This is a genomic window from Pseudomonas acericola (SeqCode) (assembly GCF_053456465.1).
In genome coordinates, this window is sequence record NZ_JBRFJB010000012.1 from 1 (window position 1) to 113,809 (window position 113,809).

A 113,809-nucleotide genomic window follows, 5' to 3' on the forward strand; every position below is an offset into this window, starting at 1 on the left:
CATTGAGCTTGAACTCGCTGGAATAGGACTTTCGCATCATCTGCACACCTCAGGTTTGGGCGCCATCATAGCGCCCTATTGATGTGTCCAAATTCATTAGGCCAGTTCAAGCCAGCTCCCACAGTTGATCGCTGTTGTTCTGGAACCTGTACTTCAATCCGAAAAACAAAACGGCACCTGAGTGCCGTTTTTTCCTACTCAACGCACTTACTTGCGCGCTGCCTCCCACGACTTAAGCAAGTCGCCATACGCCACGGTCTCGCCTTTCGGCTTTTCGTTCGCCAGTTTCGGCTTCGGCGCACCCGGCTGGTCGAACCAGTATTGCGCGTCACGCTCGGGGTTCATTTTCGGGCCGCACACCGGTTGCACCTTGGAGCGTTCCAGGCGCGTCATGATCGCGTCTTGCTCCTTGGCCAGGTTGTCCAGCGCCTGTTGCGGGGTTTTCTCGCCGCTGGCGGCGGCGGCGATGTTGCTCCACCACAGTTGTGCCAGGCGTGGATAGTCCGGCACGTTGGTGCCGGTCGGTGACCACTCGGTGCGGGCCGGGCTGCGGTAGAACTCCACCAGGCCACCCAGTTTCGGCGCCATGTCGGTCATGGCCTGGGAGTTGATGTCGGACTCACGAATCGGCGTCAGGCCGACGATGGTTTTCTTCAGCGAGACGGTTTTCGAGGTCACGAACTGGGCGTAGAGCCACGCCGCGAGCTTCTGTTTCTCCGGGGTGGATTTGAGGAAGGTCCAGGAGCCTACGTCCTGATAGCCCTTCTTCATGCCCTTTTCCCAGTAAGGTCCGACAGGCGACGGCGCCATCCGCCATTTCGGCGTGCCGTCGGCATTCACCACCGGCAACCCCGGTTTGACCATGTCGGCGGTAAACGCGGTGTACCAGAAGATCTGCTGGGCGATATTGCCCTGGGACGGCACCGGGCCGGACTCGGAGAAGGTCATGCCCGCCGCTTCCGGTGGCGCGTAGGCTTTCATCCAGTCCACGTATTTCTGTGTGGCGAATACCGCGGCCGGGCCGTTGGTGTCGCCACCCCGGGTAACGCTGGAGCCCACCGGGTGGCAGTCCTCGACACGAATGCCCCACTCGTCCACCGGCAAGCCGTTGGGCAACCCTTTGTCGCCGCCACCGGCCATGGAGAACCACGCATCGGTGAAGCGCCAGCCGAGGGATGGGTCTTTCTTGCCGTAGTCCATGTGCCCGTAAACGCGCTTGCCGTCGATTTCCTTGACGTCTTCGCTGAAGAATTTGGCGATGTCTTCGTAGGCCGACCAGTTCACTGGCACGCCGAGGTCATAGCCGTACTTTTCCTTGAACTTGGCTTTCAGGTCCGCGCGTTCGAACCAGTCGGCGCGAAACCAATAGAGGTTGGCGAATTGCTGGTCGGGCAGTTGATAGATCTTGCCGTCGGGTGCGGTGGTGAAGGAGATGCCGATAAAGTCCTTGATATCCAGGGTTGGCGAGGTGAAGGCCTTGCCTTCGTTGGCCATCAGGTCGGTGATGGATTCGGTCTTGCCATAGCGAAAGTGCGTACCGATCAAGTCGGAATCGTTGACCCAGCCGTCATAGATGTTTTTGTCGGACTGCATCTGGGTTTGCAGTTTTTCCACCACGTCACCTTCCTGCAGTAGGTCGTGGGTCAGCTTGATGCCAGTGATTTCGCTGAAGGCCTTGGCCAGCACCTTGGACTCGTACTCGTGGGTGGTGAGGGTTTCCGACACCACGTTGATCTTCATCCCACGGAATGGCTCCGACGCCTTGATAAACCATTTCAACTCTTCGAGCTGCTGCTCGGCCGTGAGCGTTGATGGCTTGAACTCGCTGCCGATCCATTTTTTCGCCGCATCTTCGTACGCATCGGCCCAGGCCGTGGCGCTCAAACCGCTGAGGGCCAGTACGGCGGCCAATGAAATGCTATGTCGCAGCTTATTGTTTTTATCGAACATAGAGACCTCCTGGTTGTTTATTCATAAGGGCACTAGCCCCAACGCATCACGCTCAACAGCCACACCAGGGACAGCGCAGTCGCCGCCCAGATGCTCCAGCCGGTGACGCCGATTACCAGCAAATGCAGGTAGGCGCTGCCGAGAAGACCAATAAACAAACGATCACCACGGGTGGTGCTGATCGGCAAAAAACCGCGCCGGGGAATACTCGGCGAACGCAGTTCCCAGGTGGTCATGCCCGCCAGAATCAGCGCGATGCCACCAAAGAACAGTGCGGTTGGGGTGGTCCAGGCCATCCATTCCATCATCGACTCCTCAGACCCGGCCGAGGGCAAAGCCCTTGGCCACGTGGTTGCGAACAAACCAGATCACCAGCATGCCCGGCAGGATGGTCAACACCCCCGCCGCTGCCAGCACCCCCCAATCGATCCCCGACGCCGAGACCGTGCGAGTCATCACCGCCGCGATGGGCTTGGCGTTGACCGAAGTCAGGGTGCGCGCCAGCAGCAACTCGACCCAGGAAAACATAAAGCAGAAAAACGCGGTGACGCCGATGCCGGAGCCGATCAGTGGGATAAAGATCTTCACGAAAAACTTCGGAAACGAGTAGCCGTCGATGTAGGCGGTTTCGTCAATTTCCTTGGGCACGCCGGACATGAAACCTTCGAGGATCCACACCGCCAACGGCACGTTGAACAGGCAATGGGCCAGGGCCACGGCGATGTGGGTATCGAACAACCCGATGGACGAATACAGCTGGAAGAACGGCAGCAAAAACACCGCCGGTGGCGCCATACGGTTGGTCAGCAGCCAGAAGAACAGGTGCTTGTCGCCCAGGAAACGGTAGCGCGAAAACGCGTAGGCCGCCGGCAAGGCCACGCTGAGGGAGATCACCGTGTTCAGGCTCACGTAGTACAGCGAGTTGAGATAACCGGTGTACCAACTCGGGTCGGTGAAGATCACTTTGTAGTTCGCCAGGGTGAAGTCCTGCGGAAACAGCGTCAGCCCGCCGAGGATTTCGGTGTTGCTCTTGAAGGACATGTTCAGCAGCCAGTAGATCGGCACCAACAGGAACAGGATGTAGATCAGCAGCGGTATTAGCTTGCGCTTGCTCATGTTGGCGGCCTCAGCGGTTCGCGTCGGAGTGGGTCATGGCGGTGTAGAACAGCCAGGACACCAACAGGATGATCAGGAAGTACACCAGGGAAAACGCGGCGGCCGGGCCTAGGTCGAATTGACCTACGGCCATTTGGGTCAGCGTCTGGCTGAGGAAGGTGGTGGCGTTACCCGGCCCGCCGCCGGTCAGTACGAAGGGCTCGGTGTAGATCATGAAGCTGTCCATAAAGCGCAGCATCACCGCGATCAACAGTACGCTTTTCATCTTCGGCAACTGGATATGTCGGAATACCGCCCAAGCCGATGCACGATCAATCCGCGCCGCCTGGTAGTACACATCCGGGATGGCCCGTAGTCCCGAGTAACACAGCAACGCCACCAGGGATGTCCAATGCCACACGTCCATGACCAGCACGGTGACCCAGGCGTCCGCCGTGTTGGCCGCATAGTTGTAGCTGATGCCCATGGCGTTGAGGCTGTAACCCAACAAACCGATATCCGCACGGCCGAAGATCTGCCAGATCGTGCCCACCACGTTCCACGGAATCAGCAGCGGAATCGCGAGGATGATCAGCACCAGCGACGACCAGCGGCCCTTGGTCGGCATGGTCAGGGCGATGGCGATGCCCAGGGGGATTTCGATCAGCAGTACACACGCCGAGTAGATGAACTGGCGCAGCAATGAGTCATGCAGACGCGGGTCGAGCAGTACCTGCTTGTACCAGTCGGCACCGACGAAGTAGCGGCTGGATTGGTCGAAAATGTCCTGCACCGAGTAGTTGACCACCGTCATCATCGGGATCACGGCGCTGAATGCCACCAGCAGAAATACCGGTAGCACCAGCCACCACGCCTTGTTGTTCTGCACCTTGTTCATGGCTGCACCTCCAGCAGGTAGTCGTCGGCGTAGACCATCAGCCACTGTGCGGGAAAGCTGATGGAAGCTGAGCCCTGCGGTACCGGTTTGTCTTCGGCCAGGCGGACTTTCAACAGCGTGCCGTCAAGGTTGAGGGTCATGATCTTGTAGGTGCCGAGGTCTTCCAGATGAGTGACATCGGCTTGCAGGGCGTCAGGGTTGTACTCGTCCCACACATGGATAAACTCCGGGCGGATGCCGACCTGCAATTTCTTGTAGGACGTGTCGCTGATGCGCTGCGCAATCGCCTCGGACAACGGCAGATGAGTCCCGGCAAACCGCACCCCGCCCGCCTCGGCCTGCACCTCGATCAGATTCATCCCAGGGCTGCCGATGAAATAGCCGACAAACGTGTGGCTGGGCCGCTCGAACAATTCGCGGGGCGTACCGAACTGCACGATCTGCCCGCCGTACATCACCGCGATCTTGTCGGCGAAGGTGGAGGCTTCCAACTGGTCGTGGGTGACGTAGACCATGGTGATGTTGAACTGCTCGTGGATCTGCTTGAGCTTGCGCCGCAGCTTCCACTTGAGGTGCGGGTCGATCACCGTCAGCGGTTCGTCAAACAGGATCGCCGACACATCGTCCCGCACCAGACCACGGCCCATGGAGACTTTCTGTTTTTCGTCGGCGGTGAGGTTACGGGCTTTCTTGGACAGCAGGTTTTGCAGGTCGAGGACTTCGGCGATTTCCTGCACCTTGCTGTGAATGTTCGCCTCCGCCATGCCTTGGTTGCGCAACGGGAAGGCCAGGTTGTCGAACACCGTCATGGTGTCGTACACCACCGGGAACTGGAACACTTGGGCGATGTTGCGCTTTTCCGGGGTGAGGTCGTTGACCACCTTGCTGTCGAACAGCACCTGGCCTTCGGACGGGCTGAGCAGCCCGGAGATGATGTTGAGCAGGGTCGATTTGCCACAGCCGGAGGGCCCGAGCAAGGCGTAGGCACCGCCCTGCTCCCATACATGGTTCATTTCCCGAATCGCGTAGTCCTCAGGACCACTCGGCGTAGGACTATAGCTATGCGCCAGGTTCTGCAAATGGATCTCGGCCATCAGGCAACCCTCGCAACACGGCGCCCGGGGGCCTGGACCAGGCGGCCCTGGCTATCGAACACAAACAGTTTATGGGTGGGGATATACACGCGGATCGGCGCGTCGACGTCGTACTCATGCACCCCCGGCAGGTGCAGCACCAGCAGGAAATGTTCGCTGCGCACATGCAGGAAGGTTTCCGAACCGCTGATCTCGGCGACTTCCACGGTCACCGCCAGTTCCAGGTCGTCGTCGTTGCTGGGCACCAGGCTGATATGGCTGGGGCGCACACCAAAGCGGAACTCACCTTCGCCGATGGGGCGCAAATCGACGTTTAGCGGAAAGTGCACGAAATTGGCGAAGCTCACTTCGTTGCCACTGATGCGCCCCGGCATCAGGTTGATCGGCGGCTCGGAAAACAACTCGGCGGCGAGCACACTCTGCGGCTGGTGATAGACCTCGGCCGCCTTGCCGCTCTGGATCACCCGGCCTTCGTGAAGGATAGTGGTGGTGCCACCCAGTGCCAGCGCTTCGTTGGGTTCGGTGGTGGCGTAGATGGCGATGGTGTGGCGCGCCTTGAACAACTCGCGCATTTCCTGACGCAGTTCTTCACGCAGTTTGTAATCCAGGTTCACCAGCGGCTCATCGAACAGAATCAACTCGGCATCTTTGACCAGCGCGCGGGCCATGGCCGTGCGTTGTTGCTGCCCGCCGGACAACTCCAGCGGGTGGCGCTGGAGGAATTTTTCGATGCGCAACATTCTGGCGGTTTCGAGGACTTTGCTCTGGATCAACTCGTTGGCCACACCGGCCTGGCGCAAGGGCGAGGCGATGTTTTCGAAAACAGTCATGGTCGGGTAGTTGATGAACTGCTGATACACCATCGACACGTTGCGCAAGCGCACCGGTTTGTGGGTGACATCCACGCCATTCATCAGGATGCGGCCGCTGTCGGGCTTGTCCAGGCCGGCCATCAGGCGCATCAGGCTGGTCTTGCCGGACAGGGTGCGGCCGAGTAGTACGTTAAAGGAGCCGGGCTCGAAACGCAGGGTGGCGTCGTCGATCCAGGTTTGGCCTTCGACGACGCGGGAGACGTGTTCCAGGGTCAATGACATGACACGACCTTTTTATTATTGGAATGAATCTGGCCATTCGTCAGAGCGAGTTTCGTGCCAAAACTGCAAGTGCTTGATGTGTGAGGAATTGGCTTGAATGGCATGTTCAGGAGTGAACAATCCGGGTGAACAACTGAACAGTGCGGGGGTTGACAATGAACAGTTCTGAACAACACTCTTCGAACTCGATTTAACGAACACAGCCGATTAAATGTGGGAGCTGGCTTGCCTGCGATAGCGGTGTATCAGCTTGCCTATCCGTGACTGACCCACCGCTATCGCGGGCAAGCCCGCTCCCACATTAGGGCTGCGCAAGGCTGTATAAAAATAACAATAAAAATGAAGGTCACCCCATGGCCGAACCCTTGGCTCACGACACCCTTATCCAGGAATCCTGGCGCCGTTGCCGCGCGTTTGGCCTGGACCATCAAAGCGCCCCCAGCTTCGACCAACTGCCCGCCGAAGGCATTAGCCAACTGCTGGAAATCCAGCATTCGCTGGTGCAAACCACCCACCAGGAAGTGCTGCCCTACTACGAAAACATCCTCAGCAATTCCAACTGTCTGATCATGCTGGCCGACAACCAGGGCCAGGTGCTGACGTCGTGGGGCACCCAGCGTTTCATCGAGCCGAAGCTGGCCCGCGGTTTCAACCCCGGCGCCAGCTGGCGTGAGCGCTCCAGCGGCACCAATGCCATTGGCACCGCGCTGGCCTGTGCCCAAGCGGTGCATATCGAACATGACGAACACTTCCTCAAGGCCAACCGCTTCATGACCGGTTCGGCGGCACCGATTTTCGATGCGCAGCGCGAAATCATTGCCGTGCTGGATGTGTCCAGTGACAGCTACCTGCCGCCCTCCCACACCCTGGGCATGGTCAAGATGATGAGCCAGACCGTGGAAAACCGGCTGATCCTCAACCTGTTTCGCGGCGAGCATTTCCAACTGACCTTCAACACCGGCCTGAACAACCTGGACAGCCAATGGGCCGGTCTGCTGATCTTTGACGACAGTGGCCAGGTGCTGTCGGCCAACCGCCGCGCGGACAACCTTCTGGGCATCAGCTTGTCGCGGGTGATGATCGACAGTCTGTTCAAGGTGTCGCTGCTGGAGCTGTTGAACCAACCGGAGGGACTGCCGTTTGCATTGCAGGCGGCGGGACGCAATCGGTTCCAGTGCCTGTTGAAACGGCCCAAGCAAATGCCGGTGCAAGCGCGAGTATTCACACAACCAGTGCCGCCAAAGCCGACGTCGATTGGGCTGAAAACCTTGCACTTTGGCGACCAACGCGTGGAAAAAGCCGTGCGCCAGGCCGAGCGCCTGCTGGAAAAGGACATCCCGCTGCTGATCCACGGCGAAACCGGGGTGGGCAAAGAGGTGTTCGTCAAAGCCCTGCACCAGGCCAGTTCCCGCAGCCAGCAGGCATTTATCGCGGTGAACTGTGCGGCGATTCCTGCGGAGTTGGTGGAATCGGAACTGTTCGGCTACGAAAAAGGCGCGTTCACCGGCGCCAACCAGAAAGGCAGCATTGGCCTGATCCGTAAGGCGGACAAGGGCACGCTGTTCCTCGATGAAATCGGCGACATGCCGCTGCCGACCCAGGCGCGATTACTGCGGGTCTTGCAGGAACGTTGCGTGCAGCCTGTCGGCAGCAGTGAATTGTTCCCGGTGGATTTGCGTATTATCTCTGCCACCAACCGCGCCCTGCGGGAGTGGGTGCAGGCCGGGCGGTTTCGTGAGGATTTGTACTACCGCATCGGCGGCCTGACCCTGGAGCTGCCGCCCTTGCGCGAGCGCACCGACAAGCAGGCGTTGTTCCAGCAACTGTGGCAGCAGCACCGCGAGCCGACCCAATGGGCCGGGCTGAGCGCCGAGGTGCTGGCACTGTTCGAGCAGCACCCGTGGCCGGGGAATTTGCGCCAGGTGAGCAGCGTGTTGCAGGTGGCGCTGGCGATGGCCGAGGAGCAGCCGATCCGTGCGGAACACTTGCCGGATGATTTTTTTGTGGATTTGCACGTACCCCCGCCACTGCCAGCCGACGAGTCTGTGGACGACAGCATCGACTTGAACCAACGTTTGAAGGCGCTCGGCGGGAATATTTCCCACCTTGCGCGGGAACTCGGCGTGAGCCGCAACACCCTGTACAAGCGCCTGCGCCAAAACGAACGTTAGCGCGGCTTGACCACCACCAGCAGGTCGGTGAAGTACTCCACCTGGATCGGCAGATTGTCCGCCAGTGCCGCGAGCGCCGCGCCCGTGTCATCCAGCTTGAACACCCCGGACACCCGCAGGTTGTGCAGCGCCTGGGGATCGAAACGCACCATGCCATGACGGTAGCTGGCCAGGGTTTGCAGGACGTCGCTGAGGGGCTGGTCGTTGACCTTGAGCAGGCCACGGGTCCAGGCGTCCGGGTCGGCGCTGCCGGTGGCTTGCGCGGGTTGGGCGTGGCCGTGATCGAGGATCGCACGCTGGCCGGCCGTGACCTTGACCTCATCGCTGCTATCACCTTTGACGGCCACGGTGGACTCGATCACTGTCACCACGGTCGTACCGTCTGCCGCGCGCTTGACCAGATAACGGGTGCCCAGCGCGGTCGCCGTGCCTTGGTCGGTGCGCACCACAAACGGCCGTTGTGCATCCTTGGCCACCTCCACCCACAACTCGCCTTGCAGCAGTTCGATCACCCGTTGATGGCCGTCGAACTTCACGTCCACCGCGGAGTTGCTGTTGAGTTGTAGCTGGCTGCCGTCTTCCAGCGCGATCTGGCGGCGTTCGCCGACGCCGGTGCGTTGGTCGGCCATCCACAACGGCAGGTGTTGCAGGCCGAACCAACCGCAGAGCACCAGGCCGAGCACACCGACCGCCTGGGCGCCACGCGAGCGTTGCGGCGCGAACGCGCGGTTGAGGGCACGGCGCGCAGGCTTCGCGGGCAGCGTATCCAGACTGCCCCAGAGGCCGCGCATGCGCTCGATGGCGACGGCATGCCGTGGGTCGGCGTCGCACCAGGTGTGGAAGGCTTGACGGTCTGCATCGGTGACGTCTTCGTCGTGCAGGCGTGTCAGCCAATTCGCCGCTTGCTGGATGATTTGTTCGCTGGTCATGACAGAGGATCGGCTCCGTGCAGACTGTGGTAGCAGTGCACCAGGGCGCTGGAAATGTAGTTTTTGACCGTGCTCGTGGACACCTCCAGGCGTGTGGCGATTTCGCTGTAGGTCAGCCCGTCGAGACGGCTCAACAGAAACGCCTCGCGGGCCTTGGCGGGCAAGCCGGCGAGCATCTCGGCGATGCGCTCCAGGGCTTGCAGTGCCACATGGATCGCGGCCGGGTCGGGCATGCCGGCGTCTTCGCACTGGATCACCAGGGCTTCCATGTAGGCCTTTTCGATACGCCGGCGGCGCGCGCCATCGATCAACAGGCGCCCGGCGGTGGTGGCGAGAAAGGCGCGGGGTTCCTTGATGTTTTGCGGCTCGGCCAGCATCAGCACGCGGATGAAGGCGTCGTGGGCCAGGTCGGCGGCGTATTGCGAACAGCCCAGTTTTTTGCGCAGCCAGTTGTGCAACCAGCCGTGGTGCTCGCTGTACATTGCCGCAAGGGTCTGCTGACGGATTGAATCGTTCAGCACGGCCGGAATGTCATGCATGCGCAAAAACTTCTCAAATGGGAAATATTACCAATTGCGCGAACAATGCCAGTAAAACGAAGCAGGAGCAAGAACCACTGGGCAGCACCTAAGACTGTGGGAGCTGGCTTGCCTGCGATAGCGGTGGGTCAGCTGCATCTGTGTTGGCTGACAGGTCGCCATCGCGGGCAAGCCCGCTCCCACAGGGGATTGGGGATGGCTCGCAGGATCAGCCTCAGCGCCAGCTCCAGGACACACCGGTGTAGAGGCCGCGACCATCCGCCGGCGTGGAGCGCGCCATGTCTACGCCCTTGTCGTCATAGCCCGGCGTGACGGTATTGGCGTAACGCCGGTTGGTCAGGTTGCGCAGGTCAACCCAGGCTTGCCAGTCCTGTTTCGGCGCGTCGTAGCCAAAGGTCGCGCCCACAATCGTGTAGGACGCTGCGTTGTAGGAATTGGCGTAATCCACTGCCACCTTTGACGAATGCTCAGTGTTGAAACTGCTGTAGAACCCCGTTGGATGGCTGTAGCGCAGTTGCCCCTGGTAGTAGTGCTTGGGGATGCCCGGCAAGGTGTTGCCGCCGAAACGGTCGTCGTCGCGGTAGTGGAAGTCGCTGAAGGTGTAGGCCTGGCGCAGGGCGAGCTTGCCGTTGCGGCCGCCGTCCCACAGCGGGCTGAGCAGGCCCAGCTCCAGGCCTTGGTGCACGGTGGGGCTGGCATTGTTTTCGGCAACGATCGCGTTTGTGGTGGACGTCTGGGCCTGGGTTTCCACGGTGAGCAATTCGTGGCGCACTTCGGAGCGGTACAGCGCCAGGTCCCATTGGCCGAACCAGTGTTCGCCGCGCCCGCCGATTTCCAGGGTGGTGGCGGTCTGGTTTTTCAGGCTAATGCCCTCGCGTGCCATGCCCTTGGCCGGGCCGCTGGTGAAGTACTTGTTGGAACCCCAGATCATCGACCACGCATGCGGCGGCTCGACCGAGCGGCTCAGGTTGCCGTACACCTGCAGTTGCGGGTTGAAGTCGTAACGCAGGCCGATGCGCGGCGCGTAGTCCCAGTCGTGCTGGCTCAGCGGCGCGTGGGCGTCCGGGTAGGTCACCTCTGTTTCACGGCGGGTGTAGATCGCCGCGAGGCCGGTGGTCAGCCATAGGTCTGGCACCAGCTCCAGGTCGTTACCGATATGCAGCACTGTGTCGGAACCCAGGTAGCTGTAGTCGCGGGTCTTGGTGCCGGGGGCATAGGTTGCAGTGTTGCCAGCGGGAATCCGCACATATTCCGCACCGCCGTTGTTGGGCATCGCCTGGGTGGTGCGCAGGCCGATCGTGGTTTTGCTGTCGTGGCCGAACAACGTGTCCTGGCGGATGTAATTGAGGGTGCTGCTGATGTCGGTGTAGGCGACTTTCAGGCGAATCGTGCCTTCGCGCAGGTCCATCGGATAGTCGTGGTAGGCCAGGCCGAATTCGACGCGGGAATTGTCGTCCAGTTGCAAGGTGGTCTTGTTGGCGATCCAGGTTGAGCCCGGTTGCAGGCGCTTGGAGTCGCGGGCGGCGTTGAGGCTGTTGGCGGCGCGGGGGTCGTGGCTGATCTGCTCGCGGGTCAGTTTGCCCGGGGTGTCGTTGGTGGTTTCGCGGTAGCGGAAATAGAAACGGGTTTCCAGTTCCGGGCTGAAGCGGTAGCCGAAATTGGCCGCCATGCCCTTGCCCGTGGCGGCGCTCTGGCGCTGGTAGCCGTCGGATTCGGAGTCGGTGAGGCTGATGTAGTAATCAGCATCTCCCAGCACCTGGCCGGAGCTGATCTCGCGCTGGGCGTAGCCTTTGCTGCCCGCCTCATAACGCAGTTGCAGCTTGGGCGCGTCATAGCCGGTACGGGTCACGTAGTTGACCGCGCCACCCAAGGCCAACGCGCCCTGATCGAAACCGTTGGCGCCGCGCAGCACTTCGACGCGGCTTTGCCACAGCGGGTCTTTCAATTCATAGGGCGTGCCGCCAGGGCCGGTCAACGGCAGGCCGTCGAACATTTCATACAAGCCCGAGCCATGGGAGCCGGGGCTGCGGTTCAGGCCCGAACCGCGGATCGACAGTTTCACCCCTTCGTTGTTCGCTGCCTTGGCGTACACCCCGGCCTGGTACTTGAACACGTCCTCGTTGGTGCTGACCCGCCCCTGCTGCACGCTGTTCATGTCGATGTAGTTGGTGCCACCGGGCACACTCTTGAGCTGGGCCTCGGCAATCTCGCCGGCGCTGGCTTCGCTGCTGGTGACTTCGACCGGGGCCAGTTGCAGGTCTTCGGCGTGCACCAGTGAGCTTAAGGTCAGGGCGGCAAACAGGAGCGGAGGTTGGCGCAACAACATGGGGCGGGTCCTTGGAATTCGGGGGGACGTAAAAGGCGGGGCCCAGATGGGAAGACAGGGACGCCCGGCAAGTCACTCCTGATTAACGAACCAGCGCCGCAGCGCAACAGACCGTCTTAAGTCCAAAATCGAATTAACACATGCAAACTCAGTATTTAAAGAAATAACCACCGCAGATTACTGTGGAGCTACTGAGCCACCCATGCCCCACGAGACCGCCCCCATGCAAACATCCGCCACCGTCATCGACTTCACGCTCCACCGTAAACGCCGCCAGGCGCGCGCAGCGGCCGAGCTGATGTGGGCGATGTACGCGGCGCGTGCAGGGCTGGCGGTATTTACTGCACAGGCGACGTCGTCCAGCGATACTCGCCGGGCGTAATGCCGATGAATTTCCTGCATGTGTTGCCCGATCCCCCCGAGCCCCTGCCCAAACCGAATACCGATGACGACGTCATAAGCCTGTGCGTCGCGCACAATCTGCAACGCCTGCGCGGCAAGCGGCATTTGTCCCTGGATGGCCTGGCGCGCGCCTGTGGTGTGAGCCGCGCGATGCTGGCGCAGATCGAGTCCGGGCGCAGCGTGCCGTCGATCAAGGTGCTGTGCAAGATTGCCAAGGGATTGAAGGTGTCGGTCGCGGCGTTCCTGGAAGATCGCGCATTTGAAGGGGTTGAGGTGTTGCCGGCGCAACAGAGCAAGCGCCTGGTGAGTGCCGATGGCGCGTTTATCAGCCGTGCGTTGTTTCCCTACGATACGGCGCGCCAATCCGAATTCTACGAGATCCGCCTTCGCGCGCTGGGCGAGGAAGTTTCCGAAGGCCACGGCCCCGGTATCCAGGAAAACTTGGTGGTGGCCCAAGGTGTGCTGGAGGTGAGCGTCAATGACGAGCGCTACCTGCTGTCTACCGGTGATTCGATCCTGTTCTACGCCGACCAGCCCCACCGCTACCGCAACCCGGCGGACAGTGAGGCGGTGGCGTTTTTGGTGATCACGTATCCCGAGAGACTCGATTAATGCGATGACCTGTGGCGAGGGAGCTTGCTCCCGCTGGACTGCGTAGCAGTCCCCGTCTTGACTCGGGGCCGCTTCGCGCCCCAGCGGGAGCAAGCTCCCTCGCCACATCTGTCAGCAGGTGCAGCACATCATCGGCATGCCATTGCAGCTCATCATCATCGGCATGGCGCAATCGTTCATCATTTTGTTCATGAGCATGCAGCAGTTTTCCATCATGGCCATGCTCATGCCGGGCATTGGCATCATTTTGCACGTCATGCTGTCAGCCATCAGGGTGCATTCCATCACGCACTTCATCATCGGCATGCCCATCATCGGCATCATGTTCATGTTGTTCATCATGGCCATGGCGTCGGCCGACAGGCACATCATCGACATATTGGCGCACTGCATCATCATCGGCATGCCGCAGTTCATCATCATCGCCATCATCTCGGCGTTGTTCTTGAACTGAGCCATGTCCATGCCGGCGGCAGGTTTCATGGTGCACATCATGGCGTCAGCGGCCATTTCGCACTTCATCGTGGCCATCATCATCGGCATGCCCATCATCGGCATCATGGGCATGGCGTTGTTCATCGGCATCTGCATTGCATTCATCATGTTCGAAACTCCGTAATCGACAGGAAATGGCTAAGTTCTGGCGCCGATTCTAGAGATGGCAGGCGGCCGCGCAAGACGCCGGCAGAGCAGCAGGAATGGATGTTCGGTGGCGGGCTTGGTCGATGAAAACAGCTGATACGGATGTGATGACGTGTAATTCGACGCTAATACGTCGGTTACTTCCATGGCGACGTTGAAAGCGGCGTTATGGATATTCGTTGTAGGAATTGCGACCAACCATAAGGAAATAATCGATCTAACCACGCTGAAAATTCAGCGTCTGCATCAATTCATCCGCTTCTGAACCCTGGGTAAACCGAAAGCCAACCATCTCTTCGGTGGCCAGAATCTCAGCCAGGGTTTCGCACAACTGCACCTCCGTGGGCGAATCACGCAGCAGTTTATGCGCTGGGAGCAATAACTCCGCTGAAACGCCTTGCACACTCGCGACGTCAATCACGGCAAACAGGATAAATCGCAGGCGGATTTCGCGATCAGTCGGCCAACGCGTTTTTGACTTACCCAAGGCAGGCACTCATTTTCAAGAAAAGTCCGAGGCTATTGCCGAGTGGTAGGCGTTTCAAGCAGCGTCCGTGAAGTTAGGCCCATTCCTACATCGGAAGAAGAAACAGCGCACTCCTAAACATCGCGCTGTCGCGTGCGCGTCGCTTGCCAGCACATCAGTGAGCCCACGGTCACCAACACCGCGCCCTGCCAGAACTGTGCAGTCAGGTGGGCCCCCAGCCACACAGCGGCAAATGCCGACGACAACACCGGCGCAGAATACGAGGCAGTGGCCAGCAGTGTCAGGTTGCCGCGTAGGATACCCAGGTTCCACAGCGCGTAGCCGCCGGCCATGGCAACGCCGGCCGCGCCCAGTTGCAGGCTGCTGTTAAGGGTGAGCGCGGGCAGCACTTCAGTGCTCAGTGCGTATTTCAACCAGAGCACAGCGGCGGCCAGGGTAAAAAACAGCATCACCAGGTTTTGTCCACCGGCGTAGCGCCGGGTGACATTGCAGTACAACGCAAACGTGACCGCGCAGCCCAGGGCGAGGCTGTAGCTCAGCGGGTTGGTGCTCACATTGGCGACGAGGGTGGCCAATGCCAGGCCATCACCGCTCACCACCCACACGATGCCAAACAACGCCAGTGCAGTGCCAGGCAGGATCAGCCAGCGGGCTTTCTGCCCATTCATGACAATGGCGAGCAACACGGTCAGGCAGGGCCAAAGGTAGTTCACCACCCCAAGCTCAATCGCCTGGTTGCGATTGCTGGCGTAACCCAATGCCAGCGACAGGCACAATTCGTACGCCACAAACAGCGCGCTGCCCACAATCAGGTAGAACCAGGAGGTCGCGCGTACCCGTGGCCGTCCTAGGAACAACACCAACAACACCGCCCCCAAGGTGTAGATCAACGCCGCGCCGCCCAATGGGCCGAACAGTTCACTGACGCTGCGGATAAGCCCAGCAGCGGTACTCCACAGGAGAATCGCTACCAAACCGCATGCAGTGGCTGCACGCTCGCTGTTGATCTGCATGGTGACCTCGTGGGCAAAACAGGGGGGTGAAACCGTGTTTCACGTTACAATTGGACATTTTTAGCCACAAGGATGTAAAGCATGACGACGATAAAGTCGCGAACTCTCCTGTCACTCAGCCTGCTATGGCGCACCTATGTGGTGTATGTGGTCTACGCGGGGGTGTTTGGCCTGGTAGTCGGACGGCTCTTTAGCGGAATGATCCATGGCAACAGGAATTCCATGCTGTTGATGCCGAGCATCGCGCTCGTCTCGTTCGCAGCGGTGTTGATGGCTCTGGAGCTCGCAGGCCGTATCAACCTGCCGCGGGTAATATTTGGTGGGCGATTGAAGCGTTCAGCAGGGCAATGGCGAACCTACCTGCTGCATATTTCCCTGCTGTTTATTGTCTTTGGGCTCTTGAACGGCCTGTTGGTTTTTTTCGCCCCTGCGGATGTTTGGCTGATCTTCCGCGCCTACGTGGGCCCAGTGTTGTTTGCCTGCGGCGTCTTCACTATCGGCTTGGTGCAAACACCTACTGCACCGGCAGAAAATTCATCAGCAACAAGCTCTGCGCATAGTTGACGCCGATACGCCGGTAGCGCTCATCCAGCAGTTGGGTCAACAGGTCGAGCCGCGCGACGATCTTGCCGAACTCCACGGCAAAGCTGAGGTTGCTGCCCTCCTCCGAGATTTCGTTGGAAAACAACAGCAATACACCGTTGGCATCCTGACGCTGGCTGAGCAGCCAGGTGGCCTTCTCGATGTTGCGCGCGGCGTTGCTGACGAATTGCGGGTTGATCGAGTCGGTGATGTAGAACTCGGTGCGCCCGCCATGGGCGGTGACGATCATGCTGCCGATCGCATAGATGAAGGCACCGACCCGGTCGCCGCGAAATTCCGGGCTGAGGGAGTAACTCAATGCAGCGAGGTCGCGACGCTCGCCGAGGGCCGGCAGTGAGCGACGGTTTTCGATGGCCAGGCGGATTTCCCGGGCAGCGGTGACCGCATCCGGGTAACCCGATTGCCGCCATTGGCTGGGGTTGCGCAGGTAGAGTTTGTTCATCAGCAGGTACAGGCTTTGCAGGTTGTCGCGCATGCCCAGGGTCGCCATGCGATCGACGCTGGTCTGGAAGAATTCATCCGGCTTGCCGTTGCTGAACTGCTTGGCCATGTCCTGCGCCTGCTGCTGGCTGCAACCGGCGACACACAGCAGGAACGCGGCAACCAGTAGCAGTGGTTGACGCGTCCGGCGACGTTTACATCTGGCTTTCAGGCGATCTATCGGCACCAGGTCTCGCTCTTGTGGCCACGGGGAATGAATGTGGTGGGGTCACTGATAGAGCGAGGAAATGCAAAAAAGTGCGATAGGCGATTGCTTAAACCGCCGCTTCAAGCAGCAAGACCGTGGAAGGCCCGGCGCGGAACGTAGGATTGTGCCGACTGGCTTCTTGCATATGGGCCGTGCGGTGATGGGCTTCCAATGTGGCTTTTGATGCCCACTTCTCGATCAGCACGAAGGTGTCGGGGTTGCCGGTCACGGGATGCAAGTCATATAGAATGCAGCCCTCCTCGGCCCTAACCAAGGGCGCCAGTTTTTCAAACGCCGCCAACTGGTCGGAACCGCGGCCCGGCTGAGTAGTGATAATGACGACAAGCCGTACTTCATCTGACATGGATTACACCCTGCACTGTGGGAAAAGAACCCACACACTACGCCAGACGGTAGGCGTCGCACAGTCCTACAAAAAGGTTGCACCAGGTGCTGTCCTTTCACACCGTTTTCACAGTCAAGCGCTTATGGTCAAACCAGCTCCTAATGAACATCCCTTTTAGCCCGTGCTCCCCATCACGGGCTTTTCTTTGTCTGCGATTTGATGAAGGTCCGAAAACGGCCTCGGTTATCCCACGCGTAAAACAGCGCGTGCGGCGCCATCATCACCGCGAACATTCCCCAGAACCCGACGAGGCCTGCGCCGTGCAAGGCGCCTCCGATTGCGATAACAATAAAAAGTCCGACCATACGCAGTGTTTCGGTTTTGATTCCTTTCACGTCACGCCTCCTTGAGTTCGGCCGCAAGGATACCCCGAACACGCACGTGCCACGAGCCTCGCCAGGCAGTGGTTCCTGGCGGTTGGTAAGCGATCAGACCGGACTGAACGAAGCGGCACTCTCACCCGGCAGCGGCGGCGCCAACCGCAAGGTATTGCGCCCCATGCCCTTGGCCTCATACAACGCCGCATCCGCCCGGGCCAGCAGGCTGGCGGTGGTGTCGGACGCCCCTGGCACCCCGCAACACACGCCGATACTGATCCGCGCCGCAATGCTTGACGCCCCATACCCCGCCGGCGCTTCAGCCAGCGACGCGCGCAGTTCATCGAGCACCGCCACCGCACCTTCAGGGCTGGTGCCCGGCAGCAACAGCAGAAACTCCTCACCGCCATAACGGCCAATGCTGTCGGATTGGCGCAGGCGCTGGGACAGGTGCGCGGCACAGTGACTGATCACTTCATCCCCGGCCAGATGCCCGTGCACATCATTGATCTGCTTGAAGTGGTCGATATCGACCATCGCCACCGCCAGGCTGGAGCCGTCGCGGCGGGCACGCTCCAGCTCCTTGGCGAACTGTTCGAGGATCGCCCGACGGTTGAGAATGCCGGTCAACACATCACGCAACGCCAGGTACTGAAACCGCGATTCACTGCGTTCTTTGGACAACAACACCAAACCCAGTGAAATCATCATGGCCGTGAACGTGCCGATGCTCACCGAGATGGTTTGCTTGAGGTTGCTGACGTCATAGCGCATCTCTGCCGCACCGCCGCCGAACACCGCCACCACACGCATGCCCAGGCCAATCAGGCTGATGCTCGAGCCAATGATCAACAACAGGCGCGCCCGACCCTGGGCTGGGATGTAGCGCAGGGTCCAGTAGATGATCAACGCACACTGCAACATCAACACAAAGGTGGCGGCGAGCATGCGCGGTTCCAGGGTGTCGATCAGGCTGGCCATCAACACCGCCATCAACACCGCAGGCGCAAACGCCCGCCACCAGGCGACAGGCAGTTCAACGATGCGAAACACGCTGGCACCATAAAAAGCCAACGCCACGGCCAGCAGCGTATTGGCCACGCCGTAGGTAAACCACAGCGGCGCATGCCCGTAAAAGGTGTAGCCAACGTAGGCCAAAGCATGGGCGAGCAAGCCGAAGCCAATGGTGAGCAGGCTGTCACCCCGATTGAACTGGCCGACCAGGATCAGACAAAACGCCATGATCGTCGCCACCAGGGCAACACAGGCAAAAAGTGTGGGGGTATGGGCAATCATGGGGGGCTCACCGGGCGCTGTCAGCAGCTGTTGTGCTGGCTAGTCTAGTTGAGCAGGCCCGGTGTCGATATGGGTTTGTCGGTACTGTGTTTCGTGGTGCTACAGGGTGATGGACGTCGCGGGGTAGAAGAGCGTGTTGAGCACGAACAGAATCATCCAGAAGCCAATTTCCAGGGTTTCGGTAATCGGCTGAATGCGCTTCAACGCGCCATAGACATGCACGACAAACATCAACGCAAACACCACAAACAGCACATCGAAGGCGTAGCTGAAACTGGTGCCGGTGGTGACCGAGCGCAGCATGGTCGCTTCCACCACCAGGATGAAAGCCCCCAGGCAGCGGCCAAAATAGATCGCCAAATGCTGGTGCTCGGGAATCGTCCAGCGCATGGCGCGCGCCCAAGGGATCGGCGCGATAAAAATCGGCAGGGCGAAAAACAGTGTGGTGACCACCATCAACGTGGTGAGGTAGAGGTGGCTGTATTGGGCGTAGTAACCGAGCATTGTCAGCGTCCTTGTTCTTCGGCGGCATTGGTTGGCAGAATTGCAGCCGAAAATGCTCAAGTCCAATGGAAACGGGGCTTGCAGGACCAAAGAGAAAGGGCTTGGGTGGGTAGGATTAGTACGGAAGATGGAGGTGTGAGCAATAACTACGACACCCTATGAATGACATCCGCAACCATCTTTTCTGCACGATTCATCCCGTCAACCCGTAAGACCTGAGCCGTTTGCCCTGAAAGCCACGCCTCATGCCACGCGCGATTGCGTCCTGAAAAGCTTGGGTCGTCATACTGCGAGGCCCACTCACGAAAGGCGATGTGTATCTCATGCATATCGCCACCCGGTGCGATCCGTTCGCCAAAACGCGCCTTCTCGCGTGCAGCCAGCCGCTCCAGGCGAACGGGCGTGGGTGTCACAACGAATACAATCAGATCGACAGCGGCAATCAGCGCATCGCCCCACACCATGCAGGAGCCGGTCAGCACCCACTCATCGCCGCCGAATGCTTGCTGGATCAATGGCACGCGCTCACTGGCAGGTCGCTTGGTCGTGAACGGCGGGTTAGTGGGCATCCAGTAAAAATCATCGACATCGACGTGGGGCATGGCGAGCTGGTTGGCGAGGTTTTGGCCCAGGGTGGTCACGCCTGCGCATGAGGCACCGGTGATGTAGATCCGCATTTATTCCTCCGTGAACATCAGTGGATGTTTGAGGCCGGCAGAGCCTCCACCTCTCACTTTCGGCCCCGCGTCGCGAACACGGTAAGCACAAGTAGCACCAAGCCTCCCGTCAGAATGCCTACTCCAAAAGTGTGCATGAAACCTTCTGAGTTCATTGCCATAGTGACCACCCCCGCGACTACCCCGGCGCTGCCTACGATTCGGATGTTTTTACTCGGTGATTTCAGTTCCATTGATTTGATCCCCCCTTCAAAAACGTTTGTCATGAACGATTGCCGGCCAGGCACTGAAGAAAAATACCATTGCAGAACTCATCACGCCGGCCCAGTAATCGCTTGGGTAAAGATACCGTCCGACTATCCAGATAATAAACAAAGCGCCTCCTGCACGGCGCCGACATTTGGGAGTGAACCACTCCTGGAACGCTTCAAGTCTTCTGCTGGCCAATATCACTCTCCCTGTTTGATAAGCAACAAAGCATATCACCCACTTTGACGGATCACGCCGCCTGGGGACTCGCACGCCGCGCAGACACTGAACGTATCGACGCTCTGAATCGCCGTACCAGCCCCCTGGAAACTGCGGGTAACACAGTCACTCAACACCCTGCAGAGTTTGCTGTTAAAACGGCACCCATTGCGCTTCGTTGGTGTGCCTCACAATGCATCAAAAATCCCCCTCTCATTCATCAAGTGCCTGGTATTGGGTCGGCAAACTCACGCCGCCGCAGCCCTTGCTGACCTCAGTCGCGCGTGAAGCACTGTTGCACGCCATGCAGGCAAATGCGCTTGTCCCTTTAACACTGCTGACCTCCCCCGCCGGCTACGGTAAAACCACGTTGCTGATGCAGTGGCACACCGCGATACAGCAACAGACACCGAAGCCCGTCGTGGCCTGGCTATCACTGGACGAGGCCGATGCAGACCCCAATCGGCTCCTCGCCTACCTGATCCTCGCCTTGGATCATGCTGGTATTGCATTGGCGCACCTGCCGCGCCTGGCAGCCTCGCAATCCCTCGACGTGCAACCGCAACGCACGATCCAGGCGCTGCTGCGGGCACTCGCCGAGGAGAATCGGGCAATTACAGTGCTATTGGATGACTATCACCTCGCCGACAGCCCCGAAGTCGCTTTGCTGCTGGCAGGATTAGTGGAACAGGCTGCGCCGTGGTTACGTTGGGTGGTCGCCAGCAGGACCCGCCCGGACTGGCCATTGTCACGCTGGAAAGCCCGGGGCTGGGTGCATGAAATCAGTGCCCGGGAGTTGATCCTGTCCCTCGGTGAAGTGCGTGGCATCCTGGGCGAGGTGGTGGATGAGAGTGACCTGTGCCGAGTGCATATCGCTACCGAGGGTTGGGCCGTGGCGGTGCAATTGGCGCGCCTGTGGAGTACCAGCATCGATGGCTCGGCCTATGGCTTGACGGCGTTCTCCGGGGGCGTGACGGATGTTGCGAACTACCTCACCGCGCATGTATTCAACAGCCTGTCTGCGGGCTGCCAATCACTGTTGCTGCACACCTCTTTGCTGCAACGTTTCAATGCAGACCTGGCAGATGCGATACGTGGCCGCCATGACAGCGCTGGCCTTTTGAGGCAACTGGCGCACCTCGACACCCTGCTGATTCCTCTGGACCCCGAACGCCAATGGTTCCGCTACCACGCATTACTACGTGACTTCCTGCGGTTACGAATCGACAGCCAGCAAGCCCAGGCAATCCACCGCGCCGCTGCACATTGGTTGGCACAGCAGAAGGACTGGAGCCAAGCCATCCACCACGCGCTCAAGGCGGGTGATATTCCATTGGCGGTGAAGCTGGTGGTCGGCGCAGGTGGCTGGGAACTGGTGCTGCACCATGGCATTCGTTACGCCCAGGGGTTGTTGAACCAGTTCGACGCCGCAACCTGCAACACCCAGCCTGATCTACTTCTGCTCCAGGCCTACCTGCACGCCAAACTGGGTGATCACAAACTGTCCGCGCAACTGCTGCACCTGGCCCGGGGTTCGGTGGTCGCAGATGCACGACTCGCCCGTGACTTTCACATTATCCAAACCCTGGCGGATGCGTATCAGGACTGTTTTGAGAGCTTGGATGCCGACGTTACGACGTTCCATAGCAGCCCCTACCCCCTCGACCAGACCCTCGCGCAAGCCACGCTGGAATGTGTGCATGCGCTGGCCGCCCTGACCCGCGGCGAGTTGGCATCAAGCCTGCGCACCATCAGGGACGCTCACGTCAAAATGCGCGTGATCGCCAGCCCGCGCGGCGAGAATTACTGCCGGATCCATGAAGCACAGGCTCTGGCGTTATCGGGGTCTATCCACGAAGCCAACACGTTGGTGGACGCGGCTCTGGCATTTGCCGACGACCATTTTGGTCAAGAAAGCTCGTTGCGGGCACTGGTTGGCTGTTTCAGAGCGCGCCAGCTGTATTGGCAGGGAACCTGGTCCGAAACCCAGCCATGGCTGGATGACGGTTGGGCAGCGTTGGAACACGCCGATGGCTGGCTGGAGATGATCGCAGTGACGGCGGAGATGGCATGGCGTACGCGACTACGCAGCCACGGGCTGCATGCCGCACTGCAGAAGTTGGGCCATGTAGAGCACCTGGCGGCCGCGCGCCAGTGGCCACGGTTATCGCGGCTGGTACAGATCTGGCGTATCGACGCCCAGGTGCAGAGCGGGCAGTTGCACGCCGCGCGCAAAGCGCTCCTGCCAGCAAATCTGGAACAGCTTGCGGAGCAGGGCGACGATTGGCGTAGCCAGGAAGCCGCCAGCCTGGCGCTGGGCCGGCTGCAGTTGCACACAGGCTACTCGGGGCCTGCACTGATACATCTGCGACGAACCGCTGAGGAGATGGAACACAAAGGTCTGTGTCTACCCGCCTGGCGGTTGAGGTTGATGGCCTTGGCCACTGCAAGCAAGGGCCAGCGGTTCAAGCCTGAAGAAATCGACGTGGGCTTGGCACCGATGATCATGCAACACGCCCTGCCCGGCCTGCTGCTGGAGGTCGGCCCTTGCCTGCTGCCAGCATTGGAAGCCTGCACCCAACCCACAACGTTACTGACGACGACCATCACACGACTGCGCGGCTGGCGATCGCACCCAACGCCGACGCACATGGCCCTGAGTGGCAAGGAGGCGCAAATACTGGACCTGCTTGCCAACGGTCAATCCAACAAGGCCATTGCCTGCGCCCTGGACATCTCCGAGAACACGGTGAAGTTCCACCTCAAACACCTGTTCGCCAAGTTGGGCGTGGACAACCGCACCGCCGCAATCAGCGCTGCGATACGCCAAGGGCACCTCGACACCACCCTCTAAGCCACCAACCTACCCAGGCGGGTAGGCGTAGCTATTCATTGGCTGGCGACCTACCCGCCCCACCCGTGGCACCTCGTCCGAGGCCCCGCCTAGCATCGTGACCATCAGCAATGAGGGCCGCGTTGTCGCCCCTCTCCTGCTTCCGACAAGAAACGATCCAGGAGAAGTACCGTGCAGACAAGCCGCAAGACCGTGCGTATGGCCACCGACGTAGGCGGCACCTTTACTGACCTTGTGTATTTCGAAAGCGATCCCGGCACCGGCCGGCAGACCATTCGTACAGCGAAGGTGGACACCACGCCGCCGAACTTTGCCCAAGGCATTCTCAATGTCATCAAAAAGGCCCGCGTGACGCTCTCGGAAGTCGACTTCCTCGCCCACGGCACTACCGTCGTCATCAACGCCCTGACCGAACGCCGTGGGGTCAAGACCGCGCTGATCACCACCCGAGGTTTTCGCGACATTCTGGAAATCGCCCGAGCCAATCGCCCCGACTACTTCAACCTGAAATGGGCCAAACCCGCGCCTTTTGTGCCGCGCTACCTGCGCCGGGAAATTGCCGGGCGCCTACACACCGATGGCCATGAGCGAGAGCCGCTGGTGCTGGATGAACTGCCCGCAATCATAGAAGCCTTCCGCGCCGAGGGCGTACAAGCCATCGCTATTTGCCTGCTGCATGCCTATGCCAACCCCAGCCACGAGCAGGCCGTGCTCACCGAAGTGAAGCGGCTGTGGCCAGACGTATCGGTGGTCGCCTCGCACCAGATCACCCGCGAATGGCGTGAGTACGAGCGCTCCAACACAACCGTGCTGTCGGCCTATGTACAACCGATCGCGGCACGCTACCTCGATGAACTGGAGGCCGGGCTGCGCCGCGAAGGCTACGAAGCTCCGCTGTACATCATGCAATCCAACTGCGGCGTTGACAGCGTGGCCCACGCCCGGGATATCCCGATCACCATGGTCGAGTCCGGACCAGCCAGCGGTTTCTGGGCCGCTGCAGAGCTGGGACGCTTGATCGACGAGCCCAACCTGCTGGGGCTCGATATCGGCGGCACCACGGCCAAATGCGCACTGATCCGCAACGGCCAGGTCGCGATCAAGACTGATTACTGGATTGAACGTGACCGCCTCAACGCAGGCTACCCCATCATGGTCCCCGTGGTGGACCTGGTGGAAATCGGCAACGGCGGCGGGTCCATTGCCTGGGTCGACGGGTTTGACAAGCTGCATGTCGGCCCGCAATCGGCAGGCGCCCTGCCTGGCCCGGCGGCCTATGGCAACGGCGGGATCGATATCACCACCACTGATGCCAACCTGGCACTGGGGCGAATCAACCCAGCGTACTTCTGCGGCGGTGAAGTGGTGGCCGACCTACAAGCCGTCGCGGATGGCTTCACCCTTCTCAGCGAGCGCCTGGAGCTGCCCGCCGATGAAATTGCCCGGGGTGTGGTACGCCTGGCCAACAACAATATGGTCAACGCCTTGAAGCTGGTGTCGCTGAGCCGTGGCCACGATCCCCGGGACCTGACGTTGATGGCCTTTGGCGGCGGTGGCGCACTGCATGCCGTGGCGCTGGCGCAGGAGCTGGGGGTCAAAAAAGTCATCGTTCCCCGCGGTGCCTCGGTGTTTTCGGCCTGGGGCATGACGTTGTCGGACTTGCGCCGTGACCTGTTCATCAATCGTTTTGTCGATACCACCCAACCGCAGGCGCAGGCACACACCCAGGTGTTTCTGGACGAGCTGATGGCCTCGGCACGTGAGCAATTCATCGCCGAAGCCGTGCCCCCGGAGCGGGTCGAACTGACGGTGCACTGCAAGCTGCGCTACCAGAACCAGGAGCACTCGGTGGAGGTGCCGCTGAATGCCGGCGAACACCTCGACCGCGACTGGGCGCAGATCGAGCACCGCTTCCACTGCCTGTACGAGCAGCACTACACCTACTGCCTCGACGCGCCCGTGGAGATCGTGGGCTTCCACCTGGTCGCCATCGCTCAAATTGACAAGCTGATTCCCGAGGCACTTGCGGTCACCGGGCGCACGCTTGAGGACGCGCGCAAGGGCCATCGCGTCGTCGACTACGCCACCGACGGCATCCACCACGCGGCCATCTATGACTACGCCCTACTGGAGCCCCAGATGTGTTTCGACGGTCCCGCCATCGTTGAAGACGCCGGTACCACCGTGGTCGTTCATCCACACAACCGGGTGCACGTGGACCGCCTCGGCAACCTGCATATCACGATCAACGGCTGACGGGAGTTTCGCCATGCATACCCTCGACATCTTCACTCGGGACATTATCCAGAATTCGCTGCAAGCCATTGCTGACGAAATGTTCGTAGCCATGCGCAAGGCCGCCATGAGCCCCATCATTTATGAGGTGCTGGACATGGGCACCGGCATCACCAATGCCAACGGCGAGATCGCCAGCTCCGGCGCAGGCATCCCGGCCTTCGTCGGCGTGCTGGACAAGGCGGTCAAACAGATTTTGATCCAGCACAGCGGCCCCCATGATATCGAAGATGGCGACGTGTTCATCTGCAACGACCCGCACAGCGGCGCAGTGACTCACCTGAACGATGTGGTGCTGGCAATGCCCGTGTTTGCCGAAGGCCGGCGCGTGGCCTGGACCGCCAACATCGCCCACTGGAACGATGTGGGGGGCATGGTGCCCGGGTCGATGTCCACGCAAGCGACCGATATCTTTCAGGAAGGCCTGCGCCTGTGTTCGGTCAAGCTGATCAGTCGTGGGCAACCTATCCGCTCTGTGTTGCAGATCTTGCGAGCCAACACGCGCATGCCGGACTTCATGGAGGGCGACCTCTGGGCCGGCGTGGCGGCGGTACGCGGCGGGGCCTTGCGCCTGCGGGAATTGACGGCCAAATACGGCACGAATCTGTTTTTGCTGGCAATGCAGGACTTCATGGACCTGGGCGAAAAGGTTTCACGCAAAGCCTTGGCCGAGTTGCCCAATGTCAGCCTTTCCCTGGTCGAGCCGCAGGACGACGGCAGCCTGTTCACGGTGTCGGTGCAGATCCATGACCGCGAACTGACCGTCGACCTGCGCGACAACCCCGACCAGTGTGTCGGGCCCACCAACCTGAGCCGGGATGGCGCGGTGGTTGCGGCCCAAATGGCGTTCAAAGCCCTCACGGCCCCGCAAGGCATCACCAACGGCGGTACCTTCCGACCGCTCAATGTACTTACCCGCCCAGGCTCGCTGTTTGATGCCCAACTGCCTGCCGCAGAAGGGTTCTACTTTGAAAACCTGATTCGCGTGCACGACCTGATCCTGCGCTGCCTGGCCCAGCATTTTCCTGAGCGCTTGCCGGCGGGCAATTTCTCTTCCGTCTGCGCCACCGTTATTGGCGGCCGACATCCCGACACCGGCCGCCTGTTCACCCTAGTGGAACCGGAAATCGGCGGCTGGGGCGCCGAGCCCGGGCGCGATGGCAACAATGCCGTTTACTGCGGCCTGCATGGCGAAACCTACAACTGCCCGGTGGAAGTCTGTGAAGCGCGTTACGGCCTGTATGTCGAGCGCATGGCACTCAACGACGAACCCGGCGGGCATGGCCAATTCCGAGGCGGACGTGGGATCTGCATTGATTATCGGGTACGCGCCGACGACAGCTTCCTGACCTGTGGCTACACCCGTTCGGTCATCCCGCCTTGGGGCCTCCAACAAGGTCTGGACGGCACCCCCAACTACGTCGAAGTGCTGCGCGGTGACAACCCGCCGGAACGCTACGCCATGGCCAGCAGCATCCCCCTCAACGCCGGCGACCTGGTGCGGGTACGCACCGGTGCCGGCGGTGGCTACGGCCCCCCCGCAGCCCGCGACCCAGCGGCCGTGCGCGACGACCTGAAGAACGGCTACGTCGACGCGCAAACGGCCCGCGCCGTGTATGGCGTCATGCCCTGATCCCAACCGCCGCCACTCGGCGGCGCTCCGTACATACACCTACAACAATAAGAGAGAACCGTCATGTCCCAACCTTCACTCTGGCGCTGCGGCGCTGCGTGTGCACTGGCGATGGCATTGGGCAGCAACCCTACGGCCCAGGCAGAGCAATTCATCGGCTTTGGTCAACCGGGAATACCGGGGCGCTGGGCGCTGGAAACCTTTCCAGTGTTCAACCGCAACACCGACGGCAACGTACGTGCCGGCGCGAATACGGTACTTGCCTACTTTTCCGAGACTGGCTTTACCGATACCACCCGCGATCAATTGCAGTTCTGGGTCGGTGCAGCGCCCGGCTACGCCAGCACCAACGGCGCGAAGAGCGCCAGCCCATGGGGCATCGCATCGCCCAACCTGGGCTTCGCCTACTACTACAACGTGGTCGAACCCACTACCGAATATGGATCGTCGGACTACACCACGTTCTGGACCAACCCGACGCTGTCGATCGAGTTCCCCAACGGCAACAACGAGGTCGCCGGTTACGGCGCTTTCGCCAACCGTTATGCGGTGAGCTTCAGCCTCGCCAACTACCTGCGCGTGGGAAAGTTCGCCGCCACCTTCACCCCAGTTGGCATCCATTACGCCGCGCGCAACCGCAACACCACGGATTTCGGCACCGGCGCCCCCAAGCGCTTGCAGGGCGGTGTCAGCCTTTGGCTGGCCGACGTCGCCGCCGGTTACCTCGTCACCGACGACTTATGGCTGGGCGTGCATCACGTCTACCACATCAACAATAGAACCGCGTCGGATTACACCGAATCGCGCGTCGGAAAGATCGGGCCGTCGATGACCTACACCGGGTTTTCCCAACAGGGACTCTACCTGTCTGCAAATCTGAATTTCGACTACTACCACAGCGCCAACCTGGCCCATTCCAATGAGCTGACCATGGCGCTGGTGAAATTCTTCTAGCCCAATTCCCGAGGAAATACCCTATGCACACACCCACTCCCGCTCCCCCGCCACACGACGTTCCGGTGACGGTGCGCTGGCTTAACCCCATCGGCTGCCCGACGTTCGACGCACCGATCGCCGACTTGCTGCACGGCATCAAGCAACCCTCGACACACATCGAAGTGGTGTCCTTCGACATGCAGCCCAGCCCGACACACCTGGAGTACCGGGCCTACGAGGCAATGACCTACGAGCGCACAGTGCGCATCGCCCGCGATTGCGCGCAGCAAAACATCGATGCATTGGTGATTGGCTGTTTCTACGATCCAGCGCTGGAAGATGCGCGTGAGATCTCCGGCAATTGCCTGGTCATCGCGCCCTGCCAGGCCAGCCTGCAAATCGCCGATCAACTCGCCAACCGGTATTCGATCATCGTTGGGCGTGACAAATGGATGGAGCAAATGCGCGAGCGCGTTCGTGGCTACGGCGCGGCCGATCGACTCGCCTCGATGCGAGCGCTGGGCATGGGCGTCGATGAGTTCCAGAAAGACCCTGCCCTCACCCGTAGACGCATTATCGAACAGGCCTTTCAGGCGGTTGAGGAGGACGGCGCGGAAGCGATCATCCTCGGTTGCACCATTGAGTTTGGCTTCTTCGAACAGGTGCAACGCGAAGTTGGCGTGCCCGTGATCGACCCGGTGGTTGCCGCGTTCAAAATGGCCGAGGCCATGGCGGGCATGAAACAGCGCTTTGGTTGGGCCCCCAGCCGCGTCGGCAGTTGCGAGCCACCACCGGAAGCCGAGATCAAAGCCTTCGGCCTGTTTCAGGGGCCGGTGCCGATTGGTAACCGCGTAAAAGCCTAGCCTTCTCGCCCGGAGGTGGTCGAACAAACGGCTGCCTCCCTTACCTCTGGAGATTCCTTCATGAGCGACGTCCCCCCACTGGCCTCACAGGGCACCTACACCCGCCAGGTTGGCGATGTGTTCAGAAATGTCCCGCTGACCCGTGAGCACCTCAAATGCTGCCTGGCGCTGTTCTTTGTCTTCGCCATCGAAGCCTGGGAAATGATGATCATCGTCTACACCGCGCCGCTGATTGCCCTGGACTTTTCCCTGGATGCACTCGCCATCGGGCATCTGATCGGCGCCATGTTTATTGGCATGCTGTTGGGTTCGCTGGCGTGGGGCAAGGTGGCGGAACGCTTTGGCCGAAAAAGTGCAGTCATCTGGAGCCTGGCCAGCTACGGCGTGGTGTCGCTGGCCAGCGCGTTCGCCCCGGACTACGCCTCGCTCTACGCATTGCGGCTGCTCTCGGGTGTTGCGGCGGTCGGCATGATGGTGGTGACCTTTGCCCACTATCAGGAGTTGTTACCGGTGCGTCATCGCGGCGCGTTGACGGTCTACCTGGCATCGGGCTGGCCGATTGGAATGCTGCTGGCGTTGGGGGCGACGGTGTGGTTGATGCCCTACGGATGGCGCACCATCATTGTGGTGAGCTCGCTGGGCGGTCTTTGGGCGCTGGTCGTCGCGCGCTGGGTACCGGAATCACCGTACTGGCTGGCCAGCGTCAGGCGTCAAGCGCAAGCACGTGCCGTGATCACACGGCTAAGTCGAGGCCAAGTGCTCGTGCCTGAAGAGTGTGAATTGCAGGTGGATCAAACGACGCTGGGCCGTCAACGGGAGCTGTTCGCGCCAGCGCTGTTGAAGATCAGTGCGCTGCAAATCCTGGTGAACTTCACGTTTTCCTGGGGCTACTGGGGCTTGCAAACCTGGCTGCCAACCTTGTTGCAGCAACGCGGGCTAAGCCTGCCGCAAAGCTATGGTTTCATCGCCTTGTCGGCACTGTGCATGATCCCGGGTTACATGGCTGCGTCCTGGCTGACGCATCGCTATGGCCGCAAGTCCATCATTGTGAGTTTCATCAGCGCTTCTGTCGTCGCAGGCTACGGTTTTGCCAATGCACAGAGCCTGGAGATGCTGTACCTGAGCAACTTCGCCCTGGCGTTCTTCAGCCTCGGCGCATGGGGGGTTTGGGGCACCTGGATCGCCGAACTGTACCCGACCCCGCTGCGTACCATCGGTTATGGGTGGGCGATCTTCGCGCAACGCGTGGCCAATATCCTGGCGCCTTCGTTGATTGGTGCACTGGTGGCTTACGGCGCCTCGTTCAACATGACGACCACCTTCATCAATGCCTTCATGCTGGTGACCGTGCTTCTCGTGTTGTTCATTCCTGAAACCGAGGGCAAAGCTTTGGATTAGCACGATCCCTATCGTGCTTTCAGGCGTGGGTGATCCGTGGTGCCTGACAGCCAACGCCCCGCCCCGTGGGTTTGAATAGCTAGAACCCCCAAAGCGGGTCACCCCTTCAGGTGGCCCCATCCCACAGCAGAAACGGAATTCACCATGGACAATCAACAATGGCGTGAAGGGCTCACCATCGCCATGCAACGCGGCCCGTTCCAGAACAATGGCGCCACCCCCTGGTATACGACAGTGCCGGTCGGAACACCGGGACAACCCCTGAAGCTGTCACTGGACACCGGTACCAATATCACCTGGATAACTTCCAGCCTGTGCCCTTCCGACCGATGCCAGCACTACAGCGCGGGCCGGTTTGACTATCAGGCGTCCAGCAGTTTTGCCTTCACGGACTGCCTGCAACGCCCCTACAGTTTTGGCCCCTGGGGCACGATGCAGGTAGAGTCCGGCTCGGATGTGTTGACCTTGAATAACAGCGAATTACCCACCCAACTTCTGCTGGCGGCGGACTACACCGGAACGCAGTTTGGTCAATTGGACTGGGACGGTGGCATTGGCTTGCCCAGCAGCAGCGCCTACGTCGATGGAAGAAGTTCGTTTGTCTTTCAGGCATTGATGAACAACGGCACAATCGACCCCCGACAACCCTTCGTCGCCTTCGATTGGAACCCGGCTTCGCGGCGCGGCGCATGCCAGATGGGCGCCGTGGATGTTGGCAAAACTCGCGGCCCACATCTGTTTCTGCCGTGGTCGCTCTACAGCAAAGCGCGCGGTGTGGAATACATCTGGTCGACACCCTTGGTGTCTTACACCGTGGGCGGCGATATCTTGGCCAGGAACGTCACCTTCGCGCTGGACTCAGGCTCGTCACAATTCAAAGGCGATGACCGATTGATGCGCCAGACCCTGGAGCGCATTGCCCAAGGAGGCAATCCAGAGGTTGTCCTGGGCTTCGCCGATGGGGAGATCACCCTCGGTGCCAGCCTTTACAACGTGCTGGTGGATGAAGGCCCGGACCAGGGCAAGACCCTGCCTCAATTCGAACCACTGGGACTTGCCGAACTGGTGTTGGTTGGCTCGTTGGTGATGGAATATTGCTACACCGTCTACGAATACCGCGTGGTGCAATGTCACCCTGGCGCTTACTCATTGGCACCGGTTGGGGTGTGGTTGTTCAATCGACCAGAGGGGCCACAGATTATCAGCCGCTCATCGTCTCGACGCTTTGAGGCTGGGGCACGCCCGTTCGCCAGTGGAAAGCTGGTGCTCAAGCCGGCCGTGGCCGCTATCGAAACAACACCGCCATTGTCCGTCGCTGGCACCTGGAAAAATGGCTATGGGTCAGTGATGACCTTGACGGTCACGGGTAACGTGGTAAGCGGCATCTACCAATCGTCTACCGGTTCGACGGGGCGATACGCAGTTATGGGGTATCAAGCAAGTACAGGCCCCTCACAGGAGAAAGGGCTGCCTGTGTCTTTGGCTATAGACTGGCACCCGCTGGATGAGCAGCAGGCTGACCCCAGTCGGCATTGGGTATCGGGGTTGTGCGGACAGCTCCACGGGGTTGCAGGTGAGGACCGGCTCGAGCTATCGCACTTGCTCGTGGCCACCCGTGACTTCCCCGATCTGGCGAATCGAGGGACGTATATCGACAAACTGAGCTATCGACGTGTGGCCGTGGAGATTCTGGAGCCAGCCCACGCGCTGGCTCTGGCGCCAAACAACCCGCTGAATGGCACATGGCTGGCGTCAGATGGATTCAGGCTGGACCTGCATGTTCAAGCATCCAGGCAACACGCTTTCGGCCGTGTCAGCGGCACGTTGACGACCCCTACCGAGCGTGCCGAGGTATCCGGCTTTACCGATATCAACGCAGGCACGGGTGGGTTGTCGCGGCAATCGGCGAGCCTCACCGCAGTGCAAGTGGGTGGTGAGACCGTGTTGTCACTGGCCGGCTCGCTGGCGCTCAAAGAAGATGAGTTGGAGTTGCTGGCGCTATTTACATCATCCACAACGATGGCGCAGAGCTATGTGCAGACACAGATTAAATCGTTCATGTTCAGGAGGACGTTAGGCGCCGAAGCGGATGAGGTCTTGTCCGACGTTGAACATCGGTGACCGACGCAGCACCACAGCCGCTCCCCAGAAACACAAAAGCCCCGCTTTCGCGAGGCTCTTAGTGGCAAATGCCGTGCTCTAACGTGGAATCGTTACTTGGCCTGGCGAAGCACAAGCTGCGACAGACGAGTCTTGACTCGGAAGCAGAATTCACGAATTTGGAATTGATAAGCGGGCATGACCATGTAGTTCAAATCCGAGCCTAGCGAGTCTTTGACTTCCATGTATTTGGCAGTCTTGGCAGCAATGGCTTGGTATTCCGCCTCGTATTTCACGTAAGACGCCTTGTTGTAGAGCTTCAAGACATCCAGCTCTTTACGGCACTGCTCAGCGCGATTCTGGTTCAGGTTTGTGTCTGCTTCCGACTGATCCGCGTCCGCCGAGGCAGCGGTTCGGGAGTCATAACTGGCGGGCGCGGGAGCTGCCTCGTACCGCACGGTGTAATTTGGTGGTGTCGAAGGTGCGACTTCAGGTGGTGCTGGCTGGACGACGGCAGGAGCTGGAGCAACTTCAGGCTTTTCTGGAGTTTTCGTAGCGCATCCCGCGAGGGCAAGTCCGACCACTACAACGATGCCACACATTTTATCCATCGGTTTCACCAAAAAGTAATTACGGCTGGCTGAGTCGTTAGGTTCTGGGTAAAAGTAAAAACTCAATGATCGAGTGTAGATTTTCTACCAGACTCAAGGCGCTCAGCCTCTCTTCCTTGAGTACACAGACGAACGATAGTAGTAAAAAAACAAGGAGATGACGAGAAAAAGCTCGTCAGAAAAGCGACAAATTTGAGGGGATATTTGCTGTGGGTCCACGCTGCGGATGCACTCCGCCAAGTCCGTCAAATAGGCAAAGTTTCAGAGTGCCTATGGAAACCGTCGCACCTTACCCAAACCGCAGAAACACAAAAGCCCCGCATTGCGAGGCTTTTGTATGAATTTTGGCGGGAAACCAGGGATTCGAACCCTGGGAACGCTATTAACGTTCGCCGGTTTTCAAGACCGGTGCATTCAACCACTCTGCCAATTTCCCTTTTGCATCACAGGATTAGAGTAGACCATCCTGGCTCAGCGGGCGCCATAATACCCGAATGAAACACACTGTCAAACTCTCGGCATCGCTTGTTACAGAGCGTCTGTTATGATCTTTGCGACTGAACGTTTCAAAACTGAAGGAGTGTCGCCATGCGCGAACAGAATTACGCAGTGAATGGTAACGCGCAGGCTGAGCAGCTTGAAGTCAGCCGCGTGTTGCGCAACACATACGGCTTGCTCGCCCTTACCCTCGCATTCAGCGGCGTGATGGCGTTCGTGGCGCAGCAGATGCGCGTTGGCTATCCGAATATCTTTGTCGTGTTGATCGGCTTCTACGGTCTGTTCTTCCTGACCAACAAGCTGCGTGACTCGGCCTGGGGCCTGGTGTCGGCGTTTGCCTTGACCGGTTTCATGGGCTTTATCCTCGGCCCGATCCTTAACCGCTACCTCGGCATGGCCGGCGGCGCGGAAGTGGTCAGTTCGGCATTTGCCATGACGGCGCTGGTGTTTGGCGGCCTGTCGGCCTATGTGCTGATTACCCGTAAGGACATGAGTTTCCTCGGCGGTTTCATCACCGCAGGTTTCTTCGTGTTGCTGGCGGCCGTGGTTGCAGGCATGTTCTTCCAGATCAGCGGCCTGCAACTGGCGATCAGCGCGGGTTTTGTGCTGTTCTCCTCGGTGTGCATCCTGTTCCAGACCAGCGCCATCATCCACGGCGGTGAGCGTAACTACATCATGGCGACCATCAGCCTGTATGTGTCGATCTACAACCTGTTTATCAGCCTGTTGCAGATCTTCGGCATCATGAGCCGCGACGACTGATCCAGTAACGCAAAAAAAAGCCCCGTATCGAAAGATACGGGGCATTTTTGTTTTCAAGGGGTCAGTACTGGTTGGGCTCCATTTCCAGCTCGACCTTGAAACGCTCGGCAATGTCTCGCTGGATACGCAGCGCCAGGTTCGCAATATCGTGCCCGGTGGCAGCACCATAGTTGACCAGCACCAGCGCTTGCAGCGCGTGTACGCCGGCATCACCGTCCCTGAAGCCCTTCCAGCCGGCCTTGTCGATCAGCCAACCGGCGGCGAGTTTCATCTGGCCATCGGCCTGCGGGTAAGCCACCAAGTCTGGGTATCGCGCCTGCAGCTCGGTTGCGAGCACCTGGGATACCAACGGGTTCTTGAAGAAGCTGCCGGCATTCCCCAGTTCTGCCGGGTCTGGCAGCTTTTCGCGGCGGATGCTGCAAATGGCGCGGCTCACATCGCTCGGCGTCGCCTCAGTGATCCCCTGCCCGGCCAGGCGCTGCTGCACCGGGCCGTAATCAAGCTTGAGGTGGCTGACGCGGCTCAAGGCGAAACGCACACGCAGGATCAACCAGCGCCCGGTTTCGTGCTTGAACAGGCTGTCGCGGTAGGCAAAGTTGCATTCTTCCAGGCTGAAATCCCGCAGTTCGCCGGTATGGCGATCCAGGGCGGTCAGGCCGGCGAATACGTCCTTGATCTCGACGCCATAGGCGCCGATGTTTTGCATCGGTGCCGCGCCAACGGTACCTGGGATGAGGCTGAGGTTTTCCAGGCCGCAAAAACCTTGCTCCAGGGTCCACAGCACAAACGGGTGCCAGGCTTCGCCTGCTTCGGCTTCGACCACCACAGACTTGCCGTCATCGTGCAGCACCCGAATACCCTGGGTAGCCATGCGCAACACCAACGCGGGAATATCCTGAGTCAGCAGCAAATTGCTACCGCCACCGATCACCAACAACGGCAGCGCTTGCGTGACCGCGTAGGCCAGGGCTTCACGGACATCCGCGTCGCTGTGGGCCTCGGCAAACAGCTGGGCACGCACATCGATGCCAAAGCTGTTAAAGGGCTTGAGCGAAACGTGCGAGAGCACTTGCAAGGTCATAACCGCCCCTTGATTTCGATCACCAATAAATCACAGGCGTGTTCGATCAGGTCCAGGACTCGTTCGAAACCCTGTTCGCCTTCGTAGTAAGGGTCTGGCACCTCGTCAACCTCAGCGTCATAGCGGCGCAGGAACAAGTCCAGCTGTGCCTTGCCCTGCCCCGGCTGCAGCGCCTTCAGGTTGCGCAGGTTGCTGTGGTCCATGGCCAGGATCAGGTCGTAGCGCGCAAAGTCGGCACGGCTGACCTGTTGCGCACGCTGCGCCGACAAGTCGTAACCGCGCGCCAGCGCTGCACGCTGGCTGCGCTGGTCCGGTGGGTTGCCGACATGCCAGTCACCCGTACCGGCGGACGCAACCTCGACCTGCCCTGCCAGCCCCGCGTCACGCAATTTATGGCGCAACACACCTTCGGCCGTTGGCGAGCGGCAGATGTTACCCAGGCAGACAAACAGGACTTCCATCACGCCCCCAGCAGGCGACGGACGCGCTCAAGGTCTTCCGGCGTATCCACACCCGCAGGCGGCGCTTCCAGCGCGTCACCGACGTGGATGCGCACGCCGTGCCACAAGGCACGCAGTTGTTCCAGGGATTCGGTGTTTTCCAGCCAGCACGGGCCCCAGCTGACGAAGTCATGCAGGAAGCCGGCACGGTAGGCGTAGATGCCGATGTGACGACGGTACGGCACGCCCTCTGGCAACACGTCCGGGTGTTTGGCGAAGGCGTCGCGCGCCCAAGGCAGGGTCGAGCGGCTGAACGTCAGCGCCAGACCATTGGTGTCGCTGACCACTTTCACCACGTTCGGGTTGAATAGGGTGTTGATGTCTTCGATTGGCTCAGCAAGCGTCGCCATGCGCGCCTCGCCGTGGGCCGCGAGGTTGGCGGCCACCTGGTCGATGACGCTCGGCGGGATCAGCGGCTCGTCGCCTTGCACGTTCACCACGATGGCGTCGTCGGCCAGGCCCAGCTGCGTGGCCACTTCGGCCAGGCGATCGGTGCCGGAGTTGTGATCTTCGCGGGTCAGCACCGCTTCGGCGCCAAAGCCCTGGCAGGCGGCGATGATGCGCGGGTCATCGGTGGCGACCACGACCCGTTCAGCGCTGCTTTTGCAGGCCTGTTCCCACACCAGCTGGATCATCGGCTTGTTGCCGATCAATTGCAGCGGCTTGCCCGGCAGGCGCGTCGAGGCAAAACGCGAAGGAATGACAACGGTAAAGGCGGTGGTCATTTATCCAGGCGCTCATCGGAAGTCAGGGTGCGGGCTTCGCTTTCCAGCATGACGGGGATGCCATCACGGATCGGATAGGCCAGGCCGGCGCCTTTGCTGATCAGCTCGGTTTTGTCGGCGCTGAGCTTGAGCGGGCCTTTGCAGATCGGGCAAGCAAGGATGTCGAGCAATTTGGTGTCCATGAGTGTTTCCTGGAAAGAAGCAGTTAAGGCAAGAGACGGGCGGGCAGCAGACGCATCAGCTGCGTGTCGAACCAGGCGACAAACGCCGGCGACGGCACCGCATCCACCGCAAGGTACCACCAGTCGGGCTGGGCAAAGGCGCGGCACTTCACCGCGTCCTTCTCGGTCATGACCAGCGGCAATGACGGCGTAAAATTCAAGACCTCTGCGCTATAGGGCGCATGGTCGGCAAATGCATGGGGTATCGCCTGCCAGTGTAGCGTTTCAAGGGTGTTGAAGAAACGTTGCGGGTTACCGATACCGGCGACCGCGTGTAACCGCTGGCCCGCCGGAAAATGCTCGACCGGTTGGCGCTCACCGGTTTGCAGGTTGACCAACGCCGTGGGCTGCAGGCGAAAGGCAAAGCCATCTTCGCGATCGGCGGCGGCGCCGTTGTAGAGCAGCGCATCCACGCTCTGCAGGCGCTCCACCGGCTCGCGCAACGGCCCGGCCGGCAGGCAACGGCGGTTGCCGAGGCCACGGGCAGCGTCGATCAGCACCAGCTCAAGGTCACGGGCCAGGCGATAGTGTTGCAGGCCGTCATCGGACAGGATCAGGTCCAGGGTTTCACTGGCCAGCAAGGCCTGGACGGCACGGCTGCGGTTGGGGTCGATCATCAGCGGCACACCGCTCCGCTGCACGATCAGCAACGGCTCATCGCCGGCCACATCAGCGCTGTGGCTGGCTTCGACCCGCCATGGCAACTGCGGCGGCTTGGCGCCATAACCACGGCTGACCACGCCCACCCGCAACCCGCTGCGGCGGCAGTGCTCGATCAACCACAGGATCAGCGGCGTCTTGCCGGTGCCACCCACCGTGATATTACCGACCACCACCACCGGCACGGGCGATTGGTAGATCTGGCCCTCGCCCGCCAGGAAGCGCGCGCGCTTGCCCTGCACGACCCGGCGATACAGCGCCTCCAGCGGGCGCAGCAACGCGAGCGCCGGATGCCCTTCATACCAGGCCTTGAGTAAACGATCAGACATGGCCATCAGGGTTGGCTCGCCGCCTCGACAGTGGTCATGCGCAGATGACTGAAACCGAGCTTGCCGGCCGCATCCATCGCGGTGATCACGGCCTGATGTTGGGTCTTGCCATCGGCACTGATCGACAATGGCATCTTGGTGTCGCCACCGGACTCTTTCTGCAAGGCGTCCATCAGGCTGGCGAGGTCATTCTTCGCCAGCAACTGGTTATTCACCGAAAACACGCCTTCGGCGCTGATGGCGATGTCCAGTTGCTTGACCTGCTGGTCTTCTGCCGGCGAGCCGCTGACCGCTTCCGGCAGATCGACGCGCAGTTCGGTTTGGCGGGTGAAGGTGGTGGTGACGACAAAAAACAGCAACAGGATAAACACCACGTCGATCAGCGACGCGAGGTTGATATCAACGTTTTCCCGTTGCTTGCGGCGAAATTTCACGCTCTGCCCTCGACCAAGTCCACATCACGGTCGCCCTGCACCACTTCCACCAGCTTGATGGCTTCCTGCTCCATGCCCACCACCAGCTCATCGATGCGCCGTTGCAGGAAACGGTGGAAGAACACCGAAGGGATACCCACCATCAAGCCGGCAGCGGTAGTGATCAACGCCTTGGAAATACCACCGGCCAGCACGGCGGCGTTGGTGGTCATGCCCGAGCCCATGAACGAGCTGAAGATGTCGATCATGCCCAGCACGGTGCCCAGCAAACCGAGCAAAGGCGCCATGGCGGCGATGGTGCCGAGGGCATTGATATAGCGCTCCAGTTCATGAATGACCCGGGCGGCGGCCTCTTCGATGCACTCTTTCATGATCTCGCGACCATGCTTGGAGTTGGCCAGGCCAGCGGCGAGGATCTCACCCAAGGGCGAATTGGCGCGCAGCTCCTTGAGTTTTTCCTTGTCGAGCTGTTTGCTCTTGATCCAGCCCCAGACCTGCCCCAGCAGATGTTCGGGGGTGACGCGACTGGCGCGCAGGGTCCACAGGCGTTCGGCAACGATGCCGAGTGCGGCGATAGAACTCATGATGATCGGCAACATCATCCAGCCGCCGGATTTGACCAATTCCCACACAGTGAATGTCCCCTCGAAAAAGTGCGCCACTTTACCATATCGGTACGTCAGCGGGGTTCGCCGACCACAGGCGTCGAGGGTAACGCTTCGCGCCAGAAGCGACGTTGACTGCGCGCAACAACCGGTGACGCGAAGGCGCCCAATTGCAGGCGCACGGCACCTTGTTCGGCGCTGTCATAGATCCGGCTGCCCAGCGCTTGATAACGCTCTATCACTTGCCGATGAGGATGCCCAAACCCATTGCCCCGACCTCGGGAAATCAGCACCGACTTCGGTGAAAGCCGCTGCACAAAGGGCCAGGACGAAGAACTGCGACTGCCATGATGGGGCGCTTGCAGCCAATCGGTCGGTACCGCCAGGGGCGATGCGAGCAAGGCCTTTTCGGCGGCGCGGTCGATATCACCGGTCAACAACAGGCGCTCGCCACTGGCCTGGACCTGCAATACGCAGGACTTCGCATTGCCTTCAATAGCACCAGGCCACTGCCATAACTCAAACACCACCCCATCCCACTCCCAGCGCTCACCGCTCACGCACGGCTGGGTGCCGAGAAACGCCGGCAACCCTTCGGTCTCGCCACCGACCACGCGCCGGACAGTCAACCCGCGAGCCACCGCCGCCGCGCCGCCAGCATGATCGGCATCCGCATGGCTGAGCAGCATCAGGTCCAACTGCCCTACCCCGAGTTTTTTCAACGCGGGCAACACCACCTGCGCGCCCAGGTCAGCCATCCCCAAGCGCGGGCCCGCGTCGTAAAGCAAGGTGTGGTGGCGGGTACGCAGGATGAACGCCTGACCCTGCCCGACGTCCAGTTGCATCACGTCCACCTGGCCATGGGGCACCGGTTCCCTGGGCGGGAACACCGCCAACAGCAGCATCGGCCAGCCCAGCAGCCGAAACGGCACGCCCTTGGGTAGCAGTAGCAACACCGCGCCCAACAGGCTGATCAACCAGTACCCCAAGGGGACTTCGCCGGGAACCCACGCTGGCAGCTGCCTGGCCAACAGTTCAAGGCCCTTGAATAACCCATCAAGCGCACCACCCGCCAACCACAGCAGCCCCTCGCCCACCCATGGCACGGGCAAAAGCGCAGTCCCCAGCAATGCCAACGGCAACACCACCAGGCTGATCCACGGCACCGCGAACAGATTGGCCAACGGCGCGCTGAGGCTGATGGGCAAGCCCAGCACCAGCAAGATCGGCAACAAACCGATAGCAATCAGCCATTGCGGACGGGTCCACACTTGCCAGAAACTCCACGCGCCCAAACGCCCGCTAAACGCCAGCACCAGTACGGCAACCGCCGCAAACGACAACCAGAACCCCGCTTGCAGGCTGGCCAACGGCTCAAGCACCAACACCCCACTGAGCGCGAGCAACAACGGCCACCACACCCCCAAGTGGCGAAACCGCAGACGCCACAACAGCACCAGCCCGACCATCACGCAGGCGCGCTGCACTGGCACGCCGAACCCCGCCAGCAAGCCGTAACCCAACGCAGCTGCAAAGGCCAGGCCGCAGGCCCACGGCAGCCAAGGCAAGGTTCGCGGCCAGCAGCCGTAACGGGCCATCCCGGCGATCAGCCCGTAGATCAGACCCGAGAGCAAGCCAATGTGCTGGCCGGAAATCACCAGCAGATGCACCGTGCCGGTGGCCTGTAATACCCGCCAATCCTGCGGCGCCAGCCCGGAGCCGTCGCCCAGCACCAGGGCTGCCACCGCGGCTTCACGGCCCTGGGCATCCACGGCCAGCAGGCGCTGGCGAACGTGGTCACGCCAGGCATTGCGCGCCGGGGCCAGGCGCACACCGTCCTTTACCGAGCCGGTGGCGCCAATGCGCTGGGCTAGCAACCAGGCTTCGCGGTCAAACCCGTGAAAATTGAGCAACCCGGAGGGCCGCTTGAGCGTGACCGCCAGGCGCCAGCGCTCACCGCTGCGCACGGGCGGGCCGCCGTGCCAGGACACCTGGATACGCTTGGGCAAGCGGGCATTTCGCGACCGACTGTCGGCCAGTTCAAAACGCACACCGCTGCCCGTCTGCTGCGGCAACCCGACAACACGCCCTTCCAGCCAACGCGTCTGCCCGTCCAGTGCCGGCCGCAGCCGATCATCCAGCGCCCACTGCGCACTCAGGCACGCCCAGCTCAAGCCGAGCAGGAAGAACGCCAGCCAATACGTGCGAAACGGCAACAGCATCAATGCCACCACCGGCATGACCAGCAACCAGCCGACAGATGGTAATGCTGGCAAATAGCGCAACGCCAGCAACCCCAGTGCAAACGCGAACATCCCTGCTCTCATGGATCATCCCTTTCAAGTGATCCATTCAGTCTTAGCCGGACGCCCAGCGCGGCCTATGATGTTTTGTCACAAAGTCTGAATTTTCTGTTTATAGAATGCGGGCATACTTGCCCCTCGAACTGACCTGGACCCCTTATGCCCCGGCGCTTATTCAAACGCTACATGCCTGACCCGACCAGTATCAGGGAACATAAGTCCTTACGATTCCTCGGCACCCTGCTGCACGACCCCAACCTCTGGCACCTGAATCGACACTCGGTGGCGCGGGCCATGGCCGTAGGTTTGTTCGCGGCATTTATCCCAATCCCCTTGCAGATGCTGTTGGCGGCCGTGCTATCCATCACGGTGCGCGGCAATATGCCTATCGCCGTCAGCCTGGTGTGGCTGACCAACCCGATCACCATGCCGGTGGTGTTCTTCTGCACGTACCTGACCGGCGCCTGGCTGATGAATGTGCCGCCGCGCAGCCTGCCGGATGACCTGACCTGGGAGTGGATCAGCGGCCAACTGAGCACCTTGTGGCAGCCGTTCCTGCTGGGTTCAGTGGTGCTGGGGTTGGTGTTGGGCGCCCTGGCCTATTGCCTGACCATGCTGTACTGGCGCTGGTGGGTGGCCCACCAATGGAAGAAACGCAAACAACGGCGCGCTTGAGACCTAGCGCGCCCGCAAGCGCAGGTGCACCCGCAGGCCAAGCCCGGTGTTTTGCGCCCACAGGCTGCCTTCCTGGCGTTGCACGGCATTGCGCGCGATGCTCAAGCCGAGGCCAAAACCGCCGTCGCCGGGGCGCGAGCCGTCCAGGCGGGTGAACGGTGCAAAGATCCGCTCCAGGTCCTGCTCGGCGATCCCGCCCCCCTGATCCTCCAGCCACAGGTGCCAGTAATCGCCTTCTCGCCGCCCATCCAGGCTGACCACACCGTCGGCAGGAGAATGGCGGATGGCGTTACGCACAATGTTTTCCAGGGCCTGGGCCAATGCGTTGAGGTTGCCACGCACCCAGCAATCAGCCTCCAACAGGCACGGCAGGCGCGATGCCGGCCAATCGCTTTCGAAACACGCGTTCTCCCGCAACATGTCCCACAACGCCTGCAACTGGATGTCCTCCTGGGGCAGCGGCGCGCGTTCGGTGTCCAGCCAGGCGAGCTGCAGGCTGTCTTCCACCAGGCGTTGCATGGCGTCGATCTCCCGACCCAAGCGTTCACGCAGTTGCGTCAGGTCCTGCTCACTGTCACAGGCCACCCGCAAGCGGCTCAAGGGCGTACGCAACTCGTGGGACATGTCCCGCAGCAACTGCTGCTGCAACACCACCGTGCCTTGCAGGCGCTCGGACATATGGTCAAACGCGCGCCCCAACTCACCCAACTCATCCTGGCGGCTGATGGCCGCGTGGGACAGCCGCGTATTCAACTGATCGGCACGCCAGGCGTTGGCCTGCTCGCGCAGTTGATTGAGGGGCATGATCAACAAGCGATACAAGCCAATGCACAGCAACAAGGTAAACAGGCCCGGAATCACGCCGTTGGTCACCACGCGCCAGAACAACTGATAGCGCCCCGGCATGAAGCGTTGTGGCAACTCGATCACCAGGGAGCCCGCCGACGGGTCCACCGGAAAGGGGATTTTCAACCACGGCAAACCCTGCACGTGCCGGCTGACGGGCCAGTCGAGCCCGCGCAGAGAGGTCAGGCGCTGGCTTTCCTTGTCGGTCAGTGGGTAGCTGCTCAACGATTGCAGGTCATTGCCAATCACGCCGATCCAGGTGCGTTCACGCTTGCCCATCGCTTGCAGCCAGGCGTCGACACCGGCATGGCCGCCGCGATTCCAGGCCTGCTCGGCACTCACGGCGTAACCACTCAAGGTGATCCGCGCCTCATCGGAGAGATACTGGTTCTTCTGCTCCATGTACCGGCCCCAGGACCAACTGAGCCAGATCATCAGCAAACAGAAGGCGATCAACAGGCACGCCAGCTTCCAGAATAACGAGTGCTTGCCCGGCAGCCGCGGCAACGCGCGCTCAAAGAACCTCATCGGCACCGCTCAACACGTAGCCCTTGCCCCACACCGTGCGCACTTCCCGTTCGCTGTAGCCGACGGCCTTGAGCTTGCGGCGGATCTGGCTGATGTGCATGTCCAAGCTGCGGTCGTGGGGTGCATAACCGCGCTGCAACACATGTTGATAGAGGAAGGCTTTGCTGAGGACTTCTTCGCCATTGCGGTGCAGGGTTTCCAGCAAGCGATATTCGCTGCGGGTCAGCCCGGCCCACTGTTCCTGGTAGAACACATCACACAGCTCATCGTCAAAACGCAGGGGGCGCAGGTCGTCACGCAATGGCGCAAGGCTCGGCAACGGGCGCCGGTCGAGGGCGACGCGGCGCAGGATGGCTTCGATGCGCACGCGCAATTCGATCATGCTGAACGGCTTGGGCAGGTAGTCGTCGGCACCCAGGCGAAAACCGCTGATCCGGTCGGCTTCGGCCCCCAGGGCCGACATCAGGATGACCGGGATCGAATGGCTCTCGCGCAAATGCGTAAGAATCGACAAGCCATCCATCCCCGGCAGCAAGATATCCATCAACACCACATCGAACGCCTGGTCGCGGGCCATCTGCAGGCCTTGCTGGCCGTTCTGACACCAGGTGACCTGGAAGCCGCAACGCCCCAGATGCTCGTGGACATAGGCGCCCAGCACGGGGTCATCTTCGATGGTCAGGATACTGGGTAGGCCAACTACTGCGGGATTCATTAGCGTCTGCAAGTCATTCTCAATGACTGATTATTCAAGATTAACCCGCCACAGGCAATCGCCATCCGGCCGCCAATGGCCCGAAGATTGCCACATGTCATTAATTTGCAAGATTCCACCGCGCGCAAATGGCTACACTGCGCAGGTGGCGCGGCCCGGATGCTTGCGTGGTTCATTGATATCAGTGTGGTAGCAGGAGAGTGGCGTGCTTAGAAGAATGGGGATAAAAGGCCGCGTACTGTTGCTGACCTTATTACCGACCAGCCTGATGGCCCTGTTGTTGGGGGGCTACTTCACCTGGATGCAACTGTCGGAATTACAGAGCCAATTGCTGCAACGCGGCGAGATGATCGCCGAGCAACTGGCACCGCTGGTGGCACCGGCCTTGAGCGCGAAGAACGCCGACCTGCTGGAGCGCATCGCCACCCAGTCCCTGGAGCAGCCGGACGTACGCGCCGTGTCGTTCCTCGGCCCCGACCGCACGCCCCTGGCCCACGCCGGCCCGACCATGCTCAACCAGCCCCCTGCCGGCAACAGTTCCCATCTGCTGCAACGCACCGGCAACGACGCCACCCGCTACCTGTTGCCGGTGTTTGGCCGCCATCGCAACCTCGCGGGCGAACTGATCCCCGACGAAGCCGACCGCCTGTTGGGCTGGGTCGAAGTCGAACTGTCCCACAACGGCATGTTGCTGCGCGGCTATCGCAGCCTGTTTGCCAGCCTGCTGCTGATCGCCATCGGCCTGATCGGCACGGCCACCCTGGCCCTGCGCATCAGCCGCACGATCACTTCGCCGATTGGCCTGATCAAGCAAGCCGTGGCCCAGCTCAAGGACGGCAACCTGGAAACCCGCCTGCCGCCGCTCGGCAGCCAGGAATTGGACCAGCTCGCCTCGGGCATCAACCGCATGGCCGAAACCCTGCAAAACGCCCAGGAAGAGTTGCAACACAGCATCGATCAGGCCACCGAAGACGTGCGCCAGAACCTGGAAACCATCGAGATCCAGAACATCGAGCTGGACCTGGCGCGCAAGGAGGCCCTGGAGGCCAGCCGCATCAAGTCGGAGTTCCTGGCCAATATGAGCCATGAGATCCGCACCCCACTCAACGGCATCCTCGGCTTTACCCATCTGCTGCAAAAAAGCGAGCTGTCGCCGCGCCAGTTGGATTATCTGAGCACCATCGAAAAGTCCGCCGACAACCTGCTGGGCATCATCAACGAGATCCTCGATTTTTCGAAGATCGAGGCCGGCAAGCTGGTCCTCGACAGCGTGCCCTTCAACCTGCGCGACTTGCTGCAAGACACCCTGACCATCCTCGCCCCTGCCGCCCACGCCAAGCAGCTGGAACTGGTCAGCCTGGTCTACCGCGACACGCCGCTGGCACTGGTGGGTGACCCGCTGCGCCTCAAGCAGATCCTGACCAACCTGATCAGCAACGCGATCAAGTTCACCCGCGAAGGCACCATCGTCGCCCGCGCGATGATCGAGGACGAGCAGGAAGACAGCGTGCAGTTGCGCATCAGCGTGCAGGACACGGGCATCGGCCTGTCCAGCCAGGATGTGCGCGCGCTGTTCCAGGCGTTCAGCCAGGCCGACAACTCGCTGTCGCGCCAGCCTGGTGGCACCGGCCTAGGCCTGGTGATTTCCAAGCGTTTGATCGAACAGATGGGTGGTGAGATCGGCGTCGACAGCACGCCGGGCGAAGGTTCGGAATTCTGGATCAGCCTAAACCTACCCAAGACCCGCGACGACCTTGACGACCTGCCGTCTGCGCCGCTGCTGGGGCGGCGCGTGGCCGTGCTGGAGAACCACGAACTGGCGCGTCAGGCCCTGCAACACCAGCTGGAAGACTGCGGCCTGGAAGTCACCCCGTTCAACAGCCTGGAAAGCCTGACCAATGGCATTACCAGCGCGCACCAGACCGAACAGGCCATCGACCTCGCGGTGCTTGGCATCACCGCCAACGACATTCCCCCGGAGCGTCTCAACCAGCACCTGTGGGACCTCGAACACCTGGGCTGCAAGGTGCTCGTGCTGTGCCCGACCACCGAACAGATGCTGTTCACCCAATCGGTGCCCAACCCCAACAGCCAGTTGCAGGCCAAGCCGGCCTGCACGCGCAAGCTGCGCCGCGCCCTGGCCGACCTGATCAGCCCGCGCCCCTCGCGCAGCGAGCCCGGCGAGCCGTTGTCCAGCCGTGCGCCACGGGTGCTGTGCGTGGACGACAACCCGGCCAACCTGCTGCTGGTGCAAACCCTTTTGGAAGACATGGGCGCCAAGGTGCAGGCGGTCGAAAGCGGTTTCGCCGCCATCGACGCGGTCAAGCAGGAAACCTTCGACCTGGTGTTGATGGACGTGCAAATGCCCGGCATGGACGGTCGCCAGAGCACCGAAGCGATCCGCCAGTGGGAAAGCGAACGCCACGGTACGCCGTTGCCAGTCGTCGCCCTCACCGCCCACGCCATGGCCAACGAAAAACGCGCCCTGCTGCAAAGCGGCATGGATGACTACTTGACCAAGCCCATCAGCGAGCGGCAACTGGCCCAGGTGGTGCTCAAATGGACCGGCCTGGCCCTGCGCAACCAGGCGCCGGAGCGCGCCACCGACGGCCTGGCCCCGGCCGTGCGCCTGCTGGTGCTGGACCACGAAGAAGGCCTGCGCCTGGCCGCCGGCAAGACCGACCTGGCTGCCGACATGCTGGCCATGTTGCTGGCCTCGCTGGAAGCCGACCGCCTGGCCATCACCCTCGCCCGCGAAGCCAATGACCACCACGCCCTGATCGAACGCGTCCACCGCCTGCACGGCGCCACTCGCTATTGTGGCGTGCCGCAACTGCGCGCCGCCTGCCAGCGCGCGGAGACCCTGCTCAAGCAGGACGATGCCAAAGCCATGAGTGCGCTGGATGAACTGGACATGGCCATTGCTCGGTTGGCCAGTGAGGCGCGGGTCAGTGCGTGAGCCCGGCCCACCGAGCTGACACTGAACCTGTGGCGAGGGAGCTTGCTCCCGCTGGGCTGCGAAGCGGCCCCAAAAAGCCTGGGAGCGCTGCGCACTCCAGCGGGAGCAAGCTCCCTCGCCACAGGTGCAGTGTTTACCCGGTCTGACTGGCATTAGGGCAAGCCCCTGCCATGGGGTCATGTATTTTCAGATAGTTAATCGCAGGGAGCATTTTTTATGCGCGTGATTCTTTTCAGCAGCCAAACCTACGACCGCGACAGTTTCCTCGGCGAGCCTCTACCGCCCGGCCTGGAGCTGCAATTTCAACCCGCCCGCCTCAACCTCGACACCGTGGCCCTGGCCGAACACCACGAAGTGGTGTGCCCGTTTATCAACGATGACCTCAGCGCCCCGGTGCTGGAACACCTGGCCAAAGGCGGCACGCGCCTGATCGCCCTGCGCTCGGCCGGCTACAACCACGTAGACCTGGCCGCCGCCAAGCGCTTGGGCCTGACCATCGTGCGCGTCCCCGCCTATTCGCCGCACGCCGTCGCCGAGCATGCGGTGGCGCTGATCCTCGCACTCAACCGCCGCCTGCACCGCGCCTACAACCGTACCCGCGATGGCGATTTCAGCCTGCACGGCCTCACCGGCTTCGACCTCGTGGGCAAGACCGTCGGCGTGGTCGGCACCGGGCAGATCGGCGCGACGTTCGCCAAGATCATGGCGGGCTTCGGCTGCCAGTTGCTCGCCTACGACCCGTTCCCCAACCCCCAGGTGCTGGCTCTCGGTGCGCGCTACGTGAGCCTGCCCGAGCTGCTGGCGCAAGCGCAGATCATCAGCCTGCATTGCCCGCTCACCGCCGACAGCAAACACCTGATCAACGCAAGCTCCCTGGCGCATATGCAACCCGGCGCGATGCTGATCAATACCGGACGGGGTGGCCTGGTGGATACGCCGGCACTGATCGAAGCGCTCAAGGACGGCCAACTCGGCTACTTGGGGCTGGATGTGTACGAGGAAGAAGCCCAATTGTTCTTCGAGGACCGCTCGGACCTGCCCCTGCAAGACGACGTGCTGGCGCGCCTGTTGACCTTCCCCAACGTGATCATCACCGCGCACCAGGCGTTCCTGACCCGCGAAGCCCTGGGCGCCATCGCCGGCACCACCCTGGCCAACATTGCCGCCTGGGCCGAAGGCCGCACACAAAACCTGGTCGAGGGATGATCAGCGGTCACATACCAGGCCCATGATGGGCCGGCACCCGTGATAGGATGCCGCGCCTATTTGGAGGATCCATGGCCGAACACGATTTCCGCTTCAGCTTGCTGAGCCCGCAACACACCCTGATCGAATGCCGCGCCCTGGTGCCGGGCCGTTACCAGGTCACCGGCAACGGTGGCGCGATCAAGCACGGCGACGTGTTGATCGTCACCCTGCGCGGCAGTAAAACCCTGTCGATGCGACTGACCGTCGAAGGCGACGCGCGCTATTCCATCCGCCCGGCGGGCCAATGGGTCGCCATGGCCCAGGGGCCGAAATTCGGCGAGTTGGAGATTCACACCTGGAAGGTCAACTGCGACAGCTGCGACAGCGTGCTGGAGTTTGAATTCGCCGTCGAAACCAAGCTGAGCAAAGAGCCGCTGCAACCGGCTGCGAACGCGCGGATCAAGGAGTTGGGCTGGGCCAGCGAAGGCAACAAGCACCGCTGCCCGAAATGCCAGCAGGCCGCGCAATGAAAGGCCCGCTTCTGCTCGCCGCCATCGGGGCGGCCTTGACGGGCTGCGCCGGGGATGCGGTCAAGCTCAAGCAGGATCACAGCTACGTGGTGGAGTGGATTGGTGAGCGGCCGCTGATGGACTACGCGCACCTGACCGTCACCCTCGGTGCGGATGGTCGCGCCTACGGCAATGGCGGTTGCAACCATTGGTTTGCGCCGTACACCGTAGAGGGTAAAAAGCTCAGCTTCGGCCAGATCGGCAGCACCCGCAAAATGTGCGCCGAGGCTTTGATGGAGCAGGAGCACCGCTTCTTCCAGGCCCTGCAAGGCGTGCAGCGCTGGGATATTTCACCGATCGAGCAGACACGGTTCTGGCCGGCCGAGGGCAAGCCGATTCGCTTGTGGCTGGAAGAAGGCTAATCCAACCTGATGTTGCTGGCTGGCTTTTCTGTGGGAGCTGGCTTGTGTGGGAGCTGGCTTGCCTGCGATACAGGCAGCGCGGTGTATCAGGTACACCGCGGCGATGTCATCGCAGGCAAGCCAGCTCCCACACAAGCCAGCTCCCACATTGGTTTGTGTTGGTGCTTTAACCGCGTAGCGCCTTCAGTTTCGCGATCACCCCTTCCGCCGTCTGCTCACCCATCATTTGCTCGCGCACCTTGCCCTTGTCATCAATGATGTAGGTCACCGGCAACGCTTCACTGCGCGGAATATCAAAGATCCCCTCCGGGTTCTGCGCCAGCACGGTGAACTTGATCCCCAGCTTCTCGCTGGCGGCCTTCAATTCTTCACCCTGCACATTGTCGAAGTTGACCCCGAACACCCCGACGTTCTGCCCTTTCAACTGGTCCGCCAGCGCGTTCAGCTCGGGGATTTCCGTGCGGCACGGGCCACACCATTCGGCCCAGTAGTTGACCACCACCCATTGTTTGTCCAGGCGCTCGGCCGCGACTTTCTGGCCGTATTGGTCAACGCCGTAATCGTTGCCGCAGCCGCTGAGCAGCAGGGTTGTGATGATCGCCAATGCACCGATCAGTCGATTTGTCATGGGGTAATCCTTCGCAAAAATGAACGTTGGCTGCGACCTATCGCCTCTTACGGTTTAAGGACGGGACGCCACGCGGGTAGAATACCCGCCACCTTACGCAAGATGCGACCCGCACATGACCGATCTGACGCTTTATCACAACCCGCGCTGCTCGAAATCCCGCGGTGCGCTGGAACTGCTCGAAGCCCGTGGCCTCACCCCGACCGTGGTGCGCTACCTGGAAACGCCGCTGGACGCCGCGCAACTCAAGGCCCTGCTCGCCAAGCTGGGCCTCAGCGCGCGCCAACTGCTGCGCACCGGTGAAGACGAATACAAAGCCCTCAACCTCGCCGACGCCAGCCTGAGCGAAGCGCAACTGATCGCCGCGATCGCCGCGCACCCCAAGTTGATGGAACGCCCAATCCTCGAAACCGCCGACAAGGCCATTATTGGCCGTCCGCCCGAAAACGTGCTGGAGATCCTGCCGTGACTACACCGTATGTGCTGGTGTTGTATTACAGCCGAAATGGCTCGGTCAGCGAAATGGCCCGGCAGATCGCCCGGGGCATCGAGCAAGGCGGCATGGAAGCGCGCCTGCGCACAGTGCCGGCGATCTCCACCGAGTGCGAAGCCGTGGCGCCGAGCATCCCCGACGAAGGCGCGCTGTATGCCAGCCTCGATGATCTGAAGCACTGCTCGGGCCTGGCCCTGGGCAGTCCGACGCGTTTCGGCAACATGGCCGCGCCGCTCAAGTACTTTATCGACGGCACCAGCAACCTGTGGCTGACCGGCGCCCTCGTCGGCAAGCCGGCCGGGGTGTTCACCTCAACCGCCAGCCTGCACGGCGGCCAGGAAACCACGTTGATGTCGATGCTGCTGCCGTTGCTGCACCACGGCATGTTGATCACCGGTTTGCCCTACAGCGAACAGGCGCTGCTCGACACCCAAGGCGGCGGCACCCCCTACGGCGCCAGCCACCACGCCGGCCCGGACGGCAAGCGCCTGCTCGATCAACATGAAATCGCCCTGTGCCGCGCCCTCGGCCTGCGCCTGGCGAACACCGCGACGCTGCTGGAGGCCGGTCGTGGCCAAAAAGCCTAAAGTCCTGCCGCCCCAGGCGTGGCTGGAGCCACGGGTCAAGGTCGCACGGGCATTGAGCCTGCTGGCGTTTTTTGGCCTGGTGGGTTTGCTGTGCGGGTATTACCTGTTCGTCGCCGACCTGCACGGCGCACGGCCGTGGGTGATCCTGCTGATCGAACTGGTGCCGCTGCTGTTGCTCGCGCCGGGGATGCTGCTGGGCAGCGCGCGCGGGCATTCGTGGATGTGCTTTGCGGTGAACCTGTATTTCATCAAGGGCGCGCTGGCGGCGTATGACCCGAACCGGCAATGGTTCGGGGTGCTGGAGATGGTGGCGAGTTTGGCGGTGTTTTGTACGGCGTTGTTGTATGTGCGGTGGCGGCATCAGCTCAATCGGCGGCTGGCTGTAGAACCTGTGTCGGCATGAAGTCCGCTATCGCAGGCAAGCCAGCTCCCACAGTTGACTGCATTCCAAAGTTGAAACGCGGTCAAATGTGGGAGCTGGCTTGCCTGCGATGGCATCACCTCAATCTCAATGATTGACGGTATAGGCCAGCATCATCGACAGCTGGCACATCGGCCGCCCACTCTCGGCATGCCACTGGTTGAACGCCCCCTGCACCGTCGCCAGATCCCGCAGGCTGGTCGGCACCTTGTCGACGATCTTCTGCGCATTCAGCGCCGCCACCACGTCATAACTGGGCACAAACGTATCCTTGCCGACCATGCGCAAGAAGCGCGGCGCCGACAGCCCGCCTAATTGGTGGCCGTGCTTGCTCAGGTACTTCCAGAGCCCAACGATGTCGGTCACCGGCCAGTCGGCGATAAACGCGCCAAAGCTGCCGTGTTCCTCGGCGATATCCAGGATCATCTGTGCATTGCGCGGCACGCTCTTGAGCTTGCCCAGGTGGCGGATGATGCTGGTGTCCTGCATCAACCGCTCCAGGTGCTCGGCGCCCATCAGCACGACTTTTTCCGGGTCGAAGCCGAAGAACACTTTCTCGAATGCCGGCCACTTGGCGTCTACCACGCTGTGCTTCAAGCCCGCTCGGAACACCCGCAGGGCCAGGGTCGACAGGTAACGGTCATCGCTGATCTTGCGCAATTGCGCCGGGGTGTTGGGCACCGGCAGATGGGCTTCCAACTCGGCGGCAGAACCGAAACGGTTCAGACAATATTCGTGCAGCCACTTGTAATCGCGCATGCCCTCTCCTGGGGATTCAAATGAAAACGGCGCCCATGAGCGCCGTCTTTCAGAGCGTTGAAGAACCTTAGAGGTTCACTACATTGACGAAGCGCGATGCGGCGCTCTCATCGATCTTGAGGCTGGTGAAGTCAAACAGGTTGCGGTCCGCCAATTGCGACGGCTGCACGTTCTGCAGGCTGCGGAAGATACTCTCGGTGCGGCCAGGGGTCTTGCGCTCCCAGTCCAGCAGCATCTCCTTGACCACCTGGCGCTGCAGGTTTTCCTGGGAGCCACACAGGTTGCACGGGATGATCGGAAATTGCTTGAAGTCGGAGTAAGCCTGGATGTCCTTCTCGTTGCAATACGCCAGCGGGCGGATCACCACGTTGCGCCCGTCATCGGCGCGCAGCTTGGGCGGCATGGCCTTGAGCGAGCCGTTGAAGAACATATTGAGGAAGAAGGTTTCGACGATGTCATCGCGGTGATGACCCAGGGCCATCTTGGTTGCGCCGATTTCATCGGCAAAGGTGTAGAGCGTGCCACGGCGCAGGCGCGAGCACAGCGAGCAGGTGGTCTTGCCTTCCGGGATCAGTTCCTTGACCACCGAATAGGTGTCTTTCTCGACGATGTGGTACTCGACGCCCAGCTCTTTGAGGTAGGCCGGCAGCACGTGCTCGGGGAAACCCGGTTGTTTCTGGTCCATATTGACGGCGACGATCTGGAACGTGATCGGCGCGACCTTTTGCAGGTGCAGCAGCACGTCGAGCAGGGTGTAGCTGTCTTTGCCGCCGGAGAGGCAGACCATGACCTTGTCGCCGTCCTCGATCATGTTGAAATCGGCGACCGCTTCACCGGCCAGGCGACGCAGGCGTTTTTGCAGTTTGTTCTGGTTGACCGTAAGAGTGCCCATGGCGCTTGGATCCGCAAAAGGTGTGTGACGAAAAGCGCGGTATTTTACGCAAAAATACTTCAATGGGCGACGCTGATCCAATGTGGGAGCTGGCTTGCCTGCGATGGGGGTGGGTCAGCCAGCACATCGGCTAGTGATAGACCGCTATCGCAGGCAAGCCAGCTCCCACATCGACCGTGGCGCTCTCGACAGACCTCAGCGCGATTAACCCCAGCGTTTACAGCGCAATTTGCTCTAAAGGCCCTACAGTTATTCCGGTCATCCCTTCCTATACTGCGACTTGAGGTCGCACAGATATCCGGGACCTTTCAGGCCAATTGGCCCGTGGGCGCTCCGCTGGGGGGCGATGGTAATAACGACAGGAGTGACTGGCATGATCCATCACGTCGTGGGGCTATTTACCCATCCCGACCAGGAATGGCGGGAAATCCGTGGCGATAAAGAAGAAAGCATCGGCCACATGTACCTCACTCATACGCTGATTCTTGCGGCGATCCCCGCCGTATCAGCCTTTATCGGCACCACCCAGGTCGGCTGGGTCATCGGCAACCGCTCGCCGGTGATGCTGACCCAGGAAAGCGCCTTGTGGATGACCCTGATGTCCTACGCCGCCATGCTCGGCGGCGTGGCAGTGATGGGCGCGTTCATCCACTGGATGGCCCGCACCTACGACGCCAACCCCAGCATGCCGCGCTGTGTGGCGTTTGCTACCTACACGGCAACACCGTTGTTTATCGGCGGGCTGGCGGCGCTGTATCCACATATGTGGCTGGGCATGGTCGTAGGCACGGCGGCGATTTGCTACACGGTGTACCTGCTGTATGTGGGGCTGCCGACCTTCATGAACATCGACCCGGACGAGGGTTTCCTGTTTTCCAGTTCAGTGCTGGCCGTAGGGCTGGTCGTGCTGGTGGCAATCATGGCGTTTACCGTGATTGTCTGGGGCCTGGGCGTAGGGCCGATCTACACCAGTTGAGCACTTTCAAACCATGAGCAAGGCCACCGCAAGGTGGCTTTGTGCGTTATGTGCGACCATTCGGCGCCTGACAGATTCGGAAACACCCGTCTTTGCGGCATACTGGGCGTCTCTGGAGATAGATACAGCATGCCCGAGCAGCTCAACACCCGCGTCGAAGATTGTTTCCAACAAGCCGAATCCTTTTTCAAACGAAGTTTCAAACGCCCCCAGGTCAGCCTCAAGCTGCGGGGCCAGAAGGCCGGTGTCGCGCATTTGCACGAGAACCTGCTGCGCTTCAACCCCCAGCTGTACCGCGAAAACAGCCAGCACTTCCTGAAACAGACCGTGGCCCATGAAGTGGCGCATTTGATTGCCCACCAACTGTTTGGCGAGCGCATCCAGCCCCATGGCGAGGAATGGCAATTGATCATGCGCGGGGTCTACGAACTGCCGCCAGACCGTTGCCATACCTATGCGGTGAAACGGCGCCAGGTGATGCGGTATATCTACCGTTGCCCGTGTGCGGACAGTGACTTTCCGTTTTCGTCGCAGCGCCATGGGTTGGTGGCACAGGGGCGGCGGTATTTGTGTCGGCGGTGTCGGCAGACCTTGGTGTTCACTGGGGAGACTCGGGTGGAGTGAGGGCCTCATCGCAGGCAAGCCAGCTCCCACATTCGACCGCGTTGTCATGTCGATCACCGATCCAATGTGGGAGCGGGCTTGCCCGCGAAGGCGCCGGATCAGTCAACCAACAATCCTCGCCAGCCGCAAATCCTCGATCCGCTGAGCACTGAACCCCAACTCCGCCAACACCTCATCACTGTGCGCCCCCACCGCCACCCCAATATGCCGAGGCGCCGGCAAACCCTGCGAGAACTTCAACGGACACGCCAGTTGCGCCTGGCTCGAACCATCGCCCCTTGGCACCTGGCTGACCAACGCCCGCGCCTTCAACTGGGGATGCTCAACCGCCTCACTCAAACTCAGCACCGGTTCGACGCACGCATCCACTTCGGCGAACAACGCGCAAAGCTCGTCGAAACTGCGTTTCTCAAACTCGACCTGCAACGCCTGTTTCAGGGCCTTTTGCTGCTCGGGCTTGGGTGACAACCCTTGCGCCGCCAACTCAGGCCGCCCCAGCGTTTCGCACAGTTGCTGCATAAACGCCGGCTCCAGGCTGCCGACGGACATCCACCGCCCATCCCGCGTGCGGTAATAGTCATAAAAACTGCCGCCGTTCAGCACATGGCTCTCCCTCCCAGGCTCCACCCCGCACGCCAGGTAACCCGCAGCGGCCATGGCGTTCAGGCTGAACGAGCAGTCGGTCATGCTCACATCCAGGTATTGGCCGACGCCCCTGTGCTGCCGGGCAATCACCGCCGCCAGCAGCCCCACCACCGCATGCAACGAGCCACCGCCCACATCCGCCAATTGCACACCCAGGGGCAACGGCCCGCTGTCCTCGCGCCCGGTGTAGCTGGCCACGCCGGCCAACGCCAGGTAGTTGATGTCGTGCCCGGCGCGGTCCTTGTAGGGGCCGGTCTGCCCATAGCCGGTGATCGACACATAAATCAGCCTTGGGTTGATCGCCTTCAACGTCTCATAACCCAGGCCCAGCCGCTCCATCACCCCCGGGCGAAACTGCTCGAGGACAATGTCGTACTCCTTGACCAACGCGCGCACGATCTCCAACGCCTCGACCTGCTTGAGGTCCAGCGCCAGGCTGCGCTTGTTGCGATTGAGGTAGGCATGGCTCGCCGACGTGCCCCGGTCATGGGGCGGCAACACCCGCAGCAAGTCCATGCGCGTGGGCGATTCGATGCGCAAGACCTCGGCGCCCATGTCGGCGAGCATCAAGGACGCAAACGGGCCAGGCAGCAAGGTGGAGAAATCCAGCACTTTGAGGGACGCCAAGGGACCTGACATGGGCACTCCAATTCCGTTTCGATTGCCCACAGACTAGGCAGCCTTGGTCCTACGGGCAATCGTCAGAACGATCAGCGAGAGTGACCGTTTTGATCACGGCGGGCTTTTTCCTGGCGACGGCTTTATCATTGGCCCACGTTTGCTTGCAGAGTGTTCCATGAAGTTTGCGATTGCCGTGTTTTCCGCCGCCCACGCGCCCTCCTCGCGCCGCGCCCTGCTGTTTGCCCAAGCGGCACTGGCCGGCGGGCACGAGATTGTGCGACTGTTTTTCTATCAGGATGGCGTGTACAGCGCGTCCAACAACATTGTCGCGCCCCAGGATGAGCAAGACATCGCGCGCCAATGGCGTGAGTTTGTCAGCCTGCACCAGCTCGACGGCGTGGTGTGTATCGCCGCCGCCTTGCGCCGTGGCGTGCTCAACCAGGAAGAAGCCACGCGTTATCAGCGCAGCGCCGTGAATATTGAAGCCCCTTGGGCGTTGTCGGGCTTGGGGCAATTGCACGATGCCGTCCAGGCCGCCGACCGCCTGATCTGTTTTGGAGGGCCGTGACATGTCCAAATCCTTATTGGTGATCAGCCGCCAGGCGCCGTGGTCCGGCCCCAGTGCGCGGGAAGCGCTGGATATCGTGCTGGCCGGTGGTGCCTTTGATTTGCCGATTGGCTTGCTGTTCATGGATGACGGCGTGTTTCAGCTCGCACCGCACCAGAACGCCAAGGCCGTGCAACAAAAGGACCTGAGTGCCAACCTGCAGGCATTGGGGCTGTTCGGTATCGACGATGTCTTTGTCTGCCGCCACAGCATGGCCGTGCGTGGCTTGACGCCCCCCACCGAGGCGCAACCGTTGAGCAACGACGCTATTTCCCAATTGATTGACCGTTACGACCAGGTGATTACCCTCTGATGTCGACTTTACATGTGGTGTCTCACTCACCGTTTTCCGACAGCCGCCTCGACAGTTGCCTACGCATCTGCGGTGCCGAGGACGCGATCCTGCTGTGCGGCGACGGTGCCTACGGGCTGCACGCCCCCGCCCTACACACCAAGGGCGTGAAGGTGTTTGTGCTGGCCGAAGACATGCAAGCGCGCAACCTGCCCTTACCGGACTGGGCCGACAGCGTGGACTATCCCGGCTTTGTGCAACTGTCCCTCGATTACGACAAGGTCAACAGTTGGTTATGAACACCCTGACCGTAGGCGAACGCACCTATGCGCTGGACAAGGACGGGTACCTCGTCGACTTGAATGACTGGTCCGTCGAGGTTGCCAACGCCCTGGCCGCCGCCGAAGCCTTGGAGCTGACGCCCGACCACTGGCAGATCCTCGACCTGCTGCGCGGTTTCTACGCTGAATTCCAGCTATCCCCGGCCACGCGTCCGCTGATCAAGTACACCGCGCTGAAACTCGGCCCGGAAAAGGGCAACAGCCTGCACCTCAATAAACTGTTCAACGGCACTCCCGCCAAACTCGCCGCCAAGCTGGCGGGCCTGCCCAGGCCGACGAATTGCTTATGACCGACTTTGCTCCCCTGACCCTCGAAACCCCGGCCGAACACCCATTTGCGCAGTTCGTGCGCATCCTCGGCAAGGGCAAGCGCGGCGCGCGCAACCTCACCCGCGAGGAAGCCCGTGAAGCCATGGGCATGCTGCTCGACGAAAAGGTCGAAGACACCCAGCTCGGCGCGTTCCTGATGCTGCTGCGCCACAAGGAAGAAAGCCCGGAAGAACTCGCCGGCTTCACCGAAGCCGTGCGCGAACGCCTCGACGCTCCAGCGTTGAATGTTGATGTCGACTGGCCGACCTACGCCGGCAAAAAACGCCACCTGCCGTGGTATCTGCTGGCGGCCAAGTGCCTGGCGCAAAACGGCGTGCGCATCCTTATGCACGGCGGCGGCGCACACACCGCAGGCCGGTTGTACACCGAGCAACTGCTGGAAACCTTGCAGATCCCGCTGTGCCGCAATTGGCATCAGGTCGAAAGCGCTTATGCACACGGCAACCTCGCGTTTATCCCGCTGGGCGACTGGGCACCGCAGCTGCAACGCATGATCGATTTGCGCAACACCCTGGGCCTGCGTTCGCCAATCCACTCCCTCGCGCGCCTGCTCAACCCGCTGCATGCCCGCCTGGGCCTGCAAAGCATTTTCCATCCCGGTTACCAGGGTGTGCACCGCGATGGCAGCTGCCTGCTCGGCGACAATGTGATTGTGGTGAAGGGTGACGGCGGCGAGATCGAGATCAACCCCGACTCCGCCAGCCACCTGTACGGCACCACCGGCGGCGAAAGCTGGGACGAAGAGTGGCCCGCCCTCTCCGCGCAACGCCACGTCAAACCGGCGACGCTGGAACCCGAGCATTTGAAAGCGCTATGGCGCGGTGATGCAGAGGACAGCTACCCGCAACTGGCGCTGATCGCCACCATGGCCCTGGCCTTGCGCGGCCTCGGCCACCCACGGGAACAGGCGTTTGCCCTGGCCCAGCAATACTGGGACGCGCGGGATAAATCGATTTAATCGATCATTCACCCGCAGTCTTTGCGCTTTTAAATCGAACCCATCCCTTTAGACTGAGCTCCAACGCTTATTAGCTGAGGAGCCAGTCATGGGTTTGCTGATCGAAGGACACTGGAAAGACCAGTGGTACGAAAGTAGCGCGGACGGCGCATTCCAGCGCGAACAAGCGCAACGCCGCCACTGGGTCACCGCCGACGGCGCGCCCGGCCCAAGCGGCGAAGGTGGCTTCCAGGCCGAAGCCGGCCGCTACCATTTGCATGTATCCCTCGCCTGCCCCTGGGCCCATCGCACGCTGATCATGCGCAAGCTCAAGGGCCTGGAAAGCCTGATCGATGTGTCTGTGGTCAGTTGGCTGATGCTGGAAAACGGCTGGACTTTCGACAAGGCCCACGGCTCCAGCGGCGACGCCCTCGACGACTTTGCCTTCATGCACCAGCGTTATACCGCTGACACCGCCGACTACACCGGCCGCGTGACAGTGCCCGTGCTGTGGGACAAGAAGCTCAAGCGCATCGTCAGCAATGAGTCGGCGGAAATCATCCGCATGTTCAACAGCGCGTTCAACGGGCTGACCGGCAACACCCTGGACTTCTACCCCGAGGCGCTGCGCCCGACCATCGACGCACTGAATGAGCGTATTTACCCGGCCGTGAACAACGGCGTATATCGCGCAGGCTTTGCCACTTCACAGCAAGCGTACGAAGGCGCGTTTGATGACGTGTTTGCCGAGCTGGATTATCTGGAGCAGCACCTGAGCGACCATCGCTATCTGGCCGGCGAGTTCCTGACCGAGGCGGATGTGCGTTTGTTCACGACGCTGATCCGTTTTGATGCGGTGTATTACGGGCACTTCAAATGCAATTTGCGGCGGATTGCGGATTATCCGAATCTGTCGAATTGGCTGAGGGAGTTGTATCAGTGGCCGGGGGTGGCCGAGACGGTGGATTTCGCGCATATCAAGGGGCATTACTATGCGAGCCACCGCACGATCAATCCGACGGGGATTGTGCCGAAGGGGCCGGTGCAGGATTTTGATACTGCCCATGATCGCCAGCGCCTGGCCGGCAGCGGCGTCTTAAGCTGAAAACACCTTGTGGCGAGGGAGCTTGCTCCCGCTGGAGTGCGAAGCGCTCCCAAGATTTTGGGGCCGCTGCGCAGCCCAGCGGGAGCAAGCTCCCTCGCCACAAGAGTAAGCCTTATACCTGAGACTGCGCGCCTTCAAACCACTTGAGCTTTTCACGCAACACCACCACCTCACCCACAATCACCAGTGTCGGCGCATGCACTTCATGCTCCGCCACCATGCGCGGCAAGTCGGCCAGGGTGCCGGTAAACACACGCTGGTTGGACGTGGTGCCTTGCTGGATCAACGCCGCCGGGGTATCGGCTGCGCGTCCATGCTGGATCAGCTGTTCGCAGATGATCGGCAAGCCAATCAAGCCCATGTAGAACACTAGGGTTTGCGACGGTCCCACCAGGTCATGCCAGGGCAGGTCCGAAGTCCCGTCCTTCAAATGCCCGGTGATGAAACGCACCGATTGCGCATAGTCGCGGTGGGTCAGCGGTATCCCGGCGTACGCCGCGCAACCACTGGCCGCCGTGATGCCCGGTACGACCTGGAACGGGATGCCATGGGCCGCCAGTTCCTCGATCTCCTCGCCACCACGGCCAAAGATGAACGGATCGCCACCTTTAAGGCGCAGCACGCGCTTGCCTTGCTTGGCCAGGTCCACCAGTTGCTGGTTGATCTGATCCTGCGGCACGGCATGGTCGGCGCGACGCTTGCCGACGTACACGCGCTCGGCATCGCGGCGGCACAGTTCCAGAATCGCTGGCGCAACGAGGCGGTCGTAAAGCACCACATCGGCTTGCTGCATCAGGCGCAGCGCGCGGAAGGTCAGCAGGTCCGGATCACCGGGGCCGGCGCCCACCAGGTAAACCTCACCCGGCGCATGGGGCGCCTTGCCATTGACTTTATCCACCAGCAAACGCTCGGCTTCGGCGCCCTGCCCGGCCAGTTGGCGATCGGCAATCGGGCCCTGGAACACCTCTTCCCAGAACGCGCGACGTTGCTGCACGTCCGGGTACAAGCCTTTCACCTGGGCGCGAAAGCGCGCCGCCAACCCGGCCAATTGGCCGTAGGTGGACGGAATCCAGGTTTCCAGCTTGGCGCGGATCAGCCGCGCCAGCACCGGCGCATCGCCGCCGCTGGACACCGCAATCACCAACGGCGAACGGTCGACAATCGCCGGGAAGATCACGCTGCACAAGGCCGGCGCGTCCACCACATTGACCGGCACGCACCGACGCTTGGCATCGCTGGACACCTGCGCGTTCAGCGTTTCATCGTCGGTGGCGGCGATGATCAGGGTGCAACCGTCGAGGTCGGCCTCCTGATAACCGCGCAAAATCAGTTCCCCGCCACTGCCCAGGACCAACTCGCTGAGCTGGCTTTCGATCTGGGGAGCAACCACCCGCAGCAACGCACCGGCGTCGGCCAGCAGCCGGGATTTGCGCAAGGCAATCTCCCCGCCACCGACGACCAACACACGACTGCCGCGCAGGTTATGAAACAGCGGCAGAAATTCCATTTAGCCGATGACCTCAACGCCCGCCATATAAGGCTTGAGCACTTCCGGCACACGGATGGAACCGTCAGCCTGCTGATAGTTTTCCAGCACGGCGACCAGGGTACGGCCTACGGCCAGGCCCGAACCGTTGAGGGTGTGTACCAGTTCCGGCTTGCCGGTTTCCGGGTTGCGGAAACGCGCCTGCATGCGACGGGCCTGGAAATCACCGCAGTTGGAGCACGACGAGATCTCGCGGTACTTGTCCTGGCTTGGCACCCACACTTCGAGGTCGTAGGTCTTCACGGCGCTGAAACCCATGTCGCCGGTGCACAGCGCGAGGACGCGGTACGGCAGCTCCAGCAGTTGCAGGACGCGCTCGGCGTTGGCGGTCAGGCCTTCCAGGGCTTCCATGGAGGTCGACGGCTCGACGATCTGCACCATCTCGACCTTGTCGAACTGGTGCTGGCGGATCATGCCGCGCGTGTCGCGGCCCGAGGCGCCGGCTTCGCTGCGGAAGCATGGCGAGTGAGCCACGAACTTCAGCGGCAGCTCTTTGGCGTCGAGGATCTCGCCAGAGACGATGTTGGTCAGCGACACTTCGGCCGTCGGAATCAGGTACAGGTCGGCTTCGCCTTCGCGGCTGATCTTGAACAGGTCTTCTTCAAATTTCGGCAGCTGGCTGGTGCCCATCAGCGCCGGCGCCTGTACCAGGTACGGCGTGTAGGCTTCTTCGTAGCCGTGCTCGGCGGTGTGTAGGTTGATCATGAACTGCGCCAGAGCGCGGTGCAGGCGGGCCACCGGGCCACGTAGCAGGGAGAAACGTGCGCCGGACATCTTGGCGGCGGTTTCGAAGTCCAGGCCACCGGTCAATTCGCCCAGGGCAACGTGGTCCTTGACCGCGAAATCAAAGGCTTTTGGCGTACCCCAGCGGCGCACTTCGACGTTACCGTCTTCGTCGGCACCGACCGGCACCGATTCGTGCGGGATGTTGGGAATGCCCAGCAGGATCGAATCCAGCTCGGATTGGATGCCTTCCAGCTCGACCTTGCCGTCGGACAGCTCAGTGCCCATGCGCTCGACGTCGGCCATCAACGGCGCGATGTCTTCACCGCGCTGCTTGGCCTGACCGATGGATTTGGAACGGGCATTACGCTCAGCCTGCAGTGCTTCGGTGCGGGTCTGGACGGTCTTGCGCTGTTCTTCCAGCGCTTCGATGCGCGCGACATCCAGGGCAAAGCCACGGGATGCCAGGCGGTCCGCTACGTCCTGAAGGTTGCTACGTAACAGTTTGGAATCGAGCATGTCGGTCTCTCGTTTATCAAAGTTTGGTCAGGGACAGGCCAGCCCAGGTGGCGAGCAGCCCGCCGAACACGCTGATGCCCAGGTACCCGAAGGCAACCAGGGCTTGCCCGCTTTCCAGCAGGCGCAGCGTATCCAGTGAAAAGGATGAAAAGGTCGTCAGACCGCCTACAAAGCCGACAATCAAGCCGGCGCGAATCTCAATCGGCACTTCCGGGCGCAACAGGAACCAGCCGTACAACAGCCCGATAATCAAACAGCCCACCAGGTTGACCGCCAGGGTCGCCGCATAAAAATGCTTCGGCCAATTGGCGCTGACCCATGTACCGGTGGCGAAACGCAATAATGTACCAGCGATGCCGGCTGCGGACACGGCAAGAATCGTCTTGAGCACTACTTTCTCCGCTGTCTGGGGCTGAGTCGATCGAGTTGGGCGAGGTGATTCAGTTTTTCGCCGATTTTCAGCTCCAGGCCACGGGGCACTGGCTGATAGAGCGGCAGCGGTTCAAGTTCATCGGGGAAGTAGTCTTCGCCAGCTGCATAAGCGTCCGGTTCATCATGGGCGTAGCGGTATTCATCGCCATAACCCAGTTGCTTCATCAGCTTGGTCGGCGCATTGCGCAGGTGCATCGGCACCTCAAGGGAGCCGTATTCAGCCGCCGCACGCAGGGCCGACTTGAAGCCCATGTACACCGCATTGCTTTTTGGCGCGCAGGCCAGGTAGGTGATGGCCTGGGCCACCGCCAACTCGCCTTCCGGGCTGCCGAGGCGCTCCTGCACGTCCCACGCCGCCAGACACAGGCTCAGCGCGCGCGGGTCGGCGTTGCCGATGTCTTCGCTGGCCATGCGCACCACGCGGCGGGCCAGGTACAGCGGGTCGCAACCGCCGTCGATCATGCGCGCAAACCAGTACAGCGCGCCGTCGGGGTTGGAGCCACGCACGGATTTGTGCAGCGCCGAGATCTGGTCGTAGAAGGCTTCGCCGCCCTTGTCGAAACGGCGGCGGGTATCGCCGAGCAGGCTTTGCAGCAGGTCGACGCCAATCTCGCTACCGTCTTCCGCCAGGTCGGAGGCGTTTTCCAGCAGGTTGAGGAAGCGCCGCCCGTCACCATCGGCGGCCGTCAGCAGAATCTTGAAGCCTTCTTCACTGACACTCAGCTGGCGCTTGCCCAAGCCCTTGTCTTCGCTCAAGGCGCGATGCAGCAGCTTTTGCATCGCCGCTTCGTCCAGGCTCTTGAGCACGTAGACCCGCGCCCGCGAAAGCAAGGCGTTGTTCAATTCGAATGAAGGGTTTTCGGTGGTAGCACCGATAAAGATCAGCGTGCCGTCTTCCACATAGGGCAGGAACGCATCCTGCTGCGACTTGTTGAAGCGATGCACTTCGTCGACAAACAGGATGGTGCGCTTGCCGTATTGCCCGGCCTGCTGCTTGGCCACCTCAACGGCCTGGCGGATCTCCTTGACCCCGGCGAGCACCGCCGAGACCGTTTCGAAGTGCGCATCCGAGACTTTCGCCAACAGGCGCGCGAGGGTGGTTTTACCCACCCCGGGCGGGCCCCAGAAAATCATCGAGTGCAGCGCACCTTGCTCCAGGGCTTCGCGCAAAGGCTTGCCGCGAGCGAGCAGGTGTTCCTGGCCGACGTACTCATCCAGGTTGGTCGAGCGCAAGCGCGCGGCCAGGGGCTGGGCAATCGGGTCACTGCGAAACAGGTCCATGGGCAGCGTTTTACTCCTGGATCACGTCGGCACCCTTGGGGATGTCGAACTTGAACGTGGAGGCGGGCACCGGCTGGTTGGCCTTGACCCCGGAGAACAGGATATCGGTGCGTTGGCCGACGCTGTCGATCAGGCGCATGTTGTTGATCACGCCATTGCCGAACGACAGGGACAGGGTGTCAAACAGCGTGTCCTTGGATTTCGGCTTGAGTGTGAACTCGATCACGTTGCTGGTTTGCTTGGAGGTGATCTCGAAGCTGTCGCTGATCTTCGACACATCGCCCGACAGCAGCAGCGCCGGGGTCTGGTTCAGGCGCGGGTCGAGCTTCTTGATGGTCACCTGCTCCAAATCCGGGTCCCACAGGGTGACCTTCTGGCCGTCGGAGACGATGGTCTGCTCGTTCGGCGCGTCGGTCTTCCAGAAGAACAGGCCAGGACGCTGCACGGCCATTTCGCCGGCGGTTTCCTGCAACTGGGTGCCGCCGCCGTCCAGGGTCAGCTGGGAGAAGCGCGCGGTCAGGGTCTTGGATTTGTCCAACAGGTTGGTCAGGCTGGCGACGGAGGCCGGGTCAGCGTGGGCCGAAACAGCGGTCAGGGCCAGTGCCGGCAACAACAGCATGCGGATAAGGCGCATGGGAGTCCTCATTGAGTCGTAAGGGCGCGCCGCGTGCTGTCACGCGGCACGGGATCAGTCGCGCATCTGCCCGGGGGCGATGACTTCACGCGAGCCGTTGGTGTTCATGGCGGTCACGACGCCAGCGTTTTCCATGGCCTCGATCATGCGGGCAGCGCGGTTGTAGCCGATCTTCAGTTTGCGTTGCACCGCAGAAATCGAGGCGCGGCGGCTTTCGAGCACAAAGGCCACGGCTTCGTCGTACAGGGCATCGGTTTCCGCATCGTCGTCACCGCCACCGCCGCCATTCTCGAAGCCGCTGCCGGCCTCTTCGACGCCGTTGAGGATGTCGTCGTTGTATTCCGGTGCGCCGCGCAGTTTCCAGGCTTCCACCACGCGGTGTACTTCATCATCGGAGACAAAGGCGCCGTGTACACGGATCGGCAGGCTGGTGCCCGGCGGCATGTAGAGCATGTCGCCGTGGCCCAGCAGTTGCTCGGCGCCGCCCTGGTCGATGATGGTCCGCGAGTCGATCTTGCTCGACACCTGGAACGCCATGCGCGTCGGGATGTTGGCCTTGATCAGACCGGTGATCACATCCACCGACGGACGCTGGGTGGCGAGGATCAAGTGGATACCGGCCGCACGCGCCTTCTGCGCGATACGGGCGATGAGTTCTTCGACCTTCTTGCCGACGATCATCATCATGTCGGCGAATTCGTCCACGACCACCACGATGGTCGGTAGCTTGGTCAGCTTCGGCGCTTCGTCGTGAATGCTTTCGCGCTTGTACAACGGGTCATCAATGGTCTCGCCACGATCGTGGGCTTCCTTGATCTTGGCGTTGAAGCCCGCCAGGTTGCGCACGCCCATCTTCGCCATCAATTTGTAGCGGCGCTCCATCTCGGCGACGCTCCAGCGCAGGGCGTTGGCGGCGTCCTTCATGTCGGTGACGACCGGGCACAACAGGTGCGGAATGCCTTCGTAGATCGACAGTTCCAACATTTTCGGGTCGATCATGATCAGTTTGGCGTCGTCCGGGCCGGACTTGAACAGGATCGACAGGATCATTGCGTTCACACCCACCGACTTACCGGAACCGGTGGTACCGGCGACGAGCAGGTGGGGCATTTTCGCCAGGTCGGTGATCACTGGCTTGCCGCCGATGTCATGGCCCAGGGCCAGGGTGACCGGCGATTTGAAGTTGTCGTACTCGGGCGTCGACAGCACTTCGGAGAAGCGCACGATCTGGCGGTCTTCGTTGGGAATCTCGATGCCCACGGTGGTCTTGCCGGGGATCACTTCCACCACGCGCACGCTGGTCACGGCCAGGGAGCGGGCCAAGTCTTTGGCCAGGTTGGAGATGCGGCTGACCTTGACGCCCGCGGCCGGCTGAATTTCGTAACGGGTGATGACGGGACCAGGATGGATCGAGTCCACGGTCACTTCGACGCCGAATTCCTTCAGTTTGATTTCCAGCAGATGGCCGACGGCAGCCAGCGACTCCGGGGAATAGTTGAGTTGTTTCTTTTCGGCCGGGTCGAGAATCGAGATCGGCGGCAAGGTGCCTTCGACGGCGCTGTCGACAAACAGCGGCGCCTGTTTCTCTTTCTGCACACGGGCACTCGGCTCGGGGGCCTTGGGCGGGGCCGGCGCGATCACTGGCGGCACCTGCTTCTCGCGGTCCGACATGTGCTTGCTCAGGGCCTGCTCGCGTTCGATCAGGCGTTCCTTGACCTTGGCCTGCTCACGGCGGTCCGGCGTGCTCGGGGCCACCACTTCGTTGACGCGGGTGTCCACTTCACGCAGTTGCGCGACCATGCGCTTGCGGTCGACTCGCGCCGCCCACCAGCGGTTGGCGGCGCCCTGGAACAGCTCCAGCAGGTCGAGGGTGATCTTGCCGGTCACGTCCATCACCTTGAACCACGACAGGTCGGTGAACACGGTCAGGCCGAACAGGAACAGGGCGATAAACATCAACGTGCTGCCCTGGATGTTCAGGGTCTTGCGCGCCAGATCGCCCAGGCTTTCGCCCAGCGCCCCACCGGCGCCCGCCGGCAGGCCGGTGGGTGCATGGAAATGGATGTGCGCCAGGGCAGCGCCGGACAGCACCAGGAACACCAGGCCGATCAGGCGCCAGGAGAACAGCCAACCGCTCCACTGCCACGGCTCGTGGCGCTGGCGGAAGATCTGCCAGGTCTTGATCGCCAGCAGCAAGGGGAAGATGTACGCGAAGTAACCCAACACCATGAACAGGATATCGGCGCTGTAGGAACCGGCGGGGCCGCCGAAGTTCTGTACGTCGTCGATCTTGCTGTTGTGGCTCCAGCCCGGATCGTCCTTGCCATAGGTGAGCAAGGCCATCATCAGGAACAGGCACAGGGCGCCGATCGCGATCAGCGCTCCTTCCTTGAGGCGGTAGTGCAGGTGCTGGCGCCAGGCCGGCACGACTGCTGCTTTAGGTGTTGCGGCGGATTTCTTCAAAACGGGTCTTTTCCTGCGCTTTTAGCGCGTCCATCTATTGAATGACTGCAACCACTGCCCAATCCGAGCAGCTGAAAAATAAACGAACGTCGTTGATTCTACGTTTAACACTGGGAGATGAAGCGGTGAAACGGCGATAACGCCACAGTGCCCGCATTGTACGGGTTTGTGCCCCCGTTGCCACGCCCTTGCCCTTCCCCCGGCAGCATAGACAATTCAAGTGTTACAACATGTTCAATTTGAGCATGCATTGTCTTTGCTGACAAAGGCTTATGGGCTGTTTTTACCAAACAAGACAAGCTTGGCAAATGGCCTGCATGGTGTAACCCCGGTTACGACCACATCCCCGGCATAGAGTTGCAGAAACACCCGCTCACGCTAATCCTGACTTGCACCCGATTCGGGCTGGCCCTGAGGCGCTGCGTCGACAATAATCACCCTCACTCGCGGCACGTACCGCTCCCCTCCCCTTCCGTAAGCCTGGATGCCATGCTGACCTGGTTGCAACGTGACTCCCTGACCTTCCCGCCGCTGGCCAAGGCCATGCGCGAACCCAATGGCCTGCTGGCCGCCGGTGGCGACCTGTCGGCCGAACGCCTGGTGCAGGCTTACCGCCATGGCTGCTTCCCGTGGTTCTCGGACGGCCAGCCGATCCTCTGGTGGTCGCCAGATCCGCGCACGGTGATCTTCCCCGCAGAACTGCATGTATCCCGCAGCCTTGGCAAACTGTTGCGCCAACAACGCTATACCGTGACCTTTGACCAGGACTTCGCCGCTGTCATCCAGGCCTGCGCCGCACCCCGCGCCTATGCCGACGGCACTTGGATCACCGAAGGTATCCAGGACGCCTACCTGGCGCTGCACCAGCGCGGTTACGCGCATTCCGTCGAGGTGTGGGACGAGGGTGAACTGGTAGGAGGCCTGTATGGACTGGCAATGGGCCAATTGTTCTTTGGCGAATCCATGTTCAGCCGCGCCGACAACGCCTCTAAATTCGGCTTCGCCACCCTGACCCGGCAGTTGCAGGCCTGGGGTTTTGTGCTGATCGACTGCCAGATGCCCAACGATCACCTGCACAGCCTGGGCGCCCGCGCCATCCCGCGCAGCGAGTTTGCGCAGTACCTGCACGACCATCTGGACCAACCCAACGCCGGACCCTGGGTTTCCTAGGCGACTTTCGCGCACGTGGCTTACACTTGATTCAAAGCTTATCCCGAGGGTTGATCATGACCGAGCTGGCACGCTTGAAGTTCTATGCCACTCAAGCCCACTCTTGCAGCTATCTGCCCGACGAGCAGGCCACCACACTGTTCCTCGACCCCAGCCAGCCGATGGACGTGCACGTGTACGCTGACCTATCGGAAATGGGCTTTCGACGCAGCGGCGACCACCTGTACCGCCCCCATTGCCAGAACTGCAATGCCTGCGTGCCGGCGCGCATTCCGGTGGCGCAATTCCTGCCGGACCGCAACCAGAAACGCATCCTCAAGCGCAATGCCGACCTGACGGTGACCGCCACCAAGCCACGCTACAGTGAAGAATATTTCGACCTTTACCAACGCTACATCGAACAACGCCACGCTGACGGCGATATGTTTCCGCCCAGCCGCGACCAATTTTCCACCTTCCTGGTACGCGACCTGCCCTTCTCGCGCTTCTACGAGTTCCGCCTCGACGGACGGCTGGTGGCCGTCGCCGTGACCGATCTGCTGCCCAACGGGCTGTCGGCGGTGTACACCTTCTATGAGCCCGCCGAAGAACGCCGCAGCCTGGGGCGCTTTGCGATCCTGTGGCAAATCGGTGAAGCCCTGCGCCTGGAACTGGAGGCGGTGTACCTGGGTTACTGGATCAAAAACTGTAAAAAGATGAACTACAAGACCCAATATCGCCCCATAGAACTGCTGATTAATCAAAGATGGGTCACGCTTAACTAGAACCCCTTGGCTTAAACACCCTTTTTCGGGCACAATGCACGCCGCTTTTGCCTGGCGCAGTTGCACCGGGCCATTCACTGGATACCGAGGGCTTTACTGCATGTCGAAAGAAGACAGCTTCGAAATGGAAGGCACTGTCGTCGACACCCTGCCCAACACCATGTTTCGTGTGGAGTTGGAAAATGGGCACGTCGTAACCGCGCATATCTCCGGCAAGATGCGCAAGAACTACATTCGTATTCTTACCGGTGACAAAGTGCGCGTCGAGCTGACGCCCTATGACTTGAGCAAAGGGCGCATCACTTACCGCGCTCGCTAAGCAAGTCAATACAAAACGCCCGGTTATGCCGGGCGTTTTTGTGTGCGTGGGATTTGTCAGACGCCACATGACCTATGTGGGAGCTGGCTTGCCTGCGATAGCGGTCGGTCAGAGAAGAATTTTTTGGCTGATGCACCGCTATCGCAGGCAAGCCAGCTCCCACATTTGGCCTCTATTGGCTTGAAGGTCGTATTTCAAACTATAGAGATAGCAAAAAGGCGCCTTTCGGCGCCTTTTGCTTTATTACAGGGATCGATCAGGCCATTTCAGCCGTGGTCTCGAACTCGAAGGTCAGCTCGCCATCCTTCAGGTCGATATGCACCACGCCGCCATGGTCGGAAAGCTCGCCGAACAGGATCTCTTCGGCCAATGGCCGCTTGATCTTGTCCTGGATCAGACGCGCCATCGGGCGGGCGCCCATTGCCGCATCGTAGCCACCTTCGGCCAGCCAACTGCGTGCCGCGTCCGTCACTTCCAGCTGCACGCGCTTGTCTTCCAACTGCGCTTGAAGCTCGGTAAGGAACTTGTCCACCACGCTTTTGATGACCTCATGGCTGAGGCGACCAAACTGGATAATGGTGTCCAGGCGGTTGCGGAACTCCGGCGTAAAGCTCTTCTTGATCACTTCCATCGCATCGGAAGAGTGATCTTGATGACTGAAGCCGATCGAAGCCCGCGCGGCCGTTTCGGCACCGGCGTTAGTGGTCATGATCACGATCACGTTGCGGAAGTCCGCCTTGCGCCCGTTGTTGTCGGTCAGGGTCCCGTGGTCCATCACCTGCAACAGCAGGTTGAAGACTTCCGGGTGGGCCTTCTCGATTTCATCGAGCAGCAATACGCAATGCGGTTGCTTGGTGATCGCTTCGGTCAGCAGGCCGCCCTGGTCGAAGCCGACATAGCCCGGAGGCGCACCGATCAGGCGCGACACGGTGTGACGCTCCATGTATTCGGACATGTCGAAACGTACCAGCTCGATCCCCATGGCCTTGGCCAACTGCCGCGCCGCCTCGGTCTTGCCAACACCGGTGGGGCCTGCAAACAGGAACGAACCCACTGGCTTGTCCGGCGACTTGAGGCCCGCACGGGACAACTTGATCGCCGTCGACAGCGCATCGATGGCCGCATCCTGGCCAAATACGGTGAGCTTGAGATCGCGCTCAAGGTTACGCAGCAGCTCCTTGTCGGAACTGTTGACGTGTTTAGGCGGAATCCGCGCGATCTTCGCGACGATGTCCTCGACCTGAGGCACGTCGATACGCTTCACACGCTTCTCGACCGGCTGCAGACGCTGATAGGCACCCGCCTCGTCGATCACGTCGATGGCCTTGTCCGGCATGTGCCGATCATTGATGTAGCGTGACGCCAGCTCGGCCGCTGCGCGTAGCGCCTCGTCGGTGTACTCGATGCCATGGTGCGCCTCGAAACGCCCCTTGAGCCCGCGCAGTATTCCGATGGTGTCTTCCACCGAAGGCTCGGACACGTCGACCTTCTGGAAGCGACGCGCCAGCGCGCGGTCTTTTTCGAAGATGCCGCGGAATTCCTGGAACGTGGTCGAGCCGATGCAACGGATATCACCCGACGACAGCAACGGCTTGAGCAGGTTGGAGGCATCCATCACCCCACCGGACGCCGCGCCGGCACCAATGATGGTGTGGATTTCGTCGATGAACAGGATCGCCTGCGGGCGCTTTTTCAGCTCGCCGAGCAACGCCTTGAAGCGCTTCTCGAAATCGCCACGGTACTTGGTCCCGGCGAGCAACGCGCCCAGGTCCAGGGAGTAGACGACGCTGTTGGCCAGCAGATCCGGCACCTGGTTGTCCACGATGCGCTTGGCCAGGCCTTCGGCAATCGCGGTTTTACCCACGCCCGCCTCACCCACCAGCAACGGGTTGTTCTTGCGACGACGTGCAAGGATCTGCGCTACGCGCTCAACTTCAAGCTCGCGTCCCACCAGCGGATCGATCCGCCCCTGGCGCGCCAGTTCATTGAGGTTGCTGGCATAGGCATCCAATGGATTGCCCGAAGAAGAAGACTCACCGCCCTCGTCGTCCTGCATATCCTGCTCACCCTCGGAATGATCGCCGTGCCCAGGCACCTTGGAGATACCGTGGGCGATGTAGTTGACGACATCAATACGGGCAACGCTCTGCTGCTTGAGCAGGAACACTGCCTGGCTTTCCTGTTCGCTGAAGATCGCCACGAGCACATTGGCGCCCGTGACTTCACGCTTACCGGAGCTCTGCACATGGAACACGGCACGCTGAAGCACCCGCTGGAAGCCCAGGGTTGGCTGGGTTTCACGGTCTTCATCGTGGACTGGAATAAGTGGCGTTGTGGAGTCGATAAACTCCTGCAGGTCATGCTTGAGTTTGTCGAGGTTGGCGCCGCACGCACGCAAGACGGTGGCGGCAGCTTCGTTATCCAAAAGTGCCAGCAGCAGGTGTTCGACGGTCATGAATTCATGACGCTTCGAACGGGCCTCCTTGAAGGCAAGATTGAGGGTGACTTCGAGCTCGCGGTTTAACATAGCTTCACCTCATACCCAAGTGGTCGGCGTTAACCGTCCTTCTCGATTTCACAGAGTAGCGGATGCTGGCTTTCCCTGGCGTACTGGTTGACCTGCATGGCCTTTGTCTCGGCGATGTCGCGGGTAAACACTCCACATACTGCCCGTCCTTCTGTATGAACGGCCAGCATTACCTTGGTCGCCAACTCGCGGTTCAGGTTAAAAAACACCTCGAGCACTTCGACGACGAAATCCATCGGTGTGTAGTCATCATTAAACAAAACCACCTTGTACATCGGCGGCGCCTGTAGAGCGGGCTTCGCCTCCTGGACAGCAATGCCTGCAGAACCGTCGTCATCATGTTCCTGATCCGGGCGATCCTGATTGAATGTTAGTCGAATCTGGCTGTTTGCATGCATGGAAAGAAAGGTTCGTCAGTGGTTCAAATACAGTGGTGGGGGCGGCCTGTCAGATTTTCAACTCTGACCGACTGGTCGCCTTGACTATCGGCGAAACGGTGTTACAACCAATAGAACCCACATTGGGGAAAAAAGGTCCGCGCAGTCAACCTTATTTATTCGGGTTAGGACGGATAAACTGGATGATACTCCAGTGATGGAGTCTGGTGCAGAGGGATATGGAGATGGCTAGTGGTAAGGTCAAGTGGTTCAACAATGCCAAAGGCTACGGCTTCGTCGTTGAAGATGGTAAGAGCGAAGATCTTTTTGCGCATTACTCAGCAATCCAAATGGATGGATATAAGACGCTGAAAGCGGGGCAACCTGTGAATTTTGAGATTATTCAAGGACCCAAAGGGCTGCACGCGGTGGCAATCACGAACGCCGCACAAGCGCAGCCTAGCGATCACGAACACTCGCACGCTCACAAAGAAAAGAAACAAACGGCTTGATCCGCCGATAAGCGAGAACGCTGCGATAAAAAAAGGCCACCCCAATCAACTTGGGGTGGCCTTTATTTGTATTGCGTTTACATGTGCGAGATCAGCGCATCACCAAAGCCGGACGACGACACCAGTTTCGCGCCATCCATCAAGCGCTCGAAGTCGTAGGTCACGGTCTTGGCCGAAATCGCACCATTGGTGCCCTTGATGATCAGGTCAGCCGCCTCGGTCCAGCCCATGTGGCGCAGCATCATTTCTGCCGACAGGATCAACGAACCCGGGTTGACCTGGTCCTTGCCCGCATATTTCGGCGCAGTCCCGTGGGTTGCCTCGAACATCGCCACGGTGTCGGACAGGTTGGCCCCCGGCGCGATACCAATACCCCCCACCTCTGCCGCCAAGGCGTCGGACAGGTAGTCACCATTGAGGTTGAGGGTGGCGATCACATCATACTCAGCCGGGCGCAGCAGGATCTGCTGGAGCATGGCGTCAGCGATAGCATCTTTAACCACGACATTCTTGCCGGTCTTCGGGTTCTTGAACTGCATCCAAGGGCCGCCATCCAGCAAGGTCGCGCCAAACTCTTCAGCCGCCACTTCGTAGGCCCATTCCTTGAAGGCACCCTCGGTGAACTTCATGATGTTGCCTTTGTGCACGATGGTCAGCGAATCGCGATCGTTATCCACTACATATTGCAGGGCTTTACGCGCGAGACGCTTGGTCCCTTCTTTAGAGACCGGCTTCACGCCAATCCCGCAATCCTGGTCAAAACGAATCTTGGTAACGCCCATTTCCTCCTTGAGGAACTTGATCACCTTGATGGCTTCCGGCGAACCAGCCTTCCATTCGATGCCTGCATAAATATCTTCGGAGTTCTCACGGAAGATGGTCATGTCCACATCCCCCGGCTTTTTAACCGGGCTCGGCACGCCTTCGAACCAGCGCACCGGGCGCAGGCACACGTACAGGTCGAGCTGCTGGCGCAGGGCCACGTTCAGCGAACGGATACCGCCACCCACCGGCGTGGTCAGCGGGCCTTTGATGGAAACCACGTAGTCCTTGACCGCATCCAGGGTTTCCTGGGGCAGCCAGGTGTCCTGGTCGTAGACTTGCGTGGCCTTTTCGCCGGCATACACCTCCATCCACGAGATCTTGCGCTTGCCGCCGTAGGCCTTTTCAACAGCGGCGTCGACCACCTTGATCATCACCGGGCTGATGTCGACGCCGATACCGTCACCTTCGATAAACGGGATGATTGGGTGATCAGGAACATTGAGAGAATGGTCTGCATTGACGGTGATTTTGTCGCCGACGGCTGGAACCTGAATCTTCTTGTATCCCATGCTGAACTCCATCTATGGATTGAACATCTGGCTGCGTTCGAGCCTACTCCAGATAAATGACGACTGAAACCTCACGCCATGCTCATTTGCATCGAAAACAGCATATTTAGTCGCCTACAAGCCTGAAATCAAAGGCAAAATCGCCAATCCTGAGCACATCGTGCGACTTTGGGCCTAGCCCGGTACCTGCGACCTTTAGACCAATGGACGACACACCTTTTGTATGAAGGCTCGGCGTAAGCATAGCGACCTATGTATAATGCCGCCGCTGACCCAAGAGTCACGACGGCTGACCGCTCTAGACAGTAGCCTTCAGCCAGAAAGCAGGACTATTACAATAGTCCAAACGCTTGACGCTCGACTGATGCAACCCAACATCACCGCGAAGAAACCTCGACATTTCGCTCATGGATGACTTTGAACGAACGCGCTCCACCCGGCGCATCTCGAGTTTCTGCGCACGCTTTCAGCAAAGAAGAGAGTTAATCCGAATATGCCCACCCGCTCGAAGATCATCTACACCTTCACCGACGAAGCCCCGGCCCTCGCCACCTATTCACTGCTGCCTATCGTAGAGGCCTTCACCGCTTCCGCTGATATTGCCGTGGAAACCCGCGACATTTCCCTCGCCGCGCGCATCCTCGCAAGCTTCCCCGAGCAACTGGGCGCCAAGGCTATCCCGGACCACCTCGCCGAACTGGGCGACCTGGCCGTTACGCCTGAAGCCAACATCATCAAGCTGCCTAACATCAGCGCCTCGACGCCGCAGCTGCAAGCCGCGATCAAGGAACTGCAGGCCCAGGGCTACGCCCTGCCGGACTACCCGGAAACCGTAACCACCGACGCGGAAAAAGAAACCCGTGCACGTTACGACAAGGTCAAGGGCAGCGCCGTGAACCCGGTACTGCGCGAAGGCAACTCCGACCGCCGCGCACCGCTGTCGGTCAAGAACTACGCACGCAAGCACCCGCACAAGATGGGCGCCTGGGCTGCCGACTCCAAGTCGCACATCGCCCACATGAACAACGGCGACTTCTACGGCAGCGAAAAAGCCGTACAGATCGAAGCCGCTGACGCCGTGAAGATCGAACTGATCGCCAAAGACGGCACAGCCACTGTCCTGAAGGAAAAGACTTCGGTACAGGCCGGCGAAATCATCGACACCGCCGTACTGAGCAAGAAAGCCCTGCGCGCGTTCATCGCCGCTGAAATCGAAGACGCCAAGCAACAAGGCGTGCTGCTGTCGGTCCACCTGAAAGCCACCATGATGAAGGTCTCCGACCCGATCATGTTCGGCCAGATCGTTGCCGAGTTCTATAAAGACGCCCTGGCCAAGCACGCTGTCGTGCTGGAGCAGATCGGCTTCAACCTGAACAACGGCATCGGCGACCTGTACGCTCGCATCAAGGCCCTGCCGGCCGACCAGCAAGCACAGATCGAAGCTGACATCCAGGCGGTCTACGCCGCTCGCCCTTCCCTGGCGATGGTCAACTCCGACAAAGGCATCACCAACCTGCACGTGCCGAGCGACGTCATCGTCGACGCCTCGATGCCAGCCATGATCCGTGACTCCGGCAAGATGTGGGGCACCGACGGCCAGCTGCACGACACCAAGGCCGTGATCCCGGATCGCTGCTACGCCACCATCTACCAAGCCGTCATCGAAGACTGCAAGGCCAATGGTGCGTTCGACCCGACCACCATGGGCAGCGTGCCAAACGTTGGCCTGATGGCGAAGAAAGCCGAAGAGTACGGCTCCCACGACAAGACCTTCCAGATCAAGGCTGACGGCGTAGTCCGCGTCACCGACAGCAAGGGCAACCTGCTGATGGAACAGAACGTCGAAGCCGGCGACATCTTCCGCATGTGCCAGACCAAAGACGCGCCGATCCAGGATTGGGTCAAACTGGCCGTCAACCGTGCCCGCGCCAGCAACACCCCAGCGATCTTCTGGCTGGACCCTAAGCGTGCGCACGACGGCGTCGTGGTCGAGAAAGTTCAGGCCTACCTGAAAGACCACAACACCGAAGGCCTGGACATCCGCATCATGGCCCCGGTCGATGCGATGAAGTTCACCCTGGAGCGCACCCGCAAGGGCCTGGACACCATCTCGGTGACCGGCAACGTACTGCGCGACTACCTGACTGACCTGTTCCCGATCATGGAACTGGGCACCAGCGCCAAGATGCTGTCCATCGTGCCGCTGATGAACGGCGGTGGCCTGTTCGAAACCGGCGCCGGCGGCTCGGCTCCGAAGCACGTGCAGCAGCTGGTGGAAGAAAACTTCCTGCGCTGGGATTCCCTGGGCGAGTTCCTGGCCCTGGCGGCCTCCCTTGAGCATTTGGGTGTGACATACAACAACCCGAAAGCCCTGGTCCTGTCCAAGACCCTGGACCAGGCCACCGGCCAGTTCCTCGACAACAACAAATCGCCATCGCGTAAAGTCGGCAACATCGACAACCGCGGCAGCCACTTCTACTTGGCGTTGTACTGGGCCCAAGCCCTGGCTGCCCAGAGCGAAGACACTGCACTGCAAGCGCAGTTCGGCGAACTGGCCGAAACCCTGACCGCGAACGAAGCAACCATCGTTGTCGAGCTCAACGCCGTACAGGGCAAGCCAGTGGACATCGGCGGCTACTACGCGCCGAGCCCGGAGCTGACTAGCAAGGCCATGCGCCCAAGCAACACCCTCAATGCGGCGATTGCCAAGTTGAAGTAAGGTTGTGAGGTGACATCACAAACCCCGGCCATGTGCCGGGGTTTGTGTTTTCAGGCCTTAATCAAAGAGGGCCATCGATATACTCAGAAGCCCATGCTGTGCGGATCAAATCCAGCATCTGCTGCCGACAACCGGGATTCCAACCTGCTCGCTCCCTTAGCATCACGGCAAATTCGGGCAACCTCGGAAGACTGGAAACACCCTCGAGGCTTCTCAGACCCAGCACCTGCGCAATATAAGGCAGCAACGTCACCCCCACACCCGCTTGCACCGCAGAGCGCAATGACATCAAGTCTTCCGATTCATAGACGCAGTGCCATTTAAGCCCACACGCCTCCAGACTCCTGATCGCCAAACTGCGGAACCCACAGGGGGGCCTGAACAACACCAAGGGCACATCTTTCAAATCATCGCCTAAGCCGGCATGCGCACTGCCAAACCATTTAACCGATAAAGTATGCCACGGCGGCTCGTTCGTAATACCCAGCTCATCTATAACCAGACACAAGTCGATCTCACCATCCTTTACGGCCTCCAATAACACGCCGGACCTGGCGACCTTTACCACCATCTGCGTAGATGGAAACTGGATGGCCATATTGGAAATGATATGCGGGAGCACACGCTCACAAAAATGTTCAGGCATACCCAGCACAACTGTTTCTCTTCTTTTTTCCTTCTCAAACAGTCCACCTATCTTGTCGTTACAAGCAACAATATCTTTGGCATAGCCAAATAGCTTTTCCCCCTCCAGGGTGAGCAGGACCTGACGCCTTTCCCTTACGAAGAGCTCGACTCCCAGCAAGTCCTCAAGGCGCCTGATCTGCTGACTGATCGCGGGCTGAGTCAAACTCAATGCCTGCGCTGCACGCGTAAAGCTTTTGGTTTCACCCACCTTGATAAAACTGCGCAAAGACTGAACATCAAGATTGACCCTCATGACATACCACCCACAGAGGAATAATGCTTCGAAGTATGGCAATTCCCTGCGGCACTAACCACTGACTGTTCGGCTAGGTAGGGATGTTACTCGCCCCGGAAGATCAAACTTAACGTGTATCTCTGTAGTCCCTCCTACGCCTTATGCAAGCAAACGCGACCCTGAACTTTATGATCTTTTGTTATTAACAAGTGACAGCTTCGACAGGACATTATCAGCTCGACTCGCAGAGTGACGGGCATTGATTTCCAACGCACTGGTAAAAAAGAAAGCACCACTCGTGAGCTCGCCTAACACTGTAATTCTGTCGTCCACATAACCTAGCTGATTAATCAATCCACCGGTTTCAGTAGCAACCCTAACGCCGCCGAACGGATCAACACTGGCCAGGCCCTGATGAAGCATATTTTGCACCAGAGGATTGTCGAACATTCTGACGTCACGAGGTGTACCGGTCGCAATGACAACGGCGTCATACTCGCAGCGGCGAATGCCTGAACAATCATCTATTACCAAGGTAAACCTTCCGTCCCACTCCACCGCTTTAAGCTCGCCCTTAAAAATCGACAATTGTTCCGTCTCAAGCAAATCTTTTATTTTCATTGCATTCTCTACTGGAATGGAAACACGGTAGGCCAACCACCAACTTGAATAACTTAAGAAGTTTCGCCTGTCCTCCTCAGGCATTGCAGGCCAAATCAAATCAAGCACCGCATTGGTAGAATAAAGTACCGACTGCCAGAATCTGGGATGCTGCGCCTGTGCGATCTCATCCGTCAGAAACTCAATGGCAGGCTTCTGAGTGCACTTGGACGACCAATCTATGCCACCAATTGCCTCTCCACCTAAAGCCAACTCCTGCAACGTCCAACGCATGACATCTTCCAGTCGGACCACCCCATACTTGGAAATGCAAGACTTGACCGTCTCGGGCGTCAGGATTCTCGGCTTATAGCGCGCCTGGGTCCCACGAACGTAGGGCAATGCGCCTGTACGCGAATGACACGTGATTGGCCCCACGTGCCCGCTGGCGGCGAGCCCGATCAATGTATCGATGGCGCTAAGCCTTGACCCGACAACGGCCACACTTGCTTGCTTCGGAATCAGACGACATGTACGCCTTAGCGGGTAAGGACTGTTGAAAAAACCCTCTGAAGTCGCCAAGTGCTGATATTCCAGACTGCGGGCATTACCGCAACTGAGCACCACGTGATCACTAGGGAAGGAAAGATTTTCCTTAGTTAAAACTACAACTTTTCCATCGTGAGCAAAACTCAGGCTGACTGCCTCATCACGAACTTGAATCAACTGACAGCCGAGTGCCACCGCCTTATTCACCAAGCACTGAATCATATGCGCAAGGTAAAGCCCGAACAGCGGTCGCGGCAGAAAGGCCTGAGGCGATAATTCAACAAAAGGAAAGTCATCCTCCCAAATCCCCTGATTATCCGACAGCCACTTATAGAAATGCCCAGGCCGATCGGCAAAAGGCGAGATAAACTCAGCCCGCGTATTTAAAAGATTAGTTATGCAGTCTTCTGAATAGGCGAGCCCTCGCCCACATTGCGACTGCCTATCGATTAAATACAACGAGAAACCCGAATGGCAACCAGACCTACTCAACCCCTCCAACAGCGAATAGATAAACGCAACACTTGATGCACCACCACCGACAACCGTGATAATATTATTTGACATAACAACCTCCTTTCAATCGAATCAATCACCCCACTCAACACCCCATATAGCCAATCCAATTTGACCCTCAACGGAAAAACGCAAACCTAAATCAAAAAAACATCATCTTTCATATACTTGCAATTAGCCGATATAACAAACCCACCTTCGATATACGGCGCTATATCGCGTGCAACATCAATACCTGGCGCGACCTCATCCAAATAAAGCAGACCATTACACAATGAAAAAACAGCACGCTCTGTAATAAACATTACGCGCTGACGCAATAACTTAGCGTAACCACCATTAAATGTCAGGTGCGAAACTTCGCGAACAAACTTTTTGACGCAGCCCTCCCTGACTATTCGCAACCCCTCTGACCCCATTTCGACACTTAACCCTGCCGCAGTTAACGTACCGCAAAATAGAATGAAACGTGCGGACTGAGAGATGTTTATAAAACCGCCAGCCCCCTGTAGCTTGCTGCCAAACTGCGAAACATTGACATTGCCAACAGTATCAACTTCGGCAAAACCCAAGCACGCTACATCAATTCCGCCGCCCTCATAAAAATCAAACAAGGCTGCCTGCTCGATCACGGCACTAGGTCGATAGCTGGCTCCAAACGATAATCCGAAGGCCGGCCTACCGCCCACGACCCCAGACTCAACAGTAAAGGTCTCGCCTCCCGAAAAACCGATCTCTTCGGCCAATCGACCAATAACAGTGGGCATGCCAATACCGAGATTGATTACTTTAGCCTTCTCCTCTCGAATTGCCTGTAGCGCGCGCCTGGCAATAATTCGCTCAGCACAGGAAATTTCCCCGCTACCAGGCGCCTGGACTCCCGGACATAAAAATGCAGAGTTGTAGGCTTCGGCATAGGTTTGAGGATGTTCTCCAGGGCAAGATACGGTGACGTAGTCCACTAATACGGCAGGGATTTTTACATGCTGCGGCTCGATCTCGTGCAGCCCTACCAAACTTTCAACTTGCACTATTACGATGCCACCGCAATTCTTGACGGCCATTGCCTGTGCCAGCGAGTCACTGTAAGAAACCTCCCTCTCCATTGAGATATTTCCATCCGGATCGCAACAGGTACCTCTCAACAACGCACAATTAACGTCAAGCGCGGGAAAGAAAAGTGTTGTCGCCCCCGCGATATCAACTCTTTGAACAAGCGGACCGCTCCCTCGGTCATTCAAGCAGCCCCCTTCATTATTGGGATCAACGAAAGTATTGAGCCCGATGCTCGATATTACCCCGGGCTTTTTGGCTGCGATGGCACGAAAGAGCTGACTGATAACACCCTGCGACCAGTTATGCGCCTCTATTTCGCCGCGCCGCGCCATCTCACCCAGTCGCGGAACCAGCCCCCAAAATCCGCCAATCGCCCTGGCCACCAGCCCTGGCTGAGCAAATAGATCGACACCTCGCCCCTCAAGATCCCCAGAGGCCGACGCGAAGAGCAGACCAATTTTGCGCGGTCGCCCTTCCCGCTTGAAACGTTCACTGATTGCGCGCGTGAGGCCATCTGGATGCCCGCAACTTCCAAAACCACCGGGGATGATTGTCCAACCGTCTTCGATCAAGTCCGCCGCTTGTTGCTCGCTAATGACTTTCATATGTCGGCCTCAGGAGTTGAGGCAGCACCTGCACTGTCTTCGGGTGACGTGACAACCTGAACGGGTTGCTCCCAAACAACCAGGAACGTACAACCGGTCATCGAACGGAGTTCATGCGAAGAACCGGGCGGATAAATCTGCAACACGCCCTCAGCATGAAGCCCCCTATCATCAAACAGCTCACCCTTTAACACTAAAACCAACTCCCACCCCAAGTGCATATGTCTTGGGGTAAAGGCCCCCGCCGTGTAACGGACCAAAGCTGCGGCGGGCCCTTGCGCATTTTGCCGGGCGTCATATAGATAAAATATCGAAACGCCCTCGCGACCATCAATTTGATAAGGCTCAAACTTTAAATGCTCAAGATCGTCGGTAGATAATCCACCGCCTAACTCATTCATCTGAATGTCAAATATTTCTCTACTGCCTATTGTATGCATGACCGTTCTCCGTCTTGTCACGAATGAACTGTTTATCGATCATTTCGCGCGGGTATGATTCATCAAATAAACCCCAACCGCCGAAACAACAAACCCCACAATCGCAACCTTACTCGGCGCTTCCCCCAACACTAGCGACGCCATAATCTGTGTGACCGCCGGAATAACATGAAACAAGTTAGTCGCCTTACTTGCCTCACCCCGGCGAATCATCAAATACAGCAGCGTCAGCGCCCCAACTGAATTCATCAACGTGATCCAGGCCACCGATGCTGCAAATGGCACCCATTCGGTCACGCGCATGGTTTCGGTGGTGTAGGCCAGTAGCAACATAACCAGCGACGCGACAACCATCTGAATGAAGCAGCCCACCCACAGGTTCACGCCACCGAGAAAGCGCTTCTGATAGAGCGTGCCAAACGTGATACCTAGCAATGCCAGGCCCACTGCCCCGTACCCGCCTAATGACGCCTCGGAGCCGGAAAGGCTGCTGGCAACGACAATGACCACACCGCCGACACCCAGGATGGACCCCGGCAGGTCGCGCCAACTCAATTGCTCGCCTAAAAAGCAATAAGCACCGATCACGACAAATACCGGCATCAGCCCGACGATCAATGCGGCTTGCCCTGCTGGAACGCCCTGGCTGATGCCGGTGTACAAGCCACCGAACTGCAACGCCTGCAGAAGCAGCCCAACTGCAGCAGCGTGGAGGTAAGGCGTCAGCTTTTTCGGCCACTCAGCTTTAATTGCAAGTGCAACTCCCAGAAAAACCAGCGCCGCCAGGGCAAATCGATAGAACGTCATGGTGAACGGCTCGCCATAACGGACGCCGAACGCGCCGCCGATGTAACCGGAGCTCCACAGCAGAATGAAGGCAATGGGTAGCGGTGAGGTGAGACGTACTTCGTAGCTTTTGTGGGCAACCGGACTCATGACACTCTCCAAATTGACTTGAAGAGGTAAACTGCGCCAAGCCCTGGCATCCGTAAAATCATAAAATGTCAGGCGCATCATGCAGAACACTTATGCAAACTTACTGAAGAAACCCAATCAAAATGTGGGAGCTGGCTTGCCTGCGATAGCGGTGGGTCAGTTGCAACAGTGCCAACTGACAGACAGCCATCGCAGGCAAGCCAGCTCCCACATTGACCGAGTTTCTCCAGCCACATCATCTTTGAGGCCGCTTATGACCTGGCAACCCCACATCACCGTCGCCACCATCGTCGAAGACAACGGCCGCTTCCTCATGGTCGAAGAACTGAAAAACGGCCGCGCCGTGCTCAACCAGCCCGCCGGCCACCTCGACCCGCATGAAACCCTCACCGAAGCCGCCGTGCGCGAAACCCTCGAAGAAACCGGCTGGGACGTCGAAGCCACCGGCATCGTCGGCATTTACCTCTACACCGCCCCCAGCAACGGCGTGACCTATCAACGGGTCTGCTTTATCGCCAAGGCCCTGAAACACCACCCGGACTATCAACTCGACGAAGGCATCATCCGCGCCCGCTGGCTGACCCGCGACGAGCTGCTGGCCGTGCGCGGAGACTGGCGCAGCGAGCTGATCATCCGCTGCATCGATGATTATTTGGCCGGCCAGCGTCACAGCCTGGAATTGATCCGCCCTTCTCTTTAGCCTTGAAGGCCCGAGCCTGATAGAATCGCGTCCTTTTTCAAGACACCCGTTGAAACCCTATGCGTGATCCAGCCCCTTCTGACACACAAAAGAAGCGCGTCATCGTCGGCATGTCCGGCGGCGTGGATTCTTCCGTTTCCGCCGTTCTGCTCATGGAGCAGGGTTATGAGGTGGAAGGCCTGTTCATGAAGAACTGGGAAGAAGACGATGGAACGGAATATTGCACCGCGATGGACGACCTGGCGGACGCCCAGGCCGTGTGCGACAAGATCGGTATCAAGCTGCACACCGCCAACTTCGCTGCCGAGTACTGGGACAATGTGTTCGAGCATTTCCTGGCCGAATACAAGGCCGGCCGTACGCCGAACCCGGACATCCTGTGCAACCGCGAAATCAAGTTCAAGGCGTTCCTTGACTACGCCATGATGCTTGGCGCCGACCTGATCGCCACCGGCCACTACGTGCGCCGCCGTGACATCGATGGCCGCACCGAACTGCTTAAAGGCCTGGACCCGAACAAGGACCAGAGCTACTTCCTGCACGCCGTCGGCGGCGAACAGATTGCCAAGACCCTGTTCCCGGTGGGCGAGCTGGAAAAGCCCGAAGTGCGCAAGATCGCCGAGCAACACGGCTTGGCCACGGCCAAGAAGAAGGATTCCACCGGGATCTGCTTTATCGGCGAGCGCCGCTTCAGCGACTTCCTCAAGCAATACCTGCCGGCACAACCGGGCGAGATCAAGACCACCGACGGCGAAGTCATCGGCCGCCATCATGGCTTGATGTACCACACCATCGGCCAACGCCAGGGCCTGGGCATCGGCGGCTTGAAAGACGCCGGTGAAGAACCGTGGTATGTGCTGGTCAAGGATCTGGAAAACAACGAGCTGATCGTCGGCCAGGGCAACGAGCACCCGCTGCTGTTCTCCGGTGCGCTGCTGGCTTCGGAAATCTATTGGGTCAACCCGATCGACCTGAGCACCCCGCGCCGCCTGACGGCCAAGGTGCGCTATCGCCAAAGCGACCAGCCGTGCAGCCTGGAAAAAACCGCTACCGGCTATCGTGCGACCTTCGATGACCCGCAGCGCGCGGTCACCCCTGGCCAGTCCGTGGTGTTCTATGACGGTGAAATTTGCCTGGGCGGCGGCGTGATTGAAGTGGCCGAAGCCTGGAGCAACCCGGCATGAGCCCGACCCAGGAGCAATTGACGGCATTGGGCGGGGTTTTCCTCGCAGCCGTCCTGGTGGACAAGATCGCCAAGACCGGCCAGGTCACCGAGGCAGGCCTGACCTGCATGCTCGGCAGCCTGCTGATCCGCGACCCCAAGGACACCCTGGAAGTCTACGGTGGCGACGACATCGCCCTGCGTGAAGGCTACCGCGCACTGATCGGCGCCCTGGAGCGCGACCCCAGCACGTTGCAGCGCGAGCCGTTGCGCTACGCCCTGTCGATGCTCGGCCTGGAGCGCCAACTGGCCAAGCGCGAGGACATGCTGGAAGTCATTGGCAAGCGCCTGCCACAGATTCAATCCCAGGTGGAACACTTCGGCCCGGCCCACGAAAACGTGATCGCCGCCTGCGGTGCGCTGTACCAGGACACCTTGAGCACCTTGCGCCAGCGGATCCAGGTCCACGGCGACATGCGCAACCTGCAACAACCGAACAACGCCTCGAAAATCCGCGCCCTGCTCCTGGCCGGTATTCGTTCGGCGCGGTTGTGGCGGCAGTTGGGCGGTCATCGTTGGCAGCTGGTCATCAGCCGACGCAAATTGCTCAAAGAGCTTTACCCGTTGATGCGCAACGAATAAGTCGCAGCAACCGCATTTTTTCAAGCGTTACGCGTAATACGCCGGTCAGTTGGCGACGGACCGGCGGATTTTTTCATGTATGATACGCGCCCCATTTCGTTGCCCGACTGTCCGAGAACACCCCATGCAGCTCTCTTCGCTCACTGCGGTTTCCCCTGTTGACGGCCGCTACGCCGGCAAAACCCAGGCCCTGCGCCCTATCTTCAGCGAATACGGCCTGATCCGTGCTCGTGTTCTGGTTGAAGTGCGCTGGCTCCAGCGCCTGGCCGCTCACCCCGCCATCAGCGAAGTGCCGGCGTTTTCCGCCGAAGCCAACGCTGTGCTCAACACCCTGGCGGAAAACTTTTCCCTGGAGCACGCCGAGCGTGTGAAAGAGATCGAGCGCACCACCAACCACGACGTCAAAGCCATCGAGTACCTGCTCAAAGAGCAAGCGGCCAAGCTGCCGGAACTGGCCCAGGTCAGCGAGTTCATCCACTTTGCCTGCACCAGCGAGGACATCAACAACCTGTCCCACGCCCTGATGCTGCGCGAAGGCCGTGATGACGTGATGCTGCCGCTGATGCGCCAGACCGCCAACGCCATCCGTGAACTGGCGATCCGTTTCGCCGACGTGCCGATGCTGTCGCGCACCCACGGCCAGCCGGCCTCGCCGACCACCCTGGGCAAAGAACTGGCCAACGTGGTGTACCGCCTGGAGCGTCAGATCGCTCAGGTCGCTGCCGTTCCGCTGCTGGGCAAGATCAACGGCGCCGTGGGCAACTACAACGCCCACCTCTCCGCCTACCCGGAAATCGACTGGGAAGAAAACGCCCGCGCCTTCATCGAAGACGAGCTGGGCCTGGGTTTCAACCCGTACACCACGCAGATCGAACCTCACGACTACATTGCCGAGCTGTTCGACGCCATTGCGCGCTTCAACACCATCCTGATCGACTTCGATCGCGATATCTGGGGCTACATCTCCCTGGGCTACTTCAAGCAGCGCACCATTGCCGGTGAAATCGGTTCGTCGACCATGCCGCACAAGGTCAACCCGATCGACTTCGAAAACTCCGAAGGCAACCTCGGCATCGCCAACGCCCTGTTCCAGCACCTGGCCAGCAAGTTGCCGATCTCCCGCTGGCAGCGCGACCTGACCGACTCCACCGTACTGCGCAACCTCGGCGTGGGCTTTGCCCATAGCGTGATCGCGTACGAAGCCAGCCTCAAAGGCATCAGCAAACTGGAGCTCAACGCGCAGAAAATCGCCGCTGACCTGGATGCATGCTGGGAAGTCTTGGCCGAGCCGATCCAGACCGTGATGCGCCGCTACAACATCGAAAACCCGTACGAGAAGCTGAAAGAATTGACGCGCGGCAAGGGGATCACCTCTGACGCACTGCAAACTTTCATCGACGGCCTGGATATGCCAGCCGCGGCCAAGGCCGAGCTGAAACTGCTCACCCCGGCCAACTACATCGGTAACGCTGTAGAGCAAGCCAAGCGCATCTGATCATCGCAAGACCCTTTGAGACGCCCGGCCGCGCCGGGCGTTTTTATTCCAGTCTGAAAAGTGCTTTCTTTCAATAGGTTACACATGAATCCTGACATCCCTCTTCAACTTCTGGGCGGCATCACGGCACGGGAATTCCTGCGCGACTACTGGCAGAAAAAACCGCTGCTGATCCGCCAGGCCATCCCCGATTTCGAAAGCCCGATCGACGCCGACGAACTGGCCGGTCTGGCCCTGGAAGAAGAAGTCGAGTCGCGCCTGGTGATCGAACACGGCGAACGTCCGTGGGAGCTGCGTCGCGGCCCGTTCGCCGAAGATGCTTTCGGCGCCCTGCCTGAGCGCGAGTGGACCCTGCTGGTACAAGCCGTCGACCAGTTCGTGCCGGAAGTTGCCGAGCTGCTGGAGCAGTTCCGCTTCCTGCCAAGCTGGCGCATCGACGACGTGATGATCAGCTTTGCCGCACCCGGCGGCAGCGTTGGCCCGCACTTCGACAACTACGACGTGTTCCTGCTGCAAGCCCAAGGCAAGCGCAACTGGAAAATCGGCCAGATGTGCAACTCCGAAAGCCCGCTGCTGCAACACGCGGACCTGCGCATCCTCGCCGAATTCGAAGAAAGCGCCGAATGGGTCCTGGAACCGGGCGACATGCTCTACCTGCCGCCGCGCCTGGCCCACTTCGGTATCGCCGAAGATGACTGCATGACCTACTCCGTGGGCTTCCGTGCACCGAGCGCGGCCGAAGTGCTGACCCACTTCACCGACTTCCTCGCCCAGTACCTGACCGACGAAGAGCGCTACACCGACGCCGACGCCCAACCGGTCAGCGACCCGCACCAAATCCAGAGCGACGCCCTTGATCGCCTGAAAAGCCTGCTGGCCGAGCACATGAGCGACGAGCGCATGCTGCTGACCTGGTTCGGCCAGTTCATGACCGAACCGCGCTACCCGGAACTGGTGGCCGGTGAAGAACTGGGCGAGGACGACTTCCTCGGCGCCCTGCAAGATGGCGCGATTCTGGTGCGCAACCCGAGCGCGCGCATGGCCTGGTCGGAAGTGGACGACGACGTCCTGCTGTTCGCCAGCGGCCAGAGCCGTTACCTGCCGGGCAAACTGCGCGAACTGCTGAAGCTGATCTGCGCCGCCGACGCCCTGCACGCCGAAAACCTCGGCCCGTGGCTGGCGGACGAAGACGGCCGCGATCTGCTGTGCGAACTGGTCAAGCAAGGAAGCCTGGGGTTTGCTGATGAATAAGATTCACGTAAGTGTCGCGGACTGGCAAAAGGATATCGCCGAGATACGGCGCATTCGTGAAGCGGTATTTATCGCTGAACAATCGGTACCCCCAGAGCTGGAATGGGACGCAGACGACGCTGACGCCGTGCATTTCCTCGCCTTCGAAGGCGACTTTCCGATTGGCACCGCTCGCTTGCTGCCCAGCGGCGAGATCGGGCGCGTGTCGGTGCTCAAGGATTGGCGCGGGCTTAAAGTCGGCGACAAGCTGATGGAAGCGGTGATTGGCGTGGCCGAGCAGCGTGGCCAGACGAAGCAGTTTCTCAGTGCGCAGGTGTATGCGGCGCCGTTTTATGAGCGACTGGGTTTCAAGATCGTCAGTGAGGAATTCCTGGAAGTCGGGATTCCGCATGTCGATATGGTGCGCGAGGGCTGATTCGAGACCGCGTCGCCTGCATCGCAGGCAAGCCAGCTCCCACATTTGACCGAGTGCATCCCTTGGAATGCGGTCAACATGTGGGAGCTGGCTTGCCTGCGATGCCTTTCCCAGCAGCACCCCAACATGCCCTGCCCTGCCAGGGCATTTTGCCGTCTACGATTCAACTTGCCCCCCGCCAGGCCGACAAACTGGCACTATCCAGCCTAAATGACTCGCAGAGATAACGGACATGTCCCTACGCACCCTGCTCACCGCCCTCCTGCTGGCCACCAGCGTCACGGCCATGGCCGATACCGAAGTGGTCAACCTGAGCAACCGCACCAGCGCCGACCTGCTGCCCGTCGCGCAAAATTTCATCGGCAAGGACGGCACCGTCAGCGCCTACGGCAACCAGCTTATTGTCAACGCTGACCCCGGCAAGATCCAGGACCTGCGCGCCCTGCTCTCGCAGCTCGATACCCCAGCCAAGCGCCTGCTGATCACCGTCGACACCAACGAGAACAACCAGCAGAACAGCGGCGACAACCAAACCCGCATCATCAGCTACGGCACCGCCAGCCGCGACGGCGGTGTGCAGCAGATCCAGGCCAGCGAAGGCGTGCCGGCGCTGATCCAGGTCGGCCAGAGCGTACCGCTGACCACCACGCAACCGGACGCCTACGGCCGCCCGCAAAACCAGACCCAATACCGCAACGTGACCCAGGGCCTTTACGTGACCGCAAGCGTCACCGGCGAGACCGTTCACCTGGCAATCAGTACCAACCGTGACCGCATGAGCCAGGAACGTCCCGATGTAGTGAACGTGCAAAGTACCGACACAACCGTCAGCGGCCGCCTGGGTGAATGGATCCCCCTGGCCGGCATCAACCGCGAGACCCAGGCCGACAAATCCTCTGGAACCCGCACCTACTCTACCCAGGGCCGCGATGACCTGACTTTGCGGGTCAAGGTCGACACCCTGAACTGAAGCACCAAAAACTGACTGATGAGTCGTCTTAGACTAAAGATGTAGTGCTTGAAAATAAGCACTACAAAACATTTGACGAGCCAAAAAAGCATGGGCATGATGGCCTCGCTCCCGCTAATCAGGGGCCCTGGCAAGGGCCTTCGGATCGCGCTCCAAGCTACCCACCCGAGCCGATTCGTGTCTGTACCGCCCACAAGGTGTGTTTGACGAGGTTGCGACTGGAACGAAGTTGTCCCGAGGGACGGAAGCTAACCAGGTAACCCGGCTACACACTGATGGATCGTACAAAGGCCCACGACGCCCGAAGACCGCCCGCAGTTTGCCCCTACCTGCTCAACTCCTCCTCTCGCCACTCGTTCATCCCGTCGCCTTCCCCGGCAAACCCGACATGACCGCCTAAGCTTCTGGTCAGCGAGCAGCCCTGCCTACGCATCGATTGCACGGCTGGAAAACGGATCTTCTAAACAAGACGCGACGAGGTTTACTCCCATGGCACTGACACGCGAACAGCAAATTGCAGCCCTCGAGAAAGACTGGGCTGAAAACCCACGCTGGAAAGGCGTGACCCGCGCTTATTCCGCTGCTGACGTCGTCCGCCTGCGTGGCTCGGTTCAACCGGAGCACACCTTTGCAAAACTCGGCGCCGAGAAGCTGTGGAACCTGGTCACCCAAGGTGCCAAGCCGTCCTTCCGTCCCGACAAAGATTTCGTCAACTGCATGGGCGCCCTCACTGGCGGCCAGGCAGTGCAACAGGTAAAAGCCGGTATCCAGGCGATCTACCTGTCCGGCTGGCAAGTGGCAGCGGACAACAACTCCGCTGAATCCATGTACCCCGACCAATCGCTGTACCCGGTGGATTCGGTTCCAACTGTGGTCAAGCGCATCAACAACTCGTTCCGTCGCGCCGACCAGATCCAGTGGAAAGCCGGCAAGAACCCAGGCGACGCAGGCTACATCGACTACTTCGCGCCAATCGTGGCTGACGCCGAGGCTGGTTTCGGCGGCGTACTCAACGCCTACGAGCTGATGAAGAGCATGATCGAGGCAGGCGCTGCCGGCGTGCACTTTGAAGACCAACTGGCGTCGGTGAAGAAATGCGGCCACATGGGCGGCAAAGTATTGGTGCCAACCCAGGAAGCCGTACAGAAGCTGACCGCTGCACGCTTGGCGGCTGACGTTGCCGGTACACCGACCATCATCCTGGCCCGTACCGACGCCAACGCCGCTGACCTGCTGACGTCGGACTGCGACCCGTACGACCAGCCGTTCGTCACCGGCGAACGTACCCAGGAAGGCTTCTACAAGGTGCGTGCCGGTCTCGACCAGGCCATCGCCCGCGGCCTGGCCTACGCGCCGTACGCCGACCTGATCTGGTGCGAAACCGCCAAGCCAGACCTGGACGAAGCCCGTCGCTTCGCCGAGGCGATCAAGAAGGAATACCCGGACCAACTGCTGTCCTACAACTGCTCGCCTTCTTTCAACTGGAAGAAGAACCTGGACGACGCGACCATCGCCAAGTTCCAGCGCGAACTGTCCGCCATGGGCTACAAGCACCAGTTCATCACCCTGGCCGGCATTCACAACATGTGGCACAGCATGTTCAACCTGGCGCACGACTACGCCCGCAACGACATGACCGCCTACGTGAAGCTGCAAGAGCAGGAATTCGCTGACGCAGCCAAAGGTTACACCTTCGTGGCGCACCAGCAGGAAGTGGGCACCGGCTACTTCGACGACATGACCACCGTGATCCAGGGCGGCTCCTCGTCCGTGACCGCGCTGACCGGTTCGACCGAAGAAGAGCAGTTCCACTAAGCACCGCGTACACGGCCACTGCGGCCCCAAGGAAGACCTAACCGCAGTGCCGCACAACAATCACGCCCCGACCTGTTCGGGGCGTTTTTTTTATCTCAAAATCACCACAAACCAATGTGGGAGCTGGCTTGCCTGCGATAGCGGTGCAGCAGTCGCCACATTCACTGACTGACACACCGCCATCGCGGGCAAGCCCGGCTCCCACAGGGAACGCGTCGAGTTGAAGATTTTACGCAAAACATTGATCCAGAGCGGTATTCGCTGCAACCAGATCGGTTAAAAGATCCCCGTCAACAACTAAGCCGCAATCAAGCAAGTAACGGCAACTTCCCCCGCCACACGAGAAACATTCGCTTAAACCCCACGCAAACAATATTCATTATCATTTGGCGCATGAAAACTTCGTTACAGCTTAAACAAAACACATTTGATTAAATGCCCGCTAATGCCCACCACACAAGGGTTGCAGCCCCATCGAGGTGCACTATGTCCTTATTCCATCGAATAATTTCGCTATAGGAATTTTACTTGCCCGGTGTTTAGCCATAAAATCACCGCGATTGATTGCAGTGCGACATATCGTCACTGCATCGTTACTTTTTTAAGCTCAGAGACCCTTGCTCTCTGTTAAGGACTTCCAGCATGACCGAAGCGACAGGACTCATGGCCCACAACTGGGGCTTTGCCATTTTCCTTCTCGGTGTTGTCGGCCTTTGCGCCTTCATGCTTGGTGTCTCCAGCCTCCTCGGGTCAAAAGCCTGGGGCCGCAGCAAAAACGAACCGTTCGAGTCCGGCATGCTACCTACAGGTGGCGCCCGCTTGCGGCTCTCAGCCAAATTCTATCTGGTCGCGATGCTGTTCGTGATCTTCGATATCGAAGCCCTCTTTCTCTTTGCCTGGTCTGTGTCCGTCCGCGAAAGCGGCTGGACCGGATTCGTCGAAGCTCTCGTTTTCATAGCAATTCTGTTGGCAGGCCTTGTCTACCTATTCCGAGTGGGCGCCCTTGACTGGGCACCGGAAGCTCGTCGTAAGCGGCAAGCGAAGCTGAAACAATGAGGCTTTGGCGATGCAATACAATCTCACCAGGATCGACCCGGATGCTCCTAACGATCAGTACCCTATCGGCGAACGGGAAACCGTCTCCGATCCGTTAGAAGATCAAGTCCACAAAAACATCTACATGGGCAAGCTGGAAGACGTGCTGAGTGGCGCGGTCAACTGGGGGCGTAAAAACTCCCTGTGGCCGTACAACTTCGGCCTGTCCTGCTGCTACGTGGAAATGACCACTGCCTTCACGGCGCCCCACGACATCGCACGCTTCGGCGCCGAAGTTATCCGGGCATCACCGCGCCAGGCGGATTTCATGGTTATCGCCGGCACCTGCTTCATCAAGATGGCGCCGATCATCCAGCGTCTCTACGAGCAAATGCTCGAACCGAAGTGGGTTATCTCCATGGGTTCGTGCGCCAACTCCGGTGGCATGTACGACATCTACTCCGTTGTCCAAGGGGTGGACAAGTTCCTGCCCGTGGACGTCTACGTGCCTGGCTGCCCGCCCCGCCCCGAAGCGTTCTTGCAAGGCTTGATGCTGTTGCAGGAATCGATTGGCAAGGAGCGTCGCCCACTGTCCTGGGTCGTTGGCGATCAAGGCGTTTACCGCGCCGAGATGCCTTCGCAAAAGGAACAGCGCCGCGAACAGCGAATCGCAGTGACCAACCTGCGCAGCCCCGACGAAGTCTGATCCAGCCCCGCTTCTTTTATAGAACGAAAACCTGGCTTCATTCTTTACGTTGACCGAAAGCGATAAAAAAACCATGACTACAGGCAGCGCTCTGTACATCCCGCCTTATAAGGCAGACGACCAGGATGTGGTCGTCGAACTCAATAACCGTTTTGGCCCTGACGCCTTCACCGCCCAGGCCACGCGCACCGGTATGCCGGTGCTGTGGGTGGCGCGCGCCAAGCTCGTCGAAGTCCTGACCTTCCTGCGTAACCTGCCCAAGCCGTACGTCATGCTCTATGACCTGCATGGCGTGGACGAGCGTCTGCGCACCAAGCGTCAAGGGCTGCCGAGCGGCGCCGACTTCACCGTGTTCTACCACCTGATGTCGATCGAACGTAATAGCGACGTGATGATCAAGGTCGCGTTGTCCGAAGGCGACCTGAGCGTCCCGACCGTGACCGGTATCTGGCCGAACGCCAGCTGGTACGAGCGTGAAGTCTGGGACATGTTCGGTATCGACTTCCCGGGCCACCCGCACCTGACGCGCATCATGATGCCGCCAACGTGGGAAGGTCACCCGCTGCGCAAGGACTTCCCTGCCCGCGCCACCGAATTCGACCCGTTCAGCCTCAACCTCGCCAAGCAGCAGCTTGAAGAAGAAGCCGCGCGCTTCCGCCCGGAAGACTGGGGCATGAAACGCTCCGGCACCAACGAGGACTACATGTTCCTCAACCTGGGCCCGAACCACCCTTCGGCCCACGGTGCCTTCCGTATCATCCTGCAACTGGACGGCGAAGAAATCGTCGACTGCGTGCCAGACATCGGCTACCACCACCGTGGTGCCGAGAAGATGGCCGAGCGCCAGTCGTGGCACAGCTTCATTCCGTACACCGACCGTATCGACTACCTCGGCGGCGTGATGAACAACCTGCCGTACGTGCTCTCGGTCGAGAAGCTGGCCGGCATCAAGGTGCCGGACCGCGTCGACACCATCCGCATCATGATGGCCGAGTTCTTCCGTATCACCAGCCACCTGCTGTTCCTGGGTACCTATATCCAGGACGTCGGCGCCATGACCCCGGTGTTCTTCACCTTCACCGACCGTCAGCGCGCCTACAAGGTCATCGAAGCCATCACCGGTTTCCGCCTGCACCCGGCCTGGTACCGCATCGGCGGCGTGGCCCACGACCTGCCGAACGGCTGGGAGCGCCTGGTCAAGGAGTTCATCGACTGGATGCCCAAGCGTCTGGACGAGTACCAAAAGGCCGCGCTGGACAACAGCATCCTCAAGGGTCGTACCATCGGCGTCGCCGCCTACAACACCAAAGAGGCCCTGGAATGGGGCGTCACCGGTGCAGGCCTGCGTTCCACCGGTTGCGATTTCGACCTGCGCAAGGCGCGCCCGTACTCCGGCTACGAGAACTTCGAATTCGAAGTACCGCTGGCGGCCAATGGCGATGCCTACGACCGTTGCATCGTGCGCGTCGAAGAAATGCGCCAGAGCCTGAAGATCATCGAGCAATGCATGCGCAACATGCCGGCCGGCCCGTACAAGGCGGATCACCCGCTGACCACGCCGCCGCCGAAAGAGCGCACGCTGCAACACATCGAAACCCTGATCACGCACTTCCTGCAGGTTTCGTGGGGCCCGGTCATGCCGGCCAACGAATCCTTCCAGATGATTGAAGCGACCAAGGGTATCAACAGTTATTACCTGACGAGCGATGGCGGCACCATGAGCTACCGCACCCGGATTCGTACGCCAAGCTTCCCGCACTTGCAGCAGATCCCTTCGGTGATCAAAGGCGAGATGGTCGCGGACTTGATTGCGTACCTGGGTAGTATCGATTTCGTTATGGCCGACGTGGACCGCTAAGCATGAACAGCACGCTTATCCAGACAGACCGTTTCACCCTGAGTGAAACCGAGCGCTCGGCCATCGAGCACGAGCTGCATCACTACGAAGACCCGCGCGCGGCGTCGATCGAAGCCTTGAAGATCGTCCAGAAGGAACGTGGCTGGGTGCCGGACGGCGCCCTCTACGCCATCGGCGAGATCCTCGGCATCCCGGCCAGCGACGTTGAAGGCGTGGCCACGTTCTACAGCCAGATCTTCCGTCAGCCCGTAGGCCGCCACATCATTCGCGTGTGCGACAGCATGGTCTGCTACATCGGTGGCCACGAGAAAGTGGTCGACGCGATCCAGACCAAACTGGGCATCGGCCTCGGCCAGACCACTGCAGACGGGCGTTTCACCCTGCTGCCGGTGTGCTGCCTTGGCAACTGCGACAAGGCGCCGGCGTTGATGATCGACGACGACACATTCGGTGACGTGCAGGCAGCTGGCGTGACCCAATTGCTCGAGGGCTACCCATGACCCTTACATCTTTCGGCCCGGCCAACCTGATCAAGCGTTCGCCTGAAACCCACCCGCTGACCTGGCGCCTGCGTGACGATGCCGAGCCGGTATGGCTCGACGAGTACCAGGCCAAGAACGGTTACGCGGCGGCGCGCAAAGCCTTCGCCGACATGGCCCAGGACGATATCGTCCAGACCGTGAAAGACGCCGGCCTCAAAGGCCGCGGCGGTGCAGGCTTCCCCACGGGTGTTAAGTGGGGCCTGATGCCAAAAGACGAATCCATCAACATCCGCTACCTGCTGTGCAACGCGGATGAAATGGAGCCGAACACCTGGAAAGACCGCATGCTGATGGAGCAACTGCCCCATCTGCTGATCGAAGGCATGCTGATCAGCGCCCGCGCGCTGAAAACCTACCGTGGCTATATCTTCCTGCGTGGCGAGTACACCACCGCCGCCAAGCACCTTAACCGTGCCGTGGAAGAAGCCAAGGCAGCGGGCCTGCTGGGCAAGAACATCCTCGGTTCGGGCTTTGACTTCGAGCTGTTCGTGCACACCGGCGCCGGGCGTTATATCTGCGGTGAAGAAACCGCACTGATCAACTCCCTCGAAGGCCGCCGCGCCAACCCGCGCTCCAAGCCGCCCTTCCCTGCCGCCGTGGGCGTGTGGGGCAAGCCGACGTGCGTGAACAACGTCGAGACCCTGTGCAACGTGCCGGCGATCATCGCCGACGGAGTGGACTGGTACAAATCGTTGGCCCGCGAAGGCAGCGAAGACATGGGCACCAAGCTCATGGGCTTCTCCGGCAAGGTCAAGAACCCTGGCCTGTGGGAACTGCCGTTCGGCGTGACCGCACGCGAGCTGTTCGAGGACTACGCCGGCGGCATGCGCGACGGCTACACCTTGAAAGCCTGGCAGCCAGGCGGCGCCGGTACCGGTTTCCTGCTCCCTGAGCACCTCGACGCACAGATGTATGCCGGCGGCATCGGCAAGGTTGGCACCCGGATGGGCACTGGCCTGGCGATGGCGGTGGACAACACCGTGAACATGGTCTCGCTGCTGCGCAACATGGAACAGTTCTTTGCCCGCGAATCCTGCGGCTTCTGCACCCCATGCCGCGACGGTTTGCCGTGGAGCGTGAAGCTGCTGATGGCCCTGGAAAAAGGCGAAGGCCGCGAGGGTGACATCGAGACCCTGCTGGGTCTGGTCGGTTTCCTCGGCCCAGGCAAGACATTCTGTGCTCACGCACCGGGCGCCGTGGAGCCATTGGGTAGCGCTATCAAATACTTCCGCTCGGAGTTCGAAGCCGGCATCGCGCCTACCAGCGCCGCCGTCCCGCCTCTGGCAAGGCCGATCGTAGTCGGCGCGTAACGCTTAAAGAAGCGAAGGGTCCGTGCCCTTCGCTTTCTCATGTGCCGGCGCCTTAACGGCTGTGTAGATGCACATGAATAACAAGATTCCATTAGCCACGCCCGCTGACAACGGGCCAACGAAGAACTTTGAACCATGGCCACTATCCACGTAGACGGCAAAGCGCTCGAAGTCGATGGGGCGGACAACCTGTTACAGGCGTGTCTGTCACTCGGCCTCGACATCCCGTATTTCTGCTGGCACCCCGCGCTTGGTAGCGTCGGTGCCTGTCGCCAGTGTGCGGTCAAGCAATACACCGACGAAAACGACACCCGTGGTCGTATCGTCATGTCGTGCATGACCCCAGCCACCGACAACACCTGGATCTCCATCGAAGATGAAGAATCCAAGGCGTTCCGCGCCAGTGTCGTCGAATGGCTGATGACCAACCACCCCCACGACTGCCCGGTCTGTGAGGAAGGCGGTCACTGCCACCTGCAAGACATGACGGTGATGACCGGCCACAACGAGCGCCGTTATCGCTTCACCAAGCGTACCCACCAGAACCAGCAACTGGGCCCGTTCATTTCCCACGAAATGAACCGCTGCATCGCTTGCTACCGCTGCGTGCGCTTCTATAAAGACTACGCTGGCGGCACCGACCTCGGTGTGTTCGGCGCCCACGACAACGTGTACTTCGGTCGCGTTGAAGATGGCGTGCTCGAAAGCGAGTTCTCCGGCAACCTCACCGAGGTCTGCCCGACCGGTGTGTTCACCGACAAGACCCACTCCGAGCGCTACAACCGCAAGTGGGACATGCAGTTCGCCCCGAGCATCTGCCATGGCTGCTCCAGCGGTTGCAACATCTCCCCGGGCGAGCGCTACGGCGAACTGCGTCGTATCGAAAACCGCTTCAACGGTTCGGTCAACCAGTACTTCCTGTGCGACCGTGGCCGTTTCGGCTATGGCTACGTCAACCGCGAAGACCGCCCGCGCCAGCCTCTGCTGGCCGGTGGCGCCAAGCTGAGCCTGGACGACGCACTGGATAAAGCCGCCGACCTGCTGCGCGGCCGCAACATCGTCGGTATCGGTTCGCCGCGCGCCAGCCTCGAAAGCAACTTCGCGTTGCGCGAACTGGTCGGTGCCGAGCACTTCTACACCGGTATCGAAGCCGCTGAGCTAGAACGCATCCGCCTGGTCCTGCAAGTGCTGAACGACAGCCCGCTGCCGGTTCCGAACATGCGCGACATCGAAGACCACGACGCCATTTTCGTCCTCGGTGAAGACCTGACCCAGACCGCTGCCCGCGTCGCCCTGTCGCTGCGCCAGTCGGTGAAAGGCAAGGCTGAAGAAATGGCCGACGCCATGCGCGTCCAGCCATGGCTCGACGCCGCGGTGAAAAACATCGGCCAGCACGCGCTGAACCCGTTGTTTATCGCCAGCCTCGCTGAGACCAAGCTCGACGACATCGCCGAAGAGTGTGTACACGCCGCGCCGGACGACCTGGCCCGCATCGGTTTCGCCGTGGCCCACGCCCTCGACGCCAGCGCCCCTGCCGTCGAAGGCCTGGACAGCGAAGCGGTGGCCCTGGCCCAGCGTATCGCCGACGCCCTGCTGGCCGCCAAGCGTCCACTGATCATTGCCGGCACCTCGTTGGGTTCCAAGGCGCTGATCGAAGCCGCTGCCAACATCGCCAAAGCCTTGAAGCTACGCGACAAGAACGGTTCCATCAGCCTGGTGGTGCCGGAAGCCAACAGCCTTGGCCTGGCCATGCTCGGTGGCGAGTCCCTGGACGCAGCCCTGCAAGCGGTGATCGACGGCAACGCCGACGCCATCGTGGTGCTGGAAAACGACCTGTACACCCGCACCGATGCCGCCAAAGTTGACGCCGCACTGGACGCAGCCAAGGTGCTGATCGTCGCCGACCACCAGAAGACCGCCACCAGCGAACGTGCCGACCTGGTGCTGCCAGCCGCCACCTTCGCCGAAGGCGACGGTACCCTGGTCAGCCAGGAAGGTCGCGCCCAGCGTTTCTTCCAGGTGTTCGATCCGAAGTACATGGACGCCAGCATCCTGGTTCACGAAGGCTGGCGCTGGCTGCATGCCCTGCGCGCCACCCTGCTGAACCAGCCGATCGACTGGACCCAGCTCGACCACGTGACCGCCGCCACCGCTGCGAGCGCGCCGCAACTGGCCCGCATCATCGATGCTGCGCCATCCGCCGCGTTCCGCATCAAGGGCATGAAACTGGCCCGTGAACCGCTGCGTTACTCCGGTCGCACGGCCATGCGCGCCAATATCAGCGTGCATGAACCGCGTACTCCACAAGACCCGGACACCGCGTTCGCCTTCTCCATGGAAGGTTACTCGGGTTCGGCCGAACCGCGTCAGCAGGTGCCGTTCGCCTGGTCGCCGGGCTGGAACTCGCCGCAGGCCTGGAACAAGTTCCAGGACGAAGTCGGTGGTCACATCCGCGCTGGCGACCCGGGCACCCGCCTGATCGAAAGCGCCGGTGATGCGCTGAACTGGTTCGCTGCCGTACCGCGTCCGTTCAACCCGGCCCAGGGCACCTGGCAGGTTGTGCCGTTCTTCCACCTGTTCGGCAGCGAAGAGAACTCTTCGAAAGCCGCGCCCGTGCAAGAGCGCATCCCTGCTGCCTACGTATCCGTGGCCAAGTCCGAAGCCGACCGCCTCGGCGTCAACGACGGTGCCCTGCTCAGCTTGAATGTTGCCGGCCAGACCCTGCGTCTGCCGCTGCGTATCAATGAAGAGCTGGGCGCTGGCCTGATCGCACTGCCGAAAGGCATCGCTGGCATTCCAGCGGCGATCTTTGGCAAAACCGTTGACGGTCTGCAGGAGGCAGCGCAATGACTTGGTTCACGCCGGAAGTAATTGACGTGATCATCTCGGTGGTCAAGGCCATCGTGATCCTGTTGGCCGTGGTCGTTGCGGGCGCCCTGCTCAGCTTCGTCGAACGTCGCCTGCTGGGCTGGTGGCAGGACCGTTACGGTCCGAACCGCGTTGGCCCGTTCGGTATGTTCCAGATCGCCGCCGACATGCTGAAAATGTTCTTCAAGGAAGACTGGACCCCGCCGTTTGCCGACAAGGTGATCTTCACCCTGGCACCGGTCGTGGCCATGAGCGCCTTGCTGATCGCCTTCGCGATCATCCCGATCACCCCGACCTGGGGCGTGGCGGACCTGAACATCGGCTTGCTGTTCTTCTTCGCCATGGCCGGTTTGTCGGTCTACGCGGTGCTGTTCGCCGGTTGGGCCAGTAACAACAAGTTCGCCCTGCTGGGCAGCTTGCGGGCTTCGGCCCAGACCGTGTCCTACGAAGTGTTCATGGGCCTCGCGCTGATGGGCATCGTGGTGCAGGTTGGCTCGTTCAACATGCGCGACATCGTCGAGTACCAGGCGCAGAACCTGTGGTTCATCATTCCGCAGTTCTTCGGCTTCTGTACCTTCTTCATCGCTGGCGTCGCCGTGACTCACCGTCACCCGTTCGACCAACCGGAAGCGGAACAGGAACTGGCCGACGGTTACCACATTGAATATGCCGGCATGAAATGGGGCATGTTCTTCGTCGGTGAATACATCGGCATCATCTTGATCTCGGCCCTGCTGGTCACGCTGTTCTTCGGCGGCTGGCACGGTCCGTTCGGCATCCTGCCGCAGTTGGCGTTCTTCTGGTTCTTCCTCAAGACCGCGTTCTTCATCATGTTGTTCATCCTGCTGCGCGCTTCCATTCCGCGTCCACGATACGACCAGGTGATGGATTTCAGCTGGCGCTTCTGCCTGCCGCTGACCCTGATCAATTTGCTGGTGACGGCCGCCGTTGTGTTGTTGAACACGCCCGCCGGCGCGGTTCAGTGAGGATTTGACCCATGTTCAAATATATTGGCGACATCGTTAAGGGTACTGGTACCCAGTTGCGAAGCCTGGTGATGGTTTTCGGCCATGGCTTCCGCAAACGCGACACCCTGCAATACCCCGAAGAAGCGGTGTACCTGCCGCCGCGTTATCGCGGCCGTATCGTGCTGACCCGCGACCCCGATGGCGAAGAGCGTTGCGTAGCCTGCAACCTGTGCGCCGTGGCGTGCCCGGTGGGTTGCATCTCCCTGCAGAAAGCTGAAACCGAAGACGGTCGCTGGTACCCGGACTTCTTCCGCATCAACTTCTCGCGCTGCATTTTCTGTGGCCTCTGCGAGGAAGCTTGCCCGACCACCGCAATCCAGCTCACGCCGGATTTCGAGATGGCCGAGTTCAAACGTCAGGACCTGGTGTACGAGAAAGAAGATCTGCTGATCTCTGGTCCCGGTAAAAACCCTGATTACAACTTCTATCGTGTTGCAGGTATGGCCGTTGCCGGTAAGCCGAAAGGCGCCGCACAAAACGAAGCCGAGCCGATCAACGTGAAGAGCTTGCTGCCTTAAGGAAGAAAGATGGAATTCGCTTTCTATTTCGCGTCCGGTATTGCAGTGGTGTCCACGCTTCGCGTGATCACCAACACCAATCCTGTGCACGCCCTGCTCTACCTGATCATTTCGTTGATCGCCGTGGCCATGACCTTTTTCAGCCTCGGCGCACCGTTCGCCGGTGTCCTGGAAGTGATCGCCTACGCTGGCGCCATCATGGTGCTGTTCGTGTTTGTGGTGATGATGCTCAACCTGGGGCCGGCTTCGGTCGCCCAGGAGCGCGTCTGGCTCAAGCCCGGCATCTGGCTCGGCCCGGTGATCCTGGCAGCCCTGCTGCTGGGTGAGCTGCTGTATGTGCTGTTCGCTCACCAGAGCGGCCAGGCCATCGGCCACACCACCGTAGACGCCAAGGCCGTGGGCATCAGCCTGTTCGGTCCGTACCTGCTGGTGGTCGAACTGGCTTCGATGCTGCTGCTCGCTGCAGCCATCACCGCCTTCCACTTGGGCCGCAACGAAGCCAAGGAGCAATGACGATGCCTGCTATTCCTTTGGAGCATGGTCTGGCGGTCGCCGGCATCCTGTTCTGCCTTGGCCTGGTCGGCCTGATGGTCCGCCGTAACATTCTGTTCGTGTTGATGAGCCTGGAAATCATGATGAACGCCGCCGCACTGGCGTTCATCGTTGCCGGCGCACGTTGGGGCCAGCCGGATGGACAAGTCATGTTCATCCTGGTGATCAGCCTGGCAGCCGCCGAGGCCAGTATTGGCCTGGCGATCCTGCTGCAACTGTATCGTCGCTTCCACACGCTTGATATCGACGCTGCCAGTGAGATGCGCGGATGAACATGATCTTTCTGACTTTCGTATTCCCCCTGATCGGTTTCCTGCTGCTGTCGTTCTCTCGCGGGCGCTGGTCGGAAAACCTGTCTGCCCTGGTGGGTGTGGGTTCCATTGGCCTGTCGGCCATCGTGACCGCCTACGTCATCTGGCAATTCAACGTGGCACCGCCGGAAGGTGGCCACTACACCCTGGTGCTGTGGCAGTGGATGTCGGTGGAGGGCTTCAAGCCCAACTTCGCCCTCTACGTCGACGGCCTGTCGATCACCATGCTCGGCGTGGTGGTGGGTGTGGGCTTCCTGATCCACCTGTTCGCGTCCTGGTACATGCGCGGTGAAGCCGGTTACTCGCGCTTCTTCTCGTACACCAACCTGTTTATCGCCAGCATGCTGTTCCTGGTGCTGGGCGATAACCTGTTGTTCCTGTACTTCGGCTGGGAAGGCGTGGGCCTGTGCTCGTACCTGTTGATCGGTTTCTACTACAGCAACCGTAACAACGGTAACGCGGCACTCAAGGCCTTTATCGTCACCCGTATCGGCGACGTGTTCATGGCCATCGGCCTGTTCATCCTGTTCCAACAGGTGGGCACGCTGAACATCCAGGAACTGCTGGTGCTGGCACCGCAGAAATTCCAGGTCGGCGACTTCTGGATCACCCTCGCTACCCTGATGCTGCTGGGCGGCGCCGTGGGTAAATCCGCGCAACTGCCGCTGCAAACCTGGCTGGCGGATGCGATGGCTGGCCCTACCCCTGTTTCCGCACTGATTCACGCGGCAACGATGGTAACTGCCGGTGTCTACCTGATCGCCCGTACCCACGGCCTGTTCACCCTGGCGCCGGACATCCTGCACCTGGTGGGCGTCGTTGGCGGCGTGACCCTGGTGCTGGCCGGCTTCGCAGCCCTGGTACAGACCGACATCAAGCGTATCCTCGCCTACTCGACCATGAGCCAGATCGGCTACATGTTCCTGGCCCTGGGCGTTGGCGCCTGGGACGCGGCGATCTTCCACCTGATGACCCACGCCTTCTTCAAGGCCCTGCTGTTCCTCGCGTCCGGTGCGGTGATCGTTGCCTGCCACCACGAGCAGAACATCTTCAAGATGGGCGGCCTGTGGAAGAAACTGCCACTGGCCTACGCCAGCTTCATCGTCGGTGGTGCCGCCCTGGCCGCCCTGCCGTTGGTGACCGCCGGTTTCTATTCGAAGGATGAAATCCTCTGGGAAGCCTTCGCCAGCGGTAACCAGAACCTGCTGTACGCAGGCCTGGTAGGTGCGTTCATGACCTCGCTGTACACCTTCCGCTTGATCTTCATCACCTTCCACGGTGAAGCCAAGACCGAAGCGCACGCGGGCCACGGCATTTCCCACTGGCTGCCATTGTCGGTGCTGATCATCCTGTCGACGTTCGTCGGTGCCCTGATCACCCCGCCACTGGCCGGTGTATTGCCAGAAAGCGCCGGCCATGCCGGTGGCGCTGCCAAGCACAGCCTGGAAATCGCCTCGGGCGCCATCGCCATCGCCGGTATCCTGCTGGCCGCGCTGCTGTTCCTCGGCAAGCGTCGCTTCGTGACCGCCGTGGCCAACAGTGGCATTGGCCGCTTCCTGTCGGCCTGGTGGTTCGCTGCCTGGGGCTTCGACTGGATCTACGACAAACTGTTCGTCAAGCCATACCTGGCCATCAGCCATGTACTGCGCAAAGACCCGCTCGACCAGACCATCGGTTTGATCCCGCGCGCCGCCAAGGCCGGTCACACCGCCCTGAGCCGCAGCGAGACGGGCCAACTGCGCTGGTACGCAGCGTCCATGGCTGCCGGTGCCGTGCTGGTGATCGGCGCCATCGTCGTGGTAGCGGTCTGACTATGAACTTTGCCAACTTTGCGAACTTGCGAAAGGAAACGAGCCTGTCATGATTCTGCCCTGGCTAATCCTGATCCCCTTTATCGGCGGCCTGCTCTGCTGGATGGGTGAACGCTTCGGCGCCACCCTCCCCCGCTGGATTGCGTTGCTGACCATGTCCCTGGAACTCGCACTCGGCCTCTGGCTGTGGGCCCATGGCGACTATTCATTTGCTCCGGCACCGGGTGTCGATCCAACGTTCGCACTTGAATTCAAGCACGTGTGGATCCAGCGCTTCGGCATCAACGTGCACCTGGCCCTCGACGGCCTGTCGCTGTTGATGATCCTGCTGACCGGCCTGCTGGGTATCCTCTCGGTACTCTGCTCGTGGAAAGAGATCCAGCGTCACGTGGGCTTCTTCCACCTGAACCTGATGTGGATCCTGGGCGGCGTTGTCGGCGTGTTCCTGGCGCTGGACCTGTTCATGTTCTTCTTCTTCTGGGAAATGATGCTGGTGCCGATGTACTTCCTCATCGCGCTCTGGGGTCACAGTTCTTCGGACGGCAAGAAAACCCGGATCTACGCGGCGACCAAGTTCTTCATCTTCACCCAGGCTTCCGGCCTGATCATGTTGGTGGCGATCCTGGGTCTGGTACTGGTCAACTTCAACACCACCGGCGTGATTACGTTCAACTACGCCGACCTGTTGAAAACCAAGATGTCCCTGACCACCGAGTACATCCTGATGCTGGGCTTCTTCATCGCGTTTGCGGTGAAGCTGCCGGTGGTGCCGTTCCACTCCTGGTTGCCTGACGCTCACGCCCAGGCGCCGACCGCAGGTTCCGTTGACCTGGCCGGTATCCTGCTGAAGACCGCTGCTTATGGTCTGCTGCGTTTCGCCCTGCCGCTGTTCCCGAATGCCTCGGCCGAGTTCGCGCCGATCGCCATGACCCTGGGTCTGATCGGGATCTTCTACGGTGCGTTCCTGGCCTTCGCCCAAACCGACATCAAGCGTCTGATTGCCTTCTCGTCCGTTTCCCACATGGGTTTCGTACTGATCGGCATCTACTCCGGCAGCCAGTTGGCGCTGCAAGGCGCTGTGATCCAGATGTTGGCCCACGGTGTTTCCGCCGCTGCCCTGTTTATCCTGAGTGGCCAGTTGTACGAGCGCCTGCACACCCGTGACATGCGTGAAATGGGTGGCGTGTGGTCGCGCATCGCCTACCTGCCGGCGATCAGCCTGTTCTTCGCCGCCGCGTCGCTGGGCTTGCCGGGTACCGGTAACTTCATCGGCGAGTTCCTGATCCTGATGGGTGCCTTCGTGCAGACGCCGTGGATCAGTGCCATTGCCACGTCCGGCCTGGTATTCGGTTCGGTCTACTCGTTGATCATGATCCACCGCGCCTACTTCGGCCCGGCCAAGTCCGACACCGTCCTGCAAGGGATGGATGCTCGTGAACTGATCATGGTGCTCGGCCTTGCGGTACTGCTGATCTACATCGGCGTGTACCCGCAACCGTTCCTGGACACTTCTGCCGCGACGATGCATGGCGTGCAGCAGTGGTTCGGCATCGCCTTCTCTCAACTCGCTTCGGCCCGGTAAGAGCGCTATGGAATTCACGATCCAACACTTTATCGCGCTTGCGCCGCTGCTGATTACCAGCCTCACCGTTGTTGCGGTGATGCTGGCCATCGCCTGGCGCCGCAATCACTCGCAAACGTTCCTGCTGTCCTGCGCCGGGTTGAACCTGGCCCTGCTGTCGATCATTCCGGCCCTCAAGGTCGCGCCACTGGCGGTCACGCCATTGATGATGGTCGATGACTTTGCCCTGCTGTACATCGCGCTGATCCTGGTGGCCACGCTGGCCTGCGTCACTCTCGCCCACGCCTACCTCGGCGAAGGCGGCACTGGCTACCCAGGCAACCGCGAAGAGCTGTACCTGCTGATCCTGCTGGCTGCGGCCGGTGGCATCGTGCTGGTCAGCGCACAGCACCTGGCGGGCCTGTTCATCGGCCTGGAACTGCTGTCGATCCCGACCTACGGCCTGGTAGCTTATGCCTTCTTCAACAAGCGCTCCCTGGAAGCCGGCATCAAGTACATGGTGCTGTCGGCTGCTGGTTCTGCGTTCCTGTTGTTCGGTATGGCCCTGCTCTACGCCGAAGCTGGCAGCCTGAGCTTCACCGGTATCGGCCACGCCCTGGCTACCACCAGCATGCCTGCACCGATTGCCCAACTGGGCCTGGCGATGATGCTGATCGGCCTGGCGTTCAAGCTCTCCTTGGTGCCGTTCCACTTGTGGACCCCAGACGTGTACGAAGGCGCCCCGGCGCCGGTGGCTGCGTTCCTGGCAACCGCGTCGAAAGTGGCTGTGTTTGCGGTGATGGTGCGTCTGTTCCAGATCTCCCCTGCTGCCAACACCGGCGTGCTCAGCGACGTGCTGACTGTGATCGCCATTGCGTCGATCCTGTTCGGTAACCTGCTGGCCCTGACCCAGAACAACCTCAAGCGTCTGCTGGGTTACTCGTCCATCGCGCACTTCGGCTACCTGCTGATCGCCTTGGTGGCGAGCAAAGGCCTGGCCGTGGAAGCCATGGGTGTGTACCTGGTCACCTACGTGATCACCAGCCTGGGTGCATTCGGCGTGATCACGCTGATGTCCTCGCCGTTCAAAGGCCGTGACGCCGACGCCCTGTACGAATACCGCGGCTTGTTCTGGCGCCGTCCGTACCTGACCGCCGTACTCACCGTGATGATGCTGTCCCTGGCTGGTATTCCGCTGACGGCGGGCTTTATCGGCAAGTTCTACATCGTTGCCACCGGCGTTGAAGCCCACGAATGGTGGTTGGTTGCTTCCCTGGTACTGGGCAGCGCCATCGGCGTGTTCTACTACCTGCGCGTGATGGTCACCCTCTACCTGATCGAGCCAAACCTGCGTCGTGTGGATGCCGAGCTGCATTGGGAACAGAAGGCAGGCGGCGTGATGCTGCTGGCCATCGCCCTGCTCGCGTTCTTCCTGGGCGTGTACCCACAACCGTTGCTCACCCTGGTGCAGCACGCGGTGTTGGGCGTTTGATTGCTTAAGTCGACGTGGTAAACAAAACGGCGCCTTCGGGCGCCGTTTTGCATTTGTTGCGATAAGTAAATTCCATAAGGAATTCCTGTGGCGAGGGAGCTTGCTCCCGCTGGGGCGCGAAGCGGCCCCAAAAAGGTCACCGCGTTATCCCTGATAAATCTCAGTGCCTGGCTTCGGGGCCGCTACGCAGCCCAGCGGGAGCAAGCTCCCTCGCCACAACTATGTGCTTGGCAGTTGCGCGAATGCACCTCGGACTTTTCTGACTTTACGTATATCTCCTGACTGGCATCCAGTTCTTCGGAGCTAAGCGTACAGTTTCCGTCGCATACGCAAACTACGTAGGAAAACACATGAAACGTGAAATCTTTTCCGAACTGGTCGAAGGCTTCGACGCACTGGCAAGCGAGCGCCAAGGCAAAATCACGCTACGGACCCACAAGGTCCAACTAAACAAACTCTCACCCCTTACCGCCGAAGAAGTGGTCGCCGTACGCCAACAGCTCAACCTCTCCCGCTCGGTATTTGCCATGTATCTGCGCACCAATACCCGTACGCTGGAGAACTGGGAGCAAGGCCGAGCCAAACCCAATGCCCAGGCAGTGACCTTGATCCGCTTGGTGGAGCGTTTTCCGGAAACCGTGGCGCAACTTGCTGCATTGAGTTAACACCACATACCCGTGTGTGGGGGCTTGCCCGCGAATGCGGTGGTTCAGTGCCAGAGGAGGTGACTGATACGCCGCTATCGCGGGCAAGCCCGCTCCCACAGGGGATCGGGTTCACATCACCCAACTGTGGGAGCTGGCTTGCCTGCGATTGCGGTAGATCAGTTGCATCGGTGCTGGCGTCAGAACGCGATACCGACCTTCACCCCATACTCATCCCGCTTGAGCCTGGTGTTATCCGCCACCTCGGAATCTTCATCCAGCTTGTACTCAGTGCGGGTGTAGTACAGACCCGCAACCACAGGCAGGTCACCCTTCTGGTTCATCAACAGGCTGACTTCGGCGTATGGGTTGGTGCGGTCCTTGAGGTCCACGGTGTCGCTGCCCAGGCCGGCTACCTTGATCTTGGCGCGACTGTCGAGGGTGCGGCGGGCGCCGGCTTCGACGCGCAGGGTCATGTCATCGAACTGGTGGTTGTAGCCCAGGGCGGCCTTGGCGAAGGGCGATTTGCTGGTGAGCTCCAGGTCTTCGTTGTTGGAGTCCAGCTCGTAGCGGGTCCAGCTGTAGCCGCCGCCTGCAATCACATCGACCGAGTTGCGCGCATCCAGCGCGGCACGCCAGCCGAGGTCCAGGTCGGCCTGGCCATCTTTTAGTTTGTTGTCGCTCTTTTTGCCGTACTTGGCGGTAACGCCCGCCTGGTAGATAAAGCCGGACTCAGCGGTGAGCTTGTTGCCGAAGTTATAGAACAGGCCCGCTTCGGGCAGGTTGTCCTTGTCACTTTGGCTGCCGCCTTCGAGCTTGAAGTCGTTATAGGCGCCCAGGATACCGAAGGTAGAAATCGGCCCCGTAGGCGGTGCGGCGAACACCATGGCAGGCGCTGCGACTAGCGCAAATACCGAGGTGTTCTTGAGGAATGTTCCGAATAGCTTGGACATCGTTTTACAGCTCCTTGTCTGGTGAGCAAATTACTCCGGAACCGCTTCGAGCCTAAATGTAGGAAAAAGGTTCGCATTCATTTGCGCAGACAAAGAGATAAAACGGTTCAGCGATGGCTCTATCTCGATATTTCTAGCTAGATGCCATTATTAAGCCATTAACTTTCTCGACCAACGACCCGTCCTCCGGCAAGCGAATCCCAAAGGTTTCCCTGAGCAGCGCCAGGAGTTCATCGGCCTGTTTAATCGTGTGTTTTTCACTGGGCCGATCCAGGTGGTGGACTGCGTAGTGGGCGTTGTTCAACGTGTAGCGTTTGCCCGCCGCCAACCGCGCGACTTTCAACTGGCCGAGAAACGGCGAACCCGGATGCGTGGACACGTACCAGTTGCCAATCTCATAGTCGATATCCGCCTGCTCTTGCAGGTCGAACACATACAACCCACGCCACTCCCCGGCGACTTCAGCCCATAACGTGTAGCTTTCGTCCGCGTTGTGCGTCAGGCGATAGAATTCGTGAGCCGTGGCCTGATCCGCCTCGCTGTCCAACCGCAACGGGCCGCTGGGCACCATGCCACCAAAGCCGACGTCGGTGATGTAGCGCACCCCGTCCAGGGTCACCAGGCTCAAGCGATGGGTGCGTGCCGTGCGTGCATCCGCCGGCCCGCCCATCACCACCCGACCAGTAATGCCCCGCGCATCAAAACCGAGTTCCTGCAACAGGGCCAGGAACATCTGGTTCAGCTCGTAGCAATAACCCCCTCGCCCATCGAGCAGCACTTTGCGCTCGACACTGGCCAGGTCGATGGGCACCGGCAGGTGCAGCAAGGTGGACAGGCTTTCAAAGGCAAAGGTGCACACATGGCGCAGTTGCAGGTCGCGCAGGGTTTGCAGGGTGGGTGCAGGCGGCGTGTCGTAGCCCAGGCGTTGCAAGTAAAGCTGGCGATGGGTCAGGTCGGGCATGGCGCAATCCTTGGGCACAGTACAGAGGCGACACTATGCCGCGCCGACATGCAGATTGTCATTTTGAATGAACCTTTTTGAACGCCGCCCTATCCATTTATAACAACACAGGGAGGCAACATGAGTAGCGCAAAAATCTACACCATCCACTACCAACTACACGGTCAACCGAAGTCCTTTGTGGTACGCGCCGAAGTGATGAACAACGCCGAGGCCTGGCATTGGGCGGCAGTGGACGCCGACATTGCCCACGTAAGCCGCATCGGCCGCGTCGGTCATGAGCAAGTGAAAAAGACCACCCGGCCCTGGGCGGAGAAATTCGGCGTCACCGAAGTGACGTGGACCGCACCCAAGTAACTAAAAGCCCCGCCGAAGCGGGGCTCTTTATGTGCGATGTGCGAAGATGCGCGCCTACGCCACTGGAGACCGCCCCGGATGTTCGAGCTCAAACCCTGCGACCCTGTCACCTACCGCCGCCAAACCCGCCGCAGCACGCTGATCGTCGCGGTGGTGTTCCTGGCACTGGCGATGTTGCTGTCGAGCCTGGCGGTGATGCTGTTCGGCGAACCGGGCGGTGACAACTTCCGCTTCAATGTCGGCGGCGTATTTGCCGGCGTGCTGATCACCCTGGCCCTGGTGCGCGGCCCGTTCTGGACCCAGCCGTGGCTGGCGCCAGCGGTGTATGGCTGGCAGCTCAAGCGCAGCCTGATGAGCGTGACCAATGTGATGCACAAGGTCACCGAGGGCGTACAAGCCAACGACCCGACGGCGATCAAGCTGCTGCGTTTTTACCACTTGGGACTGACGCAGATGCATGCCCTCGACGCCAACTCCAGCGCCCAGGCGCATCTCCTCAGCGAGGTCGAGGCGCACAAGGCGAAAATGCAGGCGCTGGGCATCGACACCGAACAGACACGCCTTGATCCGGCGTGGCTGGAACAACTGCGCCATTAAGCGACCCGACCGGCGCGCCAGCAGAACAACGCACTCACGGCAATCGCGGCGCCGGCCAGGCCGAACACCAGCGGCGCCGACGCCACCGGCAGCAACAACCCCGCCAACAATGGCCCAAGGCCCGCACCGATATCCCGCCACACCGCGTTCGAGGCCAGCGCCGACACCCGCATCGCACCGGGGTTGCGTTCGGCCACCAGGGTGGTCACCAGCGGCAGTTGCAGCGCACGCAACACCAACACCGCCGCCGCACCGACGATCACCCAGTAGCTGGCAAACGCGGTCAGGGCCAGGGCACTCATAAACGAGAACAGCAGCAACATCGAGGTCGCGCCGAAACGCTGGGCCGCACGCCCACCCAAGGGGCTCAGGAGCATTTCCGAGACATAACGCAGCGCCATCAATCCGCCGGCGATCAATACCGCATCGCCGCCAAGAATCTTCTGCGCCTGGATCGACAGGCCAAAGATAAACAGCCCATCCAACGCCACGCCTTCGATAAACGACCACAGCGCCACACTGTCGGGCCACTTGAAGCGGCGCCCGCTGCTGTGCAGATCATGGCCGGCGACGGGCAAGCCGCGCGCCACCCACAGGCCCACCAGGCAGCAACCGGCGAGGATCAGAAAGATCGGGCGCGGCCCGGCCCATAACGTCAGCCAACCGCCCAGCGGCAGCGCAAGCATCGGCCCGAGGGCGATCACTGCCCGTGAGCGTCCGGCCCGGCGTGCGGCGCCTGCGGGTTCCGAGGTCGCCAGCACTTGGGTGGACAGGTTCAACGCGGCAAAACACAGGCCCCAGACCAACCGCAACCCCAGCAATGCGGCAAAGCCCGACAGCATCGAGTTGCCCAAGGCACACAGCGTCGCGGCGCCGGCGGCGATCATGCAGGTCAGGCGGTCGCCGTTGCGTGCGTAGAAATTCAGCACATGGCGGTAGCCGAAAATTCGCACCAGACGGTTGGCCGCCAGCAATACCCCGGCCTGGGCCAGCGTGATGCCGAAGGCCTGGGATTCCATCGGCAGCAGCAGGTACAGCAGCACATCGCTGGGCAGGCATAAAGCCAGGGTCAGCGCAGCGCAGCGGGATTGGGTGTCAGCAGTGCGTTGGGCCAGGGCGGTCATAAATCTGAAACATCCCGAAACATTCAGGTCGCCACGTTAGCCCTCCCCCCGCGTGTTTTACAACGGCCTGGTGGGCTTTTTTCCATAGGGCAGCAAACGCAACACGCTGGCCACGGCGCCCACCAACGCAAACACGCAGCCCAGCCACAACGCAGTTTGCGGGCCGCTGTCGGCGAACAGGTGGAAACACAGCGCCACCAGCGACGCCCCCAGCGTCTGCCCCAGCAACCGAGAGATCGCCACGATGCCACTGGCCCCGCCACTGCGGGCGAGCGGCGCGCTGGTCATGATGGCCTTGAGGTTGGGCGACTGGAAGAAACCAAAACCGGCACCACACAAAGCCATGCGCCAGCCAATGTCCACGGCCGACGCTTCATTGCCCAGGCTGGCCAGCGCCGCCATGCCCAGGCTCAGCATCAACAGTCCAATGCCGCACAACGCCCCCAACGACACGCGATCAGCCAGGCGCCCCGCCACCAGCGCCATCACCGCCACGACAGCCGGCCACGGCGTCATCAGAAAACCGGTTTCCACCTGACTATGGCCAAGCACTGCCTGCAACAGAAACGGCAGCGACACAAACGCCAGGCCCTGGGCACTGAACGCGCAAATCGCGGTGAGGGACGACAAGGCAAACACCGGCCGCTTGAACAGGTCCACCGCCAGCATTGGCGCCGGGTGACCGGCCTGACGGCGCAGCAGCAAGGCGCCGCACAGCAACGCCACCGCGATCAAGCCCAGGGTCAGCGCGCCCTGGGCACCATGCACCGCCGTGCCCAGGCCCAATACCAGCAGGGCGAACAACCCGGCACACAGCACCGCCGCCAGTCGGTCAAACGCGTGCCCGGTCATCGGCAGGGTCGGCAACGAACGCAGACCCAAGGCCAGGGCCAACACCCCCAGCGGCACATTGATCAGGTACAACCAGTGCCAGGTGGTCACCGCCAGGATCGCCGACGCGGCCGTCGGCCCAAGGGTAAACGCCAACCCCACCACCAGCGAGTTGTAGCCCAGGCCACGCCCCAGCATGCGGGATGGGTAGATATGCCGCAGCAACGCGGTGTTCACGCTCATGATTGCCGCCGCCCCGAGCCCCTGCACCACCCGCGCGGCGGTGAGGGTTTCCAGCGAGCCGGCCAGCCCGCAGAACAGCGACGAGACGATAAACAACAGCAACCCGCCGAGGTACACGCGGCGATGCCCCAACACCTCGCTCAGCGACGCAAAGGGCAGCACCGTGGCAATGATCGCCAGTTGATAGGCGTTGACCACCCAGATCACCGAGGCCGAGTCAGTGCCAATGCCCTCGGCCAGTGTCGGCAACGCCGTGTTGACGATGGCCGTGTCCAGGGTCGCCATGCCGATCCCCAGGGAGATCGCGATCACGGCCGGCAGGCGTTTATTGAGGGGCAGCCCATCGGCAACAACAGACATGAACACTCCGCGCAGGTGGAAAAGGCCTCTAGAGTACGGGCCGCACGGAGTTTTTTCAGCGGCTGATTACCTAGCTGTCAGGATTTTCATGTTCAGCGCCAATCAACGCGCCAGCGCAGTCAAATCCAACCGCCCGGCCTGAACCGGCGGGCACCAGTAATAACCACCGGTCAGCGGCATGCTGATGCGGTACAGGCCATCGACAATGCCGTCTTCCAAGCCACTCATGCGGCGCAGTTGCGCTTCGAACGCATCGAAGGAATGCCCGAACGCGAGAAACATCAACCCGGCCTGACCGTTCTCGGCCCATGGCATCGAGCGGCGCACCACGAAGGCTTCCGGGGTGAAGCTTTCCTGGGCGGTGCGTTTGACGTGGGCGGATTCCGGGGCGTCGTCGAGTTCTTCGTTGTCGCCATGGCGACGGCCGATGATGTGATCACGCTCCTGCGCCGGCAACGCGGCGAAGCCGTCGAGGTCGTGCTGCCATTGCTGGATCGCGGCGAAGCTGGCGCCGCTGTCGGTCAGGGCGGCTTCGACGGCGGCGTCGTCGTGGGGATTTTCGGTGCCGTCTTCGTAGTCGGTGAGGTCGAAGCCGGTCTTGTAGCGGAAGCCTTCGGTCATCTGCACCAGGCTGAACGCCGGGGCCAAGGCCTTTTCAAAGGCGCGGCTGCGCAACAGCAGTTCGCCACGGTCAACGCCGTGCAACCACACCCACAACGCCTGCTGGGTGGACGGGTTGTGCGCACCCGGGCCGCTGACAGTCGGGAAGCTGCGCAAGCCGTCGATCTGTACGTCCAACGCGTTGACCAGCGGCTCACCGAAACCGACCACCACCTGCGCATCCGTCAACTGCACCAGCGCATCAAGCGCAGCGGGCACGGCGGCCAGGGAATCCACGGCGAAAAACAGATGGCGTGCCTGCAATGGCACCGGTGCGGCAAGAATGCCCGGCTGGTACTGACTCATGTGAACTCCTTCAAGAAAGCCGCGCAGTTTACCCGCAGGCGTACAAGAAAGCGCGCAAGCCTTGCCACAGAGCCCTGTGTTGGGTGACTCTCTAGTCATGTTTTGCAACTATTCCAGGGGTAGCGACATGACCACCAGCAACCTGCTCGACGAGCTGTTTCCCGCCACCGCCAACGATATTCCCGAGCAATACCGCCTGGCGGCGCCCATTGAACAGCGTGATTACCTGGTCGATGGCCAGTTGCAGGTGTGGAACGGCCCATTGGCCCAAGTGCAAAGCCCGGTGCAGCTCGGTGACAAGCGCGTACACATCGGCAGCACGCCGCTGCTGGATGCCGACACCGCCCTCACCGCCCTCGACGCCGCCGTGCGTGCCTACAACCGTGGCCAAGGCGAGTGGCCGACAATGCGTGTGGTCGACCGCATCCGGCATGTCGAAGCCTTTTTACGACGCATGCGCGAACAGCGCGACGCCGTGGTCAAGCTGCTGATGTGGGAAATCGGCAAGAACCTCAAGGACTCGCAGAAAGAATTCGACCGCACCTGCGACTACATCACCGACACCATCAACGCCCTCAAGGAACTCGACCGCCGCTCCAGCCGCTTCGAGCTGGAGCAGGACACCCTCGGCCAGATCCGCCGCGTACCCCTGGGCGTGGCGCTGTGCA

110 protein-coding genes and 1 tRNA gene (1 of these 111 cut by a window edge) are annotated in these 113,809 nt (G+C 60.5%); 58 read left to right on the top strand and 53 right to left on the bottom strand.

All coding sequences use genetic code 11. From position 1 onward, the window contains the following. Positions 1 to 207: 207 nt before the first annotated feature. Genes ACU688_RS26580 through ACU688_RS26605 form a run of 6 tightly spaced genes read right to left on the bottom strand, consistent with a single transcriptional unit; the run spans position 208 to position 6,131 of the window. On the bottom strand, positions 208 to 1,950 hold the full coding sequence (locus tag ACU688_RS26580; protein WP_448187026.1) for an ABC transporter substrate-binding protein: 1,743 nt from the start codon (positions 1,948 to 1,950) through the stop codon (positions 208 to 210). A 32-nt stretch (positions 1,951 to 1,982) separates the two neighbouring features. Beyond that, entirely contained in the window at positions 1,983 to 2,255 is a 273-nt protein-coding gene (locus tag ACU688_RS26585; RefSeq protein ID WP_017735080.1) for a DUF2160 domain-containing protein, read from the bottom strand. A gap of 10 nt (positions 2,256 to 2,265) precedes the next feature. Next, on the bottom strand, positions 2,266 to 3,066 hold the full coding sequence (locus ACU688_RS26590; protein WP_003232361.1) for a carbohydrate ABC transporter permease: 801 nt from the start codon (positions 3,064 to 3,066) through the stop codon (positions 2,266 to 2,268). 10 nt (positions 3,067 to 3,076) lie between these two features. Then, a complete protein-coding gene (locus tag ACU688_RS26595; RefSeq protein ID WP_122511609.1) occupies positions 3,077 to 3,943 on the bottom strand; it encodes a carbohydrate ABC transporter permease in 867 nt (288 codons plus the stop codon). Continuing rightward, positions 3,940 to 5,037, bottom strand: a complete 1,098-nt coding sequence (locus ACU688_RS26600; protein ID WP_448187027.1) for an ABC transporter ATP-binding protein — start codon at positions 5,035 to 5,037, stop codon at positions 3,940 to 3,942. Before ACU688_RS26600 ends, ACU688_RS26595 begins: the two co-directional genes overlap by 4 nt. Next, the gene (locus ACU688_RS26605) at positions 5,037 to 6,131 is read right to left on the bottom strand and encodes an ABC transporter ATP-binding protein (protein WP_305430237.1); all 1,095 of its coding nucleotides are present in this window, start codon (positions 6,129 to 6,131) and stop codon (positions 5,037 to 5,039) included. Before ACU688_RS26605 ends, ACU688_RS26600 begins: the two co-directional genes overlap by 1 nt. A gap of 353 nt (positions 6,132 to 6,484) precedes the next feature. Between ACU688_RS26605 and ACU688_RS26610 the strand changes: the two genes are divergently transcribed. Continuing rightward, complete coding sequence (locus ACU688_RS26610; protein ID WP_448187028.1) at positions 6,485 to 8,302, top strand: sigma-54-dependent Fis family transcriptional regulator; 1,818 nt, start codon at positions 6,485 to 6,487, stop codon at positions 8,300 to 8,302. On the opposite strand, the gene ACU688_RS26615 is transcribed toward ACU688_RS26610, so the two are convergent. The 3 genes from ACU688_RS26615 to ACU688_RS26625 form a co-directional block, all read right to left on the bottom strand. Then, positions 8,299 to 9,231 carry a FecR family protein gene (locus ACU688_RS26615; RefSeq protein ID WP_448187029.1) on the bottom strand — a complete coding sequence of 311 codons (933 nt, stop codon included), beginning with the start codon at positions 9,229 to 9,231 and terminating at the stop codon, positions 8,299 to 8,301. The genes ACU688_RS26610 and ACU688_RS26615 overlap by 4 nt on opposite strands. Next, the gene (locus ACU688_RS26620; RefSeq protein ID WP_448187030.1) at positions 9,228 to 9,770 is read right to left on the bottom strand and encodes a sigma-70 family RNA polymerase sigma factor; all 543 of its coding nucleotides are present in this window, start codon (positions 9,768 to 9,770) and stop codon (positions 9,228 to 9,230) included. Before ACU688_RS26620 ends, ACU688_RS26615 begins: the two co-directional genes overlap by 4 nt. 214 nt (positions 9,771 to 9,984) lie before the next feature. Beyond that, on the bottom strand, positions 9,985 to 12,096 hold the full coding sequence (locus ACU688_RS26625; protein WP_448187031.1) for a TonB-dependent receptor family protein: 2,112 nt from the start codon (positions 12,094 to 12,096) through the stop codon (positions 9,985 to 9,987). A gap of 223 nt (positions 12,097 to 12,319) precedes the next feature. On the opposite strand from ACU688_RS26625, the gene ACU688_RS26630 reads away from it, so the two are divergent. Both ACU688_RS26630 and ACU688_RS26635 read left to right on the top strand, forming a co-directional pair. Next, positions 12,320 to 12,478 carry a hypothetical protein gene (locus ACU688_RS26630; RefSeq protein WP_177414112.1) on the top strand — a complete coding sequence of 53 codons (159 nt, stop codon included), beginning with the start codon at positions 12,320 to 12,322 and terminating at the stop codon, positions 12,476 to 12,478. Between the two features lie 5 nt (positions 12,479 to 12,483). After that, the gene (locus ACU688_RS26635) at positions 12,484 to 13,110 is read left to right on the top strand and encodes a helix-turn-helix domain-containing protein (protein ID WP_448187032.1); all 627 of its coding nucleotides are present in this window, start codon (positions 12,484 to 12,486) and stop codon (positions 13,108 to 13,110) included. A gap of 111 nt (positions 13,111 to 13,221) precedes the next feature. Here ACU688_RS26635 and ACU688_RS26640 read toward each other — a convergent pair whose 3' ends face one another. From ACU688_RS26640 to yddG, 3 genes are all read right to left on the bottom strand, one after another. Continuing rightward, positions 13,222 to 13,713, bottom strand: coding sequence for a hypothetical protein (locus ACU688_RS26640; RefSeq protein WP_448187033.1), 492 nt, complete (start codon positions 13,711 to 13,713; stop codon positions 13,222 to 13,224). A gap of 256 nt (positions 13,714 to 13,969) precedes the next feature. After that, entirely contained in the window at positions 13,970 to 14,239 is a 270-nt protein-coding gene (locus ACU688_RS26645) for a hypothetical protein (RefSeq protein WP_448187034.1), read from the bottom strand. A 113-nt stretch (positions 14,240 to 14,352) separates the two neighbouring features. Beyond that, positions 14,353 to 15,252: an aromatic amino acid DMT transporter YddG gene (yddG, locus tag ACU688_RS26650; RefSeq protein WP_448187035.1), complete on the bottom strand. Its 900-nt coding sequence runs from the start codon at positions 15,250 to 15,252 to the stop codon at positions 14,353 to 14,355. A gap of 81 nt (positions 15,253 to 15,333) precedes the next feature. On the opposite strand from yddG, the gene ACU688_RS26655 reads away from it, so the two are divergent. Next, the gene (locus tag ACU688_RS26655; protein ID WP_448187036.1) at positions 15,334 to 15,816 is read left to right on the top strand and encodes a hypothetical protein; all 483 of its coding nucleotides are present in this window, start codon (positions 15,334 to 15,336) and stop codon (positions 15,814 to 15,816) included. On the opposite strand, the gene ACU688_RS26660 is transcribed toward ACU688_RS26655, so the two are convergent. The 6 genes from ACU688_RS26660 to ACU688_RS26685 all read right to left on the bottom strand — a co-directional run bounded on the left by ACU688_RS26660 (position 15,767) and on the right by ACU688_RS26685 (position 19,743). Next, on the bottom strand, positions 15,767 to 16,405 hold the full coding sequence (locus ACU688_RS26660) for a hypothetical protein (RefSeq protein ID WP_448187122.1): 639 nt from the start codon (positions 16,403 to 16,405) through the stop codon (positions 15,767 to 15,769). The two genes, ACU688_RS26655 and ACU688_RS26660, sit on opposite strands and share 50 nt — an antisense overlap. Before the next feature lie 205 nt (positions 16,406 to 16,610). Continuing rightward, complete coding sequence (locus ACU688_RS26665; RefSeq protein WP_448187037.1) at positions 16,611 to 16,907, bottom strand: putative quinol monooxygenase; 297 nt, start codon at positions 16,905 to 16,907, stop codon at positions 16,611 to 16,613. Positions 16,908 to 17,080: 173 nt separating this feature from the next. Continuing rightward, positions 17,081 to 17,284, bottom strand: a complete 204-nt coding sequence (locus tag ACU688_RS26670) for a hypothetical protein (RefSeq protein ID WP_448187038.1) — start codon at positions 17,282 to 17,284, stop codon at positions 17,081 to 17,083. A gap of 93 nt (positions 17,285 to 17,377) precedes the next feature. Continuing rightward, positions 17,378 to 18,562 (bottom strand): GGDEF domain-containing protein, encoded by a 1,185-nt coding sequence (locus ACU688_RS26675; RefSeq protein ID WP_448187039.1) that lies wholly within the window; start codon positions 18,560 to 18,562, stop codon positions 17,378 to 17,380. A 99-nt stretch (positions 18,563 to 18,661) separates the two neighbouring features. Beyond that, entirely contained in the window at positions 18,662 to 19,066 is a 405-nt protein-coding gene (locus ACU688_RS26680; protein ID WP_448187040.1) for a hypothetical protein, read from the bottom strand. Positions 19,067 to 19,212: 146 nt separating this feature from the next. After that, complete coding sequence (locus ACU688_RS26685; protein WP_448187041.1) at positions 19,213 to 19,743, bottom strand: ATP-binding protein; 531 nt, start codon at positions 19,741 to 19,743, stop codon at positions 19,213 to 19,215. A gap of 661 nt (positions 19,744 to 20,404) precedes the next feature. Here ACU688_RS26685 and ACU688_RS26690 point away from each other — a divergent pair. The 7 genes from ACU688_RS26690 (at position 20,405) to ACU688_RS26720 (ending at position 32,311) form a co-directional block, all read left to right on the top strand. Further along, positions 20,405 to 23,065 carry a winged helix-turn-helix domain-containing protein gene (locus ACU688_RS26690; protein ID WP_448187042.1) on the top strand — a complete coding sequence of 887 codons (2,661 nt, stop codon included), beginning with the start codon at positions 20,405 to 20,407 and terminating at the stop codon, positions 23,063 to 23,065. A gap of 171 nt (positions 23,066 to 23,236) precedes the next feature. Continuing rightward, entirely contained in the window at positions 23,237 to 25,321 is a 2,085-nt protein-coding gene (locus ACU688_RS26695; protein WP_448187043.1) for a hydantoinase/oxoprolinase family protein, read from the top strand. Positions 25,322 to 25,334: 13 nt separating this feature from the next. Beyond that, entirely contained in the window at positions 25,335 to 26,993 is a 1,659-nt protein-coding gene (locus ACU688_RS26700) for a hydantoinase B/oxoprolinase family protein (RefSeq protein WP_448187044.1), read from the top strand. Between the two features lie 63 nt (positions 26,994 to 27,056). Beyond that, a complete protein-coding gene (locus tag ACU688_RS26705) occupies positions 27,057 to 27,947 on the top strand; it encodes a hypothetical protein (protein ID WP_448187045.1) in 891 nt (296 codons plus the stop codon). A 23-nt stretch (positions 27,948 to 27,970) separates the two neighbouring features. Beyond that, entirely contained in the window at positions 27,971 to 28,792 is an 822-nt protein-coding gene (locus ACU688_RS26710) for an aspartate/glutamate racemase family protein (protein ID WP_448187046.1), read from the top strand. Positions 28,793 to 28,852: 60 nt separating this feature from the next. Next, on the top strand, positions 28,853 to 30,190 hold the full coding sequence (locus ACU688_RS26715; protein WP_448187047.1) for an MFS transporter: 1,338 nt from the start codon (positions 28,853 to 28,855) through the stop codon (positions 30,188 to 30,190). A 144-nt stretch (positions 30,191 to 30,334) separates the two neighbouring features. After that, positions 30,335 to 32,311 (top strand): pepsin-like aspartyl protease, encoded by a 1,977-nt coding sequence (locus tag ACU688_RS26720; RefSeq protein WP_448187048.1) that lies wholly within the window; start codon positions 30,335 to 30,337, stop codon positions 32,309 to 32,311. Between the two features lie 92 nt (positions 32,312 to 32,403). Here ACU688_RS26720 and ACU688_RS26725 read toward each other — a convergent pair whose 3' ends face one another. Together ACU688_RS26725 and ACU688_RS26730 are read right to left on the bottom strand one after the other, a co-directional pair. After that, on the bottom strand, positions 32,404 to 32,901 hold the full coding sequence (locus tag ACU688_RS26725) for a YuaE family lipoprotein (protein ID WP_448187049.1): 498 nt from the start codon (positions 32,899 to 32,901) through the stop codon (positions 32,404 to 32,406). Positions 32,902 to 33,246: 345 nt separating this feature from the next. Continuing rightward, positions 33,247 to 33,337 (bottom strand) — tRNA-Ser (locus ACU688_RS26730). A 152-nt stretch (positions 33,338 to 33,489) separates the two neighbouring features. Here ACU688_RS26730 and ACU688_RS26735 point away from each other — a divergent pair. Then, on the top strand, positions 33,490 to 34,161 hold the full coding sequence (locus ACU688_RS26735; RefSeq protein WP_010209655.1) for a Bax inhibitor-1/YccA family protein: 672 nt from the start codon (positions 33,490 to 33,492) through the stop codon (positions 34,159 to 34,161). A gap of 61 nt (positions 34,162 to 34,222) precedes the next feature. On the opposite strand, the gene murB is transcribed toward ACU688_RS26735, so the two are convergent. Genes murB through ACU688_RS26775 form a run of 8 tightly spaced genes read right to left on the bottom strand, consistent with a single transcriptional unit; the run spans position 34,223 to position 41,043 of the window. Beyond that, positions 34,223 to 35,242 (bottom strand): UDP-N-acetylmuramate dehydrogenase, encoded by a 1,020-nt coding sequence (murB, locus tag ACU688_RS26740; RefSeq protein WP_448187050.1) that lies wholly within the window; start codon positions 35,240 to 35,242, stop codon positions 34,223 to 34,225. After that, the gene (locus tag ACU688_RS26745) at positions 35,239 to 35,703 is read right to left on the bottom strand and encodes a low molecular weight protein-tyrosine-phosphatase (RefSeq protein ID WP_124527907.1); all 465 of its coding nucleotides are present in this window, start codon (positions 35,701 to 35,703) and stop codon (positions 35,239 to 35,241) included. The genes murB and ACU688_RS26745 overlap by 4 nt, the downstream gene beginning before the upstream one ends. Continuing rightward, complete coding sequence (gene kdsB / locus ACU688_RS26750) at positions 35,703 to 36,467, bottom strand: 3-deoxy-manno-octulosonate cytidylyltransferase (protein ID WP_448187051.1); 765 nt, start codon at positions 36,465 to 36,467, stop codon at positions 35,703 to 35,705. Before kdsB ends, ACU688_RS26745 begins: the two co-directional genes overlap by 1 nt. After that, complete coding sequence (locus tag ACU688_RS26755; protein ID WP_017736029.1) at positions 36,464 to 36,649, bottom strand: Trm112 family protein; 186 nt, start codon at positions 36,647 to 36,649, stop codon at positions 36,464 to 36,466. The genes kdsB and ACU688_RS26755 overlap by 4 nt, the downstream gene beginning before the upstream one ends. Before the next feature lie 23 nt (positions 36,650 to 36,672). Next, on the bottom strand, positions 36,673 to 37,683 hold the full coding sequence (lpxK, locus tag ACU688_RS26760; protein WP_448187052.1) for a tetraacyldisaccharide 4'-kinase: 1,011 nt from the start codon (positions 37,681 to 37,683) through the stop codon (positions 36,673 to 36,675). Beyond that, positions 37,683 to 38,111 (bottom strand): ExbD/TolR family protein, encoded by a 429-nt coding sequence (locus tag ACU688_RS26765; RefSeq protein WP_448187053.1) that lies wholly within the window; start codon positions 38,109 to 38,111, stop codon positions 37,683 to 37,685. The genes lpxK and ACU688_RS26765 overlap by 1 nt, the downstream gene beginning before the upstream one ends. Then, positions 38,108 to 38,743 (bottom strand): MotA/TolQ/ExbB proton channel family protein, encoded by a 636-nt coding sequence (locus ACU688_RS26770; protein ID WP_017736032.1) that lies wholly within the window; start codon positions 38,741 to 38,743, stop codon positions 38,108 to 38,110. The genes ACU688_RS26765 and ACU688_RS26770 overlap by 4 nt, the downstream gene beginning before the upstream one ends. A gap of 47 nt (positions 38,744 to 38,790) precedes the next feature. Continuing rightward, positions 38,791 to 41,043 carry a ComEC/Rec2 family competence protein gene (locus tag ACU688_RS26775; protein ID WP_448187054.1) on the bottom strand — a complete coding sequence of 751 codons (2,253 nt, stop codon included), beginning with the start codon at positions 41,041 to 41,043 and terminating at the stop codon, positions 38,791 to 38,793. 135 nt (positions 41,044 to 41,178) lie between these two features. Here ACU688_RS26775 and ACU688_RS26780 point away from each other — a divergent pair, with 135 nt between their 5' ends. After that, positions 41,179 to 41,694 carry a DUF2062 domain-containing protein gene (locus ACU688_RS26780; RefSeq protein WP_448187055.1) on the top strand — a complete coding sequence of 172 codons (516 nt, stop codon included), beginning with the start codon at positions 41,179 to 41,181 and terminating at the stop codon, positions 41,692 to 41,694. A 3-nt stretch (positions 41,695 to 41,697) separates the two neighbouring features. Here the strand turns inward: ACU688_RS26780 and ACU688_RS26785 are convergent, their stop codons facing one another. Beyond that, complete coding sequence (locus tag ACU688_RS26785) at positions 41,698 to 43,068, bottom strand: histidine kinase sensor domain-containing protein (RefSeq protein ID WP_448187056.1); 1,371 nt, start codon at positions 43,066 to 43,068, stop codon at positions 41,698 to 41,700. Continuing rightward, the gene (locus tag ACU688_RS26790; RefSeq protein WP_448187057.1) at positions 43,055 to 43,783 is read right to left on the bottom strand and encodes a response regulator transcription factor; all 729 of its coding nucleotides are present in this window, start codon (positions 43,781 to 43,783) and stop codon (positions 43,055 to 43,057) included. Before ACU688_RS26790 ends, ACU688_RS26785 begins: the two co-directional genes overlap by 14 nt. A gap of 205 nt (positions 43,784 to 43,988) precedes the next feature. Between ACU688_RS26790 and ACU688_RS26795 the strand changes: the two genes are divergently transcribed. From ACU688_RS26795 to ACU688_RS26810, 4 genes are all read left to right on the top strand, one after another. Beyond that, positions 43,989 to 46,742: a response regulator gene (locus ACU688_RS26795; RefSeq protein ID WP_448187058.1), complete on the top strand. Its 2,754-nt coding sequence runs from the start codon at positions 43,989 to 43,991 to the stop codon at positions 46,740 to 46,742. Positions 46,743 to 46,958: 216 nt separating this feature from the next. After that, positions 46,959 to 47,948: a 2-hydroxyacid dehydrogenase gene (locus tag ACU688_RS26800; RefSeq protein ID WP_448187059.1), complete on the top strand. Its 990-nt coding sequence runs from the start codon at positions 46,959 to 46,961 to the stop codon at positions 47,946 to 47,948. 71 nt (positions 47,949 to 48,019) lie between these two features. Continuing rightward, complete coding sequence (locus ACU688_RS26805; protein ID WP_017736039.1) at positions 48,020 to 48,460, top strand: hypothetical protein; 441 nt, start codon at positions 48,020 to 48,022, stop codon at positions 48,458 to 48,460. Further along, positions 48,457 to 48,861 (top strand): META domain-containing protein, encoded by a 405-nt coding sequence (locus ACU688_RS26810; RefSeq protein WP_448187060.1) that lies wholly within the window; start codon positions 48,457 to 48,459, stop codon positions 48,859 to 48,861. The genes ACU688_RS26805 and ACU688_RS26810 overlap by 4 nt, the downstream gene beginning before the upstream one ends. A 166-nt stretch (positions 48,862 to 49,027) precedes the next feature. On the opposite strand, the gene ACU688_RS26815 is transcribed toward ACU688_RS26810, so the two are convergent. After that, positions 49,028 to 49,489, bottom strand: coding sequence for a TlpA disulfide reductase family protein (locus ACU688_RS26815; protein WP_305430268.1), 462 nt, complete (start codon positions 49,487 to 49,489; stop codon positions 49,028 to 49,030). 115 nt (positions 49,490 to 49,604) lie between these two features. On the opposite strand from ACU688_RS26815, the gene arsC reads away from it, so the two are divergent. The 3 genes from arsC to ACU688_RS26830 are packed head-to-tail and all read left to right on the top strand — an operon-like array spanning position 49,605 to position 50,972. Further along, a complete protein-coding gene (gene arsC, locus ACU688_RS26820) occupies positions 49,605 to 49,958 on the top strand; it encodes an arsenate reductase (glutaredoxin) (RefSeq protein ID WP_448187061.1) in 354 nt (117 codons plus the stop codon). After that, positions 49,955 to 50,569 (top strand): NAD(P)H:quinone oxidoreductase, encoded by a 615-nt coding sequence (gene wrbA / locus ACU688_RS26825; RefSeq protein ID WP_448187062.1) that lies wholly within the window; start codon positions 49,955 to 49,957, stop codon positions 50,567 to 50,569. Before arsC ends, wrbA begins: the two co-directional genes overlap by 4 nt. Continuing rightward, a complete protein-coding gene (locus ACU688_RS26830; protein WP_207043849.1) occupies positions 50,553 to 50,972 on the top strand; it encodes a DUF2069 domain-containing protein in 420 nt (139 codons plus the stop codon). Before wrbA ends, ACU688_RS26830 begins: the two co-directional genes overlap by 17 nt. 105 nt (positions 50,973 to 51,077) lie before the next feature. On the opposite strand, the gene ACU688_RS26835 is transcribed toward ACU688_RS26830, so the two are convergent. Together ACU688_RS26835 and ttcA are read right to left on the bottom strand one after the other, a co-directional pair. Continuing rightward, positions 51,078 to 51,749 carry a DNA-3-methyladenine glycosylase I gene (locus ACU688_RS26835; protein WP_448187063.1) on the bottom strand — a complete coding sequence of 224 codons (672 nt, stop codon included), beginning with the start codon at positions 51,747 to 51,749 and terminating at the stop codon, positions 51,078 to 51,080. A 67-nt stretch (positions 51,750 to 51,816) separates the two neighbouring features. After that, positions 51,817 to 52,641: a tRNA 2-thiocytidine(32) synthetase TtcA gene (ttcA, locus tag ACU688_RS26840; RefSeq protein WP_124527892.1), complete on the bottom strand. Its 825-nt coding sequence runs from the start codon at positions 52,639 to 52,641 to the stop codon at positions 51,817 to 51,819. Positions 52,642 to 53,014: 373 nt separating this feature from the next. On the opposite strand from ttcA, the gene ACU688_RS26845 reads away from it, so the two are divergent. Both ACU688_RS26845 and ACU688_RS26850 read left to right on the top strand, forming a co-directional pair. Continuing rightward, positions 53,015 to 53,617 (top strand): Yip1 family protein, encoded by a 603-nt coding sequence (locus ACU688_RS26845; protein ID WP_448187064.1) that lies wholly within the window; start codon positions 53,015 to 53,017, stop codon positions 53,615 to 53,617. Between the two features lie 129 nt (positions 53,618 to 53,746). After that, complete coding sequence (locus tag ACU688_RS26850; protein ID WP_257783487.1) at positions 53,747 to 54,241, top strand: SprT family zinc-dependent metalloprotease; 495 nt, start codon at positions 53,747 to 53,749, stop codon at positions 54,239 to 54,241. 102 nt (positions 54,242 to 54,343) lie between these two features. Here ACU688_RS26850 and ACU688_RS26855 read toward each other — a convergent pair whose 3' ends face one another. Beyond that, positions 54,344 to 55,525 (bottom strand): CaiB/BaiF CoA transferase family protein, encoded by a 1,182-nt coding sequence (locus ACU688_RS26855; RefSeq protein ID WP_448187065.1) that lies wholly within the window; start codon positions 55,523 to 55,525, stop codon positions 54,344 to 54,346. 157 nt (positions 55,526 to 55,682) lie between these two features. Here ACU688_RS26855 and tusD point away from each other — a divergent pair, with 157 nt between their 5' ends. The 6 genes from tusD to ACU688_RS26885 all read left to right on the top strand — a co-directional run bounded on the left by tusD (position 55,683) and on the right by ACU688_RS26885 (position 59,119). Then, positions 55,683 to 56,075 (top strand): sulfurtransferase complex subunit TusD, encoded by a 393-nt coding sequence (gene tusD, locus ACU688_RS26860; RefSeq protein ID WP_124527889.1) that lies wholly within the window; start codon positions 55,683 to 55,685, stop codon positions 56,073 to 56,075. A gap of 1 nt (position 56,076) precedes the next feature. After that, a complete protein-coding gene (gene tusC, locus ACU688_RS26865) occupies positions 56,077 to 56,427 on the top strand; it encodes a sulfurtransferase complex subunit TusC (RefSeq protein ID WP_105522787.1) in 351 nt (116 codons plus the stop codon). Continuing rightward, complete coding sequence (tusB, locus tag ACU688_RS26870) at positions 56,427 to 56,705, top strand: sulfurtransferase complex subunit TusB (RefSeq protein WP_185706677.1); 279 nt, start codon at positions 56,427 to 56,429, stop codon at positions 56,703 to 56,705. The genes tusC and tusB overlap by 1 nt, the downstream gene beginning before the upstream one ends. After that, positions 56,702 to 57,037 carry a TusE/DsrC/DsvC family sulfur relay protein gene (locus tag ACU688_RS26875; protein WP_448187066.1) on the top strand — a complete coding sequence of 112 codons (336 nt, stop codon included), beginning with the start codon at positions 56,702 to 56,704 and terminating at the stop codon, positions 57,035 to 57,037. The genes tusB and ACU688_RS26875 overlap by 4 nt, the downstream gene beginning before the upstream one ends. After that, positions 57,034 to 58,035 carry a glycosyl transferase family protein gene (locus ACU688_RS26880; protein ID WP_448187067.1) on the top strand — a complete coding sequence of 334 codons (1,002 nt, stop codon included), beginning with the start codon at positions 57,034 to 57,036 and terminating at the stop codon, positions 58,033 to 58,035. Before ACU688_RS26875 ends, ACU688_RS26880 begins: the two co-directional genes overlap by 4 nt. Positions 58,036 to 58,123: 88 nt before the next feature. Beyond that, positions 58,124 to 59,119, top strand: coding sequence for a glutathione S-transferase family protein (locus ACU688_RS26885; protein ID WP_448187068.1), 996 nt, complete (start codon positions 58,124 to 58,126; stop codon positions 59,117 to 59,119). A gap of 112 nt (positions 59,120 to 59,231) precedes the next feature. Here ACU688_RS26885 and cysG read toward each other — a convergent pair whose 3' ends face one another. From cysG to ACU688_RS26915, 6 genes are read right to left on the bottom strand one after another with little or no spacing between them, the layout of a single operon-like run. Beyond that, on the bottom strand, positions 59,232 to 60,626 hold the full coding sequence (gene cysG, locus ACU688_RS26890) for a siroheme synthase CysG (protein WP_448187069.1): 1,395 nt from the start codon (positions 60,624 to 60,626) through the stop codon (positions 59,232 to 59,234). Then, the gene (gene serS / locus ACU688_RS26895) at positions 60,627 to 61,907 is read right to left on the bottom strand and encodes a serine--tRNA ligase (RefSeq protein WP_448187070.1); all 1,281 of its coding nucleotides are present in this window, start codon (positions 61,905 to 61,907) and stop codon (positions 60,627 to 60,629) included. Positions 61,908 to 61,923: 16 nt separating this feature from the next. Further along, positions 61,924 to 62,298 (bottom strand): fluoride efflux transporter CrcB, encoded by a 375-nt coding sequence (crcB, locus tag ACU688_RS26900; protein ID WP_003232122.1) that lies wholly within the window; start codon positions 62,296 to 62,298, stop codon positions 61,924 to 61,926. Continuing rightward, a complete protein-coding gene (locus ACU688_RS26905) occupies positions 62,298 to 63,620 on the bottom strand; it encodes a replication-associated recombination protein A (RefSeq protein ID WP_448187071.1) in 1,323 nt (440 codons plus the stop codon). Before ACU688_RS26905 ends, crcB begins: the two co-directional genes overlap by 1 nt. Positions 63,621 to 63,630: 10 nt before the next feature. Continuing rightward, on the bottom strand, positions 63,631 to 64,254 hold the full coding sequence (lolA, locus tag ACU688_RS26910) for an outer membrane lipoprotein periplasmic chaperone LolA (RefSeq protein WP_207043820.1): 624 nt from the start codon (positions 64,252 to 64,254) through the stop codon (positions 63,631 to 63,633). Between the two features lie 54 nt (positions 64,255 to 64,308). Further along, positions 64,309 to 66,717 (bottom strand): DNA translocase FtsK, encoded by a 2,409-nt coding sequence (locus ACU688_RS26915; protein WP_448187072.1) that lies wholly within the window; start codon positions 66,715 to 66,717, stop codon positions 64,309 to 64,311. Between the two features lie 489 nt (positions 66,718 to 67,206). On the opposite strand from ACU688_RS26915, the gene aat reads away from it, so the two are divergent. From aat to infA, 3 genes are all read left to right on the top strand, one after another. After that, positions 67,207 to 67,887: a leucyl/phenylalanyl-tRNA--protein transferase gene (gene aat / locus ACU688_RS26920; RefSeq protein WP_448187073.1), complete on the top strand. Its 681-nt coding sequence runs from the start codon at positions 67,207 to 67,209 to the stop codon at positions 67,885 to 67,887. Between the two features lie 56 nt (positions 67,888 to 67,943). Then, positions 67,944 to 68,651, top strand: a complete 708-nt coding sequence (locus ACU688_RS26925; protein WP_448187074.1) for an arginyltransferase — start codon at positions 67,944 to 67,946, stop codon at positions 68,649 to 68,651. 100 nt (positions 68,652 to 68,751) lie between these two features. After that, the gene (gene infA, locus ACU688_RS26930) at positions 68,752 to 68,970 is read left to right on the top strand and encodes a translation initiation factor IF-1 (protein WP_002553999.1); all 219 of its coding nucleotides are present in this window, start codon (positions 68,752 to 68,754) and stop codon (positions 68,968 to 68,970) included. 256 nt (positions 68,971 to 69,226) lie between these two features. Here the strand turns inward: infA and clpA are convergent, their stop codons facing one another. Both clpA and clpS read right to left on the bottom strand, forming a co-directional pair. Further along, positions 69,227 to 71,497 carry an ATP-dependent Clp protease ATP-binding subunit ClpA gene (gene clpA / locus ACU688_RS26935; protein ID WP_257780363.1) on the bottom strand — a complete coding sequence of 757 codons (2,271 nt, stop codon included), beginning with the start codon at positions 71,495 to 71,497 and terminating at the stop codon, positions 69,227 to 69,229. A 29-nt stretch (positions 71,498 to 71,526) separates the two neighbouring features. Continuing rightward, entirely contained in the window at positions 71,527 to 71,895 is a 369-nt protein-coding gene (gene clpS, locus ACU688_RS26940; RefSeq protein WP_005789091.1) for an ATP-dependent Clp protease adapter ClpS, read from the bottom strand. A 224-nt stretch (positions 71,896 to 72,119) separates the two neighbouring features. On the opposite strand from clpS, the gene cspD reads away from it, so the two are divergent. Continuing rightward, positions 72,120 to 72,386, top strand: coding sequence for a cold shock domain-containing protein CspD (gene cspD, locus ACU688_RS26945; protein WP_448187075.1), 267 nt, complete (start codon positions 72,120 to 72,122; stop codon positions 72,384 to 72,386). Positions 72,387 to 72,463: 77 nt separating this feature from the next. Here the strand turns inward: cspD and icd are convergent, their stop codons facing one another. Then, entirely contained in the window at positions 72,464 to 73,720 is a 1,257-nt protein-coding gene (gene icd / locus ACU688_RS26950; RefSeq protein WP_448187076.1) for an NADP-dependent isocitrate dehydrogenase, read from the bottom strand. A gap of 493 nt (positions 73,721 to 74,213) precedes the next feature. Between icd and ACU688_RS26955 the strand changes: the two genes are divergently transcribed. Then, entirely contained in the window at positions 74,214 to 76,439 is a 2,226-nt protein-coding gene (locus ACU688_RS26955) for an NADP-dependent isocitrate dehydrogenase (RefSeq protein ID WP_448187077.1), read from the top strand. A 61-nt stretch (positions 76,440 to 76,500) separates the two neighbouring features. On the opposite strand, the gene ACU688_RS26960 is transcribed toward ACU688_RS26955, so the two are convergent. From ACU688_RS26960 to ACU688_RS26980, 5 genes are all read right to left on the bottom strand, one after another. Next, positions 76,501 to 77,379, bottom strand: a complete 879-nt coding sequence (locus ACU688_RS26960; protein ID WP_448187078.1) for a LysR family transcriptional regulator — start codon at positions 77,377 to 77,379, stop codon at positions 76,501 to 76,503. Between the two features lie 168 nt (positions 77,380 to 77,547). Next, positions 77,548 to 79,077 (bottom strand): FAD/NAD(P)-binding protein, encoded by a 1,530-nt coding sequence (locus ACU688_RS26965; protein WP_448187079.1) that lies wholly within the window; start codon positions 79,075 to 79,077, stop codon positions 77,548 to 77,550. A gap of 86 nt (positions 79,078 to 79,163) precedes the next feature. After that, positions 79,164 to 80,687, bottom strand: a complete 1,524-nt coding sequence (locus ACU688_RS26970; RefSeq protein ID WP_448187080.1) for an acyl CoA:acetate/3-ketoacid CoA transferase — start codon at positions 80,685 to 80,687, stop codon at positions 79,164 to 79,166. After that, complete coding sequence (locus ACU688_RS26975; RefSeq protein ID WP_448187081.1) at positions 80,684 to 81,127, bottom strand: cupin domain-containing protein; 444 nt, start codon at positions 81,125 to 81,127, stop codon at positions 80,684 to 80,686. The genes ACU688_RS26970 and ACU688_RS26975 overlap by 4 nt, the downstream gene beginning before the upstream one ends. A 39-nt stretch (positions 81,128 to 81,166) precedes the next feature. Next, the gene (locus ACU688_RS26980) at positions 81,167 to 82,144 is read right to left on the bottom strand and encodes a DMT family transporter (protein ID WP_448187082.1); all 978 of its coding nucleotides are present in this window, start codon (positions 82,142 to 82,144) and stop codon (positions 81,167 to 81,169) included. Positions 82,145 to 82,316: 172 nt separating this feature from the next. On the opposite strand from ACU688_RS26980, the gene ACU688_RS26985 reads away from it, so the two are divergent. The 22 genes from ACU688_RS26985 (at position 82,317) to ACU688_RS27090 (ending at position 106,770) form a co-directional block, all read left to right on the top strand. Then, positions 82,317 to 82,763, top strand: a complete 447-nt coding sequence (locus ACU688_RS26985; protein WP_448187083.1) for an NUDIX hydrolase — start codon at positions 82,317 to 82,319, stop codon at positions 82,761 to 82,763. A 59-nt stretch (positions 82,764 to 82,822) separates the two neighbouring features. Beyond that, on the top strand, positions 82,823 to 83,947 hold the full coding sequence (mnmA, locus tag ACU688_RS26990; RefSeq protein ID WP_448187084.1) for a tRNA 2-thiouridine(34) synthase MnmA: 1,125 nt from the start codon (positions 82,823 to 82,825) through the stop codon (positions 83,945 to 83,947). After that, on the top strand, positions 83,944 to 84,567 hold the full coding sequence (gene hflD, locus ACU688_RS26995) for a high frequency lysogenization protein HflD (protein WP_017737157.1): 624 nt from the start codon (positions 83,944 to 83,946) through the stop codon (positions 84,565 to 84,567). The genes mnmA and hflD overlap by 4 nt, the downstream gene beginning before the upstream one ends. Positions 84,568 to 84,691: 124 nt before the next feature. Then, positions 84,692 to 86,062 carry an adenylosuccinate lyase gene (gene purB / locus ACU688_RS27000; protein WP_448187085.1) on the top strand — a complete coding sequence of 457 codons (1,371 nt, stop codon included), beginning with the start codon at positions 84,692 to 84,694 and terminating at the stop codon, positions 86,060 to 86,062. 84 nt (positions 86,063 to 86,146) lie between these two features. Next, on the top strand, positions 86,147 to 87,313 hold the full coding sequence (locus ACU688_RS27005) for a ribosomal protein uL16 3-hydroxylase (RefSeq protein ID WP_017737155.1): 1,167 nt from the start codon (positions 86,147 to 86,149) through the stop codon (positions 87,311 to 87,313). Next, the gene (locus ACU688_RS27010) at positions 87,306 to 87,728 is read left to right on the top strand and encodes a GNAT family N-acetyltransferase (RefSeq protein WP_017737154.1); all 423 of its coding nucleotides are present in this window, start codon (positions 87,306 to 87,308) and stop codon (positions 87,726 to 87,728) included. Before ACU688_RS27005 ends, ACU688_RS27010 begins: the two co-directional genes overlap by 8 nt. Before the next feature lie 232 nt (positions 87,729 to 87,960). Further along, a complete protein-coding gene (locus tag ACU688_RS27015) occupies positions 87,961 to 88,698 on the top strand; it encodes a secretin N-terminal domain-containing protein (protein ID WP_448187086.1) in 738 nt (245 codons plus the stop codon). Between the two features lie 489 nt (positions 88,699 to 89,187). After that, positions 89,188 to 90,513, top strand: a complete 1,326-nt coding sequence (aceA, locus tag ACU688_RS27020) for an isocitrate lyase (protein ID WP_017737152.1) — start codon at positions 89,188 to 89,190, stop codon at positions 90,511 to 90,513. 642 nt (positions 90,514 to 91,155) lie between these two features. After that, positions 91,156 to 91,569: an NADH-quinone oxidoreductase subunit A gene (locus tag ACU688_RS27025; protein ID WP_003219575.1), complete on the top strand. Its 414-nt coding sequence runs from the start codon at positions 91,156 to 91,158 to the stop codon at positions 91,567 to 91,569. 10 nt (positions 91,570 to 91,579) lie between these two features. Beyond that, positions 91,580 to 92,254, top strand: coding sequence for a NuoB/complex I 20 kDa subunit family protein (locus tag ACU688_RS27030; protein WP_012724951.1), 675 nt, complete (start codon positions 91,580 to 91,582; stop codon positions 92,252 to 92,254). A 73-nt stretch (positions 92,255 to 92,327) separates the two neighbouring features. Next, a complete protein-coding gene (gene nuoC / locus ACU688_RS27035; RefSeq protein WP_207043773.1) occupies positions 92,328 to 94,112 on the top strand; it encodes an NADH-quinone oxidoreductase subunit C/D in 1,785 nt (594 codons plus the stop codon). 2 nt (positions 94,113 to 94,114) lie between these two features. After that, positions 94,115 to 94,612: an NADH-quinone oxidoreductase subunit NuoE gene (nuoE, locus tag ACU688_RS27040; protein WP_017737149.1), complete on the top strand. Its 498-nt coding sequence runs from the start codon at positions 94,115 to 94,117 to the stop codon at positions 94,610 to 94,612. Further along, a complete protein-coding gene (gene nuoF, locus ACU688_RS27045; RefSeq protein ID WP_105698604.1) occupies positions 94,609 to 95,964 on the top strand; it encodes an NADH-quinone oxidoreductase subunit NuoF in 1,356 nt (451 codons plus the stop codon). The genes nuoE and nuoF overlap by 4 nt, the downstream gene beginning before the upstream one ends. A gap of 135 nt (positions 95,965 to 96,099) precedes the next feature. Continuing rightward, positions 96,100 to 98,814, top strand: a complete 2,715-nt coding sequence (gene nuoG, locus ACU688_RS27050) for an NADH-quinone oxidoreductase subunit NuoG (protein WP_448187087.1) — start codon at positions 96,100 to 96,102, stop codon at positions 98,812 to 98,814. Next, complete coding sequence (gene nuoH / locus ACU688_RS27055) at positions 98,811 to 99,818, top strand: NADH-quinone oxidoreductase subunit NuoH (RefSeq protein ID WP_017737147.1); 1,008 nt, start codon at positions 98,811 to 98,813, stop codon at positions 99,816 to 99,818. The genes nuoG and nuoH overlap by 4 nt, the downstream gene beginning before the upstream one ends. An 11-nt stretch (positions 99,819 to 99,829) precedes the next feature. After that, complete coding sequence (gene nuoI, locus ACU688_RS27060) at positions 99,830 to 100,378, top strand: NADH-quinone oxidoreductase subunit NuoI (RefSeq protein ID WP_003174725.1); 549 nt, start codon at positions 99,830 to 99,832, stop codon at positions 100,376 to 100,378. A 9-nt stretch (positions 100,379 to 100,387) separates the two neighbouring features. Further along, on the top strand, positions 100,388 to 100,891 hold the full coding sequence (gene nuoJ / locus ACU688_RS27065; RefSeq protein ID WP_003219561.1) for an NADH-quinone oxidoreductase subunit J: 504 nt from the start codon (positions 100,388 to 100,390) through the stop codon (positions 100,889 to 100,891). Positions 100,892 to 100,893: 2 nt separating this feature from the next. Further along, positions 100,894 to 101,202, top strand: coding sequence for an NADH-quinone oxidoreductase subunit NuoK (gene nuoK, locus ACU688_RS27070; RefSeq protein WP_003174727.1), 309 nt, complete (start codon positions 100,894 to 100,896; stop codon positions 101,200 to 101,202). Then, complete coding sequence (gene nuoL / locus ACU688_RS27075; RefSeq protein ID WP_448187088.1) at positions 101,199 to 103,052, top strand: NADH-quinone oxidoreductase subunit L; 1,854 nt, start codon at positions 101,199 to 101,201, stop codon at positions 103,050 to 103,052. Before nuoK ends, nuoL begins: the two co-directional genes overlap by 4 nt. Positions 103,053 to 103,101: 49 nt before the next feature. Further along, entirely contained in the window at positions 103,102 to 104,634 is a 1,533-nt protein-coding gene (nuoM, locus tag ACU688_RS27080; RefSeq protein WP_448187089.1) for an NADH-quinone oxidoreductase subunit M, read from the top strand. A 7-nt stretch (positions 104,635 to 104,641) separates the two neighbouring features. Further along, the gene (gene nuoN / locus ACU688_RS27085) at positions 104,642 to 106,105 is read left to right on the top strand and encodes an NADH-quinone oxidoreductase subunit NuoN (protein WP_257780347.1); all 1,464 of its coding nucleotides are present in this window, start codon (positions 104,642 to 104,644) and stop codon (positions 106,103 to 106,105) included. 350 nt (positions 106,106 to 106,455) lie between these two features. Then, a complete protein-coding gene (locus ACU688_RS27090; RefSeq protein ID WP_448187090.1) occupies positions 106,456 to 106,770 on the top strand; it encodes a helix-turn-helix domain-containing protein in 315 nt (104 codons plus the stop codon). A 179-nt stretch (positions 106,771 to 106,949) separates the two neighbouring features. Here the strand turns inward: ACU688_RS27090 and ACU688_RS27095 are convergent, their stop codons facing one another. Together ACU688_RS27095 and ACU688_RS27100 are read right to left on the bottom strand one after the other, a co-directional pair. Then, positions 106,950 to 107,702 (bottom strand): outer membrane beta-barrel protein, encoded by a 753-nt coding sequence (locus ACU688_RS27095; RefSeq protein WP_448187091.1) that lies wholly within the window; start codon positions 107,700 to 107,702, stop codon positions 106,950 to 106,952. A gap of 133 nt (positions 107,703 to 107,835) precedes the next feature. Further along, positions 107,836 to 108,663 carry an arylamine N-acetyltransferase family protein gene (locus ACU688_RS27100; protein WP_448187092.1) on the bottom strand — a complete coding sequence of 276 codons (828 nt, stop codon included), beginning with the start codon at positions 108,661 to 108,663 and terminating at the stop codon, positions 107,836 to 107,838. 120 nt (positions 108,664 to 108,783) lie between these two features. Here ACU688_RS27100 and ACU688_RS27105 point away from each other — a divergent pair, with 120 nt between their 5' ends. Next, positions 108,784 to 109,020, top strand: a complete 237-nt coding sequence (locus ACU688_RS27105) for a DUF6555 family protein (RefSeq protein WP_448187093.1) — start codon at positions 108,784 to 108,786, stop codon at positions 109,018 to 109,020. 78 nt (positions 109,021 to 109,098) lie between these two features. Beyond that, positions 109,099 to 109,617 (top strand): DUF3087 family protein, encoded by a 519-nt coding sequence (locus tag ACU688_RS27110; RefSeq protein ID WP_448187094.1) that lies wholly within the window; start codon positions 109,099 to 109,101, stop codon positions 109,615 to 109,617. Here ACU688_RS27110 and ACU688_RS27115 read toward each other — a convergent pair. From ACU688_RS27115 to ACU688_RS27125, 3 genes are all read right to left on the bottom strand, one after another. Then, complete coding sequence (locus ACU688_RS27115) at positions 109,614 to 110,741, bottom strand: MFS transporter (RefSeq protein WP_448187095.1); 1,128 nt, start codon at positions 110,739 to 110,741, stop codon at positions 109,614 to 109,616. The two genes, ACU688_RS27110 and ACU688_RS27115, sit on opposite strands and share 4 nt — an antisense overlap. Positions 110,742 to 110,798: 57 nt before the next feature. After that, a complete protein-coding gene (locus ACU688_RS27120; protein ID WP_448187096.1) occupies positions 110,799 to 112,175 on the bottom strand; it encodes an MFS transporter in 1,377 nt (458 codons plus the stop codon). Between the two features lie 102 nt (positions 112,176 to 112,277). Continuing rightward, positions 112,278 to 113,141: a Dyp-type peroxidase gene (locus ACU688_RS27125; RefSeq protein ID WP_448187097.1), complete on the bottom strand. Its 864-nt coding sequence runs from the start codon at positions 113,139 to 113,141 to the stop codon at positions 112,278 to 112,280. Positions 113,142 to 113,268: 127 nt separating this feature from the next. Here ACU688_RS27125 and ACU688_RS27130 point away from each other — a divergent pair, with 127 nt between their 5' ends. Then, positions 113,269 to 113,809, top strand: partial view of an NADP-dependent glyceraldehyde-3-phosphate dehydrogenase gene (locus ACU688_RS27130; RefSeq protein ID WP_448187098.1) — the beginning only. Its footprint extends 1,076 nt past the window's final position; only the first 541 of its 1,617 coding nucleotides appear in the window; the start codon lies at positions 113,269 to 113,271; its stop codon lies off the right edge, out of view.

Bases quoted from the DNA above. Each gene is read 5' to 3' on its own strand.
- ACU688_RS26580 (WP_448187026.1), bottom strand. From the start codon at position 1,950: ATGTTCGATAAAAACAATAAGCTGCGACATAGCATTTCATTGGCCGCC.
- ACU688_RS26585 (WP_017735080.1), bottom strand. From the start codon at position 2,255: ATGGAATGGATGGCCTGGACCACCCCAACCGCACTGTTCTTTGGTGGC.
- ACU688_RS26590 (WP_003232361.1), bottom strand. From the start codon at position 3,066: ATGAGCAAGCGCAAGCTAATACCGCTGCTGATCTACATCCTGTTCCTG.
- ACU688_RS26595 (WP_122511609.1), bottom strand. From the start codon at position 3,943: ATGAACAAGGTGCAGAACAACAAGGCGTGGTGGCTGGTGCTACCGGTA.
- ACU688_RS26600 (WP_448187027.1), bottom strand. From the start codon at position 5,037: ATGGCCGAGATCCATTTGCAGAACCTGGCGCATAGCTATAGTCCTACG.
- ACU688_RS26605 (WP_305430237.1), bottom strand. From the start codon at position 6,131: ATGTCATTGACCCTGGAACACGTCTCCCGCGTCGTCGAAGGCCAAACC.
- ACU688_RS26610 (WP_448187028.1), top strand. From the start codon at position 6,485: ATGGCCGAACCCTTGGCTCACGACACCCTTATCCAGGAATCCTGGCGC.
- ACU688_RS26615 (WP_448187029.1), bottom strand. From the start codon at position 9,231: ATGACCAGCGAACAAATCATCCAGCAAGCGGCGAATTGGCTGACACGC.
- ACU688_RS26620 (WP_448187030.1), bottom strand. From the start codon at position 9,770: ATGCATGACATTCCGGCCGTGCTGAACGATTCAATCCGTCAGCAGACC.
- ACU688_RS26625 (WP_448187031.1), bottom strand. From the start codon at position 12,096: ATGTTGTTGCGCCAACCTCCGCTCCTGTTTGCCGCCCTGACCTTAAGC.
- ACU688_RS26630 (WP_177414112.1), top strand. From the start codon at position 12,320: ATGCAAACATCCGCCACCGTCATCGACTTCACGCTCCACCGTAAACGC.
- ACU688_RS26635 (WP_448187032.1), top strand. From the start codon at position 12,484: ATGAATTTCCTGCATGTGTTGCCCGATCCCCCCGAGCCCCTGCCCAAA.
- ACU688_RS26640 (WP_448187033.1), bottom strand. From the start codon at position 13,713: ATGATGAATGCAATGCAGATGCCGATGAACAACGCCATGCCCATGATG.
- yddG (WP_448187035.1), bottom strand. From the start codon at position 15,252: ATGCAGATCAACAGCGAGCGTGCAGCCACTGCATGCGGTTTGGTAGCG.
- ACU688_RS26655 (WP_448187036.1), top strand. From the start codon at position 15,334: ATGACGACGATAAAGTCGCGAACTCTCCTGTCACTCAGCCTGCTATGG.
- ACU688_RS26660 (WP_448187122.1), bottom strand. From the start codon at position 16,405: ATGGCCAAGCAGTTCAGCAACGGCAAGCCGGATGAATTCTTCCAGACC.
- ACU688_RS26665 (WP_448187037.1), bottom strand. From the start codon at position 16,907: ATGTCAGATGAAGTACGGCTTGTCGTCATTATCACTACTCAGCCGGGC.
- ACU688_RS26675 (WP_448187039.1), bottom strand. From the start codon at position 18,562: ATGATTGCCCATACCCCCACACTTTTTGCCTGTGTTGCCCTGGTGGCG.
- ACU688_RS26680 (WP_448187040.1), bottom strand. From the start codon at position 19,066: ATGCTCGGTTACTACGCCCAATACAGCCACCTCTACCTCACCACGTTG.
- ACU688_RS26685 (WP_448187041.1), bottom strand. From the start codon at position 19,743: ATGCGGATCTACATCACCGGTGCCTCATGCGCAGGCGTGACCACCCTG.
- ACU688_RS26690 (WP_448187042.1), top strand. From the start codon at position 20,405: ATGCATCAAAAATCCCCCTCTCATTCATCAAGTGCCTGGTATTGGGTC.
- ACU688_RS26700 (WP_448187044.1), top strand. From the start codon at position 25,335: ATGCATACCCTCGACATCTTCACTCGGGACATTATCCAGAATTCGCTG.
- ACU688_RS26705 (WP_448187045.1), top strand. From the start codon at position 27,057: ATGTCCCAACCTTCACTCTGGCGCTGCGGCGCTGCGTGTGCACTGGCG.
- ACU688_RS26710 (WP_448187046.1), top strand. From the start codon at position 27,971: ATGCACACACCCACTCCCGCTCCCCCGCCACACGACGTTCCGGTGACG.
- ACU688_RS26715 (WP_448187047.1), top strand. From the start codon at position 28,853: ATGAGCGACGTCCCCCCACTGGCCTCACAGGGCACCTACACCCGCCAG.
- ACU688_RS26720 (WP_448187048.1), top strand. From the start codon at position 30,335: ATGGACAATCAACAATGGCGTGAAGGGCTCACCATCGCCATGCAACGC.
- ACU688_RS26725 (WP_448187049.1), bottom strand. From the start codon at position 32,901: ATGGATAAAATGTGTGGCATCGTTGTAGTGGTCGGACTTGCCCTCGCG.
- ACU688_RS26735 (WP_010209655.1), top strand. From the start codon at position 33,490: ATGCGCGAACAGAATTACGCAGTGAATGGTAACGCGCAGGCTGAGCAG.
- murB (WP_448187050.1), bottom strand. From the start codon at position 35,242: ATGACCTTGCAAGTGCTCTCGCACGTTTCGCTCAAGCCCTTTAACAGC.
- ACU688_RS26745 (WP_124527907.1), bottom strand. From the start codon at position 35,703: ATGGAAGTCCTGTTTGTCTGCCTGGGTAACATCTGCCGCTCGCCAACG.
- kdsB (WP_448187051.1), bottom strand. From the start codon at position 36,467: ATGACCACCGCCTTTACCGTTGTCATTCCTTCGCGTTTTGCCTCGACG.
- ACU688_RS26755 (WP_017736029.1), bottom strand. From the start codon at position 36,649: ATGGACACCAAATTGCTCGACATCCTTGCTTGCCCGATCTGCAAAGGC.
- lpxK (WP_448187052.1), bottom strand. From the start codon at position 37,683: ATGGCCATGTCTGATCGTTTACTCAAGGCCTGGTATGAAGGGCATCCG.
- ACU688_RS26775 (WP_448187054.1), bottom strand. From the start codon at position 41,043: ATGAGAGCAGGGATGTTCGCGTTTGCACTGGGGTTGCTGGCGTTGCGC.
- ACU688_RS26780 (WP_448187055.1), top strand. From the start codon at position 41,179: ATGCCCCGGCGCTTATTCAAACGCTACATGCCTGACCCGACCAGTATC.
- ACU688_RS26785 (WP_448187056.1), bottom strand. From the start codon at position 43,068: ATGAGGTTCTTTGAGCGCGCGTTGCCGCGGCTGCCGGGCAAGCACTCG.
- ACU688_RS26790 (WP_448187057.1), bottom strand. From the start codon at position 43,783: ATGAATCCCGCAGTAGTTGGCCTACCCAGTATCCTGACCATCGAAGAT.
- ACU688_RS26800 (WP_448187059.1), top strand. From the start codon at position 46,959: ATGCGCGTGATTCTTTTCAGCAGCCAAACCTACGACCGCGACAGTTTC.
- ACU688_RS26805 (WP_017736039.1), top strand. From the start codon at position 48,020: ATGGCCGAACACGATTTCCGCTTCAGCTTGCTGAGCCCGCAACACACC.
- ACU688_RS26810 (WP_448187060.1), top strand. From the start codon at position 48,457: ATGAAAGGCCCGCTTCTGCTCGCCGCCATCGGGGCGGCCTTGACGGGC.
- ACU688_RS26815 (WP_305430268.1), bottom strand. From the start codon at position 49,489: ATGACAAATCGACTGATCGGTGCATTGGCGATCATCACAACCCTGCTG.
- arsC (WP_448187061.1), top strand. From the start codon at position 49,605: ATGACCGATCTGACGCTTTATCACAACCCGCGCTGCTCGAAATCCCGC.
- ACU688_RS26835 (WP_448187063.1), bottom strand. From the start codon at position 51,749: ATGCGCGATTACAAGTGGCTGCACGAATATTGTCTGAACCGTTTCGGT.
- ttcA (WP_124527892.1), bottom strand. From the start codon at position 52,641: ATGGGCACTCTTACGGTCAACCAGAACAAACTGCAAAAACGCCTGCGT.
- ACU688_RS26845 (WP_448187064.1), top strand. From the start codon at position 53,015: ATGATCCATCACGTCGTGGGGCTATTTACCCATCCCGACCAGGAATGG.
- ACU688_RS26850 (WP_257783487.1), top strand. From the start codon at position 53,747: ATGCCCGAGCAGCTCAACACCCGCGTCGAAGATTGTTTCCAACAAGCC.
- ACU688_RS26855 (WP_448187065.1), bottom strand. From the start codon at position 55,525: ATGTCAGGTCCCTTGGCGTCCCTCAAAGTGCTGGATTTCTCCACCTTG.
- tusD (WP_124527889.1), top strand. From the start codon at position 55,683: ATGAAGTTTGCGATTGCCGTGTTTTCCGCCGCCCACGCGCCCTCCTCG.
- tusC (WP_105522787.1), top strand. From the start codon at position 56,077: ATGTCCAAATCCTTATTGGTGATCAGCCGCCAGGCGCCGTGGTCCGGC.
- tusB (WP_185706677.1), top strand. From the start codon at position 56,427: ATGTCGACTTTACATGTGGTGTCTCACTCACCGTTTTCCGACAGCCGC.
- ACU688_RS26875 (WP_448187066.1), top strand. From the start codon at position 56,702: ATGAACACCCTGACCGTAGGCGAACGCACCTATGCGCTGGACAAGGAC.
- ACU688_RS26880 (WP_448187067.1), top strand. From the start codon at position 57,034: ATGACCGACTTTGCTCCCCTGACCCTCGAAACCCCGGCCGAACACCCA.
- ACU688_RS26885 (WP_448187068.1), top strand. From the start codon at position 58,124: ATGGGTTTGCTGATCGAAGGACACTGGAAAGACCAGTGGTACGAAAGT.
- cysG (WP_448187069.1), bottom strand. From the start codon at position 60,626: ATGGAATTTCTGCCGCTGTTTCATAACCTGCGCGGCAGTCGTGTGTTG.
- serS (WP_448187070.1), bottom strand. From the start codon at position 61,907: ATGCTCGATTCCAAACTGTTACGTAGCAACCTTCAGGACGTAGCGGAC.
- ACU688_RS26905 (WP_448187071.1), bottom strand. From the start codon at position 63,620: ATGGACCTGTTTCGCAGTGACCCGATTGCCCAGCCCCTGGCCGCGCGC.
- lolA (WP_207043820.1), bottom strand. From the start codon at position 64,254: ATGCGCCTTATCCGCATGCTGTTGTTGCCGGCACTGGCCCTGACCGCT.
- aat (WP_448187073.1), top strand. From the start codon at position 67,207: ATGCTGACCTGGTTGCAACGTGACTCCCTGACCTTCCCGCCGCTGGCC.
- ACU688_RS26925 (WP_448187074.1), top strand. From the start codon at position 67,944: ATGACCGAGCTGGCACGCTTGAAGTTCTATGCCACTCAAGCCCACTCT.
- infA (WP_002553999.1), top strand. From the start codon at position 68,752: ATGTCGAAAGAAGACAGCTTCGAAATGGAAGGCACTGTCGTCGACACC.
- clpA (WP_257780363.1), bottom strand. From the start codon at position 71,497: ATGTTAAACCGCGAGCTCGAAGTCACCCTCAATCTTGCCTTCAAGGAG.
- clpS (WP_005789091.1), bottom strand. From the start codon at position 71,895: ATGCATGCAAACAGCCAGATTCGACTAACATTCAATCAGGATCGCCCG.
- cspD (WP_448187075.1), top strand. From the start codon at position 72,120: ATGGCTAGTGGTAAGGTCAAGTGGTTCAACAATGCCAAAGGCTACGGC.
- icd (WP_448187076.1), bottom strand. From the start codon at position 73,720: ATGGGATACAAGAAGATTCAGGTTCCAGCCGTCGGCGACAAAATCACC.
- ACU688_RS26955 (WP_448187077.1), top strand. From the start codon at position 74,214: ATGCCCACCCGCTCGAAGATCATCTACACCTTCACCGACGAAGCCCCG.
- ACU688_RS26960 (WP_448187078.1), bottom strand. From the start codon at position 77,379: ATGAGGGTCAATCTTGATGTTCAGTCTTTGCGCAGTTTTATCAAGGTG.
- ACU688_RS26965 (WP_448187079.1), bottom strand. From the start codon at position 79,077: ATGTCAAATAATATTATCACGGTTGTCGGTGGTGGTGCATCAAGTGTT.
- ACU688_RS26970 (WP_448187080.1), bottom strand. From the start codon at position 80,687: ATGAAAGTCATTAGCGAGCAACAAGCGGCGGACTTGATCGAAGACGGT.
- ACU688_RS26975 (WP_448187081.1), bottom strand. From the start codon at position 81,127: ATGCATACAATAGGCAGTAGAGAAATATTTGACATTCAGATGAATGAG.
- ACU688_RS26980 (WP_448187082.1), bottom strand. From the start codon at position 82,144: ATGATGCGCCTGACATTTTATGATTTTACGGATGCCAGGGCTTGGCGC.
- ACU688_RS26985 (WP_448187083.1), top strand. From the start codon at position 82,317: ATGACCTGGCAACCCCACATCACCGTCGCCACCATCGTCGAAGACAAC.
- mnmA (WP_448187084.1), top strand. From the start codon at position 82,823: ATGCGTGATCCAGCCCCTTCTGACACACAAAAGAAGCGCGTCATCGTC.
- hflD (WP_017737157.1), top strand. From the start codon at position 83,944: ATGAGCCCGACCCAGGAGCAATTGACGGCATTGGGCGGGGTTTTCCTC.
- purB (WP_448187085.1), top strand. From the start codon at position 84,692: ATGCAGCTCTCTTCGCTCACTGCGGTTTCCCCTGTTGACGGCCGCTAC.
- ACU688_RS27005 (WP_017737155.1), top strand. From the start codon at position 86,147: ATGAATCCTGACATCCCTCTTCAACTTCTGGGCGGCATCACGGCACGG.
- ACU688_RS27010 (WP_017737154.1), top strand. From the start codon at position 87,306: ATGAATAAGATTCACGTAAGTGTCGCGGACTGGCAAAAGGATATCGCC.
- ACU688_RS27015 (WP_448187086.1), top strand. From the start codon at position 87,961: ATGTCCCTACGCACCCTGCTCACCGCCCTCCTGCTGGCCACCAGCGTC.
- aceA (WP_017737152.1), top strand. From the start codon at position 89,188: ATGGCACTGACACGCGAACAGCAAATTGCAGCCCTCGAGAAAGACTGG.
- ACU688_RS27025 (WP_003219575.1), top strand. From the start codon at position 91,156: ATGACCGAAGCGACAGGACTCATGGCCCACAACTGGGGCTTTGCCATT.
- ACU688_RS27030 (WP_012724951.1), top strand. From the start codon at position 91,580: ATGCAATACAATCTCACCAGGATCGACCCGGATGCTCCTAACGATCAG.
- nuoC (WP_207043773.1), top strand. From the start codon at position 92,328: ATGACTACAGGCAGCGCTCTGTACATCCCGCCTTATAAGGCAGACGAC.
- nuoE (WP_017737149.1), top strand. From the start codon at position 94,115: ATGAACAGCACGCTTATCCAGACAGACCGTTTCACCCTGAGTGAAACC.
- nuoF (WP_105698604.1), top strand. From the start codon at position 94,609: ATGACCCTTACATCTTTCGGCCCGGCCAACCTGATCAAGCGTTCGCCT.
- nuoG (WP_448187087.1), top strand. From the start codon at position 96,100: ATGGCCACTATCCACGTAGACGGCAAAGCGCTCGAAGTCGATGGGGCG.
- nuoH (WP_017737147.1), top strand. From the start codon at position 98,811: ATGACTTGGTTCACGCCGGAAGTAATTGACGTGATCATCTCGGTGGTC.
- nuoI (WP_003174725.1), top strand. From the start codon at position 99,830: ATGTTCAAATATATTGGCGACATCGTTAAGGGTACTGGTACCCAGTTG.
- nuoJ (WP_003219561.1), top strand. From the start codon at position 100,388: ATGGAATTCGCTTTCTATTTCGCGTCCGGTATTGCAGTGGTGTCCACG.
- nuoK (WP_003174727.1), top strand. From the start codon at position 100,894: ATGCCTGCTATTCCTTTGGAGCATGGTCTGGCGGTCGCCGGCATCCTG.
- nuoL (WP_448187088.1), top strand. From the start codon at position 101,199: ATGAACATGATCTTTCTGACTTTCGTATTCCCCCTGATCGGTTTCCTG.
- nuoM (WP_448187089.1), top strand. From the start codon at position 103,102: ATGATTCTGCCCTGGCTAATCCTGATCCCCTTTATCGGCGGCCTGCTC.
- nuoN (WP_257780347.1), top strand. From the start codon at position 104,642: ATGGAATTCACGATCCAACACTTTATCGCGCTTGCGCCGCTGCTGATT.
- ACU688_RS27090 (WP_448187090.1), top strand. From the start codon at position 106,456: ATGAAACGTGAAATCTTTTCCGAACTGGTCGAAGGCTTCGACGCACTG.
- ACU688_RS27095 (WP_448187091.1), bottom strand. From the start codon at position 107,702: ATGTCCAAGCTATTCGGAACATTCCTCAAGAACACCTCGGTATTTGCG.
- ACU688_RS27100 (WP_448187092.1), bottom strand. From the start codon at position 108,663: ATGCCCGACCTGACCCATCGCCAGCTTTACTTGCAACGCCTGGGCTAC.
- ACU688_RS27105 (WP_448187093.1), top strand. From the start codon at position 108,784: ATGAGTAGCGCAAAAATCTACACCATCCACTACCAACTACACGGTCAA.
- ACU688_RS27110 (WP_448187094.1), top strand. From the start codon at position 109,099: ATGTTCGAGCTCAAACCCTGCGACCCTGTCACCTACCGCCGCCAAACC.
- ACU688_RS27115 (WP_448187095.1), bottom strand. From the start codon at position 110,741: ATGACCGCCCTGGCCCAACGCACTGCTGACACCCAATCCCGCTGCGCT.
- ACU688_RS27120 (WP_448187096.1), bottom strand. From the start codon at position 112,175: ATGTCTGTTGTTGCCGATGGGCTGCCCCTCAATAAACGCCTGCCGGCC.
- ACU688_RS27125 (WP_448187097.1), bottom strand. From the start codon at position 113,141: ATGAGTCAGTACCAGCCGGGCATTCTTGCCGCACCGGTGCCATTGCAG.